The sequence below is a fragment of the Bacteroides sp. ET489 genome, assembly GCF_030518095.1.
Lineage (GTDB): Bacteria > Bacteroidota > Bacteroidia > Bacteroidales > Bacteroidaceae > Bacteroides > Bacteroides ndongoniae.
Genome location: NZ_JAULLJ010000004.1, coordinates 115344 through 208462 on the forward strand (window position 1 = coordinate 115344; position 93119 = coordinate 208462).

The 93119-nt window shown below is 45.5% G+C and carries 50 protein-coding genes and 1 pseudogene; 18 read left to right on the forward strand and 33 right to left on the reverse strand.

Annotation, left to right across the window (positions count from 1 at the left end):
- Window positions 1–32: 32 nt before the first annotated feature.
- Window positions 33–2573: a DNA translocase FtsK gene (locus Q3C19_RS03620; protein WP_302727278.1), complete on the reverse strand. Its 2541-nt coding sequence runs from the start codon at window positions 2571–2573 to the stop codon at window positions 33–35.
- 714 nt (window positions 2574–3287) lie between these two features.
- On the opposite strand from Q3C19_RS03620, the gene uraH reads away from it, so the two are divergent.
- The 10 genes from uraH (at window position 3288) to Q3C19_RS03670 (ending at window position 12798) form a co-directional block, all read left to right on the forward strand.
- Entirely contained in the window at window positions 3288–3701 is a 414-nt protein-coding gene (uraH, locus tag Q3C19_RS03625; RefSeq protein WP_022162081.1) for a hydroxyisourate hydrolase, read from the forward strand.
- Between the two features lie 159 nt (window positions 3702–3860).
- Window positions 3861–4445 (forward strand): DUF5063 domain-containing protein, encoded by a 585-nt coding sequence (locus tag Q3C19_RS03630; RefSeq protein WP_302727280.1) that lies wholly within the window; start codon window positions 3861–3863, stop codon window positions 4443–4445.
- Between the two features lie 15 nt (window positions 4446–4460).
- On the forward strand, window positions 4461–5111 hold the full coding sequence (locus Q3C19_RS03635) for a 3'-5' exonuclease (RefSeq protein WP_022162079.1): 651 nt from the start codon (window positions 4461–4463) through the stop codon (window positions 5109–5111).
- A 9-nt stretch (window positions 5112–5120) separates the two neighbouring features.
- Window positions 5121–6302, forward strand: a complete 1182-nt coding sequence (locus tag Q3C19_RS03640; protein ID WP_302727282.1) for a class I SAM-dependent rRNA methyltransferase — start codon at window positions 5121–5123, stop codon at window positions 6300–6302.
- A gap of 421 nt (window positions 6303–6723) precedes the next feature.
- Window positions 6724–7986 carry an MFS transporter gene (locus tag Q3C19_RS03645; RefSeq protein ID WP_302727284.1) on the forward strand — a complete coding sequence of 421 codons (1263 nt, stop codon included), beginning with the start codon at window positions 6724–6726 and terminating at the stop codon, window positions 7984–7986.
- A gap of 10 nt (window positions 7987–7996) precedes the next feature.
- Window positions 7997–8560, forward strand: coding sequence for a bifunctional nuclease family protein (locus Q3C19_RS03650; RefSeq protein WP_277120245.1), 564 nt, complete (start codon window positions 7997–7999; stop codon window positions 8558–8560).
- Between the two features lie 39 nt (window positions 8561–8599).
- Entirely contained in the window at window positions 8600–9298 is a 699-nt protein-coding gene (locus Q3C19_RS03655; RefSeq protein ID WP_302727286.1) for a 16S rRNA (uracil(1498)-N(3))-methyltransferase, read from the forward strand.
- Window positions 9299–9323: 25 nt separating this feature from the next.
- Complete coding sequence (locus tag Q3C19_RS03660; protein ID WP_302727288.1) at window positions 9324–10874, forward strand: DUF4836 family protein; 1551 nt, start codon at window positions 9324–9326, stop codon at window positions 10872–10874.
- A gap of 53 nt (window positions 10875–10927) precedes the next feature.
- Window positions 10928–11572, forward strand: a complete 645-nt coding sequence (locus tag Q3C19_RS03665) for an ATP-binding cassette domain-containing protein (protein WP_277120249.1) — start codon at window positions 10928–10930, stop codon at window positions 11570–11572.
- 14 nt (window positions 11573–11586) lie between these two features.
- Window positions 11587–12798 (forward strand): ABC transporter permease, encoded by a 1212-nt coding sequence (locus Q3C19_RS03670; protein ID WP_302727290.1) that lies wholly within the window; start codon window positions 11587–11589, stop codon window positions 12796–12798.
- Window positions 12799–13261: 463 nt separating this feature from the next.
- Here the strand turns inward: Q3C19_RS03670 and Q3C19_RS03675 are convergent, their stop codons facing one another.
- A complete protein-coding gene (locus Q3C19_RS03675) occupies window positions 13262–17299 on the reverse strand; it encodes a two-component regulator propeller domain-containing protein (RefSeq protein WP_302727349.1) in 4038 nt (1345 codons plus the stop codon).
- A 679-nt stretch (window positions 17300–17978) separates the two neighbouring features.
- Here Q3C19_RS03675 and Q3C19_RS03680 point away from each other — a divergent pair.
- From Q3C19_RS03680 to uxuA, 7 genes are all read left to right on the forward strand, one after another.
- The gene (locus Q3C19_RS03680) at window positions 17979–19694 is read left to right on the forward strand and encodes a DUF5597 domain-containing protein (RefSeq protein ID WP_302727292.1); all 1716 of its coding nucleotides are present in this window, start codon (window positions 17979–17981) and stop codon (window positions 19692–19694) included.
- 25 nt (window positions 19695–19719) lie between these two features.
- Complete coding sequence (locus Q3C19_RS03685) at window positions 19720–21435, forward strand: sialate O-acetylesterase (RefSeq protein ID WP_302727294.1); 1716 nt, start codon at window positions 19720–19722, stop codon at window positions 21433–21435.
- 29 nt (window positions 21436–21464) lie between these two features.
- On the forward strand, window positions 21465–22877 hold the full coding sequence (locus tag Q3C19_RS03690; RefSeq protein ID WP_022163889.1) for an MFS transporter: 1413 nt from the start codon (window positions 21465–21467) through the stop codon (window positions 22875–22877).
- Window positions 22878–22978: 101 nt separating this feature from the next.
- Window positions 22979–24085, forward strand: coding sequence for an endo-1,4-beta-xylanase (locus Q3C19_RS03695; protein ID WP_302727296.1), 1107 nt, complete (start codon window positions 22979–22981; stop codon window positions 24083–24085).
- A gap of 19 nt (window positions 24086–24104) precedes the next feature.
- Window positions 24105–25076: a glycoside hydrolase family 43 protein gene (locus Q3C19_RS03700; RefSeq protein WP_071150007.1), complete on the forward strand. Its 972-nt coding sequence runs from the start codon at window positions 24105–24107 to the stop codon at window positions 25074–25076.
- A gap of 125 nt (window positions 25077–25201) precedes the next feature.
- On the forward strand, window positions 25202–27229 hold the full coding sequence (locus tag Q3C19_RS03705; RefSeq protein ID WP_302727298.1) for an alpha-glucuronidase: 2028 nt from the start codon (window positions 25202–25204) through the stop codon (window positions 27227–27229).
- 86 nt (window positions 27230–27315) lie between these two features.
- A complete protein-coding gene (gene uxuA, locus Q3C19_RS03710) occupies window positions 27316–28491 on the forward strand; it encodes a mannonate dehydratase (protein WP_287641578.1) in 1176 nt (391 codons plus the stop codon).
- 138 nt (window positions 28492–28629) lie between these two features.
- Here the strand turns inward: uxuA and Q3C19_RS03715 are convergent, their stop codons facing one another.
- From Q3C19_RS03715 to Q3C19_RS03815, 21 genes are all read right to left on the reverse strand, one after another.
- The gene (locus tag Q3C19_RS03715) at window positions 28630–29847 is read right to left on the reverse strand and encodes a glycoside hydrolase family 88 protein (protein WP_071150010.1); all 1218 of its coding nucleotides are present in this window, start codon (window positions 29845–29847) and stop codon (window positions 28630–28632) included.
- 32 nt (window positions 29848–29879) lie between these two features.
- The gene (locus Q3C19_RS03720; protein ID WP_302727303.1) at window positions 29880–31529 is read right to left on the reverse strand and encodes a glycoside hydrolase 43 family protein; all 1650 of its coding nucleotides are present in this window, start codon (window positions 31527–31529) and stop codon (window positions 29880–29882) included.
- Window positions 31530–31800: 271 nt separating this feature from the next.
- Window positions 31801–33747 (reverse strand): glycoside hydrolase family 97 protein, encoded by a 1947-nt coding sequence (locus Q3C19_RS03725; protein WP_302727305.1) that lies wholly within the window; start codon window positions 33745–33747, stop codon window positions 31801–31803.
- Window positions 33748–33954: 207 nt separating this feature from the next.
- Window positions 33955–36432, reverse strand: coding sequence for a family 43 glycosylhydrolase (locus Q3C19_RS03730; RefSeq protein ID WP_302727307.1), 2478 nt, complete (start codon window positions 36430–36432; stop codon window positions 33955–33957).
- A gap of 435 nt (window positions 36433–36867) precedes the next feature.
- Window positions 36868–37665 carry a DUF4886 domain-containing protein gene (locus tag Q3C19_RS03735; protein ID WP_277120264.1) on the reverse strand — a complete coding sequence of 266 codons (798 nt, stop codon included), beginning with the start codon at window positions 37663–37665 and terminating at the stop codon, window positions 36868–36870.
- 107 nt (window positions 37666–37772) lie between these two features.
- On the reverse strand, window positions 37773–39800 hold the full coding sequence (locus tag Q3C19_RS03740) for a RagB/SusD family nutrient uptake outer membrane protein (RefSeq protein WP_071150015.1): 2028 nt from the start codon (window positions 39798–39800) through the stop codon (window positions 37773–37775).
- Between the two features lie 22 nt (window positions 39801–39822).
- The gene (locus tag Q3C19_RS03745) at window positions 39823–43119 is read right to left on the reverse strand and encodes a TonB-dependent receptor (protein ID WP_302727310.1); all 3297 of its coding nucleotides are present in this window, start codon (window positions 43117–43119) and stop codon (window positions 39823–39825) included.
- A 36-nt stretch (window positions 43120–43155) separates the two neighbouring features.
- Window positions 43156–44391 (reverse strand): DUF4959 domain-containing protein, encoded by a 1236-nt coding sequence (locus Q3C19_RS03750; protein WP_083381054.1) that lies wholly within the window; start codon window positions 44389–44391, stop codon window positions 43156–43158.
- A 71-nt stretch (window positions 44392–44462) separates the two neighbouring features.
- Entirely contained in the window at window positions 44463–44981 is a 519-nt protein-coding gene (locus Q3C19_RS03755; protein WP_302727313.1) for a sigma-70 family RNA polymerase sigma factor, read from the reverse strand.
- A gap of 680 nt (window positions 44982–45661) precedes the next feature.
- Window positions 45662–49072, reverse strand: coding sequence for an alpha-L-rhamnosidase (locus Q3C19_RS03760; RefSeq protein ID WP_302727351.1), 3411 nt, complete (start codon window positions 49070–49072; stop codon window positions 45662–45664).
- Between the two features lie 744 nt (window positions 49073–49816).
- Window positions 49817–50287: an HlyD family efflux transporter periplasmic adaptor subunit gene (locus Q3C19_RS03765; RefSeq protein ID WP_277120274.1), complete on the reverse strand. Its 471-nt coding sequence runs from the start codon at window positions 50285–50287 to the stop codon at window positions 49817–49819.
- Between the two features lie 3 nt (window positions 50288–50290).
- A complete protein-coding gene (locus tag Q3C19_RS03770; RefSeq protein WP_277120275.1) occupies window positions 50291–52483 on the reverse strand; it encodes a peptidase domain-containing ABC transporter in 2193 nt (730 codons plus the stop codon).
- The gene (locus Q3C19_RS03775; protein WP_277120277.1) at window positions 52483–54771 is read right to left on the reverse strand and encodes a TonB-dependent receptor; all 2289 of its coding nucleotides are present in this window, start codon (window positions 54769–54771) and stop codon (window positions 52483–52485) included. Before Q3C19_RS03775 ends, Q3C19_RS03770 begins: the two co-directional genes overlap by 1 nt.
- A gap of 16 nt (window positions 54772–54787) precedes the next feature.
- On the reverse strand, window positions 54788–56101 hold the full coding sequence (locus Q3C19_RS03780) for a radical SAM protein (RefSeq protein WP_277120280.1): 1314 nt from the start codon (window positions 56099–56101) through the stop codon (window positions 54788–54790).
- Window positions 56102–56257: 156 nt separating this feature from the next.
- Window positions 56258–56485, reverse strand: coding sequence for a hypothetical protein (locus Q3C19_RS03785; RefSeq protein WP_277120282.1), 228 nt, complete (start codon window positions 56483–56485; stop codon window positions 56258–56260).
- 81 nt (window positions 56486–56566) lie between these two features.
- Complete coding sequence (locus Q3C19_RS03790) at window positions 56567–56971, reverse strand: DUF3244 domain-containing protein (RefSeq protein ID WP_277120284.1); 405 nt, start codon at window positions 56969–56971, stop codon at window positions 56567–56569.
- A gap of 142 nt (window positions 56972–57113) precedes the next feature.
- Window positions 57114–58865 carry a tetratricopeptide repeat protein gene (locus tag Q3C19_RS03795; protein WP_277120286.1) on the reverse strand — a complete coding sequence of 584 codons (1752 nt, stop codon included), beginning with the start codon at window positions 58863–58865 and terminating at the stop codon, window positions 57114–57116.
- A gap of 138 nt (window positions 58866–59003) precedes the next feature.
- Window positions 59004–61778: a two-component regulator propeller domain-containing protein gene (locus Q3C19_RS03800; RefSeq protein ID WP_277120287.1), complete on the reverse strand. Its 2775-nt coding sequence runs from the start codon at window positions 61776–61778 to the stop codon at window positions 59004–59006.
- A gap of 94 nt (window positions 61779–61872) precedes the next feature.
- Window positions 61873–63018: an acyltransferase gene (locus tag Q3C19_RS03805; protein ID WP_302727320.1), complete on the reverse strand. Its 1146-nt coding sequence runs from the start codon at window positions 63016–63018 to the stop codon at window positions 61873–61875.
- 203 nt (window positions 63019–63221) lie between these two features.
- Window positions 63222–64673, reverse strand: coding sequence for a glycosyl hydrolase family 28 protein (locus Q3C19_RS03810; RefSeq protein ID WP_302727322.1), 1452 nt, complete (start codon window positions 64671–64673; stop codon window positions 63222–63224).
- Window positions 64674–64787: 114 nt separating this feature from the next.
- A complete protein-coding gene (locus Q3C19_RS03815; protein ID WP_302727324.1) occupies window positions 64788–67550 on the reverse strand; it encodes a heparinase II/III family protein in 2763 nt (920 codons plus the stop codon).
- A gap of 634 nt (window positions 67551–68184) precedes the next feature.
- Here Q3C19_RS03815 and Q3C19_RS03820 point away from each other — a divergent pair.
- The gene (locus Q3C19_RS03820) at window positions 68185–72312 is read left to right on the forward strand and encodes a two-component regulator propeller domain-containing protein (protein WP_302727326.1); all 4128 of its coding nucleotides are present in this window, start codon (window positions 68185–68187) and stop codon (window positions 72310–72312) included.
- Window positions 72313–72428: 116 nt separating this feature from the next.
- Here the strand turns inward: Q3C19_RS03820 and Q3C19_RS03825 are convergent, their stop codons facing one another.
- The 10 genes and pseudogenes from Q3C19_RS03825 to Q3C19_RS03870 form a co-directional block, all read right to left on the reverse strand.
- Window positions 72429–75665 (reverse strand): glycoside hydrolase N-terminal domain-containing protein, encoded by a 3237-nt coding sequence (locus Q3C19_RS03825; RefSeq protein ID WP_302727328.1) that lies wholly within the window; start codon window positions 75663–75665, stop codon window positions 72429–72431.
- Window positions 75666–75671: 6 nt separating this feature from the next.
- The gene (locus tag Q3C19_RS03830; RefSeq protein WP_302727330.1) at window positions 75672–78287 is read right to left on the reverse strand and encodes a TIM-barrel domain-containing protein; all 2616 of its coding nucleotides are present in this window, start codon (window positions 78285–78287) and stop codon (window positions 75672–75674) included.
- Between the two features lie 28 nt (window positions 78288–78315).
- Complete coding sequence (locus Q3C19_RS03835) at window positions 78316–79191, reverse strand: esterase family protein (protein WP_302727332.1); 876 nt, start codon at window positions 79189–79191, stop codon at window positions 78316–78318.
- Between the two features lie 238 nt (window positions 79192–79429).
- Window positions 79430–80542 carry an esterase gene (locus tag Q3C19_RS03840; protein WP_302727334.1) on the reverse strand — a complete coding sequence of 371 codons (1113 nt, stop codon included), beginning with the start codon at window positions 80540–80542 and terminating at the stop codon, window positions 79430–79432.
- A gap of 16 nt (window positions 80543–80558) precedes the next feature.
- Window positions 80559–82505, reverse strand: a complete 1947-nt coding sequence (locus tag Q3C19_RS03845; RefSeq protein ID WP_277120296.1) for a glycoside hydrolase family 97 protein — start codon at window positions 82503–82505, stop codon at window positions 80559–80561.
- A gap of 16 nt (window positions 82506–82521) precedes the next feature.
- Complete coding sequence (locus tag Q3C19_RS03850; protein WP_071150766.1) at window positions 82522–84369, reverse strand: glycoside hydrolase family 97 protein; 1848 nt, start codon at window positions 84367–84369, stop codon at window positions 82522–82524.
- Window positions 84346–85290: pseudogene (locus tag Q3C19_RS03855) on the reverse strand (glycoside hydrolase family 43 protein); the annotation flags it as partial. The gene Q3C19_RS03850 and the pseudogene Q3C19_RS03855, both read right to left, overlap by 24 nt.
- A gap of 84 nt (window positions 85291–85374) precedes the next feature.
- On the reverse strand, window positions 85375–87888 hold the full coding sequence (locus Q3C19_RS03860; RefSeq protein WP_277120312.1) for a glycosyl hydrolase family 8: 2514 nt from the start codon (window positions 87886–87888) through the stop codon (window positions 85375–85377).
- Between the two features lie 280 nt (window positions 87889–88168).
- The gene (locus tag Q3C19_RS03865; RefSeq protein WP_277120298.1) at window positions 88169–90649 is read right to left on the reverse strand and encodes a family 43 glycosylhydrolase; all 2481 of its coding nucleotides are present in this window, start codon (window positions 90647–90649) and stop codon (window positions 88169–88171) included.
- A gap of 300 nt (window positions 90650–90949) precedes the next feature.
- The gene (locus Q3C19_RS03870) at window positions 90950–93112 is read right to left on the reverse strand and encodes a glycoside hydrolase 43 family protein (RefSeq protein ID WP_302727338.1); all 2163 of its coding nucleotides are present in this window, start codon (window positions 93110–93112) and stop codon (window positions 90950–90952) included.
- Window positions 93113–93119: the final 7 nt, after the last annotated feature.

Sequence of the window (93119 nt, forward strand, 5' to 3'; positions counted from 1 at the left end):
AATAAAAGAACTAAAGAAAAGAAAACAAGCGATTATTGCAGATTGTTCAGCCGCATTTCCAGATCGGTTTCGTCCATGCAGCATACCTCACGGGGCTTGCTGCCTTGGGCCGGCCCCACAATGCCCGCTTTCTCCAGCTGGTCCATAATGCGTCCTGCACGGTTGTAACCAATGGAGAACTTACGCTGAATCAGCGAGGTAGAGCCCTGCTGGTGAACAACTATCAGACGGGCTGCATCTTCGAACAGCGGATCCAAGCGTCCCATATCCACATCGCCCAAATCGCCACCGGCATTCTCGTCCACATATTCGGGCAGATAGAAGGCGGTCGGGTAACCCTGCTGACGGGCAATGAACTTGGTAATCTCTGCCACCTCGGGCGTATCGATAAAGGCGCACTGCACACGCACCGGATCGGCTCCCTGCAAGAACAGCATATCGCCCCGGCCAATGAGCTGATTGGCGCCCGGACGGTCGAGAATGGTTCGTGAGTCGACCATAGCCGACACCCTGAAAGCAATACGTGCCGGGAAGTTGGCTTTAATGGTACCTGTAATGATGTTGGTTGTAGGACGCTGGGTAGCAATAATCATGTGGATGCCGACCGCACGCGCCAGCTGGGCGATACGGGCTATCGGAAGCTCGACATCCTTGCCCGCCGTCATAATCAGGTCACCGAACTCATCGATCACAACCACGATATAAGGCATATATTTGTGTCCTTTCTCAGGGTTCAGACGACGGTTAATGAACTTCTCATTGTACTCCTTGATGTTGCGCACGTGTGCTGCCTTCAGCAGGTCGTAGCGTGTATCCATCTCGACACAAAGCGAGTTGAGGGTCTGTACCACCTTTGTCACATCGGTGATGATGGCATCTTCTCCATCGGGCAGTTTGGCAAGGAAATGGTGCTCGATGACGGAATAAATGCTGAACTCTACTTTCTTTGGGTCGACCAACACAAACTTCAATTCGGCCGGATGCTTTTTATAAAGCAGGGAGGTGATGATAGCATTCAGACCTACCGACTTACCTTGACCGGTGGCACCGGCTACCAGTACGTGCGGCATCTTGGCCAGGTCTACCATGAAGACCTCGTTCGTAATGGTCTTACCCAACGCGATAGGCAGTTCGTAGGTCGATTCCTGGAACTTCTTGCTGCCTATGATGCTCTGCCCCGATACGATCTTCGGATTGGAGTTCGGCACCTCGATACCGATTGTTCCCTTACCGGGGATGGGGGCAATAATACGGATACCCAAAGCCGAAAGGCTTAAGGCAATATCATCTTCCAGACCACGGATTTTGGAGATACGCACCCCTTGTTCGGGCGTAATCTCGTATAGGGTTACAGTAGGTCCGACGGTCGCCTTTATGGTACTGATTTCGATGCCAAAGCTGCGCAGCGTGTTCACAATCTTGTCCTTATTGGCATTCTGCTCGTCCATGTCGATGGTAGGCCCATTGTCGTCGTAGTGCTTCATCAGGTCGATTGTCGGGAAATGATAATTCTCCAGGTCAAGGCGCGGATTGTAAGGCTCCAGCTCCGGACCGTGGTATTCCTCTTCGTCCTCTCCAGCCTCTACTTCGAAGCCCGGTTCCTTGGCAGCTTCGGCCTTGTGCTGGGGTTCGGCCGGTTCGGGTTCGGGCGTTTCGATGGTCATTGTCACTTCATCGTCGCCCCGCTTCTGACGTCTTTCCTCCGGATGACTACCGCCTAAGTCCAATGTTATCTGATTGTCTTCAGATTCCTTGGTAGCATGTTCTTCCTCGTGGCGCGGAGCATCTTCTGCCGCTTCTGCCACGTGGTTGTCTGCCGCTTCAGCTTCCTCGGGCACGGATGCAGGGGCCTCCTTCACGGCCTTACGCTTGCCCTTGACGGTCCACGAGTCGGTAAACTCTTCGGGCACCTCGCCTTCGGCACTTGCCTTTGCCTGCTTTTTCTTCAGGAAATTCAGCGAGAACAGCCCACGCAACCAGATAATGGTACGCGCGCTAAGATAGATAAGGAAACAGATGGCTGTGAACAGCAGAATCATCCACACGCCCGGCACTCCCACCTGGGACACGAGCCAGTTACTGACATTATAGCCGTGCATACCACCCAGATAGAGGAAGGAGTCCTTGTACTGGTCCATAAATACAAACCCGAAAAAGACGGAGAACCACACCAGCAGCAGCGCACAGCCTATGAACCACTTCCACAGCCGCACCACGCGCACCTTCATCAGCTTCAGTCCGGCCACGGCCAGAAATACCAAAATGAAGAAGGACGACACTCCGAAGCAGTCGTTTATCAAGTAGCTGGCCAGCTGCGCCCCACGCGATCCGGCATAATTCTTCACTCCATTGTTCACCGAAGCCAACTCCTGCGCATTGCCGCTGTCGATGATGCTCTGGTCGGCTGCCCCTGTAAAGAAGAACGAAGAAAAAGCCAGCAACAAGTAGACGGAAAAAATCACCAGTACCAGTCCTATTACAAAGCGGATAGTCTCACTTCGGAATGCAGAAACGATTTTCTGATACAGTGTCGGTTTCTGCTCCGTATCTTTAGTTGTACCTTTTTTTGCCATGAATTAAATCTCCCTATTATAATAATGTATAAAAAGCCTGCCCGGGTTTGCCGCAAACCGCCCATTGCTCCCCCTTGCAAAAGGAGCAGCCGATACCGGCACTTCCCTAGCTCCGTACGGAGAAGATCTGTACCCAAACAGCCCTTTAAGTTCGGTGCAAAAGTAATAAATAAACTATAAATTCGGGAACTAAAGAATAGTTTTTCTCGCTGCCCGACATCGGCGGCGGGCTGAACTCTGCATGTAAAGCGGCCATCAGTTTGGCAGGCACACCACTCAAGCCCAGACAGCCCGTAGATTCCCGAACAAGGCCGACAGGCAATTTTCCTTTACATCGTCCCCCCGTCAATACTGGAAGGCTATCACAGTCGTATACTTAGGCCCCCTCAGTCGTATACTTAGATACCCTCGGTCGTATACTTAGGGTGTCTAAGTCGTATAGGTTGATTACGACCCTAAAATACACTCTAAATCAATTGGTTAAACGAACTCATAGAGCAGTCTATCGCCCTAAGAATATTCTTAACGGAACAGACACACACTCCGTCCATCCGACAGATGCCGAAACCGGCAGTTGGCCCATCGAAAAATATCAGTAAAAGCCTTAATAAAACGGAAAAAGAAGTTCTAAAAAAGAATCAGATTTGTAATGATTACAATTTATATTATCTTTGTCACCCAAACCATTATTCATTTCATTTAAACCAACCGACCATGAAAAAACGTATCTATTTATTTGCAACCGCCGTGCTCGTCAGCATCCTGACAGCCTTCGGCCAGACAAAAGAGTATCAGCTATCGAGCCACATCCTCGACATCAACCAGGGACAGCCTGCTCCCGGAGTCAGAATCACCCTGTCGAAGCAGGACAAAGATGCCCAATGGACCGTAGTAGACGAAAAACTGACCGACAAAGACGGCCGGGTGAAAGACTTCCTGGAAAGAGACGGAAACGACCACGCAGGCATCTACAAGCTGACCTATCACGTGGCCCCCTACTTCGAGGCACAGAAGCAATCTACGTTCTACCCCTTCATCGAAGTGGTATTCGAAATCAGGGACAACAACCACTATCACGTCCCCATCACCCTTTCGCCCTACGGATATTCCACTTACCGGGGCAGCTGACCTGCCCCGCCATCCTACCGGCAGCCACGCACACCGTCACATGATCCGTACATCCTTTGCAAAGGAGTATATCACACACTTTTTCTAGGAAGAAACAAACCTTTTTCCTATCTTTGCAAACCAAACATAAGCAGACTAATGCTTCGAATCTAAAAAGATATGAAAAAAGAAAGTCAAGTGATATTCGACCGCAATGTAGTGGAATTTGTAACCGTGGCTGCCGAATTTTGTAAATTTCTGGAGCAGGCCGAGGGCATGAAACGCGCCACATTCGTCGATACATCCTTAAAAATACTGCCATTGCTCTACCTCAAAGCCTCCATGATGCCCAAATGCGAAATGATGGGCGAAGACATGCCGGAGAACTTTGTCACGGAAGAGACATACGAAATAGTACGCATGAACCTGGCTGACATACTGGGCGAAAAGGACGACTACCTGGACGTATTCGTGTCGGACATGAAGTACAGCGACCAACCCATCACCAAATATATCTCCGAAGACCTGGCCGACATCTATCAGGACATCAAGGACTTCATCTTCGTCTTCCAGCTGGGACTGAACGAAACCATGAACGACGCCCTGGCCATCTGTCAGGAGAACTTTGCCCTCTACTGGGGACAAAAGCTGGTGAACACCCTGCGCGCACTGCACGACGTGAAGTATGCGCAAGCAGACAGTGAAGACGAAAATCCGTCGGACGAGACTGACGACCTCGACTACAACACCGAACACACCCTTTAACTGCAAGCTGTAATTATGGTAATCAAAAGAACGATCAATAAAGAGGAGCTACAGGACATGCCCAAAGCCCTCTTCCCCGGCCAGATACACGTTGTACAAACTCCACAAGAAGCCGAACGAGCCGTAGCCTACCTGAAGACCTGCCCGCTGCTGGGCATCGACAGCGAAACACGCCCCTCGTTCACCAAAGGCCACGTCTACAAAGTGGCACTGCTGCAAATCGCCTCGGACGAGCACTGCTTCCTTTTCCGGCTGAACCTGACAGGCCTCACACTGCCCGTCATTCTGCTGCTGGAAAATCCCAACATCATTAAAGTAGGCCTCTCGCTGAAAGACGACTTCATGATGCTGCACAAGCGTGCCCCCTTCGAACAACATTCCTGCATCGAGCTGCAAGAGTTTGTACGCCCCTTCGGCATTCAGGAGAAAAGCCTGCAGAAGATTTACGGCATCCTGTTCGGAGAAAAGATATCCAAAAGCCAACGCCTGTCCAACTGGGAAGCCGACGTACTGACGCTTCCCCAGCAACAATACGCGGCAACCGACGCCTGGGCATGCCTCAACATCTACAACAAGCTGCAGGAACTGAAACGGACGGGCGACTTCGAAATAGCCCCCGACACCCCGCCAGCCGACAGCACAGAACCCGAAAACCGAACTAATTAAAATAAATCCATGTATAAAGTATATCTGAAACCCGGCAAGGAAGAATCCCTGAAACGTTTTCACCCTTGGGTATTCTCCGGCGCCATCGCCCGCATTGACCGAGAGCCGATAGAAGGCGAAGTAGTAGAGATCTACACTTCGAAGAACGAATTCATAGCCAAAGGCCATTGGCAAATAGGCAGCATCGCCGTACGGGTACTGACATTCAATCAGGACGAAACGATCGACACCGATTTCTGGAAACGGAAATTGCAGATAGCCTACAACATGCGCCGCAGTATCGGCATTGCCGAAGCACCCGACAACAACACCTACCGCTTGGTACATGGCGAAGGCGACAACCTGCCCGGACTGGTGATAGACATTTATGCACGGACCGCCGTCATGCAGGCCCACTCTGCAGGAATGCACCTGGAACGCATGACCATAGCCGAAGCACTGGCCGAAATGATGGGCAACCAGATCGACAACATCTATTACAAATCGGAAACGACACTGCCCTTCAAAGCCGACCTCTTCCCTGAAAATGGATTTCTGCGCGGAGGCAGCACGGACAACATCGCTACCGAATACGGCCTGAAGTTCCATATCGACTGGCTGAAAGGACAAAAGACTGGTTTCTTCGTCGACCAACGCGAAAACCGTGCCCTGCTGGAACGCTATGCAAAGGGCCGCAATGTACTGAACATGTTCTGCTACACCGGCGGATTCTCGGTCTACGCCATGCGTGGAGGAGCCAAGCTGGTACACTCGGTAGACAGTTCGGCCAAAGCCATCGACCTGACCAACAAGAACATGGAGCTGAACTTCCCTGGCGACACCCGTCACGCTGCCTATGCCGAAGACGCCTTTAAGTACCTCGACCGCATGGGCGACCAGTACGACCTCATTATCCTCGATCCACCCGCTTTCGCCAAGCACCGCGACGCCTTGCGCAACGCACTCCAGGGCTACCGGAAGCTGAACGTGAAAGCATTCGAGAAAATCAAGCCGGGCGGCATCCTGTTCACTTTCTCGTGCTCGCAGGCAGTCAGCAAGGAGAACTTCCGTACGGCCGTATTCACCGCAGCCGCCATGTCGGGACGCAGCGTACGCATCTTGCATCAGCTCACCCAGCCTGCCGACCACCCGGTCAACATCTATCATCCCGAAGGCGAATACCTGAAAGGACTGGTACTCTACGTAGAATAAAAAAACATCCGATTATTTAAAAAGATAACAGAAAAGGGGCTATACGGCCCCTTTATTCTTAAATAGAGTTAAGAAATGGCATTTTTTGGCCGTTTTATTATGTTGTATAGCATAAAACCTCTACATTTGCACTGTGTTTTTCATGGTATTAGATTTAAGGTTAACAAAGATTGGGTGTCTGGGATAGATACCCTTCTTTTTTTATATACCCCTTCAGATTCCATTCCTGCCTTTCCAGGCATACGAAACAGGCTGCTTCTGCACACTTTTCCAACCTTCGGAAATATCAAAAAATCCCCTTTCTGGACAGACTAAAAAAAGTGATAGGTTATTTGCATTTCTCCGACCGGTATCGTACCTTTGCAAGACGCTGTACAAAATAGCATTTGTTTATCTTTAAGAATCCAAAACAAGAAAAACTATGAACATCAAAGTCCGTTTAGTCATTATGAACTTCCTACAGTTCGCCGTGTGGGGAGCTTACCTGACATCCATGGGCAGTTATCTGGTCAACGTCGGTCAAGCAGCACATATCGGAACGTTCTACGCCATGCAAGGTATCGTTTCCCTATTTATGCCAGCCATTCTGGGCATCATAGCCGACCGCTGGATACCGGCTCAGAAGCTGTTAAGCTTCAGTCACTTTACAGCGGCTTTATTCATAGCATTGGCAGGTTATTATGGCATGACCAGCGGAAGCGACGTCAAGTTCGGCATACTTTTTACTTTATACTCGCTGAGTGTGGCGTTCTATATGCCCACCCTTGCACTTTCCAACTCGGTAGCCTATACGGCACTGGACAAAGCCGGGCTTGATACCATCAAGAACTTCCCCCCTATCCGTATATTCGGTACCATCGGATTCATCTGCTCCATGTGGATGGTAGATATATTGGGACTTCAGAACAATTACGGCCAGTTCTTCGCTTGTGCCCTTATCGGACTGGTATACGGCGTTTATGCACTGACCCTCCCTGCCTGTCCTGTCAATAAAGGAGGCGAAAGCAAATCACTTACAGAAGCAATGGGACTGCGTGCCTTCACATTGTTCAAACAGAAAAAGATGGCTATCTTCTTTATATTCTCCATGCTGTTGGGCGTATCGCTGCAAATCACAAACGGATTTGCCAACCCCTACATCAGCAGCTTCGGAAGCATCCCCGAATATGCCGAGACCTTCGGTGTACAGCATGCCAATATCCTGATTTCATTGTCACAAATATCCGAAACACTCTGCATACTGCTGATCCCATTCTTCCTGAAAAGATTTGGTATCAAGTATGTGATGCTGATTGCCATGTTTGCCTGGGTACTCCGATTTGGTTTGTTCGGTGCTGGCAATCCGGGCAGCGGCGTATGGATGTTTATCCTTTCGATGATCGTCTATGGAGTGGCATTCGATTTCTTTAATATATCCGGTTCTCTGTTTGTTGACCGTGAGACAGACAAAGGCATACGGTCGAGCGCCCAGGGTCTGTTTGTCATCATGACCAACGGATTCGGTGCAACCATCGGTACATTGGGAGCACAAGCTGTAGTCAATCATTTTGTCGACTTCAACAGCGAAGCCCCGCAAATCGAACAATGGCAATATGCATGGTATACCTTTGCCGCTTATGCACTGGTAGTAGCCGTTGTATTCGCATTTGCCTTCAAATATAAACACCGGCCGGAACAACTATAACCGTAACGGAATGAACAGAAAGAAAATAGAACTGCAAGTTCTGAACATATCCAACAGCCAGGAGCAGGCTGGAGCTTTCGCCTTGGTATTGGGCGAAATAAACGGTGATCGCCAGTTACCCATTATCATCGGTACCAGCGAAGCTCAATACATGCTCATTGAGCTGAAAGGCATCACGTCTCCACGCCCCCTGACACATCATCTTTTTGCTTCCGTACTCGAAACACTGAAAGTCAAGTTGGCGCGAGTCCTCATCTATCATGTAAACAATGGGGTATTCTACTCGTATGTCTACTTCAAATCGGACAACACCTTCATGCGAATGGATGCGCGTACAAGCGATGCCGTAGCTTTGGCTTTGCGAATGCATGCACCGATCTATGTGTATGAAGATATTTTGGAAGATGAGGGAATACGCTCGGATTTCTTCTCCGAGGCTCCACTACAGGACGAGCAACCCAAAGAAGAAAACATAGAGTCACTGAAAGCAGCCCTGGCCGAAGCCATAGCAAACGAGAATTACGAACGTGCCGCCCAACTGCGCGACCAAATCAATCAACGCAAAAAGATGTAGGCACCTCAGCGCTATCACATACAATATAACATTTCGAACATGCACGTATTCTACACACCAGACATACAAAACAGTAACGAACTTCCTGAAGAAGAAGCAGCTCATGCGATACGGGTATTGCGTCTTCAAACAGGCGACGAAGTAATGCTTACCGACGGACAAGGCAACTTCTATCGTGCCGAAATCAGTACCGCTACCAACAAACGCTGTTTGGTACGAGTACTGGAAACTATAGCTCAAGAACCGCTTTGGAGTGGCTATCTGCACATTGCCATGGCACCTACCAAGAATATGGACCGCACAGAGTGGTTTGCCGAGAAAGCCACCGAGATAGGATTCGACGAACTTACCTTCCTGAATTGCCGCTTTTCGGAGAGGCGGGTTATCAAGACCGAACGTATCTCGAAGATTCTTATCTCCGCCATCAAGCAGTCGCTTAAAGCCCGCCTGCCAAAGCTAAACGAGATGACCGACTTCGACCGCTTCATTACCCAGCCTTTCGACGGACAGAAATTCATTGCACATTGCTATGAAGGAGAAAAGCCCCTGTTAAAAGACATCATCCGAAAAGGCGAGAATGCACTGGTGATGATAGGTCCGGAAGGCGACTTCAGCGAGGAAGAAGTAGAAAAAGCTATCGGACAAGGATTTCAGCCTATCAGCCTGGGACGCTCAAGGTTAAGGACAGAAACAGCAGCACTGGTAGCCTGTCATATATTGAATCTGGAAAACCAATGATATTCACTTTTAACACTTTAACGATATGAAAAAAGGTTTATTTCTCCATTTATCGGTTTTAGCGATACTGATAGCATTTATCAGTTCATGTTCCAAAACAACGGAGTACACCAACGCTATTCCTGCCGATGCCACATCGGTAGTAGCACTCAACCTCAAATCATTGGGTGAAAAAGCCGGCATAGGCGATAAAGAAAACAAGGAAGCTCTGCAGAAGCTGACCGACGTATTGAAAAACGAAATGAATGCAGCCACTTTCCAACAGCTGGAAACGGTGCTGAAAGATCCGAATAAAGCAGGTATCGACCTGAAATCGCCAGTCTACCTGTTCAATACTCCCAATATGAAAGCTGCCCTGGTAGCTAAAGTCAGCAATGAAGATGACTTGGAGAATCTGCTTCAAGTGACAGAAAAAGAACAAATCAGTTCCGCTGTTGCAGAAGGCGACGGATACCGCTACGCCACACTCAGCAATCAGGCCATACTGGCCTTCACCCCTTCCGCACTTGTCATGGTAAGTTATAGCGGAGAGGCACAGCTGGAAAACGCAAAAGGCCAAGTCAGCAACCTATTGAAGCAGACTGCCGAACAAAGCATTGCCAACAGCGAAGGTTTCAAGAAGGCCATGAAGAAGAATGGCGAAATCAACGTATTCATTGCCCTGAACGAACTGTCAAACAGCTATGCCCAGATGATGAAACAAAGACTGCCGAACAGCGAGAACTGGGAAGAGATGTTCCTGCTGGGCAGCCTAAGCTTTGAAAAGGGAGAAATAAACTTTGAAGCCGAATGGTATACCAATAATGATGAACTGAGGAAAAAGCTGGAACAACAGGCCAAAGCTACAACACGCCCTATCCAGAACAATCTGCTGAAATATTTCCCGCAATCCTCACTGGCATTGTTCAGCATGGGCATCAACGGAGAAGAAGTATTCAAATACCTGCAAGAAAACGAAGATTTCCAGAAGAGCATATCCATGAAGCAGTTCAACGACCTGAAAGTCTTTTTCGATGCTTTTCAGAACGACATAACCATAGGACTGATCAACGTCACCATGCAAAATGCTCCGGCCTTCCTGGCTTATGCCGAGGCCAAGAACAACGATGTGCTGAAAGCTCTTTATGAAAAGAAGAACGAACTGGGTCTGCAACGAGGTGCTGACATCATCCGATTGAACGAGAACGAATATGTGTACAAATCGCGTAAGCTGAACGTATTCTTCGGCATAAAGGACAAGACGTTCTATGCAACCAATGATGAACTGCTTTACAAAAGCATCGGTAAAGCATCAGATCCTTCTGCCGCCAAAGCCGAATACGCATCCGAAATCAAAGGAAAGAACATGGCCTTTATCATCAATATTGAGTCTATCTGCTCTTTACCGGTAGTCAAGATGCTGGCACAATTCGGTGGACAACAAGCTGCCTCCGCCCTCTCGCTGTGCGACAACCTTACTTATCTGGAAGTGACAGGAGACATACAGAAAGCAAACTTCAGCTTGAAAATGAAGAATAAAGAAGTCAATTCACTTAAACAAATCGTCAACTTCGCAAGACAGTTTGCCGGCATGTAAGCCGACACTAACGCTATAGAGCGTCAACTGTCAACGAACAGTCTAATTAAACAATGAACAATATTCACCTGCGGCAAACACTTCCACAAGTGTTTGCCGACCGTGATGCCATTACCTCTGACATATGGCATCACGACATCACATTCTGCAAAGGGAAGCGTTACCTGATTGAGGCCGCTTCGGGCACAGGCAAATCTTCGCTTTGCAGTTACATCTACGGATACCGGCGCGACTATCAGGGCATCATCAACTTCGATGAACGCAACATACGTTCGCTCTCCGTAAGCGAATGGGGAAACATCCGGCGACACTCACTCAGCATTCTGTTTCAAGAACTGCGCATCTTCCCCGAACTGACGGCACTCGAAAATGTTCTGCTAAAGAACCAGCTGACCCACCATAAAAAGAGAAAGGACATCGTGGCCCTTTTTGAAACACTGGGGATTGCCGACAAAATCGACGTACAAGCCGGCAAACTGTCTTTCGGACAGCAGCAACGGGTAGCTTTTATCCGCAGTCTTTGCCAACCTTTCGACTTCATCTTTCTGGACGAACCCGTCAGCCACCTTGACGACGAAAACGGCATCATCATGAGCCGGCTGTTGACAGAGGAAGCCGAACGGCAACAAGCCGGTATCATCGTGACATCAATAGGCAAACACCTGCCACTGGACTACAACGAAGTATTCAAACTTTAACTCTGAAAGAAACAATGAACAAACTCGTCTGGCGACTTCTTCGTCAACACATCAGCGTGGGACAACTGGCCGGCTTCTTCCTGGCCAATCTGTTTGGCATGACAATCGTCCTGCTAAGCATACAGTTCTATCGCGATGTATTGCCGCTGTTCACCCAAGGAGACAGCTTCATGAAGAAAGAGTATATCATCGCCACCAAAAAAATCAGCACCCTCGGAAGCTTTGCCGGGCGCAGCAATACCTTTACCAAAGAAGAAATCAAGGAACTGCAACAGCAGCCGTTCACCCGTAGCATCGGGGCTTTTACCCCTTCGCTCTTTAAAGTATCAGCCGGGCTGGGTATGCAGGAAGCAGGCATCCACCTGTCTACCGAAATGTTCTTCGAGTCGGTACCCGACGAATATGTAGACGTCAACCTAGACAAATGGCACTTCGATGAAAACAGCCGCACCATCCCCATCATCATCCCGCGCAACTACCTCAACCTCTACAACTTCGGTTTTGCCCAAAGTCGCAGCCTGCCCAAGCTGTCGGAAGGTGTGATGAGCCTGATTCGGATGGACATCATTCTGCGCGGCAACGGACGCGTAGAACAGTATAAAGGTAATATCGTAGGTTTCTCCAACCGTCTGAATACGATACTGGTTCCGCAATCGTTCATGAACTGGGCCAACCAGACTTTTGCTCCCGACCAGGAAGCACAGCCGTCACGGCTGATTGTCGAAGTGAACAACCCAACCGACACAGCCATCGCCGACTACTTCCAGCAAAAGAATTACGAGACCGAAGGCAATAACCTGGATGCCGGAAAGACGACCTACTTCTTACGGCTTATCACTGGCATTGTTATCAGTATAGGACTGTTTATCAGTCTTCTGTCGTTCTACATCCTGATGCTGAGCATATTCCTGCTATTACAGAAGAATACCGTAAAACTGGAGAACCTGCTGCTCATTGGCTACAGTCCCACGAAAGTAGCCCTGCCGTACGACTTGCTGACCATCGGTCTGAATCTGATTGTACTTCTACTGTCAGCAGGCGGGGTGATGTGGATTCGCAGTTATTACACAGATACCCTTCAGAATCTGTTCCCGCAACTGGAAACAGGCTCTTTATGGCCTTGCATACTGACGGGAAGCCTGCTGTTTGTCTTTGTTTCGCTGGTCAACATCCTAAGCATACGGAAAAAGGTGAACGACATCTGGAAGAACGGTGCATCCAAATAATTTCAAACTTTTCGGGCACGGACCACAGGACATTTTGCAATGGAATTATCCCTTTCGCAACATCATTCCCCTGTAGTCCGTGCCTTCTTCTATCCGATAAAAAGCCCTGCTCTGAACGACGTCTGTACGGCTCGTGAACAACACTTGTACGGCTCACGAGCGGCACTTGCACGGCTCACGAGCGACACTTGCACGGCTCGTGAACAACACTTGCACGGCTCACGAACCATATTTGCACTGTTCGGCACATTGCTTCTTACGCTCTCTAACATTGATTGTTACGTCCTCTGACATTGCTTGTTAAGCACTGCCACATTACACCCTATCTGCCACGACATATACTGCCGCCTCAGACAGCATCGGAATCTGATGAGAAAAGAATGGATGGAAGGCGAAAATACATTAAAAGATAAAAGGTTCACGAAGCCTTCACCGCTGTGTATGGTTCCGTAAACCTTTCATCTCAATCTTTTTGATGTTTAATGATGTAGTCTTTAGGAGACAAGCCATACCGTTCTTTGAACGAGTTGGAGAAATGAGACAAACTGGTATAACCCGTAGCATAAGCTATCTCGGAAATAGTCAGCTTTTTATTCTCGGCCAGCAGCTTGGCTGCCTGTTGCAGACGAATATTCTTAATGAAGTCGCGAGCTGAAAGATTTGTCAGTTCCTTCAGCTTCCGATGAATGTGCACTCTGCTCAGTCCGACTTCTGTAGCCAGCAATTCTGCATTCAGGTCGGGATCGGCCAGATGTTCGTTCACCACTTTCATGATTTTCTCCATCAGTTTCTCATCGCCCGACTGCATTTCCAGTTTGTCTATCTTGTCTTCCTGCTGCTGCGTACCGCTAAACTTATTCTTCAGCATCCGACGATTGTGCAGTAAGTTGGCAATCGTTCCTTTCAGTAATTCCGTATTAAACGGCTTCACGACATAGGCATCGGCTCCAATGTCCATGCCTTCCAGACAATCTTCGGGCTTCGACTTTGCCGTCAGCAACACTACCGGAATGTGATTGATATTGGTATTTTGCTTGATTTTGCGACACAACGTAAGTCCGTCCATTTCAGGCATCATTACATCACTGATTATCAGATCGGGCATATCGGTCAGCATCAGTTCGTAGGCTTCCTTGCCATTCACGCAAGTCTGTATCCGGTATTCATCGGCCAACTCATTCTTCAGATAAGTGCGTATCTCCTCTTCGTCTTCTACAATCAGCACTTTCTGGTTGGTCTTGGCTTTAACGTTCTTTTCCTCTTCCGCCTGCAGATCTTCCGGAACTTCGCTCAGTACTTCCGGATGTACACGAGGCTTCAGCGGAACCGGCTCTATCTTCATACTGCTTTCGCCAGCTTCCAGTTCATCGCTACGCAGGTGCGCCGCTCCCATCGGAATACGGATAACAAAACGACTACCCGAAGTGTCTTCCCGATTTTCGGCAAAAATCTCGCCATGATGCAGCAATACCAACGAACGGGACAGGTGCAGACCGATTCCCGTACCAAAGTTAGACTTGGTTACATCGTTGTCTATCTGGTAGAAGCGTTCGAATATACGTTCAATCTTATTCTTGTCGATGCCGATGCCACTATCCGAAACGGTTATCTCAAAATACTCCCTCAAAGCATCCCTACGGGTAGCGTCCTTGCCGGTAGACAGCCGAACCAGCACCTCCCCTTCTTCCGGCGTATACTTAAAGGCATTGGAAAGGATATTCATCAGAATCTTATCAAAGTTATTCAAGTCAATCCAGACTTTCAGTTCAGGCATATCATGCTCGAACGTGAAGTGTATCTTCTTCTTTCGCGCCAGATAATCGAATGTCATCATTACATCGTCGATAAAGCCCACCATATCCGTCTCGCGGAACTTCAGGAACATCTGCCCCTTATCCAGCTTACGAATATCCATCAACTGATTGATCAGGCGCAAAATGCGCTGGGCATTACGATAAATCATCAGGTAAGTCTTATGCAGTTCCGCATCTTTCTTATCGGCAAGCAACTTCTCCAGCGGATTGATGATCAGCATCATCGGTGTACGTATTTCGTGAGAGATGTTGATAAAGAACTGCAGTTTGGCTTCGTTCAGCTGTTCGGCATGTTCACGCTTCATAAGCTCACGGCGATGCCGCATCCGCGAACGGATATGGTTTACAACACCATAGACTAGCAGTCCCAACAGAATGCAATAAATGAAATAAGCCCACCAAGTCGCATACCAAGGAGGAGTAATCAGAATTTCGATATTACGTATTTCCGAAAGACTTCCATGATTCAAAGCACGCACCGAGAAAGTATATTTGCCGGGAGGCAAGTTGTTATAAGTCACCAGATTTACCCCCGGTTCGGTCGACAGCCACTTCGATCCCAGTTCCTCAATCTTATACTGGTAAGTTATCTGTTCCGGATTATTATATTGCAGAGTGGAAAAGACAATACTAAACGTATTGTCATCATAAGCCAACTGAAAGCGTTTCGCATCCTGAACACTCCCCTGAATAACCGGTCGACCACCCGATTCGGTATTTTTGCGTACAGGCTGATTGAATATAAAGAAGTCAGTGATGCAGACCTCTGCTGTCTTGGACTCACTACTGATGGCGTCCGGCAAGAAAGCTGTAATACCATTCACACCACCAAAGAAAATCTTTCCCGACGGAGCACGATAAAAAGCTCCGTGCGTGAATTCATTGCCTTGTATTCCATCGCCCGCGTAATAGTTTATGAAACGTTTCTCTACAACATCAAACTTACTGATGCCATTGTACGTACTAATCCAGATATTGTGTTGTCCGTCTTCGCACAATCCGCAAATAACATCATTAGACAAACCATCCTTGACGGTAAATTTCTCGATCTCCTCTGTTTTCTTATTAAAACGGAACAGACCACCAGTCGTTCCTGCCCAGATATAACCATTGCTATCTTCCAGCAAGGCATAACCTACGCAGTCGGTTATCAGTGTATTGGATTGCCTATAGTTCAGGAAACTGCCAGTCTGGGGATTAAAGCAACTGATTCCTTTATAATGCGCCAGCCATACAATCCCATCTTTATCACAGAATAAATAGTTTACCCAATCGTTAGCCAACTCATTCCGATTCAAATCGCCCGCTTCGTCCTTGGACGATTCGTAATGCTTCAACTCTTTCGTCTGCAGATTATATCGGTAAAAGCCCGAACCCAAGGTTGCGATATACAGGTTTTTCCGTCCATCTTCCGCTATCGACAACACCTTTTTATTACCGATCTGCGGCAGATAGTCACACTTCCCTGTTTTCCTATCCATTCTGGCCAAGCCACGTGTATACGATCCAACCCAAAAATCTCCGTTCGAATCTTCGTACATACACATCACCGTACTGGCAACAGAACTCGAAGAACCATCCGGCTGATAATGCCGTATACGTTTCCCGTCTATCCCCAGTTCAAACAAGCCTTCATTGTCCGCTCCTACCCATAAATGATAATCACTGTCCTGAAAAACAGACATCACACATCCTTCGCCTATAGGGTTATAATAAATAGATTTGCTGCCATAATATTCAAAAGGATTTTCCTGCTTCGGTATCAGCATAATTCCTTTCTGAAATAATCCCAACCATAAATTCTTGTCCTTATCTTCCATCATGGCATGAACCTTGCCTTTGGAGAAGTCCATCGGAGCAGAATTTATACTATAATCTTCCAAAGCCTCAAGAGCCGGATTATACGCCTTTATTCCCTGCCCATCGGTACCTACCAGCAACTTGCCGGATACCATCAGCAGACAATATACTGATATAGACGGAGAACCTTCACAAGGGACAGACACAAACCGGTTGGATTCCTTATCATAGCGCGAAAGGCCCTTTTTAGGCGTTCCGACAAACAAGTTGCCCTGGTTGTCCTCTATGATAGCCGAAATATTATTATCATTTATTTCCGGATATTTAAAAATACGTATTTCTCTTGTTGCCGGTAAATAGCAAATTAAACCATTTCCTTCAGTACCAATCCATATATTACTGTTGGAATCCTCATAAAAGTTCTGCTGATAGTTGTAATTGGCCTGATGCAATATATTATCCAAAGACAGAGCCTTATCTCCCTGAATATCTAAGCGAAACATACCTTGACCGGTTGTAGTAATCCAGATTTCGCCATTGCGCAATTCACGCATTTGAGTCACGTGCGGATATACTCTGCGACCACCACGCATCATGGGTATTTCGATGAATGTATCAGTGTCACGATCATACTTCATCAACCCATCAATACAGCCTACAAACAGATTTTTCCGACTGTCTTCAAACAACGTATGCACATAGTTATTTTTAATAGAAGTAGAATCACCGGGAATGTGCTTGTAATTGGTAAAGCGTATACCATCAAAACGGTTTAAACCGTATTCTGTTGCAATCCATACAAAACCACGGCTGTCTTGCAGAAGCTTATTCACCAGGCTGCTGGACAATCCGCTTTCCATAGAATAAAAACGACCGGTTTGTGCCATTCCAGGCACAAAAGGAGTGCAAAAGAATATTACAAAGAGAATAATACGAATATATTGGTTCATGGTATAAGGTTTGTGATATCTATAAAAATCGTTCAAAGATAATGCATTTCACCAATATTGAAACATTAAAAAACACAAATGTTACATGGAAGAAAGATTATGTAACGTAGACTAAAGTTTATCCACCAAAATTATAACTTTTCCACAAAAGACAAGCACAAAATGGATCTGAAATCAACGCAAACGACAAACACATATACTCAAAAATAGCATATCATTAGCCTAATAAGATACCCAGATAGTAGCCTAAAATTAGATAATCCTGCCATATTTCACTTACTAAAAAGGTAATAAATTCATCCATAATAAAAAACAGGCCAGGATAAAAGCCCCTAAAAAGAAAAATAGCTACATCAGCCCACTATTTTACCTGCTTCAACAAGCATATTTTTCTAATATTGATATACACTTCGAATACAATAACTATAGCAATGGTAACATCCTATATAAAACACGACTTTTAAGCCGAATGTACTCTATATACAAGAAAATGTAACGTAGAATAAAGTGTATGTTACCTATAGGAATGTTTATGATACATTATTTGAAATGAAATACAAAGCTGATTCGTATCTTTGTAAACAGAGATAACATTAAAATTGATACCTGTATCACCATGAAAAAGACAACCCTACTCCTCCTTTTCATTCTGTTGTCGGCAACCTTATCCGCGCAGAAAAGTTCTTTACACAGGGAAGATACATTCACTCAACTCCTTGTCGAGGGAAAACCTTTCCTTATATTAGGAGGTGAACTGGGTAATTCTTCAGCAGCCTGTACACAAGACATTGAGCGTATCTTTCCGAAACTCCAACGGATGGGATTAAATACTGTACTTGTTCCTGCCTACTGGGATTTAATAGAACCCGTAGAAGGACAATATGATTTTACCCTGACCGATAAGGCCATCGAACAGGCTCGGGCAAACAATCTGAAAATAATATTCCTGTGGTTTGGAGCATGGAAAAACTCCATGAGCTGCTACACACCACTATGGTTCAAGACAAACTATAATAAATATCCGCGAGCCATTACTCAAAACGGTAAGCCGTTAGAAATAGCAAGTGCCTTTTCCGACAATGTCCGTCAGGCAGACAACCGGGCTTTCACTGAATGGATGAAACACATAGCCGATGTGGATAAAACACATGGAACAGTCATCATGATTCAAATTGAAAATGAAATAGGTATGCTTGAGAGCGCACGCGACTATTCCCAAGCTGCTAATCAAGCTTTCCAGGCACCGGTTCCAGAGAAATTAATGAATTACCTGCAAAAGAACAAGAAAAAGCTTCATCCGCAGATGCTGAAAAAATGGGAAGCACAAGGCTGTCCCCGACAAGGTAATTGGCAAGCAGTTTTTGGTTCAGATATCTATACGGACGAAATCTTTATGGCATGGCACTATGCCAACTATGTAGAAGAACTGGCCCAAACAGCACGTTCCATATACAACGTACCTTTATATGTCAATGCAGCGATGAACAGTCGTGGCCGCCAACCGGGAGAATATCCTTCAGCCGGTCCGCTGGCACACCTTATTGATATATGGCACTGCGGTGCACCATCTATTGACATTCTTGCCCCTGACCTTTACGATAATGGATTCAAGGATTGGGTTGCCCAATACCATCTGCACAACAATCCACTTTTCATTCCAGAAATCCGACTGGCAGACGATGATGGTGTAAGAGCATTCTATGTATTTGGCGAACACGATGCCATAGGCTTCAGCCCCTTCTCCATCGAGGATGGAAGTGACTCACAGCAGGCTCCTTTAGTACAAAGCTATGGCAAATTAAAGGAAATGATGCCCTTACTCACCCAATACCAAGGAAAAGGAGTCATGAAAGGACTGCTGTTTGACCAGGAAAATAAAGAACGTATTCTGCACAATAACGATCTGGTCATTACATGTCGTCACTATTTCACCCTGCCGTGGGATCCGAGAGCTACCGATGGAAGCAAATGGCCCGAAGGTGGAGGCATCATATTCAAATTAAGTAGCAAAGAATATATTGTAGCCGGCAGTGGAATCGTTGTAGAATTTGCTAAAAGTACAGAAAAGGCATCCGGAAACGCCAAAGAACTGTTAGGCGAAGATGGCTTCAAACTAAAAGGTGAAAACGAGCAACACAGCTACACTGAATCAAAGAAGTTCCAAGGAAAACGCTGTGGACTCGGTTCCGTTGATGAAATCCAAATCAATCCTGACGGTAGTTTCGGGTATATTCGCCGCTTAAACGGCGATCAGACCCACCAAGGTCGTCATGTCCGTATTAGTGTTGGGGACTTCAAAATATTACATGTAAAATTATACGAATACGAATAACAAACAAGTAAAATATATAAGAAACATGCATAAAAATAAAGTTTATATTAAGTTTAGGTTAGGAGTTGCAGTGTTACTTTGCCTTTGCTCTGCCTCAATGGCAGAAGCAAAGGTGAAGTTGCCTGCTCTTATTTCCGACGGTATGGTGTTGCAACGCGAACAAACCGTCAAAGTATGGGGAACTGCCGATGCGGGCGAAACCGTCACAGTCAGATTCTTAAAAGGAAAATCGGCTGACAACGTAAAAATAGCCCTTCCTTCTATAACAAAAGGTGGTAAACTAAAAGACACATTTACTGCAACAGCCGACAATTCCGGAAAATGGAGCATTACACTTCCTCCCATGAAAGCAGGAGGCCCCTATCTCATGTCAGTAAACGACATCGAAATCAAAGACATTCTGATAGGTGATGTATGGCTTTGCTCCGGGCAATCCAATATGGAATTACCTGTCAGTCGGGTTACCGATATGTTTGCCGAAGAAATTGCATCTTACAACAACGATAAGATTCGCCACATCATCATTCCCAAAGTATACAATTTCCATGCACCGCAGGAAGACACACCTCAAACAAGCTGGAAAGCACTGAATCAACAGAATGTGATGCAATTCTCTGCCTTGGCCTACTTCTTTGCCAAAGCATCCTACGAGAAGAATGGCATTCCGGTAGGACTTGTCAATTCAAGCTGGGGCGGCACTCCTGTTGAAGCATGGATCAGTGAAGAAGGTCTGAAAGAATTTCCACTGTACATTAACGATAAACGTCAATACGAAGACGACGCTTTCTGTGCACATATAAAAAAGGTAGAAAGTGAAAACTTCAGCCGTTGGAATCGGTCGCTTTATTTGGGTGATGCCGGTTTGCACGAATCTACTCCATGGTATGCCACCGATTACGACGACAGCCATTGGAAAAACGTCGACATGTTTTCTGCCGACTGGGGCAACAACGGACTAAATCCCATAGGCGGCTCACATTGGTTACGCAAAGACGTTGATATACCACAAAATTATAGCGGCAAGGAAGCTATCCTGCGTTTAGGCTGTATTGTTGATGCCGATTCGGTCTATGTCAATGGACAGTTTGTCGGAACAACAGGTTATCAATATCCGCCACGTATATACAAAATACCTGCCGGATTACTGAAAGCCGGCAAGAACAATGTTACCGTCCGCCTCATCAGCAACGGCGGACAACCGAGCTTTGTTCCGGAAAAGCCATACAAGATCATTATTCCCTCAGAAGGACAAAACGAAGAAATCAGCCTGGAAGGTACATGGAAATACCGTCTTGGTGCTCCCATGCCCAATGCACCAAGCATGATGTTCTTCTGCTACAAGCCAGTTTGCCTGTACAACGCCATGATAGCCCCCTTAAAAAACTATACTTTCAACGGAGTAATATGGTATCAGGGAGAATCGAACGTATCACGGCGTAACGAATATGCATCTTTGCTGACAGCCATGATAGCAGACTGGCGACGCACTTTCAACCGCCAGGACCTGCCGTTCTATATCGTCGAATTGGCAGACTTCCTTTCCAAAGACGATATTGACGGACGCAAAGCCTGGGCCGAGATGAGACAGGAACAAGCCAAGGCTGCCAAACAGAACACTCATACAACTCTCATCAAAAACAGCGATTTAGGCGAATGGAATGATATCCACCCATTAAACAAGAAAACATTGGGTGAGCGTGTGGCAGATGCAGCCTTAAAACAAACCGACGACAAAAAATAAACAGTGCAAATACTAAAAAATAAATATCTATGGAATCTATTGCAAAAACAAACGAAGAATCAAAAGGATTCTACAAACTTTCCTGGCTTCAACGCATAGGATTCGGCTCGGGAGACCTAGCCCAAAACCTTATCTATCAGACAGTCTGCATGTACTTGCTGATATTTTATACCAACGTATACGGTTTGAAACCCGAAGTGGCAGCTTTTATGTTCCTGATAGTTCGCGTAGTCGATGTTTTATGGGACCCTCTGGTAGGTGCTTTTGTCGACAAGCACAATCCCCCGCTGGGTAAATACCGTTCTTATCTGGTATTGGCAGGTATTCCCCTCACAGGCTTTGCCATTCTTTGCTTTTGGAACGGTTTCTCCGGCTCTTTGGTTTATGCTTACATTACCTATGTAGGACTGTCCATGCTTTATACATTAATCAATGTACCTTATGGTGCCCTCAACGCATCGCTGACTCGCGACACCGACGAAATCACGACATTGACCAGTGTGCGTATGTTCCTGGCCAACACTGGCGGACTGGCGGTAGCTTATGGTATTCCCAAAATTGTAGCAGCCATTTCACCAGACGGAATGACCAATACTACAACCAGTGCCCATGCCTGGTTCATCACAATGACCATTTATGGCATAGTCGGACTGGCTCTGCTCATATTCTGCTTCACACAATGCCGCGAGCGTGTCGTTATGGATGCCAAAGAAACCGAAAACGTAAAGGTATCCGACCTCTGGGTCGAGTTCAAACGCAACAAGCCTCTGCGTGTACTGGCATTCTTCTTCATCACAGCATTTGCCATGATGGCGGTAGGCAACTCAGCAGGATCCTATTACATGATTTATAATGTAAAAGGTACCAGTGACCAGATGGCCAATTTCATGGCATTAGGTTCTATTCCGGCTTTCATTTTCATGCCACTGGTTCCCTGGATTAAACGGAAAATCGGAAAGCGTGCCATGTTCAATGTATTCTTATCCGTCGCCATTATCGGTATGGCCATGCTTTATGTGATATCGATGACTCCATCGCTGAAAACTCAAATCTGGCTGGTTTATGTAGCACAGTTCATCAAGTCAACAGGTGTTATCGTAGCTACCGGATACATGTGGGCGCTTGTACCCGAAGTAATCTCATATGGAGAATATACTACCGGCAAACGTATATCAGGCATTGTCAACGCCCTGACCGGAATCTTCTACAAGGCCGGTATGGCATTGGGAGGTGTAGTGCCCGGACTGGTATTGGCATATGTAGGTTTCGATCAGGAAAATGCTGTCAGCCAATCTCCTTTTGCAGAACAAGGCATCCTTTGGCTGGTAGCCGTTATTCCTGCTATTCTGTTGGCTCTGGCTATGTTCATCATTTCCAAGTACGAGCTGAGCGACGAGAAGATCGATGAAATAAATAAAGAAATCGAATTGCGTCATAAATAAAACAGCCTAGTAAACAAGAGAAAGGTACTCACCAATTTAACTAATTATAATTTTATCGTATCATGAAAATTACGCATGTTATTTTAACATTGTTTGCATCTATGCTAGTAGTTTCCTGCGGCAATGGGAAACAGGCAACTATTACGGAAGAGCCTGCTTTGAAAGATGTTTTTGGCGATAATTTTCTGGTAGGCGTAGCTGTCAACGTCCGCCAGTCGTCAGAAGTAGATACAGCCTCAGTGAAAATCATCAAAAAGCACTTCAATTCGATTGTGGCAGAAGACTGCATGAAGAGTGCCAATATCCATCCCGAAGAAGACCGTTACAACTTCGAGCAAGCTGACCAGTTTGTAAAATTCGGACAAGAGAATAACATGGCCATCATCGGACACTGCCTCATCTGGCATTCGCAGCTTGCACCCTGGTTCTGTGTCGATCAGAAAGGAAACAACGTATCGGCCGAGGTGCTGAAGCAACGGATGAAAGATCACATTACTACTATTGTTACCCGATACAAAGGAAAAATCAAAGGATGGGACGTCGTTAATGAAGCCATTGAAGAAGATGGCTCCTATCGTAAAACCAAATTCTATGAAATATTGGGCGAAGAATACATTCCCCTCGCTTTCCAATATGCCCACGAAGCTGACCCCGATGCTGAGTTATATTACAACGATTACGGAATGAACGTTCCCGAACGACGTGATGCTGTAGTCAAACTGGTAAATTCGCTGAAAGCAAAAGGTCTTCGCATTGATGCTGTAGGTATGCAGGGACACATGGGAATGGACTATCCTACCATAGAAGATTTCGAAGCAAGTATGCTCGCCTTTGCAGAAACCGGCGTAAAGGTAATGATTACAGAATGGGACATGAGTGCCCTGCCTACTGTAAAACGGAGTGCCAATATCTCGGATACAGTTACTTTCCGAAAAGCGATGAACCCTTATCCTGAAGCTCTGCCCGACTCGGTATCCGCCGTATGGAACGCACGCATGAAAGCATTCTTCAACCTCTTCCTGAAACATGCCGACATCGTAGAGCGTGTAACTGCCTGGGGAGTAAGCGATGGTGATTCCTGGAAAAACAATTTCCCGGTACGCGGACGCAAGGAATATCCCCTGCTGTTCGACCGCAACTACGAGATGAAACCATTCCTGAAAGAACTGATAAACGAAAACAAGACAACTGAAAACCAACCAAAATAACCTTTAAAAACAACGCATTATGGAAAAAGAAAAAAGATACTTATTCCCGGCCGACTACATGGCCGACCCATCGGTACATGTATTCAACGACCGTATCTACATTTACCCTTCGCACGATTGGGAATGCGCCAATGTTGAAAACGACAACGGCGACCAATATGTAATGAAGGACAGCCACGTACTTTCGACCGACGATCCCATGCACGGCGAAGTTATCGACCATGGCAAGGCACTCGACATTGCCGACATTCCTTGGGCTGGCCGCCAGCTGTGGGACAGCGATGTGGCCGAAAAAGACGGCAAGTATTACCTGTACTTCCCGCTGAAGGACAAGACCGATATCTTCCGTATCGGTGTAGCCATCGGCGACCGTCCCGAAGGTCCGTTCATTCCCCAGCCCGATCCTATCCGCGGCAGCTACAGTATCGACATTGCCGTACTGAAAGAAGGGGAAGATTACTACATGTATTTCGGCGGCATCTGGGGCGGACAACTCCAACGCTACAAGGACAACAAAGCCTTGGAAATCCCCGAACTGCCCGAAGGCGACCAGCCTGCATTGCCAAGCCGCGTGGTTAAGCTGAGCAAAGACATGCTTCAATTTGCCGAAGAACCACGTCCGGTACTGGTAGTAGACGAAAACGGCGAGCCGCTGAAAGCCAACGACCCGCACCGCTTCTTCGAAGCCAGCTGGATGCACAAGTACAATGGCAAATACTACTTCTCTTACTCTACAGGCGATACTCACATGCTGTGCTATGCCATTGGTGACAATCCTTACGGTCCCTTTACCTACCAGGGAGTTATCCTGACGCCTGTTGTTGGTTGGACAACCCACCACTCCATCGTAGAATACAAAGGTAAGTGGTATCTGTTCCATCACGACAGTGTGCCCTCAGGCGGAAAGTCATGGCTCCGCAGCCTGAAAGTGTGCGAACTGGAGTACGACGAAAACGGCCGCATCCTGACCATCGACGGAGGAGGCGAATAAGCAGACGTCCCTGTCAGTAATATATAAGAGTGCATAACTTCAGCCGGCCATCCGGAAAACTGCCTGTGACCGAAAGAAGCTATGCACTCTCTGTTTGGTAAACCAATCCTTAATGATACAAAAGCATGAAACATAAAATCTATCTTCTTATAGGTCTCCTGTTGTCCTCATTCTCGATCTTGCAGGCCGAAGACGGAAGCCGTCTGTGGCTCCGGCAACCACAGAATGCGCATGCACAAGTCACAGCCAACAAGCAATCGCCTACCATCGACCTTGCTATCCGGGAACTGCAACAGGCATGGCAAGGAGCCCCTGTAACCCTTGAGCTGAAAAAAGACAAGCAGTTGGACAAGGACGGATTCCGCATCCGGCACACTTCGGACGGACTGACCATTACTTCGCCCGGCGAAACCGGCCTACTGTACGGAGCCTATCATCTGCTCCGATTGCAGGCCCTTCAGAGCAACGACCTGAAAACAGACAACGAAATCATCGAAAACCCTGTCTATCAGCTCCGCATCCTCAACCATTGGGACAATCTGGACCGCACCATCGAACGCGGATATGCCGGCAAATCCCTTTGGAACTGGGACGAACTGCCCAACACACTTTCCGACCGCTATGAAGCCTATGCACGCGCCAATGCCTCCATCGGCATCAACGGCACAGTGCTCAACAACGTAAACGCATCTCCACAAATATTGTCTGCTGAATACCTGCAAAAGGTAAAAGCCCTAGCCGACGTCTTCCGCCCGTATGGCATACGGGTATATCTGTCCGTCAACTTTGCCTCGCCCATGGTACTCGACAGCCTGCCCACCGCCGATCCTTTAGACAAAGAAGTCATCCGCTGGTGGAAAAACAAAGCCAAAGAAATCTACAAACTGATCCCTGACTTCGGCGGATTCTTAGTGAAGGCCAACTCCGAAGGGCAGCCCGGCCCTTGCGACTTCGGACGCACGCATGCCGAAGGTGCCAACATGCTGGCCGATGCCCTGAAACCTTATAAAGGCATCGTCATGTGGCGCGCTTTCGTTTACAGTCCTTCGGATGCCGACCGCGCCAAACAGGCCTATCTCGAATTCCAGCCATTGGACGGACAGTTCCGCCCGAACGTCATCGTGCAGGTCAAAAACGGCCCGGTCGATTTCCAGCCACGCGAACCCTACAGCCCGCTGTTCGGCAGTATGGAGCATACGCCCCTGATGGCCGAATTCCAGATTACGCAGGAGTATCTGGGACACTCCAACCACATTGCCTATCTGGCTCCCATGTGGGCAGAGTTCTTCCGCTTTGTACCGGCCACTTCGCTGAAAGCCATTGCCGGAGTCAGCAACATCGGTACGGACGCCAACTGGTGCGGATATCCCTTTGCGCAAGCCAACTGGTACGCCTTCGGCCGTCTGGCATGGAATCCGCAACTCGGTTCCGACGAAATTGCAGACGAATGGCTGAAGCAAACTATTTATAAGGAAGGAGTAACGGATATCAGCCCGATTCATGCCGACCTGAAGAAGATGATGCTCGAAAGCCGCGAAGCCGTCGTTGACTACATGATGCCGCTTGGCCTGCATCACCTCTTTGCCTGGGGACACCACTATGGTCCCGAGCCCTGGTGCCAGGTGCCCGGTGCGCGCGCCGACTGGCTGCCGAGCTATTATCACAAGGCCGACGCACAAGGCATCGGCTTCGACCGCAGCTCGACAGGCAGCAATGCCGTAGCACAATATCCCGACTCGCTGGCCCGTCTCTACAACAACCTCGCCACCTGTCCCGAAGAATACCTGCTGTGGTTCCACCACGTACCCTGGAGGCACACAATGAAGAGCGGTCGTACCCTTTGGGACGAATTGTGCCGCCACTACGATGCCGGTGTGCAACAGGTCAAAGAGTTCCAGAAGACATGGGACAAAGCCGAGGCATTCGTCGATGCAGACTGCTTCAAGGATGTACAGTCGCGCCTGAAAATCCAGGCACGCGATGCCGTCTGGTGGAAAGACGCTTGTCTGCTCTACTTCCAACAATTCTCGCAAATGCCCATACCCTACGACATCGAACGCCCCATACACGAGTTGGACGACTTGGAGAAAGTACAACTCGGTATCAGCAACTACGAATGTCCTTCGGGAGAACTGCTGAACCGCAACAGATAAAGATAGCCACCGTAAGATGACTGACTTTAGAAAACTGTGATTATATTTGCAGCGTTAAACCCACAAAACAATAAATATAATATAGTATGGAAAAGACTTGGAGATGGTTTGGTAAGAAAGACAAAATCACGCTCGATATGCTGCGCCAGATTGGCGTAGAAGGTATTGTCACCGCTCTGCACGATGTGCCCAACGGTGAAATCTGGACCCTGGAGGCCATCAACGACCTGAAAAGTTACATCGAAGCGCACGGCCTGCGCTGGTCGGTGGTAGAAAGCCTGCCCGTATGCGAGGCTATCAAATACGCCGGTCCCGAACGGGAACAACTGATTGAAAACTACAAAGTAAGTCTGGCCAATCTGGGCAAGGCCGGCATCAAGACCGTATGCTACAACTTCATGCCGGTCATCGACTGGATACGCACCGACCTGCAACACCCTTGGGCCGACGGGACTTCTTCCCTTTACTTCGACCGCATCCGCTTTGCCTACTTCGACGTCAAGATTCTGCAACGCGAAGGAGCCGAAGCCGACTATACCGCCGAAGAATTGCAGAAGGTGGCCGAACTGGACAAAACCATTACCGAAGCCGAAAAGGACGAACTGATTGATACCATCATCGTCAAGACACAAGGCTTCGTCAACGGCAACATCAAGGAAGGCGACAAGAACCCCGTGAACATCTTCCGCAACCTGCTGGCTTTGTACAAAGGCATCGACCGCGATGCCCTGCGCGAGAACATGCGCTACTTCCTGGCAGCCGTTATGCCGGTGTGCGATGAATACGGTGTCAACATGTGCGTTCACCCCGACGATCCTCCCTTCCAGGTGCTGGGTCTGCCACGCATCGTAACGGACGAGGCCGACATCGAATGGTTCCTGCAAGCTGTGGACAATCCGCACAACGGACTGACCTTCTGCGCCGGCTCGCTCAGTGCAGGCGAACAGAACGACACCCGCGAACTGGCCCGCAAGTTTGCCAAGCGTACCCACTTTGTGCACCTGCGCAGTACCAAAGCCATGCCGGGCGGCAACTTCATCGAAAGCTCGCACCTCGAAGGACGCGGACATCTGATCGACCTGATCCGCATCTTCGAGCAGGAGAACCCCGCACTGCCCATGCGCGTAGACCACGGACGCACCATGCTGGGCGACGAAGACAAAGGCTACAATCCGGGATACTCCTTCCACGGACGTATGCTGGCCCTGGCCCAAGTCGAAGGAATGATGGCTGTAGTCCGCGACGAACTCAGTCGGAAATAAGGTACAGATACCCCTTTTATAAAACACTTGTACGGCTCGTGAGCGACACTTGCATGGCTCGCGAGCCGTACTTGTGTTGTTCACGAGCCGTACTTGTGTGGCTCACCACCCCCTCCAGAAGCCTCAGAAAGGCATCTTTCAGAACAGCGGTTTCCCCTCTTCCAGTTTCTTCAGCCTCAGTAAAGCCTCGATGTAATAATAGTCTGCATAAATAATGGAAGCATCTATCTCCGACTTCGCAGGCCAGTGCCCTGTCGAATGCAGCAGAAAGGCTGTATTGGTCTTCCTGCTTTGATACTTCTCCGAGCTAAGGCTGGTCAGCATCCGCACGGCAGAATCCTTGTACGCACTTCCCCGTTCGGCCGGCAAGTAAGTGGACAACTCCAACAAAGCCGAAGCAACCACCGCGGCAGCCGACGCGTCACGCGGAGCCTCGGGAATGGACGGATCGTCGAAATCCCAATAAGGTACAGCATCTTCCGGAAGGCGCGACAGGTAAACATCGGCTACTTTCTGCACAAAGTCCAGATAACGAACATCTTTCGTCTCTCGATACATCACCGTAAAACCGTAGATGGCCCATGCCTGTCCACGTGCCCACATGGTGTTGTCTCCGTAACCCTGGTGAGTCACTCCGCGCAGGAATTCACCGCTCAGCGTGTCGTATACAGCCACATGATAGGACGTATAGTCCGGACGGAACTGATACTTCATGGTACGGTCGGCATGCGATATCGCTATGTCGGCCAGGTAAGGGTTGCCTCCGTTTTTCGATGCCCAGAACAACAGTTCCAGATTTATCATGTTGTCCATAATCGTGTTATATCCGCCAAACATCTGCACATTGCGCGGCCACGACAGTATGGTGCCTGCTTTGGGGCGGAACAAAGTGGCCAACGTATCGGCTGTATCCAGAATCACCTGTTTGTACTCCGGATTGCGGGTCAAACGATAGCCGTTGCCATAGCTGCAAAATACCAGAAAACCCAGATCATGATCGTAGGCCGGTTTCTCGGACAGAAACTTCAGCGAAGCCGTAAACTTCTCGGCTTCCTGACGGATGCTTTCGTCCTGCGTATACTCATAATCGTACCACAGCACACCGGGCCAGAAACCACTGCACCATTCTTCGCTGGTTGCCTTACGGCAGTTCCATCGTGTTTCACCTTGCAGAATATTACGGGGCATCATCGTGTAATCCGTCACTCCGTTTTCATCCTTCAGGTCTTTCAGCGTACGTTCTACCTGACGGCTGCAATAGTCCAACTCATTGTCCGCACTGAATGTACGGTCGGAAACCGAGCAAGCCGCCAGCAGAAACATCCCCATGCTCATCCCAAAAACTAAATTCTTCATACCTTTTTCAAACTTTAATCTTTATATATCTTTCATTTACTCACACGAAACCAGTCAACGTCTACCCAGCCACGTTCCTTGCCATAAGGAGTAACGCTGAACAGGCCTAGCTTGGCACCGATCCATTTCCCCTGCCGGGCCGTAAACGGTGCCCCTGCCTGCATAAACTTCTTGCCGTCGAGGCTGTAATAGAAGCGGCATACAGCTCCCTTGCCTACCTGCACACGCAGAAAAATATCACGCTCGTAGTTGGGATGCAGTCCGGCCTCAAACTTCCGGCTCACCGGTACTTCGGCCAAGGTAACAACCGTCTCTGGTGTCCCTTGTTCGGCATCCTTGCAGACGGTTTGCTTCAGCACAAATGCTTCTCCCTGCTTTTCCACACCGATGCGGCAATAGTCCCAACCCATCACTATCAGGCCCGACTGCTGTCCGTCGTCCTTGGCCGATACCTTCAGTTTTGTGGTGACAGTAAACTCCTCGGCCGGAAACTTCTGCAACAGCAGGTTGGGAACCTCCCAACAGTTCACGAAGTGCTCCGACAGGATGTGCGAGTAAATACGAATATATCCCAGATCGGAAGTAAAGCCAAAACAATCCTGATAATTGGCATGCCACTCCCACTGCAGTCCCAGCTTGTGCGAATCGAACTCATCACTTTCCACCGGAGTCTGTACCGGCCAGTTGCGTCCTACATCCGGCTTGCGATGCCGCTTCACCGGCTCGCCACAACCATCGCCATCCTTGTCTGTCCCGATGACAGGCCAATTGTCTTTCCACTCCACCGGGTTCAGATGGATAACACGTCCGTACGCACCTTTATCCTGAAAGTGCACGAACCACGACTCACCGGAGCGGGTTTTCACCCAGCCTCCCTGATGCGGACCGTTAATGTCGGTACTTCCCTGTGCCATGACGATTTTCGATTCGTACGGACCATACACATGTTTCGAGCGCAAGGCTATCTGCCAGCCTTCAACCACTCCGCCTGCCGGAGCCAATATATAGTAATACCCATTGTTTTTATAGAATTTTGCGCCTTCCACCGTATGGTTCACTCCGTCGTTACCGTCGAACACCAGTACCGGTTCGCCAATTACCTGCGTACCTTCCGCATTCATCTCGCAAATGGTAATGATGCTGTTGAATCCAGCCCGACTGCCTGCCCAGGCATGAGCCAGATACACCTTTCCGTCCTCGTCCCATAAAGGCGAAGGATCAATCATTCCCCGACCGGCTTTCACCAGTACCGGTTTCTCCCACTCGCCCCTAGGGTCTTTGGTCTTCACCATAAAGATTCCCCAGTCCGGATCGCCCCAATAGATGTAGAATTCGCCGTTATGATAGCGGATGCAGGGCGCCCAGACTCCTTTTCCGTGCTGTGGTTTGCGGTAAAAATCCTTCGGTTCTACCTCCTTCAGGGCATAGTTGACCAATTGCCAGTTGACCAGATCCTTGGAGTGCAGAATAGGCAAACCCGGTGTACACTGAAAGCTGGAAGCCGTCATGTAGAAGTCATCGCCTACCGCACACACGTCGGGGTCAGAATAATCGGCATGAAGCACCGGATTGACATACGTTCCGTCCGACTGATCGGACACCCATACGTCCGATACGTATTGTGCTTCCGCATTCATTTGCCAACTACCCAACAGGGCCAGTACCATTATCAGTCTTTTCATATTCTGTTATCTCTAAAATTGTTCTGTGTCTGATGTCATCCGGGGATGTGTCAAAATAAAGAATCACTTTCCTTTAGGAACGGATTACACGGGAATTCACGGATTATTCTTCTTCTTTCCCCGTATATTCCGTGTAATCCGTGCCTAAAAGTCAGCCCCTCCTCATATCTGCTCTATTCAGCATCCTTACACGATATAATACGAATAACAAAGCCCGGACACTCAACGCCGCATACAAATAAAACCAGCATCGAACAAACCGTCCGTTCCGTTACAGTTTCATGTTCTTCCGATACTTCTTATACTTCCCGGTCTCTTCCCCTGTGGCCGGCACCAGACGGATGGCAGCTCCGCCACGGGGCTGTAAGGTGAAATGCAGACGTTGCGAGGCATCTACCAGCAAATAAGTACACCGCACGTGTGTCCGCGTCTTTACCTCTTCCCCGCCATCGGTATAAATATAGGCCAGATACGGCTTGCCTTTGTCCAGAAACGAAAGGTCTACTGTCTGTTGCGAACCTTCGTTGTTGGTCATGGCGGCTACAAACCATTCTTCTCCCTTACGTCGCGCCATCACGATGCCTTTTCCCGGCTCACCCGAAAGCACTTTGGAGTCGTCGAACACCGTCTGAAGATGTTCGAACCATTCTATCTCGGGTTCGCCCTGATAGAAGGAAGGACGGTCGTACCAGAAAATCGTCTGCAAAGGACTGTAAAAGATCAGCGACGCAGCCAGCTGATGGGCATGTGTGTTCTTCAGCCGTTTGTCGTAGTAACAGATTGTATAGTCGGCCGCTCCGTTTATCATGCGGGTGAAAGGAAGGATGGTGTTGTGCGTAGCGTCGGGAAACTCCTCGTTGCCACAGATACCTTCCTGTGTCAGCAGATTCGGATACGTACGGCTGAAACCCGAAGGACGGAACTCGTCGTGAATGTTCATCAACAAATGATTCTCGGCAGCCAGACGAACCAGGTCGTGCAACCACGTGGCCCAGCGATGGCTGGCATACTGCACAAAGCCCGACTTGACACCGACAATGCTCCACTCGCGCAACAACGGAAAAAGTTCGCGTGCCTGTTTCATCAGTGCGTGCTGGTTGACGTACAGCCAGATGCCTACACCTTTTTCCCTGCCGTAAGCCACCACACGCGGCATGTCGACTTCGGGCACTACCTTTGTAGCATCGCCATCGTGCGAAGTGCAGGGCATGTACCACTTCCAGTCGAACAGCATGTAGGGAATGCGGTGCTCCGCACAGAAGTCGATGGTGGCTATGGCTCCTTCGGTCGTAATAGTTGTTTCACGCATAATTTTGCCCGGCTTCACCCACTGGTCGGCATCGGCTATTGCACAGGGAGGATTCAGATTCTGTATGATGTCGTTATGCTCCAGCAGGTCGCCCGGACGGTCGGCTGCCATAATCACTTTCCAGGGTGTGGCATAGTAGGTCACGATGTCCACAGGACTGTACATGACAGAAGTAAGCGTGTTGCTCTTCTCTTCCGAAGCGACAAACTTGGTCAGACACCAGTCATCCACATCGGCATCGGTCAGGGCAGCCCATATTCCTCCGGGCAGTTCCAATGTCAGTGCTCTTTCTACCGGACGTCGGATATCCCCTACGGCTAAACGTTCGAACCGTGCCTGCGCCCACTCTTCGGCCCATGCCATGCTTCCGGCCGGAAAAGTATATTCCGTCAGATCGGCCACCACCTTGTGGAAAATGGCTTTCGGATGCTCCGGAAAATAATAGCGGAAAGCAATTCCCTCGTTATAAGCCCTTACTTCGATATTCAGCCGGTATTGCGATCCGTCTTTCTTCGAAAGATACATTGTAGCCGAACGGTAACAGTCGCGCACCGTGCTTCGTTCCCCATAAAGCGGATGCCAGGTACGGTCGGCCAAAGGGAAATAACTCACCGAGTCGACTTCCAGATTGTCCATCCAGCAGTCCGGTTGCTTCAGGCTACGTTCGCCAAGCGCCATTTCCCACACACGGTTGTCCATATCGAGTCCGGCACGCGACTCACCGAGCACCGTTTTTCCTTTATAATCCACCCGGTAACACAGTTCGTTGACTCCCGGCGACACTGTCTTCTGCCAGAAAGCGATACGATGTGTTCCGTCGGGCGAAGCAAGTTGCAAGTCTTTCTCTTCACCGGCCCATAATGCAGTGGCAGTAGCCAATGTCCACAGAAATAATCCTATTCTTTTCATATCTCAATGTATATTTTTCCAAGTATTCAGCTTTTTAAAATTAAAATACAACGAACTTATAAACTCACTTATATTTAATCTGCATAGATAAATACGAATGAAAAAACAAAAATTACCAAACAAGCTTAAAGAAATATCAGAGAATGATATAGAATGAACTTCCATTATAAACAACCAATCTTACTTTTTCAGGAACCTGTATTCCTTCTATTTTATCATCACATTATCCCTGGACGGAACAAATTTTCTTCCATTCTCTTTCCAGTACAGTTCCAGACGGTCAGCCTCGTCCGCCGTCAGATGAATGACAGCTCCATGTTTGGGAGCATTGAAATTGGTCGACTTCATCACACCGTCATTAAACCGTCCCAGATTTTTAAACGTTACAAAATCGGTTGTTTCCGTAAATCCGAAATTATGTGGTGTAACGCTGTATACATCATACATCAATACCCATTTCTCCTCTCCGATCCGTTTCCATACGGTCGGTGCCTCACAAGCCTTGGGCTCAAAATCGTACCATTTAGAATCGTATCTGTATCCTCCGTTGATACGGTCTGATACCGCCTGCTTGATACCCGGTGTCCCATCATGTGCTACATAGAACAGATGATAGCGGTCGCCCACCTGTGTTATATCTCCATCTATGGCCGAAATGTTTTCATCGGGATACTCGTAAAGCAATTGAGGCAAACTCTCTATCTGATTAAAATCATCGTTTACATATACATAATACAACTTATTCCTTTCATTACGGAAACGCATGGTATAATATATCATCAATTTCCCTTTCTGTTCGTCAAAACAGATTTCCGGTGCCCAGGCACAACCTATCTCAGACAGTCCGGCGGTCAGTTTGTCAAAACGGATGTTGGCACGGTTCCAGTGTATCAGGTCCCACGACTTCATCAGAACCAGTCCTTTGTTATTTCCCCAGCCATAAAGTTTTCCATCACGTTCCCATTCTGTATCCCGATAACCGTCTCTTTTCGCAAATACATGCAAGTCGGTCATAGCAAGATAAAACGCCCCGTCCGGACCACGATAGATGTAAGGATCGCGAATGCCCCGCTGGCTGGCAATAGTGTCACCAGCCAATACCGGTTCTCCACCATTCAAAGCCGTAAACGAATATCCGTCGCGACTGATTGCCATATACAACCCATGGGTTTCATCCTTATGGAATACCATCAGATAAGCACTCATGTTTTTTTCCTGCGGCACCGCATTCTTATATCGGAAATGGCTGAATCCGGCTTCGCCTTTTCCCATACTTACCAGACCGATTCGCAATGCATAGAAGCCTTTGTAGACATTGTGATGCATGCCAGACACGTCGATGTCCTCGGCTATGGCAGTCCAGTCTTTCCGATCCTTACTAACCCAAACAGAAACATGATTTCCCTGATTTTTAATCTTGACAGAGAAGTTCCGTCCGACAGTATTAGGGACTTCCACCGGTTTATCTGCATGACGGTAGACGGTAAACACCTTACCGTCGGAAACAAGACCGGCATAAGCCTGCTCATTATAATACAATACCAGCCCGGCTTTGTTTCCCTTGCCTGTCTGTACGTCGACTTGAGTCTCATAATTCTTGTCTTCAGCTGTCACCAACAAGAGGCGTCCGTCCGCTGGTGTTTTTCCTTTCGCATCCAGCCACAGGGTATTCTTGTCGAACTTCAATGCTTTCGGAGCATACTCCTTCCAGAAGGTCCACTGCATTCCCAATTCCGGACCGGCAAAATCGTCCGACAGCTTTATTCCGTGTTCTATATCAGACTGACTGTCAAGACGGGATCTCGGTTTCTCTGCCGTACGGCACCAGCCGTCCGAAGTCCATTCTATCGGTTCAACCAATGTCTGTCTTCCCAATGTATGGTAGCCGTTGGCATAAGCATGATAGACTACCCACCAGTTGCCGTTTACGTCATCAACCAGCGTACCGTGGCCTTTCGACCACCAATTGTCGTTTGCACTATACGTATGTACCAGCGGATTGTACGGAGAGTTTTCCCACGGTCCCAGCACACTTTTCGAACGGGCCATTACTATCATGTGGCTTGTAGCAGGACCGGCTGTTCCTCCTTCGGCCGAAACCAGGTAATAATAGCCGTCGTGGAAAAACAGCTTTGGCGATTCCAGATACATGCCTTCTGTAACCCAGTGCTTGGGAATCGGCCAACCGTCATACACCTTCGTCACTTCGCCACTGACCGAAAGTCCGTCCTTCGACAAAGGAACGACTTTGCCTTCAGACACATAAAGAAATCGATTTCCGTCCTTATCTACGATATGTCCCGGGTCAATGCCTCCCACCTTCAGATCGACAGGTTCACTCCAAGGGCCTTGTATCCGGTCGGCCCAAATCACCCAATTGGTACCTGCCGCCGGATAATAGATATAATAGCGTTCGCCATACTTGACCAAATCGGGAGCCATAGCAGAGCCTTGCCATTCCGTCATGGCACGACAAACGGGTTCCCAATGTTCCAAATCCTGAGAATGCCAGATTAAAAAGCCCGGCGCATAATAGAATGGAGAATGTGTCATGTAGTAATCCTTGCCATCGCGCAGAATGCTCGGATCGGGATAATCACCCGGCAAGATACATTTAGGATACTCTTGCGATTGCACTTGCCACGACAAGAACACAAAAAGGAGAAAAAGAAAATTTGCTTTCATAAAAAAGATACCAGTTAAATAGGTTATTTTATTATCACATTTATACACAGCACTTGGGGAGGCAGACAGCCACCTACCTTTTTTAGGCAAAAGCACAACAGGAGCGTATATGAATCTCTGCCCTACTTCCAACTGCTTGCTTGGGTTTTACGCAACAGGCTCTTGTCTCAACAGTTTCTCACAGCTATGAGAAAGTTATTCTCACAAGTATGAGAAAACTATTCTCACAGTTATGAGAAAAAGATTCTCATAGGCATGAGAAAGAAATTCTCATTCAGTGAGAATGTAGTTCTCATGCTTAGAGAACGACCCAAAGTCAGTAAGACAAGGAAATAGCAGGTTAAGATAAAATCCGAAACCTGAATTTATATACTATTACGAATAAGCTCCTCCGTACGCTCAATGAGAAATGTCCGATTAGCGGCGGCCAGCTTGTTATTGAGGAAGATTCAGCAGCCTCCGGTTATCCAGCACGGTCTGCTGAGCCACTTGCTGTATGTATTCCGCCAGTTCGGCATCGAGGTCTGCCGTATAGGTTGTCTGATAATGACGCTGAAAAAGAGTGGAAAAGATTACGTTGGCTGCCAGGTAGGTTCCCAAGACAGAGGGGTGACTACCGTCCGGCCAATACAGCGACTGATAGGGACGCTCGGCCCGAACACGCTTCCAAGCCATCCCGACCGGTGCACACCAGGCATCGTTCTGATAAGCCATTTCCAGATAACTGGTTATCAGCCGATCCTGCATGCCTTCATACGTATCTATCAACGGATATGCTTCATGCGGCTCCTGACAGCCGTCTTTATGTCCCCACGTCATATAAAAGATGACATGTGCCTGCGGATTGTACACATGAACCAGACTGTCCAGCTGGCGGGCATACGAATAGGTTTCCCGTTGCACAATGGCGGTCGGCTTGGCGGGAGCGGCGCTCTGCTCCTGCAAAATCACATAATCCCAGTTCCCCTTCCGGATAGCTTCCTGTTCCTCCTTCCGTTGCAAGTGCTTTTTAAATGTACACCCACCAGGGGTATAAGCCTGCCAGGCAATGTTCATCCGATGGTCCACTGCAATGTTCCGGGCAATCTTCTGCACCATGAGCGGCAAGTCGTGATAGTAAGTATAACTGTTCCCTATATAGAGTACACGTACAGAGTCCTTTTCGGTCTGCGCACACAACGAGCCGACGGATTGCACCAACATACAAATGAAAATAAGAATGACTTGTTTCATAATCATATATTTTAATGAGTTCGGACAAAAATAAGAAAAAAGTCTGATTGTCCGCAACCAGGCAGAAGACAATCAGACTTTCTTATCGCAATATAAACAAGCAGGGATTACCAGCCGGGATTCTGCTTCAACTGGCTATTCAGACGCATTTGTGTTCTTGGTATCGGAGAGAGATAGTCGCGTTGGCTGAAAAGCAAGTTACCTGCCAAAGTAGCGATGGAACGTCCATAGTCAGGATCGTCCGGTCCACTTCCTTCGTAAATACCGTAGAGCAACGGATATTTCTCGGGATAATAGCAGGGTTCACCAAAGTAAGTAGCATCGTTGGCCTTTTCGGTCTCGTAGGCAGTACCCAAAATCTTATGACCCAGTTTCTGTCCGGTCAGGTTGATGTGGGCAATACCCCAGCGCTTCAAGTCATCCAGACGGAAGCCCTCACCAAAGAGCTCGCAAGCACGCTCGCGGCGTATCTCGTCCAGCATATTCATCTTCTTACAGATGGTTTTTCCGGTAGCGTGGTCAAACCAACCGGCATCCCATACGTTAGCAATCAATGCATTGGTCAACGGAGCCACACGGGCACGAGCACGATTCTTGTTAATAGACTTATCCAAATCCTCATCCGAAATCGTTCCACCATTCAGTTCGCAAGTAGCTTCGGCGTAAATCAGGTGTACTTCGGCCAAACGGATCAACGGATAATCGGCCGATTCCGTTTCACTGGGTCTGCCTGCACCTTCAATCAGGAACTTGCGGCTACCATAACTGCTGGCGGTAGAGTTGTTGCGAAGAGTCGGCTTAAACACGGCACAAGTGCTGCTGTATGCAGGATCGCTTGAATCATACACGTCATTGTTCTTGGGGAATACCGGATCGGGATAAGGTTTACCAGTCTCCGTCAGCTGTCGGCCATCTTCCGGACGGCTGCTCCAGAATGTCCGGTCGGGGATGGACATACAGCAACCGATGAAACGATAGTCACGGTTGCGGAACTCACCCACAAACGTATCATAACCCTCGAACTGGGGATTGTTCTGTGCATCCTTCATGTCGCCCGTATAGCTGATGCGGATAGGCAGACCGTTGCGGCAGAGGAAGGACTCGCCGAAGCTGGAACTGATGTTGGAACCCTGCCAGGTAGCCACGGTGTGTGAGAGGTTGATGCCACCACGTCCCAAATCATAATCGTACTTCTTGAAGAAGATGAACTCCTTGTTGGTACTCTTGCCTGCACCCATGAAGTTAGGAATGTTGCCCGCACCATCGTCGATATTGAACAGATAGAAGTAGCTCAGGCTATCACATTCGTTCCACAATTCGAAGGTACCGCTCTCGGCCTCGTCAATCACTTCACCTGAAAGGCGTTTGGCCTCGCTCAACATTTTCTCGATGCTGTAGTATCCTTCCGGTTTGGCTGTACCGGCACCAGTGTTCACACCGTCTCCGTCCAGGTCGTAACCAATGGTCGGTACATATTTCTCCCATGTTGCCTCGTAAAGCAGTACACGGGCCAGGAAAGACTTGGCGGCTTCCTGGCTGACCTTTCCTTTGGAATCAGCAGGAATATTCTTTTCCTGAGGCAACATCGGAATAGCCTTTTCCAGGTCGGAAATAATGAATGCAGCGACTTCGTAACGGCTCTTGCGCGGACCGTAAAGCACTTCATCGTTGACGTCAAGTACATGATCGACAATGGGCACACCACCAAAGATACGTAACAGATAGAAATGCTGCCATGCACGGAAGAAGTAAGCCGTACCTACCGACTGGGCAATTTCTGCCTGATCGCCTGTATATTCTGCCGCCTTCTGCAACAGAATGTTACAAGTACGGATATGACTGTACGGTTTATCCCACTGATAGTTGCTTTCAGGAGCCGAACCGCCTCCATTACTACCCAATCCGGAAATATCCAGATTGCGGTCCATGCTGTCATAATTTGCCTGATTGTTGTAATTCTTCCACGCTTCTACATTGTAAAGCGCATTGGCAGCCTGCTCAAAATGCTCCGGTGTTTTGAAGACGATAGCTTCCGTACCCTGTGACAAGGGTTCCTTATTCAGGAAATCGCTACATGCCGTCAAAGACAAGGTCATAGCCGAAGCCAGAAATATCTTGTTCAATATTGTTTTCATATTTCAAGTTTTAAGAATTTAGTTAGAAAGTTACGTCCACACCAAAAGTCAACAAACGGCTGAAGGGGAACGTGTTGTTTGAAGCCTCACCATTTTCCGGGTCATAACCATCTTTCACTTTGGTCCATTCCCACAGGTCATCGCCCGAGAAGTAAACCCGCACCTTGTTCAGTCCGGCCTTGGCAATCCATTGTTTGGGAAGCGAATAACCTACTACCAAAGACTTCAGACGGATGTAACGGTTGTTCTGTACACTAGCATCCACGTTGTTATAGTTGAACTTGTTGAAGTTCTGGTCACGCGAAATAATCGGATATTCAGCATCTGTATAATCTGGCGTCCATGTCTTGTTCAGGAAGGTACTGTTCTGCAGCGTGTAATTTGTTACAAACGGAGCATAGACATTACCCGTTCTCAGAATATTCTGCTTGCCTACGCCCTGGAAGAAGGCTGAAAAGTCAATACCTTTCCACTCAAGACCCAACTTAATACCGAATGTCAGACGCGGAGCGGCATCGCCGGCATAATACAGGTCCTCGGTCGTAATGGCACCATCACCATTCAAGTCTACATAGCGGCGGGCACCCGGACGCAAGCGGTTGGTACCTGTTTCGGACGGAGCCGGCAGGATGTTGTTAGCTTTAGGGCCTGTGCGATCGGCATTCCAGTAATACATTTCATAGTAAGCGTCCACTTCTTCCTGAGTCTGGAAGATTCCGTCTGTCTGGTACACATAGATGGCATTCAACGGTCTGCCAACCAAACGGTTCGTGTTCTTACCCGGATCGGGCACGTTTTCATTGTTCGTCAACTCCAGCAATTCAGTAGATGCATCGGCCAGCGAAGCACCGATGTTGTATCTTACCTGTCCAATCTGGTCGTTCCAGTTCAAGGCTATTTCCCAACCTTTGGTACGCAACTTACCGTTGTTGGTCTTCGGAGCAGATGCACCCAATACAGAAGGATACGTTACGTCGATGAACATACCATCGTTGGTCTTCACAAAGTAATCGAACGAACCTCTCAACCGATTGCTCAACACAGCAAAGTCAACACCTGCATTGTGGCTGTAAATGGTTTCCCAAGTACGTTGGTCTGAAGTCATGTTGGCCACCCACAACGAAGTATGTTGAGTAGCTGTAGTGCCAAACAACGTAGTACCGGTACTAATAGTAGAAAAGCGTTCGTAATTGTCGATACCGTTCACATTACCGGTCTTACCGTAATTGTAACGCACTTTCAAGTCATCCAGCCAGTTGATGTCCTTCAGGAAATTCTCCCGTGAGATTCTCCAGAAGCCGGAAACAGAATAGAAGTTCTTCCAACGTTGCTCTTTGGAGAGTTTCGACGAACCGTCACGACGTGCCAACACTTCTACCGAGTACTTGTCATCGTAGATATAGTTCAGACGTCCCAAGTAGGAAACAAAACCCCATGAGCTCTGTCCACCACCAGCCGACTTGGTAGCTCCGTCAATCCATACATCCAAATCCGTCAGACCAGATCCCGGATAGAGAGGACCCATACCACGTGAAGCACTTACCTTTTTATAACTTTCCTGTTCGGCCGTCAGACCCAACATGGCAGACAAACTGTGGACTTCGGCAAATGTGCGCTCATAGTTGGCATAACCTCCCAAAGTCACATTCTCCCAGCGTTCCATCTTTTCTTCCAGCGAACCGGGTCCCTGCTTGTTTCCGGTCTGTGTGCCTACCCAGTCGTAATACTGCACCTTATTCTTGGCAGTCTGTGTGGCACGCTGAGCCAGTTTATAATTACCCGTAGCAGAGAAAGAAAGACCCTGTACCCATTTGTTGAGGTCGAGCGTCACCTTGCCGTTGGCACGGAAATTGGTAAACGAGTTCTTTATCTGTCCACCCTGTGTCAAACCACCAACCGGGTTACGGTTTCCACTAAATGTATCGTAAGCATCGCCGTTCTGGTTATATACAGGCCAGAACCAAGGGTCGAACCAACCCGCACCGACATCGGTCGAAGGAGTGGTAATGTCGCGCTTCTCATACGACATGCCGGTCTCGAACTTCAGGAAATCGTAAGCCTGATAATCCATGTTCAGTCGGGCACCGTATTTTTTCTCACCATCTTCGGCTATCTTCAACTGCGAATTGGCATCCGAATAGCTCAACGAAGCATAGTATCCGAATTTGTCATCTGCACCGGAGATGGTCACTGCGTGACGTTGTGAAGTAGCACTACCATACAATACATCCTGCATATAGACATTCGGATCCCAGCGCTCTACCTTGTCGCCGTTCTGCAAAGTCAGTACCCGGCCTGCACGCAGGGCGTTGAACAGTGTCTCCCCTTTATATACAACCGGATTACCAGTTGTCGGATCTACATCCGAAGCATCCAGTGTCGGTCCTCCAAACGAATTGAATATCCACCAGTTGATGTTCTTATGTACTTCCTCCGGCGTACTCAGGCTGGGATTTGCAGCTATCGCATCGTAGTATTGAGCCTGATAGAACATGTCCAGCCATTCACTGTTGGTAGTAAACGAAGGCTGAATACCGGTAATAGAACGGCTGATGGCGCCATTATAAGTCACCTGCGCCTTGCCTTTCTTTCCACGTTTCGTAGTAACCAACACAACACCCGAAGCAGAACGGGCACCGTAGATGGCGGCCGAAGCGTCCTTCAACACAGAGATGTTCTCAATATCATTGGCATTCATGGCGTTCAAGTCATCCAACGAACCGGACATACCGTCAATGATCACCAACGGATTACCATCACCGTTGATAGAAACATCACCACGAATCTTCATAGAAGCATTCTCACTACCCGGACGGCTAGACGTACGCGTAATGACCAGTCCCGGAACCTCACCCTGTAAAGCTACAGTAGCATTGGTAATACCTTTATTGCTGAAAGCCTCTTCACCTTTTACCTGTGTGATAGCACTCGTCAGTGATGCCTTCTTCTGCGTACCGTAACCTACTACTACCACTTCTTCCAGCAATTCGGAATCTTCCTGCAAGGTTACATTATAATCGTTTTGAGCACCGACCTTGATCTCCACTGTCTGGTAACCGATGTAAGAGATGACCAACGTGCCCGAAGCATTGTTCAGCGTAAAGTTACCGTCAATATCGGTTATCACACCGTTTGTCGTTCCTTTCACCATCACGTTGGCACCAATAACAGGTTCGCCGTTTTTATCCAGAACTTTACCTTTCACAGTCTTTCCGCTTTGCTGTACTTCCTGTACCACTTCTACCGCCGCACGTACCTGCGATGCGGGATATAGGGAGGCCGCACATAAGGCGGCAACCCATATAAATTTCTTTCTCATGATGTAAAAACGTATTTTTATGTATTCGTATTAGATTTACTCTTCTGCACCATAGACATTCAAGTCTGCCAACATGGCTTGCGAACCCGTACCTTTGTGTTCGGTACCGAAGTACACCTTAATATATCGGGCACGGGGCGTTGTAGGCAAGCCGCAAGACTGAGGCACGTCGGTATTGGGATCGAAAGCAAAATCACCATGATCGGTCCACTGCCAACTGTCCGAATTGCTGGGATCGGTCGCACCGGCTTCCGTACAAGTATAGATATGCTGTCCTTTCTGTCCACGGGCATCTCCCTGACGACGGGTCAGTTCCACGCTGGCAACGGTTACTTCCTTACCCATATCCAGAATGAACCAATGCGGATAGTTGGTAGCCACTTTCCAGGAAGCATGCCAATAAGTATTCAGACTGCTGTCTATCATCGAAACTACACGTCCGTTCTTCAGGCCGTCTTTATCGCCTTCGCCCTGTGCTTCCTGAGAGCTGTAGCCGATGGTTGCGTCATTCGAATTTTCATTGTAACCGGGGAAACTCCATAAAGAACGGTCTATCTTAACTGCCGGTATCGGTGTAATCGTCTTCTCAATCGGTTCGGAAGCATTCTCGTACTCATCTTCTGCACTGACTCTGACAACGCACTCACCCTGCAGGAATTCGTTGTTACTGTCCATCAGCATTACTAACTGTGTGCCTTCACTGTTGGCTGGCACCTCGAACTTGGTGCTTCCTGTCTTGCTGGCATCACTTGCCTGATGGTATTCCAATGCTATCAGTACCGTCGTATTGAACTCATTCTTATAGTTCACCAATGTACCGCCCAATACCGGACTCAGTGTAATGGTCTTCACCACTTCCAGATAAGCCGGAGCACCGGGAGCAAACGATACTTCTACCGCACCGGCATTATTTCCTTTCACCGAGCAGGCATACAGCGAAAACTTGCATTCGTCCGTACTGGCAAATCCTTTCACGGTGGCAGTTGAAGGTTTGTCTTTTGCTACCAGCACATACTTCTCTTCACCTTTGGAATTAGTGTAAGAAATCTTGGTGTACATGAAGCTGGGACTGTCAGGATTGGTCCAGCTCAAGGTAACCTCACCCGGACCGGCAACTGCCTGCACATTGGTGACCTGGGCAGGAGCCGAATTGTCAATCGTAATCCGTCCCTCCTCATCATTGCAGGAATAGAAAACGGATGCCACACAAGTGGCAAACAGGAAAAGAAGCAGACTTCTTACCTGTAGCAGATTCAATGATCCATTTTTCATAAACAATAAAATTAAATTAGATTTATGTTATTAACTCAATTCTTTCGCATCATCCGACCGAAGTCTTTTTTTCAGATACATTGTCTGATAAATTCACGTACCGTCTTACGTCCCAGACGCAAATGATTTTCCACCGTACGGATGGAAAGTTGCAGTTCGGCAGCAATCTCGGGAACGTCTTTGTCCTGAAAGCGTTTCATAGCATACACTTTCCGGCGTTGTTCCGAAAGTTTGTTTAAGGTGTATCGCTCTAAGGTCAACAAATCTTTTACCACTACACGACTTTCTACATCTTCTACCGACGTCGGACAGCAGTCATATATATAATAAGAGGTATATTCCTGCTTCAGTCCACTACGACGCCAATAGTCCACCAGCAGATTGGAAGCGATGGTAAAGATGAAACTCTTCACCGTCTCGGGACGAAGCATCGGTTTGTAGTCGAGCAGACGCAGGAAGACGTCCTGAGTCAGGTCGCGAGCAGTCTCCCAGTCGTCTATCCTATTAAATAGGTAGGCATGCACAGGCCGTGAATATTGCCGGTAGGAGTTGGCAACAAGTTCGTTGGATGTGGTTTTCATGTCTTCCATGATTCTTAGTTTTTGTAGGTTCAAATTATACAATTCATCGCGCCCTCTTTCTGAGGAGCTCAATGCAAAAATAGAATGAACCCGAGACATGAAAAACAAAAAGAAGGCGGAATACGTATCACGCATAAGCATGATACAACCTTAAGAATATATACTGATTATCAATAGCATACAACAGTATCACAAACGAGTGATACTCGACGAAAAAAGAGAGAAGTATCTAAATTCTCCTCCTTCTGGAAGGTTGTTCTCCCCCGATAACGGGGGAGTTAAGAGGGGGTGAGTACCCGAAGGGGGAGGTGGTAGGTGAAAACATAAAGTGTTAATATGCAGAGTGGCGTAAAACCTAACACCCCGCCCGTTGGGCACCCCTCCTTCCAGAAGGAGGGGAATCAAATACTACAACTAAGTTTCGACACCCTCAGCCAGATACCATTATTGGGTTTTGGCACCCTCCTACAGAACAGTACAGACTTCAGCTTCTAACATAAATCTATTGGTGATGAAATGAAGGGAATACAGATTAAGGAAACCCTTTCCTTTAGACACAGAAATTACACGGAAATACACGGATTAATATTCATTTTCTTCCTCCGTGCTTTCCGCGTAATCCGTGCCTAAAATATCAAAATGCGGTCACTTCTGTTTTACCACCCCTTCATCGTAGGGGCAGCCCGAACCTATTCATGTTTTACAAAGCTGTAAGTACCGGACTGGAGTTCTAGAATTACCCACCCGTCGCGACAGGTCAGCTGCTCCACACCACGACTGCCGCGGCATAACTTCCGGCCACTTTCGGTGAGGCTGTCAGCAGAATCTGCACGCAGGTAAAGCGTGGCCGTAGTGTTGGCGGGGATGCTGAACGAGTAGTGCACGCTGCCGTCGTCGGCCAACTGCCACTCACTGCGGATGCGGCCATAAAGAGAATCGTAATATCCTTTGGCGTATTTCATCTGTCCCGTCGGGTCGGGAGTGGGACGAAGCACAAAATGATGGAAGCCGGGCGAAGCCTCATCGCACTGAATACCCAATGAATAGCCATACATCCAGGCTCCCACCGCCCCGAAGGAATAGTGGTTGAAGGAGTTCATGCGATTGTTCTCGCCGAAACCGTCGGTGTGGGTGTACGAGTCGAGCCGTTCCCAGATGGTAGTGGCACCTTGCTCCACCAAATAAAGCCACGAAGGATAGGAAGTCTGTTGCAACAGGCGGTAGGCCACGTCATCGTACCCGCCGTCCGAAAGTGCCTTACAAATCCAGGCAGTTCCGATGAAGCCCGTCATCAGCGAATAGGGCGGACACTGCCGACCGTTGTCCGCCACATTGGCACGGCTAACGGTATGCGCCAGGTTCGCAGCGAAGCGGGTCTTCAGGCTGTCTTCCACCAATCCGAAAGCCAGCGGCAGCACGTACGAGGCCTGTATGTCCACCGCTTGCCCTTTGGCAGGACCGTCAGCACCGGAAGCGATGGTCTTGCCTGTCGTAGGACAAATATAAGTGCGACGGAAGAAGTCGAGCCGTTCTTTGTAAAGCGAACGGTAGCGCTCCGCATCGGTCTCACGCCCCAGCAGGGCAGCCACCTTCGACATGATTTCCAAATCGTAGAGGAAGTAGGCCTCCCACATCAGGGTCTTGTCGTTCTTGTTGTCCTCGGGGCCGAGCCAGTCGCCCAGGTTGCCCCACACCTTTTCCTGCACCAGCACGCCAGTCTGTGGGTCGATATTCTTGGCTAGCACATAGTCGATATAGCGACACATGGCCTCGTAGTGTTCGGCCAGCAGGGCGCGGTCGCCATACTGCCGGTAGACCTCCCAGGGCACGGTGATACCCGCGCTGCCCCACAGCAATCCTCCGAAGCCTACTCCCATCGGCGCCACGTCGGGGAAGCGACCGTCCTCGCGCTGCACATCGCGCATAGCGCGAAGGTAACGGCGTAGAAACTGTCCGGCATCCGTCAGGTAAGTGGACGTGCGCGAAAAGACAGAGATGTCGCCTGCCCAGCCCATACGCTCATTGCGCTGCGGACAGTCGGTAGGGATGGAAAGGAAATTGGCGTAAGTGGACCATACGATATTCTGCCACAGGCGGTTGACCTTTTCATTCGAAGTTTCGTAGTGGGAAGTCAGACGGTCTACCGAACTGAGCACCACGCCGCGGACAGCCTCCACAGGCAGTGCCCGGTCGATGCCGGTAATCTCCACATAGCGGTAACCGTGGAAGGTAAAACGAGGCGTGATGGTTTCCCGTCCACCACGGGTGGTATAAAGATCCTGCGCCATGGCTGCCCGGATGTTTTCGAGCATCATCAGGCCTGTGTTTCCGGCATAACGGGGCAGGTCGGGATATTTCACCTCGGCAAAGCGCAGGCAGATTTTTCGTCCGGGCTCCATTCCCTCCAGCGTGATTTCGGGCACGCCGGCCATATTCTGCCCCATGTCGTAGACAAAGACACCCGGCCGCACCTCTTCCACCGAACGTGCCGTCAGTTTCCGCACTGCTCTCACCGTCTGCCCGTACTGGGCTACGAGCTGGAAGCGGGAATAGTCGTCCACACGCGGTGTGTTGCCCCCGCCCACGGTGCTGACGTTGCCCGCCGTCGCCACTTCTACCGCAGGAAGCCAGGCCGAGTCGTCGTAACCGGCCCGTGCCCAACCTTCGACAGCCTTCTCACGGGTAGCGTCGTAGACTTCGCCCTGGAAGAAGCTGCCGTAAATCACCGGCCCGCCGGTGAAGCACTTCCAGGTGTCGGGCGAGGTGACAATGCGTTGCTCGATACCATCGTCATAGGTCAGAACAAGCTGTGCCAGCAGCGACTGACGGTCACCGAAGAAATTCCAGTTCTCGCCCGTATAGGTGGCTCCTCCGCTCCACCAGCCCTCGGCCAATACGGCACCTAAGGCATTCCGGCCTTCGGTCAGCAGGGAAGTAACGTCGTAAATCTGATACAGATGGGTCTTGTTGTATTGCGTCATGCCGGGATTGAAGTAATCGTTACCCACGCGTTGGCCGTTCAGGTAGATTTCGTAGATACCCCGTGCCGTGACGCACAGGCGTGCCTTGCTGAGCTTCGCCCGTCGGGTGCTGAACTCCGTACGCAGCATGGGCGCGGCATTGCGGCTGGGATTCACCAGATAATAGCCGTGTGCCGACTGCTCCAGTCGCTCCTGTTCCATCTTCACCAAAGCCAGACGGTTCTCGGGACTGCGAAAGTTGCAGATTTCGATGTTTGCTTCCTCCAGGTCTGTCGGACGGCCAACGCTGAACCCGACATCGCCCACCACCGGAAAAGCGATGAAGTCACCACCCCGCCCCAACGGATTGAGATTTTCCTCACCCAAAAGTGTATCGTCCTTATAGAAACGGGTAAAGCCCAAATCGGAATAGAGGGTAAAATGCTGGAAGGCATGCATCCGGCTTTTATCAAGCACAGTAAGCGGTATTTCAAAAGAACGGAGAGGAACGTCCGCACGGTCGGCAGCAGCGTACCCTGCCCGATAGACATTCAGACGGGCGGCACGGCCGGAGTCTAATGGCGCAAGGTCGAACTCTACCTTTATATAAGAACTGTCACGCCCGTTCTCCAAGTGCTCCAGATTCATGTTGGCATCCATCAGCCGGCGGTCGTTGGCACCGTACACGAAAGCCAACTTGCGCGAAGCGGCTCCCTCGCGCAGGCGGAAAGTGAGGTTAAGCTTGAATACAGGCAGGTAAGGCGAATAAAACATCCGGTCATCGTCTCCCCCACCAATCCAGCGGGCTCCTCCCCAGCCTTCCACGCCGTCCGTGGTGAGCAGGCTGGTTTCGAAGTGGGAAGTCTGTTGCAGGCGCCGGCCTTCGCTGTCCCACACCGTCACCCGCCAGTCGTAACGCGTCAATGGTTTCAACGCTTCGCCCTTATATTCAATGTTCTGCGAACGGCTGTCCTTCACCCGACCCGAGTTCCACACCAATGTGCCATACTCGTCCGTCACTTCCAGTTGGTAAGCCACCTGCCGCAGTCCGCGCACGGTGCTGTCGCCCACCATACGCCATCCGAAACGCGGACAGCTTACATCGACAGCCAACGGCATTTCCACATATTCCACACTCATTCCTTCCAGCCGCGGAACGCGTTCATCGGCACAGACACCTGCTGGCAACAGGCAGAACAATAGTCCCAGAAACATCGGGAAGAAGATTTTCCAGCTCATAAAGCAAACAATTTATCAGTTTTTGTTTTTCAATAGAGGCATCCTCTGTAGTTCACTTTACAAATATAAGCAATCGGAATTGAAAAATGAAAGAAAAAACATGGTGAAACGTATCTTTCACAAACATGAGACTTCACAAACAATTAGCATTGATTATCAAGCATATACAGAAGTCTCACAAACGAGTGAGACTCGCGGTGAGAGACGGTGAAGCGTGAAGTTTCACCATAATCATCACATCACCAGCGATTTACACGAAAGGTGAAGGTGTGAAGGCAAATTCGGGAAAACTATTCTCAAAACGGGGTGAAAGGATGCCTCACAAATGACACGGATGAAACTGACACCCGCCGTTTTCACCCTACCCATCTGAAAAGCGAAATGGTGAAATGAAAAACAAGTAAACGGATTGCCGAGAAACAATGCAAGCACGGCTCACAAGCAATGCAAGTGCAGCTCACAAGCAATGCAAGTGCGGCTCGCAAGCAATGCAAGTGCGGCTCACAAGCAATGCAAGTGCGGCTCACAAGCAATGCAAGCATAGTTAGAGTGCTAAAGAGGGACTTGGGGACGCTAAAGAGGGAGTTTAACGGAGCCATATCAAATATCACCTGTATATAAGTCTACCCGTTGAAACGTAGCTGTTTATTCCCATATTCTACCGAACAAGGTTTTATCCGACACGATAATGGATGCTTTTCCTTTCATGCCTTCCTGCATGAAAGATACTTCTTTCAGCGACAAAGTAAAACTGAAATAGTTGCGCCCGCCACGGTCGATTGTCCGAGGAGAAACGGTGGTGACAGTTCCCTGCAGATAGCCGTATTCCTTACTTGTATATCCTTCCAGTTCTATTTCCGCCTTCATGCCCGGTTTGATTTGCGTAATGCAAGCATACGGCAGTTCTCCGGTGGCAATGACTTGTTTTTCCCGGATGCTTGTCAGGGTGATATCAGTTTCTGTCGTTTCGGGATAGGGCACGAATGCCGCCACTGCCAGCAGCAGTGCCACGATGACGCCAATGACACCGATTCCGCTACGTATCAGTACCGGAGGAATTTGTCCGATGATTTTCCGCACCTGTTCACTTCTGAGTTCTATGTCTTTATTTTCCATACCCTAACTGCCTAATTCCAATTGATTCTTCACGAGGTTGTAATAAGCTCCCCGGTTGGCAATCAATTCCTGATGCTTTCCGGTTTCTATGATTTTCCCTTTGTCTATCACCACTATCTGATCGGCATTCTTTACCGTACTTAGGCGATGCGCCACTACAACCACCGTTTTTCCTTGGTAGAACTTCGTCAGGTTTTCTACAATCGCCCGTTCGTTGTTGGCATCCAGCGCATTGGTGGCTTCGTCCAGAAAAATGTACTGCGGATTCTTATAGACGGCCCGGGCTATCAGTATCCGTTGCTTCTGTCCCTGGCTCAATCCTACTCCGTCTTGTCCTATCAGGGTATTGTATTTCAGGGGAAGGCGCATGATGTAGTCGTCTATATTGGCTATCCGGGCTGCTTCCGCCAACCGTTCTTTGTCTATTTCCCCATCGCCTACGGCAATATTGCGTGCAATGGATTCGGAGAAGATGACCCCATCCTGCATCACTACGCCACATTGCCTGCGCCACCACTTCAGATTGAAGTGGTTGATGTCCGTCCCGGCAATGGAGATTTCCCCACCCAATACTTTGTAATAGCCCAGCAGCAGCTTGATGATTGTCGTTTTTCCGCTTCCGCTGGTGCCCACGATGGCGGTCACCTTGCCTTGGGGGATTTCAAAATCCACCCCGTCCAGCGTCTTGCTCAGGGCATGCGGGTCGTATTTGAAGTCCACTTGTTTCAACCGCAAACTTTTGTCTTGGTTTTGAAATGCGGTGAGTGCTTCCTGATCGCTTTCCTCATTTTCCATTTCGTGAATTTCGTTGATGCGTTCCAAGCTGATTTTCACGTCTTGCAGGGAATAGATAAAATTCATCAGCTGCTCGATGGGCGAGTTCAGTTGTCCGATGATGTACTGCACGGCCAACATCATACCCAGCGTCATTTGCCCGTTTATCACGGCGGTTGCCGCCACTACGGTAATCACAATGTTCTTTATCTCGTTGATGAAAATGCTGCCCGCCTCTTGTGTCTGTTGTAGCTTAAGGTTCTTCATGTTGGCGTCGAACAGTTCGGCCTGCACGTCTTCCCACTCCCAGCGGCGGCGCTGTTCGCAGTCTTGCAGCTTTATCTCCTGCATGGCGGTGATGAACTGGTAGGTCTTGTTGTTGTTCTTCGCCTGCTTCTCGAAGTAGAGGTAGTCTATCTGCTTCCGCCGTTTCAGGAAGAGGGCTATCCATACGGAGTAAGCAATGCTTCCTATCAGGAAAATACAGAAGATAGGCAGATTGTAGCATAGCAGCACGGCACCAAACACAATGAAACTGAACAGCGAGAACATCACACTGAGCGTCTGCGTGGTGAGGAACTTCTCCACTCGGTTGTGGTCGTTCATCCGTTGCAGCAGGTCGCCCATCAGTTTGGTGTCGAAGAAGGACATCGGCAGCTTCAGCAGCTTGATGAAAAAATCGCTCACCAACGAAATGTTTATCCGCATGCTGATGTGCAGCAATATCCATCGGCGGATGAAGTCCACGGATGTACGGCTGACGGTCAGCATCAGTTGCCCGGCAAGTATCAAGTAGATGAAGTCCAGATTCCGGTGCTTGATGCCTACGTCCACGATGGCTTGTGTCAGGAAAGGAAAGATGAGTTGCAGGATGCTGCCCACTAACAAGCCCAAGACGATTTGCCCGAAGTAGCGGCGGTATTGGCGGAAATAACCAAAAAGGAAAGAGAAGGTGCGTTTCTCTGATTTGTGTTCTTCTTGCTTTTCGTAGAAGGCAGGCGTGGGTTGAAGGAAGAGGGCGATTCCTGCTTCTTCGTTCTTGGCAAATGTATTAAACCAATTTTCTTTAAACTCATTTTCTGTGTATTGTATCAAGCCTTTTGCAGGGTCGGCTATAAAATATTTTTTCTTTCGATTGATTCTATATAATACAACAAAATGTTTCTGTTCCCAATATAGGATACAAGGCAAAGGGGCATTAATAAGTTGTTGGATAGTAACTTTAGCTTTTATAGTGCGCATACCAATTTTGCCAGCTGCTTCACTGATAGCCAGCAACGATACTCCTTCAGTGGTTGCAAAACAAAGATGCGAGAGTTCTTGTATAGAATAACTAATACCGAAATATCGACAAACCATTTGCAAACAAGCTATTCCACATTGCATTGAATCATGTTGTTTGTATAAAGGGAATCGTTTCATTATTCTCTCAACAGCTGAATATTTGATTTATCTAATTGAAGTTGATTATTATATCTTTTCTTTTCTCTCTTTTTCCAAGAATATTGTACTGTAATGCTAATCATATTGTGTCTTTTAGGGAACTCCCGATTGACATAGTAACTGTAATCTTGCTTGGGATCATCAATCCAATATTCATTTCTGCAAGCAGCCAAAATATATCGTAAAGTAGCTCCGACATTCCAATTAGAGTTTATGTTCCAATTCACCGAAGTACTACTATCTATATATGCTTTCCGCTTGGAGTACTGTTCATAGGTGTAAGGCTGAGCATAAATATATCCACTCCACACAAATTTCTTATAATAAATTCTCCAATTAATGTTAGCGTTAAACCAACCTTTGGCACAATCTTCGTAAAAAACACGTTGATAGCCTCCGTTCAGTCCGATATATCCGGCATTATTAATAGAATACCTAATGCTCATATTGGAATATAACTGCTTCTTTTTGTCTTTATTCTCGTATGTATATATGTATAAGTCATCCACTTTATAGCCAACTCGGTCATATATATCGTTATAGGTAATATATGTCAGAATGGGTTGGATGTACCAATTACCTACAGTCCCCTGATACTGTATCCCTATCTGTTTCACGTAAGCAGGCTCCAGATATGGATTTCCCTTTATTACTTGCATACTGTCAGAAGACGTGTTAAACGGATTGAGATACGAAATGCTGGGAGCGATGGAATATCCATTTGTATAAAGAAGTATGGAATGACGATTGTTTAATTGAAAGTTGCAACTTCCGCTGAATTTCAGCCTATAATAATTGTTCTTGATACCGGCATTTCTATTTACAATGACATCCAAACCAGCGGAGGCCATATAAGAAAGCCACTTGTGATTATATCTGTACATTCCATAAAGATATTCCTGCCATTGGCTGTGATCGAATCGGTTATTCTCTTTACGGATATCCTCGACATATCCGGTGGTATAAGCTGTGTTTGTACCGATAGTAAGTGCAGATTTATTGTTCAGTGTTCTTTGATATTCTAATGAGTAATTAAACAAATGCTGTTGTGCATCATTGTACACATCACAATTATAATTATAGTCTATTCCCTTTTCGGACGTACAATCCTCGTTGTCCAAGAAATTCAGGTTGTAACTTGCACTACTTTCCAGTTGGGAAACACTATTAAAAGTACGCCTGTAGAATAGTTTTCCTCCCATGCCCCATGTTTGGTTGTCGTATTTCCTGATACTGGTGTATCCGATGTCAGTTAGCTGGTCAGAAATATTACCTATTCCTTCGTAGTCCATAGCCTCTGTGTTACGATTGACGTAGGCACTATAAGATAAATAGTCTTTTTTGTTAGGAAGAAAATCACCACCTACCGTGAAGTCGTAATATCCGTAATTAAACTGGGTAGAGTTGTCATAAATCTTACTGCTAACGCCTAAATTTTGATAGCCAGATTCTTTCCCTTTCTCATTATGATGAATCATTCCCATAGCATTGATAAAAAATGAATACTTAGAGTTCCCCATTTCAAATCCACCGCTACCCGTATTTACGATCAATTCCGGATTGATGGCTGTATATAAATTCACAATCTGATAGTTTTGGACACGGGCTTTCAGTTTTAAGTTGATGACACGTTGTAAACCATTCATCAGATATTTAGCAGAAGGATTATTTATTACTTCTACCGCCTCTATTTGTGAAGGATCTATCGTTTCAAGTGAAACAGGTCTTTCCATTCCATTAATTAAAATAGTTACACTTTCGTTATTTATTGTTTTTATCTCGCGTTTAAGTGGATTTATTTTAAGACTGGGGATTTCAGATAGGGCATCATATATGCTTTTTTCTTTTCTGGATTTTCCTGAAAGATAGAACGTTTGTCCTGTTGCATCATTTTTTACAATGTTACTGCGATCGGCTACTACCAATACACTATCCAAAGCTATTTCGCTGATGGGTGACAATACGTGTGTCAGTTTTTTATTGTCAGTCAGTTGAATGGAAGTTTCCAACGTAATAAAGTCGGGATGACTTATTGTTAACTCATAATCGTTTGCAGGGAGTTTACTAAATTGGTATTTACCGGAATGGTCGCTTAAGGTGTAACCAATCAGTGTATCTTTTACTTGCAATGTAACGACTGCATCCTTAATATTTTGTCCTGTTGGAGCTTCTACGACACCTGAAAGGGAGTATGAAAATTGCCCAAACACTGGAGAAAAGCTTATAAATAGTACGGCAATCAGTAATTTGTATCTAATCGAATCCATAAATATTTGTTTAAAGTCAAATAAACTCTATTGGAAATCTATCCCCATAATTCTGTTTACAAACATACGTATTATTAAAACGATAACTAATATATTCATCTATAGTTATTTCCATATTTTTTAAGGGACATAAATCTATTATGTTTTCTGGATTTTCTAATTGTTTCTGACTGCATGGCCCCCAACACTGAGGCAGAAGTTTACAAACACGGCATACAGGATTGTCATATGTTTTAATCTTTTGTCGTTTTTTCACTTTTGATTCATTCCAAATTATACAACCATTTTCGGACAAAGTCCCTTCAGATAGTTCTTCAATAAAATCTCTTCCAGTACATTTATATACGATTCCATCATATGAAATTATAGCACCATTCTTCGCGTCATTAATGCAGGCAATGTTTCTTCTTGAAAAGTTTAAGTATGTAACACAAAAGTCCTTGGATAGCAACAGATTTATTGCATCTGCCAAAGTTAATCCTTCCGTTTTTTTTGCAGGAAACGTTTGCCATATACGTTCCAAGTGAATCTTAATCTTTGATCGATCAACGTCATCAATATCTTTTATAAGACTTGGTAAGTGTTTTAATGTCTGATTGTCGTAATTGACTCGGAGATTTATATGAGCATCATATGTATCAGACAATAAATGTATAGCATTCATTACAATTTCATAAGCATTTTGTATATTCGGTGCTCTTTTGACTGAGTTATGTTTTTTCCTATATCCATCTATAGAAATTTGAAACATAGTTTTAAATTCTGCGAACAATGAGACTGAAGTTTTATCAATACATAGCGCATTAGTAGTTACAGATAGCGTTATGTATTTATCTATGGATTCTGCATATTCTTTTATTCTCAAAAGCAAAGGATATACTTCTTCCTTAAAGTATAACAAAGGCTCTCCCCCGAATAGTGTTATAAATAAAGTATTAATGTCATTCCGATCTAATACTTGTTTTGCGTATTTGAAAATTCGCTCTTGCTGTTGTAAAGTAAGATGACTTCCTTTAATATGCTTTTCAAAACAATACCAACACCTAACATTACAATCCAATGAAGGAAGTATTGTCAGATAATAAATACCGGAATACTCAACTCGCTTATATTCTTCTACTAACAGTTTATATTCATCTATTTCATCATCTATTATTAGATGACTATTTTTCAACATTTCAAGTTTGTCTGGATTTAAGGATGAAAATTTATTTTTCATTAAAGCAGAATAGACACTTTGGGGTAGAATAGCAAATGTGTCACTGTAAGTATTAAAGCAAAGAACTCCCTGATTAACAGGCGTATACAGATTGTAATAACTTTCTTTCATTGAAGCATATTGAAAAATGAAAGAATGGCATAATATATGATTGTTACCATTCTTTCAAATTAGGTTAGATTAATTTTAGACTCAAAAAGTGTGTATAATAATCAAACTGAATCAACAATTTCAGAATCATTTCTCAATAAAAATACCACTTTCTTGTCATACAGCATTGGTAGGCGTAGTAGGTGTTATAGGCTTAGTTACTGAACAACCTGGATTACAACCTGGATTACAACCTGGATTACAACCTATCACACAACCTGGATTACAACCATTGTTTATCTCAGAAACTTCCATTCCACCACCTTTAATCAGAGCGATTTCTTCATCATGAAGTTCTACCAAATCTAAAGGCAGGTTCCATTTTGTTAACACTTTTTCCTTCATTACTATTATACTTTAATTACACAAAAATAATAAATTATTTATACTCAAACAACAACTATCCTGAAAGCTGTTGCCTTATTATCATTTACCCTGAAAAAGATAAGTCTCTCCACATTTTATTAAAGAGAAATATCCATAAAAGGATTCATCTCCTATTTCAATTTCCAACATATATTCACCTTCCAATAAGGCATTCACTTCAAACGTATGGCATTGTGAAGGCGTCATATCACTACAAGTATAAACAACGTTTCCCATACTATCTTTGATAGACAGTTGAAATTCCGATACGGCTACATCCGTGTAGATACGTATTGTATTTTCGTCAATCGTAGCAGTAGGTACTAACGTAATAGAACGTTTATCTTTCACCCAATCTTTTTTATTGTTTCCGCAATGGAGTGCTATTTCCACCTCTTCTGCCAAAATATTATTGCAGAAAAAGAAACTCATTAGTAATAACAGTATTCTCATTTGTTCTTTCATTTTAGGATTTTGTTTTTTGATATCGCAAAGGAAAAGACTTTTCTTGTATTCAGATTGTTTTTAACCCCAAAATGAGTGTGCATAGTAGTGTGCAGGCGGTTTATTGCGCGCTGCACACTGTGTGCAATTTAGCGTATATACCTTATAATGAGATAATAAAGTTATCCCAATCTTCCGGTTTCCCTTTCTCCTGGAAAATCCGGGCATATAGTCTTCTACGCGTGGAAGCAATGGTTTCTTTGGGACGTTCTGTCAGCTTGGCTATCTCGGAAGGGGAAAAATGGGCTTTGATAAGCATGCAGACATGCAGTTGAAACTCATTGAAAGTATAGATTTCACTCAGCTTCTCAAAGAAACCCGGACAGGTTTCTTTGAGGGTGTCTTCCATAATCTGCCACTCTTCGGTTGTGACGAATATCCGCCCTTGAGGATCGAGTAGCCTCGTCTTAAGCAGCCGATATATATCGGAACCGGACAGTGCTTTCTGTGCCTGCTCTCGTTTGCCTTGTTCTATTTCTGCCCGCCGTGTCTCTTGGTGGAGCAATTCTTTCTGGTCTTGTATCTCTTTTCTTAAAATCTCGTTTGCAACGTTCACATGATTCAATTCCTCCTCCAACTTTTGAATCCGCATCTTGTTTTCCTCTATGAATTGACGGCTCTTTCTGTAATTCTCTTCTTTTATCTGCTCGGCTCTTTGAAGTTGGTATTTCAGTTGTTGGTTCTTGCGTTTGTTGTATTGGTGATAGGCAAAGAAGAGGGCTATGGACACAATGAATACCATTAAGCCGTATAGGATATAATCTGCTTTCTTTTGATTTTCATCTTTCAGCCGGTTGTTCTCCTTTTCCCGCAGTTGATAGTTGTATAGCGAATGCATCTGGTGCAAGCTTTCCGTATAGGTGATTTTTTGGGCGGAATCGTTGCACCGGAGGTATGCCTGAATATGCTGCATGGCAAGCCGGCTGTTGCCTGCTGCCATTGCAATTTCTGCCAGACTGCGGTGGGCTGCTTCTTTGGCATAGATAGTACCAAAGTCAATCAGGGCTTTATAATAATATGTAGCAGAGTCAATCATTCCTATTTTATGATATAGCTCTGCCGCAATGCTATAGATGCCGCTTCTGTTGGGTCGTTCAATATCCCTTAAGGCATTCTGCAATGCTATCCGGGCAGAATCATATTCTTGTAAATCCCTGTATAGCGAAGCAAGCTGGCTTTGCATCATGTTGAACAAATCTGTCCGATGCAGTTGCAGGCTTAAGTGATTTGCCTCTTTGAGATAGACCAGTGCGCTGTCTTGCCTACCCAATTCTCTGTACATATTAGCGATGTCTCTTAACGTGAAAATCAGGCCTACGCTGTCTTTCAGTATATGATCACATTCTCTTCCTTTCCTGTACATTTCCAAGGCTTCGGCATACATATTCTGATAGCCAAACAGTGTACCCATCTGACTGTAAATCTTACCCTTCAATGGGTATTTACCCTCTTCGGGCAAAGCCTCCAATGCTTTTTCAAAATACTCCAATGCCTGCGGCGCGTCACCCAAATCGCGATAGACCCGACCGGCATAGTAATAAGCCTCGGATAAATGCCGTTCATCGTCTTTCTCCAAATAATAATGCAATACGGGTAATATCAGGCTGTCCGAAGTGTGCTCGATGTATGCCTTGTCGTTTGCCTTGATACAAAGCAGGCGATAATACATCCGCGTGGCTTCCGGTTCATCCTGCATGGTGCCCGCTATGCTTTTCAGCAAAGAGACGGCGCTATCCGGACATGCGCTTGCCAGGCTGTCCGCCATCATCAACGACTGCGGATAGGGCTTATGCCCGCAATGGCAGAAGCAAAGCAGGACACAGATGAGCAGGAGCGACTGAATTGTTGCTTTCATGTCGGCAAATGTAGCATTTTTTCCGACAGGACACACGCTGCCCCCACTAATTTTGCAACGATACAGTCTACAAGCCGGTAACAGGACATGAAAAAGGATGAGGAATATCAAAAGCAAGAAGACAAACAGAGTCTGATATTACTCCCCGCCATGCTGCTGGATATACTCACTTGGTGTGCTGCCCGTGAACTTCTTGAAAGCACGGAAGAAGGAGGCCTTCGATTTGAAGCCGCATTTCTCGGCCAAGGTGACCAGTGTATATTTTTTATGAAGTCCTTCGGCTACCGACTGTTTGAAACGCTCTACCCGATAGCTGTTGACAAAGTCGTAGTAGCCCATCTTCAGGTGGTGGGTAAATACTGCGGAAAGCAGATAAGTGGGATACCCCACAGCTACCGCTACGTCCGACTGCTTTAAGTCGACATTGAGATAAGGTTGCTGCTCCTCCATATAGCGCTTCAAGGCTTCGATGACAGCTTGTGCCTCGGCTTCGTTCAGTTTCGAGTAACTTTCCGCAGACGACTGCACAGCCTCAGGTGCCGGTTCCGACGGTTGAACTGGTGGCAGGGCCTGTACCGGACTTTCTACCTGAACATCTGCAACAGGTTTCCTGTTCCGTATTCTGTAAACAACAAATGCAGATATTGCCAACACGCCTCCCAAGACAACCACATAAAGCAACCACGAACGCTGAGTGCCGACAACAAACGAAACAAAATCCTCGGAATCGCGATTCATATACTCGCGAACCCTGAATTTATACTGTCCGGAGGGCAAACCAAAGAAAGATACTTTGTCTTCACCGCTTAAGTCGATCCAAGTGGAATCCTTACCTTCGAGCATATACTGGTATCTGGCCTGTCCCGGTGCACGATAGCCCAACGGGAAGAATTGAAAAGTCACCGTATTCTCATCCGGCTCCAACACAAGTACCGTATCGGAACACAACACATAGTGGTCGGCATACGGCTTACCGTTGACAAACATTTCCGTGATGCGCACTGACAGGTCCGGATATTCCTGTTGCGGAATAATGGTATACACTCCTTTCGTGGCACACACCCATAACTGCCCGTTCTCATCTTTCGCAATCGGAGCTCCGGAACTGACAGACAAACCTGCCTCCATACCGAAAAGCCGATAACCTTCCAGTTTCTCGTCCATCCGCAGCAAACCGGTTGCATCGCCCAACCAATAAAAGCCCAGGCTGTCCTGCATCACCGTATGACACCTCACCGCATCCAACATCCGGAAATGTTTCAGTTCGTTGTCGGCCACGAGCAGCCGATTGTCGAGCAGACAGAAAAACAAGGTTCCATCACGCCCTTCGTAAATGGAACGTACTGCAGCAGAACAAACTGAAGGCAATCCGGCTGAAGAACAACGTCCGGTAGAGCGGTCGAACAGCGTCAGTCCCTTGTCCGTCCCGACCCAAAAACGCTGTTTCGAGTCCACATAAATGCCGTAAACAATATTTCCCGGCATCCCACTGCCCGAAGCGTTATAGTCGCGTATATCGCCGGAACGCCGGTCGTAAGAATAAAGCCCGTCGGAAGCCGCCAGCCATACCAGCCCATCGCCATCATCCTGAAACATAAAAATGTCGTTAGATACACAGGTCCGGGTCAACGGAGTTTCCCGGAAAGTCCCGTCCTTGGGATTGAACACAGCCAGACCACCGCCGCAGGTTCCAACCCAGACTTCATCACCGTTATCGAAAAAAGAGAAAATCAGATTAGAACGCAAATGACCCTCCCCTGCTCTCGAAACACTGACCAGACGAATATTGCCAGTACGTTCGTCTACACAATAAAATCCTTCGCGTGTTCCGACAAACGTATAATGACCGGTTTTAAGGAAACTGCGCACACCTACATCGTGGCGTGTAAACAGACCACGTGCATAACGCCGGTACGAGGCATCTCTCTTTTTCAACAGGTTCATCCCTTGATAATAATCGGTTCCGCACCAAATTTCGTCCCCGGCAAGCAAGACCGAAGAAAGCATATTGGATAATAACCCCTGCCCTGTTTCACCATCGTAAGTAAAGTGACACATGGTTTCTCCATCCGAAGCCGAAAGCAGATAAAGTCCCTGCCCTTTGGTTGCTACACCAAGCAGACCGGCCTCCCAATCCAAAGCTACAACCGGCACCTGTACATCACTTTTCCAAAAAGAAGAAAAAGTACGCTTCGACAAGTCGAAGGTGATAACCTCACCTTGATGGGTGCCAATATACAGACAGCTTTCCCGTTCCACAAGACAAAACAGACGACCAGCAGAAACCAATGGACAAGGATAAAATTTCAATGCACCCGAACGAGTGTCACACAGCACCAGTCCCTCGGCTGTCAACAGCCAAGCTTCCTGTGACCCAACTACAGCTATGTCCATAATCAGATTACGAGCGGAAATAGCATTTTTCTCGTCCATCACAATATGACGCAAGCGGCTGCCATCGTAGATATAAAGTCCGTTGGTAGTAGCTATGTAGAGGGTTCCCGATTCGTCTTTACCTAAAGCCTGTACGGGAAAGTTTATTTCGTCGGCAAACATCCGTTCCATCGTACGAGTCACATGATTCATACGCCAGACCCCCTGAATGGTAGCTGCCCATAGTTCATGTTTTTGGGCTTCGATAAGTGCATTTACCAGAAATGGAGCTGGAGCTATGCCTTGCCTTTCTTCAGCAAAATGATAGACCAACGAACGGCGACCGCCGACCCGTTCCACAGTAGCTCCTGTACCTATCCAGACAAAACCGTCCGAATCCTTATAAATGGCGTTAATACGATTGTCTTCGAAACGGCATGTTATTTCATCATTGCCGATAGCCGTTACAGTATACTCGTCAGCGGAAGCACCTCCTGCCGCAACAAACAACAGCACAAATATCAAAAAAAATCTTAGCAAAGGCATTTTCTCGTTCTCCTATATAGCAAATAAGAATATGCAAAAATAGAAAAAAAGCCAAATTCCACCACATTTCTCCCCAAGATAAGTACGGTCAAGGCTTACGTTCAAGGAACTTTCTGCTAAGCCATCGACGAACCGGTTCATCGTACAGCTTCAGACAAAGATAAGCCAGCAGAATACTGCCTAAAAATACAGCTGTCGCCACCGGCCACGCCTGAGAGAAAGAAAGTTCCTTGCGCCATACCCAAGCATAGAACAAATACATAAAGGGATAATGGATGATATAAAGCGGATAGGAAATATCGCCCAAAAACTTGCAAACACGTGTGGAGGCATGGTCTGTCGTTTGACCCGAAGCACCAAGCCATACCAACAACGGAAAAGCAAAAAGGACACAAAGGGAATCGTAAAGTCCATTATGCCACCAGGCGCCACCAGTCCCCAAATGAGGCACACATAGCAATATGGCTACTCCCAGACTGCACCACCAGAAAGCCCCCCGAATGTGTACAGGCTTGAATAGACGTGACATCAGCAATCCTACCGAAAAGGAAAACATCATACGCAGCAAACCACCGGGCAGATTGTAGTCCAACAACGACCATCCCACGCCCAAATGCCCGAATCCTGATAAATTGAATAAAGCGAACGAAGCCAGTCCAGCCCCTGTCAGCACCACCCATACAGTCAGCCACCTTGTAGACAAACGGCGGAGGAACAAGGCATAAAGCACATTGCCGATGTACTCGAAAAAAAGTGACCAACTGGGACCATTGAGCGGAAACATCTCACCATTTCCACGTACCTCCGGTGCTGAACCGGGAAGAGCTGGAATCAGAAACAAGCCCAGCAATGTGGCCAACATCACATCAGAAAGAATAACCGGTGTCCCGTCCCATTTCACACTACCTTGCACCATAAAAGACAAAGCCCCCAACAGAACACCCATTACCAGCATGGGATGCAAACGGATAAGGCGTCGCTTGAAAAAATCGCCCAACCTCATCCGTTTCCAGCGGTCATCGTAAGCATACCCCACCACAAAGCCAGAAAGAACAAAGAAAAAATCGACAGCCAGATAGCCGTGATTGAATCTCTGATCGACAGGACTGGTTGCAAAACCTTCGAAAACATGATACCAGATGACCAGCAATGCTGCTACGCCCCTCAATCCATCAAGAATCTCATAATGAGGCTTGGAGTCGGCAAACGAAGCGGAAGAAGTGATGTTTCTCATAACAAATATCAGTTTTGTTAGCCGTCAGTTACAGAACTATACGTCCTCACTCCAACAGCCTTCAATGAATAATAATGAGCCGAAAGATAGACAGAAAGTTCGGATTGTGCAACCCAAAAAACATCTCTTTTTCTCTTCCTTCATTCTTCCACCCTTTAATTCACCAAATCAAAAGACTCATAAACTTCAGAACCGATCCATTCTTACTCAAACGTCACTCCCTCGGTATGTTCACCCACAAAGATACGTGCCATGTCGCCTGTCTTGTACCAGGTCGGCTTACCGGGCATGTTATCTGCGATACGCACACCATTGATGACCAGGTTCTCGAAACGGATGTTCTTCACACGACGTTCTTTGTCGTAGCCGATAATCTGTGAGACCTCCGCATTGCTGCCTGTATATACAATATCTTTGAAAAGTACATCTTCGATACCTCGGCCCGGTGCCTGGCAATACTTCTTGTTATAGAAAATACGCAGATTCAACAACTGGCCCTGACGGAAATTCTCAATACGGATATTCTCGAAACGGACATGACGAATCAGGTTATTGTCGCCAGCATTGATAGCAAGGCAACCTTGATAGTCTAGTTGTTTCTCTTTATGATCCAGAATGTCGATGTTTACATAATTCAGATTCTCCAACACCTCTGGATTTTTTACATTACCGTGAATACCAATAAAGATGGGATGAGCCACGTCGGCCCACAGCGTAGAGTTCTGCATCGTAATATTACGGCATCCGCCTACGAATCCCATACGTGTGCCATAAACGGTGGTACAGTCGTCCGAATTGCGGCAAAACACTCCGTCGAAAAGGACATTGTTGCTGGCAAATACGTTCAGTCCGTCACCCCAGCCATAGGAACTGATGACCTTCACGTTGCGTATCGTCACGCTGTCCGAACCGCCCGTAGGGCATTGGGTAGAAATCAAACCATCGACCAGCACATTTTTCGAGTTAACAATGCTCAACCCGGCTCCTCTGCCTTCAGGGTGCACTTTTCCGCGTCCCAGTATCTTGACATCGCGCACATTCACTGCACGGATACATCCCTTGACTACAGCACCACCTGCTACATAGACCGTCTTTCCAGACGGAACATTCAACGTATCGCCCGGCAGACGATGTACACCGGGACCGAAATAAATCAGGTCACGACGCCGCTTCAGTTTCTTCAGCGTCGTTCCTTCCAGCGGATTGTTCACGTCAATCGGATTGGCAAACAAGTGAAGATTGTGAAAAATATCACCGTTGACCTCTACCGAAAGATTGCGTGGACGATCCAACCGGAAAGTCAGTACGCTATCCGTTACAGTCGGTACAATACCGTATGAAAGAGGACGCACACGGGCGGTCTCGATGCTACCATGACAAAAACGGACTTTAACTTCCACCTCGCCCGAAAAGTCGAAATAGCCCAACGAAGCCTTTTCCACATGATGTTTGGTATCTCTTACTTCATCCACTTTGACAGCGTACGTATCTACTTGCTTCCACTCGCCTCCCGGTTCACGCACATCGACAACGAAGTCGTTTTTCATCTCCTCGCCTTCGGGAACGGGATAAGTAATCAGTCGATTCTGTGCCCAAGCATTGTAAACAATGCCTAACAAGGCACCTGTAACCAACAGGGTTCTTTTCAATCTCATTTCTATATTCATATTTTTTAGTTTGTACTGCTGGTTATACGAAGATTCCTCAACATACGCCTAATCATCTTCAGAAAAATAATAGAAAAAAGATAATCAAAGTAGACTTTCCCATTAATGCAGCAGAGTCTTCACTTCAACCGCACGACTGATGACATACTGTTTTCCATCCAAAGAAATTCGGCAGGGGCCAGATGCTGTATAATACCATTCTCCATCCAGATTTTCCAAAAGAACATTTATATTCTTATCAGCCTTTATTGTCAGACGAGGAGTTTCCGCATAAGTACCATTACCCATAAAAAATATGTGATCTGTTTCACCTTGTTTCCCCCACAAAGCATACGTAGCAGTCGCTTTCATTTGCCCCATGCTACATACATGTGCAGCAGTGTCCGACGAAAGAATATGGTCGGTACGTTCTTTCTTCTGTTTCACACAAATGCCCACATGGCTGCCCTCTGCATTAGAAGTCACCTCAGGGAACGTAACAGATTCTATCAGACTGGGCTCCATGGCAGACGAAGGCTCGTAGATTGCTACAAAGGGACGATTCCAAGCTTCTCCCTCCTGACGTGCTACGAAGGTAAGCGTAGGCTGTTCCTTTATATTATAAGGCATGCCCGGAGTACGGCTCAGTCCTTCGGTCATGGGACTAAGCGCCTTGAAAACAGTACGCTGCGGCTGACCTTTCATCCACATATTCATATAAATATCATCTTTATCCGGCATCTGTATGGTAAAGGTAGCCTTGATATCCTTATCGGTAAGGGTACACGACTTATCATACAAATAGGAATAGGCATATAAATGAGCTCCGGCAAAAGCTAGTTCATCGGTAGGCTGTAAAAGCAGATCGGTACCGTCCGAAGCGGTCAGATTCATTGTCTGCCCCAGATTATGATAGAAATAATCGTGCATCTTGTCTCCTCCCAATTCTTTACGGCTACGGAAGATATCGACATAATATCCTGATTCTGCCCCCGTAGTTACAATGCCGATCAGTCGGGTCTGGTCAGCACGGCTTTCCGGCTCACGGAAATATACTTCGCTATAAGTGACAGGCGGAAATTTGTCTTCACCAGCAAGTGAAGCAAGTGCGGGAGCCGGATAACAGGATTGAAGCTTGAAAGCATGATTACTCTTCATGACCGGATAACTTGATATACCGTCCACACACACCGTATTATGGCTGGGAAACTGGGAATAATATTCCAAATAATCCAAACCACTGTATGAGTACTGTCCGATACCGGCATCAGGTCCCAGCACATATCCTTTACCATATAATTCCATCGAAATACCATTGGCATGCATGTGATTGCCTTCGCTGCCATTTAGAGAAACCATCAAGCTGTGGCGACGGTTCATTCCGTTGCGCTGTACCAACCACGACACGTTTGGAGCATAGAATAAAGGAGATACATAATCTTCAACCTTACCGGCGGCTATCTCTTCATCAAGAGTAAGTGGCTTCTCTCCAAAAAAAGAATGAATGGAAACGGGCACTTTACCGGAAGTCTCCGTCTGGGTAGCCGACTCAGGATCGAAGCACTTCAGCATGGCTGTGAAAAAGTTCTCCTGCTCTTTCTTACCATTGGCACGAGCGTTCCGTATCATACGGACAATAGGAGTCGTGTTCAGATATCCCGGATGCGTATCACCAAAGCCACATATCATACGATTTGGGAACAGATATTGAGGTAAAGCCGAAACAGCTTTCGGAATAACCGGTAATTCGGAAGTAAGGTCGACATGCAAATTGCGGTCGAAAAGAGTGGTAAAACTGGTATAATCGTTCAGTACCACATTACTATAACCGGGACATTCGGCCCAAATACCGGTTTGAGGGTCATAGCCATAATCGGCCAGGCGTTTCAAACTCCATTGACGGATACTGGAACGGTTGAGTACATAATCTATATAATATCTGCGCCCCTTACGATCCGCATAAGCGTCATCATCCTCCAGCACAAGGCCGATATCCATCACATAACGAGCCTGCATCAGATTCCAGTTGTTGTGGGGAACCCCGTTGGCAATGATATTGTCCGCCCATTTTTTGAAAGCGCCGGCATAAATTTCCATACTGGCGGCATAATGTTCCTTCAGATAATTATACAGAAAGTCGTACAACGGAACGAGATCGTAAAGAATGTCTTCGTGAATCACCTCAAACGAACTCATACCCACCAAGGTTTGCTGATGCCCATGATTCAGATCGACCGGAACATTACGATAATAAATGCCTTGCATATAAGTATCGAATACGCCAGCTGCCAGTCGTGCGTACTTTTCGTCATCGGTCATCCAATAAAGAAAAGCAGCATCGCGCGCAATCCCAACAATCTCACGGTTCAGGCTCTCAATATTACGTCCGGTTTTAGAAGGATGCACTTTCTCTAAAGGGCGTCCGGGCAAGGTATTATTGTGAAAGGTAACATTACCAGCTTCATCATCATCGTACGGTTTCACATCTTCCAACCGGGGGCGTCCATAAGTAGCAACTGTTCCACGGGTTCCCGTATAACGTACAGTAGGGACAGGTGCTTTCGCCCCACCTGCATGGTCAAATACTTCCCCCTTGATATAAACATCGGTTGCATGTGAAGTCCAGTACATAGCCAATCGCGACAGTAACCAATCCGGTTGACTTTCCGTCCGTTCAGTGTATTTATCCGTACGTTGCTTCAGTTTTTCAAATACGTCCTTTGCCCAACTCTCATTTTCTATCAACTTCCATGTTTCATCCTTACCCTGTGGAGTAGTAAGATAACGTGGATGTTCCTGAGGCAATTGTGACAGATTTACACCGTTTTGCGACCATAACACAACCACCATGCATAGAAAAACCAATACCGTTTCAAGTCTTTTCATATCTTTATTCTGATTTCTGTTTTATAAAGATACGAATTAAATCGTATTTCTACTCAACACGCTTATGTCATTTCGATTGTTTTACTGCATTTTTACATTATCATGACTACAAGAAAATGGTTCGATTGGAAAGTGAAATATATTCCAATATGAGAATAATAGTTAAGAAAGACTTTAATATTTACAGCTTCCACCACCTATCCACAGATAAATATCTATATTTCAATATATTATCCAACAATATATCGTATATTACCAAAACCTTTGGTGATAGTAGGCAACATTCAAGTCGAAGGTAGGCAACATTCGATGCGATAGTAGGCAACATCCGATACGAAGATAGGCTGATTTTATATTGAACACAAATTAATTTTGTCAAGCACATATAAAATTCATCGATCCCAAAATTATCCTTCTAAAAACAGGAATACATATCCTCAAATTGTACAAAAAACATTTTCAACCGTCAATTCGCATAAATAGTTTATTTAAGGAAGAAAGCTACTTCACATACAAAGATGAAAGACAATCGGATAAAAATAAAAAATAGCCTGTAGAAACAACACTGAAAACTTGTTTTTCCTTTGTCTCGACACCCACCTTTTTTTATCTTTGCAAAGTTAATATTGGGAAAATGATAAAGAAAGTACATATTCTATTACTCTATTTTTGTATAGCAATCGTTTGCTACGGACAAGAAGGCAAAATATTTACCGCAGACAAAGAATTGTCGAGCAGCATGATAAATAGTGTCTATCAAGACAAAGAAGGAGTTGTATGGATAGCAACTGAAGACGGACTGAACCGCTACGACGCAGCAAAATTCACAGTCTACAAAAATGATCCTCAAAACGAAAACACACTAAAGAATAACTATACCCGCATTATGTTCGAAGACAGCAAAGACAATTTTTATGTGGGTACCTTGACAGGACTTCAGCTGTATGACCGTGCACGCGAATCGTTTACAACAATTCCCATGAAATTCACGACAGGCGACTACTATGGAAATGCCAATATTTCTTCTATCATAGAGCGTAAAAATGGTGATATTGTCATAGGAACTTCAGGACACGGCATATTTATTATTAATCCAGTTCAGGAAAAAAAGGAAGCCCTACAGCAATTGGATTTAGTACCTAGCTACTTAGTAGACTATGTATACGAGGACCATGACGAGACATTATGGATAGTCACACCTGATAAAGGAATATTCCACATAAACAAAAATAAAAAAATATCCAACTACAATAGTTCTGATGGAATTATTTGGCCATCAAGCATTTGTGAAGACAATAAAGGGGACTTATATATAGGCTGCCTGAAAAATGGCCTGTTCAGATACGACCGCAAGCAAAAAAGGCTCATACATATTTCATATAACAAAACTCCACTTCCTATCAAAACCCTTTATCCGATAGAGAATAAAATCTATATCGGTACAGACGGAAATGGACTTAGAATCTACAACACCGAAAAACAAACCATTGAAGAAGGCAATATCAATACAGCCAGCTTCGATTTCAAAAAATCTAAAGTACATTCTATTCTAAAAGATAAACAGGGAAATATCTGGCTGGGATTATTCCAAAAAGGAGTTATGATAGTGCCCACTATCATCAACAATTTCAACTACATTGGTTACAAATCATCGACCCAAAATATCATCGGGTCCAGCTGTGTCATGTCGGTATGCCAGTCGCATGACGGAACGCTATGGGTAGGAACCGATAACGACGGTATTTATGGCATTAGCCCTAATGCTTCGAGCTGCCGGCACTTCACCCCCTCAAGCGATTCTCATTCCGTTTCTCCAACCTTAATGAGCATTTATGAAGATTCCCAGCATGACTTATGGCTAGGATCTTATCGCGATGGACTGGCAAAAATGAATCCATACAACGGACATTGCGACTACGTAAAATTGAAACTGCCCAATGGCGAGAAAGTACAAAGTGTATACAGCATCGTTGAAGACAGCCACCAACAGTTATGGATAGGAACGATGGGCACCGGCCTTTACCGTATCAGCCTCAAAACAGGTGAAATATACACCTGCCCCAGTCCACAAAACGGATTGGAATATCGCTCGGACGGCAATATGCTGCACAACAGATGGATAAACTGTCTGCTCCATACCCGTAATGATAAACTATACATAGGTACTTATGACGGTTTGGGCTGTCTCGACATACCTACCATGAATTTTGCTACAACGTACAAAGTGAACCGACTTCTGACAGGCGAAGTCATTTACGCACTTTACGAAGATGCAGAAGGACTAATTTGGATAGGAACGGCACAAGGATTGCGCTGTCTGACTCCCGAAACTGGAGAAATCAAAGAATATGGTATGAAGGATGGACTACCAAGTAACTCCATTTCAGCGATAAAAGGAGACTCAGAAGATCATCTATGGATCAGTACAAACTTCGGAATATCCCATTTCGATAAAAAAGCAAACAATTTCGTAAATTTCTACGCTAGCGATGGATTACAAGGTAATGAATTTACCAAAGGAACCGCCTTTGCCACAGAAAACAAACTGATATTCGGCGGAACAGGAGGAGTAACCATCTTTGACCCTCTAAAAATCATCAATCACAATAAAAAGCCAGAAATCCGCATTGCAGATTTCTATATCCACGACCGCCAAGTAAGATTGGGGATGAAATCAGGCAGATATGATATTGTAAAAGCATCTGTTCCCGATGCAACAACTTTCCATCTGTCTCATAAAGACAATTCTTTCAGTATTGAGTTCTCGGCCATGGAATTCTACAGCCCCGAACGAATCAGTTATGCATATAGCTTCAACAATAGCCATTGGGTCAATCTACAACAAGGAAGTAATCGAGTTTCATTCAGCGATTTGGCTCCCGGCAAATATAAATTTCAAGTAAAATCGAAAGATTATAATTCATATTCGGATATCAAAGCAATAACTATCATCATTTCCCCACCCTGGTATTCATCCTGGTGGGCACAAATTATTTATGTGATCATAGTCTGTGCAGTTATCGGTACTATTGCATATCAAGTACGACAACGCTACATCGCACGTCAAAAGATGCTTGAACATATCCATAACGAACAGCTACACGAAGCCAAACTGCAATTCTTTATCAACATCTCGCATGAGATACGGACGCCGATGTCACTTATCATCAGTCCGTTACAAAAACTTATAACTAACGATACAGACGAAACACGGCAACAGACATATAAAATGATCTATCGTAATGCCGAACGAATTCTGCATCTGGTAAACCAGCTTATGGACATCCGGAAAATCGATAAAGGACAAATGCAGCTAAAATTCCATGAAACAGATATTGTTTCCTTTATACGCGATCAATACCAGACTTTTGAATATCAGGCTAATGCTAAACATATCGAATTTATATTCCAACCTGATTTCGAAATGCTGAACGCTTGGATAGATCCCAAGAACTTTGATAAAATCATACTGAATGTACTGTCAAATGCATTCAAATTTACTCCTGAAAATGGAAAAATATCTATCTACCTACATACAGGCGAAGATCCAGAAAGCGCCCAATCTGCTTTGCGGCATTATTTTGAAATTATCATAGAAGATACAGGCATTGGCATCAAACAAGAGGATATTGAACGTATATTTGACCGTTTTTACCAAATACGAAACAGTCAGACCAAGTCGACTATAGGCAGTGGAATAGGACTTCACCTGACGCGCTCACTGGTGGAACTACACCACGGTATTATCATGGCAGAAAATAATGTCAAAGGACCTGGCTGCCACTTCATTATCCGCCTTCCCATGGGCAGAAAACACTTGAAAGCTGAAGAAATAGATGATACGCCATCGGAAGATATTATCATATCGGAATCAACTTCCAACACTCTACCTGCAGGCTTTGAATATGAAGAAGAAAACGATAAGAACAAACTCAGAACTAAAACCAAATATCAGGTTCTTATTGTAGAAGACGACAAGGAGATCAGACAATACATCGCTCAGGAATTAAGTACAGAATTTCATGTAAAAGAGTGCCCCAACGGGAAAGAGGCCATGAATCTGATTTTTGCAAAAACACCTCCAGATCTTGTCATCAGCGACATCATGATGCCGGAAATGGATGGACTTACTTTATGCCGAAAAATAAAACAGAATATCAATATCAACCACATACCAGTGATACTGCTGACAGCCAAAACACGCGAAGAAGACAACTTGGAAGGCTTGGAAATGGGAGCAGATGCCTATATCATGAAACCTTTTAGTATCGAAATTCTCAAAAGAACTGTCACCAACCTCATTAGGAGCCGTGAGATTCTGAAAAATAACTTCACAGGCAATCAAGAGCAGGAAGAACGCCTGCAAAAGATTGATGCAGATTCGCCCGATGAGAGACTACTTGACCGTGTAATGAAAATGATAAATGACAACATCGGTAACCCAGATCTGAATGTTGAAATGATAGCGCAAGAAGTTGGAATCAGCCGTGTGCATCTGCATCGGAAATTAAAGGAACTGACTAACCAAGCTCCACGTGAACTTATAAAAAATTTGCGTCTGAAACAAGCTGCTGCTTTGTTGGCTGATAAACACCGTAACATCACAGAAGTAGCGATAATGACCGGATTTACCAGTACCACTTATTTTTCAACCTCATTCAAAGAGCTTTTCGGCATATCACCGTCAGCATATATGGAACGTTATCAAAAAGAAGAGAATATAGAAGAAAAGACAGATAGCGACAAAGAGGAAAAAGCTTGAAAAATAAAACCATAGTTGTTACGGCATAATACAAAAAGAACCATATTTTACTCACATTGAGCTTAATATGGTTCTTTTTATATTTTATCTTTTTCTAAAATAAAGGATCAGATCTCTCATTCACGTTCTACAATATACTCTTCACCAGGTTGTGTTTCGATATCATATTCATAAATTTGATATAATATTGGTTGTTCTGGCGATTTCAGTTCTTTAGAAACCAAAGGCTTGGTCAAAAGTGTAGCCGGAGCGTTCAATGGGTTAGGACATGCCCCTTCTGCAACTTTCAGACCTTTTCCTTTCAATGGTACATATGAACGCAGGCGTAACACTCCTCCAATGCGGGAATGAATCTTTGCTTGAAGCAGCTGTCCGCCTTCCCAATCCATATCAACTTCAAAACCTCCACGAGCAACTAAACCTTTTACAGCACCCTCACTCCACTCTTCAGGTACAGCCGGCAACAAATGAACTGCTCCATCGTGACTCTGCAAAAGCATCTCGGCAACTCCCGCCGTATAACCGAAATTACCATCAATCTGGAAAGGTGGATGAGCATCAAAAAGGTTGGGATAAGTACGTCCCTCAGGGTATTCCCTTTGTTTATCATCACCAGGCAACAGGCAAAGCATATTTCGTATGATACGGTACGCATGATTACCATCGAGCATACGTGCCCAGAAATTAATCTTCCAACCAATACTCCAGCCAGTAGCCATATCACCACGCTGAAGCAACGTATTACGTGCAGCCTGAAACAGCAAAGGACTTTGAGAAGGAGTAATCTGATTGCTCGGATAAAGTCCATACAAATGAGAAATATGACGATGCTGGTCTTTCGGATCATCTGCATCGGCAAGCCATTCCTGCAACTGATTGTAACGACCGATCTGCATAGGCGGCAAACGCCGTAATGTCTGTTCCAAAGAATCGGCATAAGCTTTATCTCCACCCAACGTACGGGTAGCCAATAAAGTATTATATAAAGCATCGTATGCTATCTGATTGTCCATAGTACATCCAGCCGTAATGCTACTAGGACCGGCATAACCATGTTCGGGCGACATAGACGGAGCGGTCACTAACCAGCCATATTTCGGATGCTCTACAAGATGGCTCATATAAAAATCTGCAGTACCTTTTAATATCGGATAGTATTGTTTCAGAAAAGCCTGATCACCGGTAAAAAGATAATGCTGCCACAGATGTTGAGCCAGCCAAGCTCCACCATTAGGCCACATACCAAAATAAGCTCCATCTACAGGACCACATGCCCTCCATATATCTGTGTTGTGATGAGCAACCCATCCTTTAGCCCCATAAAGTTCACGTGCGGTTTCTCCTCCTTTCACAGCCAATTCTGTCAGCATCTTAAACAAAGGTTCGTGCGTCTCAGAAAGATTGGTTACCTCAGCAGGCCAATAATTCATTTCTGTATTGATGTTAATAGTATATTTACTATCCCATGGAGCATACATGCTTTGATTCCATAATCCTTGCAGATTGGCCGGTTGTCCTCCTGGCTGTGAAGAAGAAATCAACAAATAACGCCCGTACTGGAAAAGCAACGTTGTCAGATTCTGATCATCAGTCTTATTGAAGTCACGTACACGTATATCGGTTTCTTTTTTTGAAGCATCGGTAGACGGAAGTGTAAACGATACCCGCCCGAACTGTTTCTGATAAGCAGCTGTATGGGAAGCCAAAGCATCTGCATATGATACCTTAAGGGCTTTCTTTATTTTATCGGCAACACGTTTGGACGCATTACCGCTGACATCGTTATAATTTATAAAATTGGTGGCAGCCGATATGTACAATGTTGCTGTAGTAGCATCGGAAACTGATAATTTCTCACCATCCCCTTTCACCTTACCATTGGTTTTCACCTGTATCTGGCATTCGGCATTTAAAGCTGCTGGAATACCTTCTTGCTCGCAGCCTTTGCATTGCATAGTAAGTTTATTACCCTTGGCCGATATAACTGATTCTAACGGACATTTATAAGCTACCGAAAAGTTCAAAGCTTTTTCCTTGTCTGCTTCAATACGGACAATAATCACATCGTCTGTAAAAGAAGAAAAGGCTGTACGTTTATATACCACTCCATCAACCTCGTACCGAACCGTGGCAACCGCTTTCTCTATATCCAGATCGCGATAATAATTCAACGGATTTTCATGCCCCGGAAAGTTGAGGAACAAACTGCCTAACGTCAGATAACGCATACCGTTTTGAGGAGTATTGAAGTTATCATCGATCATCTTTTGGGCTTCGCCAAACTTATTCTGAAAGATCAATTCACGTATTTTGGGTAAAGCTTCGCGCCCTTTCGGATTGTTATTACTATAAGGACCTCCTGCCCAGAACGTTTCTTCATTCAACTGTAGTTCTTCACTGCCAACACCTCCAAAGATCATTGCTCCAAGACGGGAATTACCTAAAGGAAGCGCCTCAGTCCAATTACGTGCCGGATGCGTATACCACAATTTCATCCGTGGGCCCATGGTTTCATCGCGTAAAGCATCATATCCCAATAAAGACAACATGGTAGATGCATAGCGAGTACCCAATATACGATAACCTTCTGCGGTAAAATGTAAATGGTCCTTTGCAACCGGACATCCAGCCGAGGGAATAACATGAGCAGTAGGAATCACTCGCGACAATGTATCTATAATTGCATTCATACTGGCACAAGCTCCCTTCTGATCAGCATGTACCACCTCTCCAGCCAACAAGGGAACATCTTCAGCCTTCAGATTGAGATCACTCAACAGATTTTCATATACTTTCTTCACTTTCCGAGGCCACTCCTTATCACCCGTATTCGATTCTCCCTGATGTAACAAAATGCCTTTAATGACACCTTGCTTCTGCGCCTGACGAGCCAAATCGACTAAACGGCCATAAGGATTACCTCCATATTCTTTCACCATGTTTTTCATCCAGTCGGGCTGCGAAACAATATATTCATTATAATGATCTTTATCAAACAGCTCAATCTTGCAACCACCTACAGCCACATTGATGACTCCGACCTTGATTCTCGTTGGAAGATTGGCTACCATCGTACGACCGAAATAATCGGCAGGAGTCAACCCTGTATAGCAACGAGCTAAAGGAGGAACAGCCGTATACCATTCACCCTGTTGCCGTCCCAAGTCAGGACAGTCGACTGCAGCCATTACCTTAAACCGCTCGTCAACGCCACAAGTATCTTGTGCCTCAATTTTTGCATTGCCTTCCATATTCGATTGTCCCAGACAAAGATAAACATGGAAGTCCTTATCCTGTGCAACCATTGCCACACTCAACAATGACATGCATAGCAAAGCTTTTAACTTCTTCATAATATCTTATAATTTTATAATTTGCTTTTCACCGTTATAAACTATCTCCTTTACAATCTTTCCATCTTTAGACGTAGGATCCATTTTCACAATCTTCAGATTACGCTGAACGGGCATTCCTGAATAATTTCCCTTACGCGGATGCAAAATCACTTTATTTTGCTTGTCTTTCCATTCGATTGTAAACGTAGCATATTTCCCTTTTTCATACTCATAATTGATACCTTCGTCCTCGTATACTTCAAACTTGCCGTCTGCTCCCGGATAAATATTGATTTCCCAAGGCTTATTAGCCACTTCACCCGAATATTGACAAGCTTCGGACAAGGGTAATACAGAACCTGCTTTTACAAAAACTGGAATATGCTCCATCACGACAGGTACACGAACATTTCCAGAGGTCTTTTCCATTTTCTGTCCCGTATAGAAATCATACCAGCCACCTTTGTTTTCAGGCAAATACACCTCCTGTTCCTTTATATTCTCATCCACAACAGGAACTACCAGCAGAGCAGGCCCAAACATATACTGATACTTTTGTTTCAGCGCTTCCGGATCTGTTCGAAAATCCATCACTAACGGACGCATCAGTGTTCCACCCCGTAAAGCAATATTTGCATTTTCCGAATAGATATATGGCAAAAGTCGATAACGCAGATTCAAAGAATAACTTGCCAGGCGAACAACCTCCTCACCGTAATTCCAAAACTCGGTATCAGTCATATATCCATGAACACGCATCAAAGGCAAGAAAGTTGATATTTGCAGCCAACGGATAAAACGCTCATGGAACCGAGGATCGTTATATTGGTTATACGGACGGAAAAAACCACCAGCATCATAAGTCCACCAAGGTATTCCGGAAGTCATAAGGCTAAGTCCGCCAGTGATTTGTCTTCGTAATGTTTCCCAATCATTTCCAACATCCCCTGACCATAAGGCAGCTCCGTAACGCTGTATTCCGGAAAAGCCACTTCTGGTCAATATCATTGTACGATGTTCAGGAGCATCTTTCCGACTACCTTCATACACCGTCTTGTTGACCATCAACGGATAAATATTACGTACAAACTCACCCGGCAAAGTATTATCCATCACCTTTCTTCCCTCCAAATCGTCATTTTCCGGCTCGGTAGCATCCTGCCACCAGGCATCTATGCCATAAGGTTTCAGTAGACGGTTACTGAAATTACTCCAATAACCAGCCGCAGCATTCGGATTAAAAAAGTCAATCCACGACGTCTGATCGATATAATATCCTTTCTGCATCATTTCCTTACCGACCTCACTTTGCAGATCTATTTTAGACCATACAGAAAGCATCAAACGGGTATTCATCGCATGCAATTCGTCTACCAGTTTTTTAGGATCCGGGTAGAAACTTTCATCAAAACGCATGGCATTCCATCCGTAACGTCCCCAATATTGCCAATCCTGAACAATGAGGTCCAGCGGCAGTTTGTTTTCACGGAATTTCTTTGTTGTAGCCAATATTTCATCCTGCGAATGGAAACGTTCCCGACAATGAATATATCCCAATGCCCACTGAGGCATCAGAGGAGCGTTACCTGTCAAGTTCCGATAAGAAGCAATAACATCGTCTGCCTCACCTATAAATATGGTATAGTCGACACATGCTGCTACGGGCGAACGAAGCACAGTTTCGTTATCTACTTTTTTATAATATAAAACAGGTTTGTCATCCTTTTCCAGACGAGCTTGCAACTGATGAGTACCAGCTTCCAATTCGACAATGGTAGAGGCTGTAGGCGGAAGCCAGAGATTCTTCATCTCTAACACTTTCTTTCCATCAATTTCCAGGTGATGGCTTCTGGCCATTTTCTGTCCGACATCCAGCAACAATGCATATTTACCTTTTTCCGGCACAGTCAATGTAGAAACAAAGACATTGCTTTCGCGTACTTCTGCTTTTCCACCTTCTGTTGAAGTGACATTTACAGTAACCTTATCCCCCACCGCACCTTTTTTCTGAAACTCGACTTTCTGATCGGCTGGATTAAATTCGGTCATACCATAATTGTTCCACAACAGTCCGAAACCACGACTTGAATAGAAAAAAGGAATAGAAATCTGGGTGTTAACTTGTGTCAATCTTCTTGAAAGTCCACGCACGTCCAAATATCCATCTTGAAATTGCCCTAACCCGAACAAAGCTTCGTCTTCCGGGGAGTCTATATGCAATTCTGCACAATAGGTATTTTCTCCCTGTATAACAGCAGGACTCAGCTTCGTATCAATTTCTGAAACAATCTTCTGACCTTTTTTATTCAGGAAAGTCAGTCGTCCACTCAGCTTTTCGCAAATTACCGACATCTGTTCCAATTGTACTTCAACTGTTTCCTTGTTCTCTTTCACTTTATACTGAGGACATGACGTACCTACATATACCCATTCGGGCAATTTGCGCGATTCGCCCTTCTTATATTGCACCCTGACGGCATTATCGGCTAAAGGAAGCAAACGAAGTGTATCGCCTTGTATAAGTACATCTATACTCTTTGTTTCAGATTGCTTTTCCTTTTCAGCACATTCCCCCTTTACTGGAAAAAGGAATGTGAAGAAAAGGATAGTAATCAATCCATACAAACTTTTATTTTTCATATCTGTCGACTTATCAAATTTGTAACACTTATCTTAAGAACATTCGGCTTACAAACGGCAAGCACTGATACAATGCCGAATGCCAATATTCCCAATCATGACCGCCATCACGTACTCTGAACTGACAAGGTATGCCTGCATTCCGCATCGCCTGATAAAACTCAATATTACGATCGAGCAAGAAATCATCATCACCGCAATCTACATACCAAGCTACTGAACGCAAGTTAGCTTTACGACTTTCATCAGCCTTGAGTACATAATCCACACTGCTGTTTTCGATGACCGAACGTGTCAGAATGGCCAATTTACCATCGGGATTATCATAACGGGCTGCTCCCTGTTCAGGAATGCTCATCAGAGCACTCATGGCATACACTGCGCAAAACATATCTGTATGATGCTGACCATAAACCGTGGCACCACCGCCACCCATCGAAAGACCTGCGATAGCACGATGCTGTTTATCGCCTATCACACGATATTTTTTCTCAATGAAAGGCAGGAATTCCGTATAAAAGAATGTTTCGTACTTCCAGCCCGGCATATCAAAATAGCCATTCTGAAAAACTTCCGGATTGCCACCACCCGCATCAGGAGTTACGATGATCATTTCACAAGCTTCGCCACTGGCGGTCAATCTGTCCATAACATCTTTTACATGACCGCGATTAGCCCATACGGAGTTGTTTTCCCACATGCCATGCAACAGGTACAGAACAGGGTACTGCTTTTGAGTATCCATATCGAAACTCAACGGCAAAAGCACAGTATATGCCCGTTTAGCCTGTAATACTTCACTATAAATTGTATCAGTCACAATGCGACTTTGAGGAAATCCCTGTGCATGAAGCAATGCACATCCTCCTAAACAAACGAATAAAGCTATCAATATCTTTTTCATATTCAAAAAACTATTTTCCATTCAACTAAAGTTTCATCTGTCTGCCATTCTGCCAGCTGATCCGAACTAAATACCTGATTCATAAAAGCATAACGGTTTATTTTGTTTTATCAGTTGTAAACTGTCAGTTTATCAGTAATAAATCGCCAGTTTATTAGTAATAAACTCACAGTTTATCAGTAGTAAACTTTCAGTCTGATTAGGGCAAATCCAAATAAACCAAGTGGCCAGACATAAATCACTTAAAAAACTGCTGCACCGTCTCAGCCAAATACGTACGGGCATTCATCCATGTATGTCCACCTTCAGTAATCAGACTTTTATAACGAATACCTTTATTGTCAAAATAATCCAGATTCTTTATCACGTCCTGATATAAGAAGTCAGACTTTCCTACACCGAACCATAATAATTTCAACTTCGACTCAGATAAAGAAGGAACCATCAGTTCCTTGAAATAATGGTCCATTACTTGCGGAGTAAGATAAGCACTGTATGATGCCAGCCAGGCAAATTTATCCAAATGAGAAAAAGCTGTAAACAAAGACTGACCTCCTCCTCGGGAGAAACCGGCAATGGCACGTCCTTCCCTATCGGTACGTATACGGAAAGAAGACTCTACAAAAGGAATGACACACTTAACCATCTCCTCCGAAAATACAGTATACATTTCTGCAGCCTCCATCGACGATGGCATAGGAGTGCCGTTCATCATATAGCCATAAGGCATGACTACAATCATCGGTTCGGCCTTTCCTTGCGCTATCAGATTATCCAATATCGTATTTACACGTCCTACTTTAAACCAGGTTTCCTCCGTATCGGTCGTTCCGCTGACTAAATATAATACCGGATATTGTTTTTTCCCAGCTTCATAACCCGCTGGTGTATAAACCAGCAACGGACGGTTCATGCCCAATACATTAGATGAATAAATGCAATATGACACTTTGCCATGAGGCACATCGTTCACCGTATATAATGCTGACGAATCGGGCATTTCGAGCAAACTGGCCTTGAAACGCTCATTCGGAAACAAAAGCATATTGCTTGGGTCGGCCACTTGCACACCATCCACAATAAATGAATACGGATAAATGTCCGACTTATCAATCTTTACTGTAACGCTCCAAACATCATTCTCACCTTTTGTCAGCGAACGGAGTCCGTCCATAAACTGACCGCTCAACTCGACTCGCTTGGCATGAGCATCCTGAATAGCAAATGTAACTTCACCATTCGAACCAACTTTAGGAGATACCACAGGATTATTCCAAGGGTTGCCCTGTGCCTGCAAAAGCAGGCACCATAGCAAAGCAACACAACTTGTCAAAATACATCTATTCATCATTGCTTTTCTCACTTAGTTATTTGGTTATGACCAATCCTCCATTTTCAGGTATTGTGATTTCGACTTCTTGTTTCTTGTTCAACTTAAAGGATTTCACACTACCCTCCAATTTCTTGTCATCACTGTAGCATTGAAGTTCTTCCCCTGCTGTAAACATAGGTAATTTGATTTTCAACTTCAATGTTTCTTTTTGTGCACTGATACCTGCAATATACCACTTATCGGCATGACGACGAGCCAAAACAACATATTTACCAGGATAACCGTCAATGAAACGGACTTCATCCCAGGTAGAAGGCACTTGTTTCATGAAATCAATAGCCCACGCAGGCGCATCGGTCAGATTATTTGGAGCCAAAGCGAAATGCTGTACGGCACTTTGGAACAGAACTGCTGTTGCTAAAGCAAATACATCTGATGTTACACGACGGCTTCCTCTTGGTTCGTTCTTCGCATTATAATATTTGTTCAAAGCACTTCCGCCAAAATCCATGCTACCTACCGTGTTGCGGATAAAAGGATGCAAACAGGCATTAAACGCTTCAGCATCGCAACTTCCTTGAGAAAAATGCAAGTTTTCACTCGCCAATACAGCCTCGCTTGCTGCATAATTAGGATACATACGTTCCCAACCACGAGGCAAAGTACAACCATGGAAAATGACTAACAGACCATAATCGTTTGCATCAGCCAATATATCTTCATAAAGTTGCATCGTGGCTTGTTTATCACCACCAAAGAAATCGACTTTTATACCTCTGATGCCCACTTCCTTCATCCAAGCCATTTCGCGACGACGGGCAATAGCATTATCCATAATGCCACGTGGACTTTGCGGAGCATCGTTCCAATAACCATTTGAATTATACCACAGGTAAAGAGCAACTCCCTTCTTGGCACCATATTTGGCTAATTCTTCAATTCTATCATATCCTATCTGCTTATCCCACAGAGCATCAATCAAAACTGACTGATAACCCATTGCTGCCGAAAAATCGATGTAACGAAGCTGTTCTTCATAGTTGGTGCTTACATCCATACCAATTATCCAACTCCACGAGCCTTTACCATACTCATATTTTTTAGAAGCTTCGTACTTAGGCTTTACCACATCAAAAGCTACAGTAGTCTCTACAATCGGAGCCAACGTCTCGCCTAACGTAATCGTACGCCAAGGAGTTTCGCCTGGTAATGCCATACCCGGATAGACAGAAGCATTTCCATTCATCTCGCCTTCTTGCGGGAAACCTATCGTATAAAGTCCATTCTCCTGACCCAACAAACGGCAGCCACAATAGCCACCATCCGTTCCAGTCTCGGAAATCAACACCCAACCGTTTTCATTCAGTCGGAACAGACAAGGGAAGGTATATCCTTCTCCCCAGCCGTTCTTGCCTATTGCATCATCGGGAGTATAACCTGTTTCATAACTTGGAGAAGTCCGTGCAAAACCTCCCATCGGCTTACTCTGCGGACACATAAATGTAGTCGTTCCCTGCGGCATTGTAAAGCCAGTAGCTTCCTTTAATACCACACAACACAAAGTCTGCTTTTGCGGATAGAGTTTATACCTGAAAGCAACATCCCGATTGCTTACCTGAAATATGACATCATAAATTTTCTTTCCATTTTTTGAGAACGTAAAGACCTGACGATTGGCCTGATATTCTACATGACTCTGCTTAATATTCGGCAACTGGTATGTTTCATTCAGAGCCTGATTTTCTGATGCTGAAGACAATTCCATCTGAGACGTATAATTCCCCAGATTAGTCTCTATTCCCAAAGGAGACTTCAGCAAAAAAGGTATGCCATTGTATGTTACACTATAGGATGGAGCTCCACCCTCATCGGACACTGCTACAACTACTTTTCCATCAGGACTGGAAACATTTTTCTCTATGGCAAAGGCCGAGGCCGTCCACAAAAGACAAGAACATAATAAAATTGTACTTTTATTCATTTTTCGTATTTTATATTTAATTGGTTGGTTTAATTACTGCTACAAAACCTCCACGTGCCAAACTGTTCATCTGGTTGGGAAGCTGAGATAAATCTTTTACTTCAGACGATACTTTCCACTGCTGTTCCTTATTACCACTGTCTTGAAACAGAGTAATCTGATACTTACCATTCTTAAGGAATTTCCAATCGAGGTCCAACATTTTTTCCTGATCAGTACCATTCAGCCCTGCAATATACCAAGCATCACCCTTTTGACGAGCCATCACAACATATTCACCGGGATAACCTGAAATCAAATGTGTATCGTCCCACACTGTAGGCAGTTGCCCCATAAAATTCTTCACCGATTCAGGTTGTATCAGATAGCTTTCCGGACGGTCAGCCCAATGTTGTAAGGCCGATTCGAACACAACCATCAATGCCAGCTCGTGTGCATGTGTCGTAATATGCGGATGCTGTGAATCAGAGAAAGTGCAAGGAGTATAATCCATAGGACCTACCACATTGCGCGTAAACGGTAAAGTAGTGTTATGAGAAGCAGCTTTATTGGTAAGTACAGGAGCATTGTTATACCATTCTGCACCGTAAACAGCTTCTACCGACATCAGGTTAGGATATGTACGCTGCCACCCACGCGGAATTGTTGCACCGTGAAAATTCACAAGCAAATGATGTTTGGCAGCTGACTCTAACAGATCCAGGCAATAGGCCATTGTTTCTTCCGTATCACCCGCAAAAAAATCGATTTTTACTCCTGCCACCTTATTTTCTTCCAGCCAAGCAAATTCTTTTTCGCGATTTTCCGGAGAATTCAACTTAAACAGTGGACCGGCTGCACCGTTGTTTATCCAAGCCGTAGAAGAATTATACCACAAAAGAGTACGCACACCACGTTGCTCTGCATACTTCAATGCATCTTGAATTGTGCCACCATTTTCCATCACATCCCATTCCCAGTCAATCAATACATAAGGCCATTTCAACTTAGCAGCCATATCAATGTATTTTTTCACTATCTGAAAATCCTTGGATCCGTGATTATAGGCCCAATATATCCATGAGACATTCCCTGGATGAATCCAGTCAGTATCTTCCAAAATGCAGGGAGCACTCACGTCAGTGACCAGAGTAGATTCAACAACATCAGCCAGCGATCCGATGATCATTACACGCCATGGTGAAGTCCAATTTCCAGTAATTGGCTTTGTATTCTCAGCAGGACATACCTTATAATCAGTAACAAGTTGTTCATTTTTCAAAGAAGAGGCGCTATTCTGTCGGTCAATACCTGCTTCTGAAATCAAGGTCCAAACATCATCGGCCGTTTGAATCAGTGCCGGATACCCCCAATGATGATTAGAGTTCTCGCCTATTGTAGTCATTGGAAAAAAATCCTCATACCCAGAGTTATATTTTTGCATCCAACGTTTTGTTCCCTCAGTAATACGATAAGTAGTAAGTTCCTCGGAAAGAACCGTCTGATTAAGTTTGGGTAACTCATACCTGAAAGCAATACCATCATTATAAAGACGGAAGTTCAATCTCAGTTCACGGTGAAGAGAATCAGTAAACAAATATACATATTCAAATCCTTCATTGAAACAGTGCTTGCGCTTTCCTGTTAGCATTGTGTAATCTTCTTTTACAAGACGGGGTTGACTAACACTTTTCAGTATCAACCCACGTCCTCCTCCATCCTGCGTATACATGCCGATAACAGGTATAGACAATATTTCATGTTGCCCCTTCGCATCCATGTAATTCACATCAAAAGAAAAATGGTTTTCTGCACTTGTTGTATACTTTAATTGTATCTTTCCATTAGGAGAAGAGATGGAACGGGTTTGCTCAACATACTTCATTGTACCGTCTTCATTGTAAAAGAGCTCATCCACACAAACTGAACGGCGTCCGATAGCTCCTTTATGACCATCAATAGTAAGCACAGCATTATGATAAAACAAATACCACTTGTCTTTAAACTCAGCAATACCCGGGTGAATAGTAAAACTGTTTTCCGCCATACCTGTAAGTTCACCTTGATACTCCCACGGTCCTTCCATACTTTTCGATGTAGCATAAGATATATTTTCACGCCCTTTCCCCATGGAAGCATAAGTCAGATAATAGATACCATTACGTTCGTGAAGCCAAGGACCTTCTACATACTTGGGCAAATCAATAACTTTAATCTCGCCATCCAGTTCAATCATATTCGGCTTCAGTTTAGCCATAAAACATGTACCATTTCCCCAGCACAACCAAGCCTGTCCGTTCTTTTCAATCAGCACGGTCGGATCGATATCATTCCACCAGCCACGTGCTCCGTTGGACGTCATATCATCACTTACCAATGGCTTTCCTATAGCATCTACAAACGGACCAACAGGCGTATCAGCAACAGCCACGCCAACCGCTTTTCCTGTATATTTTCCTCCTCCCTGAACTGTCGTATAATAATAAAATTTGCCATCTTTTTCAACAACCTGTGAAGCCCAGGCCTCACCCACTGCCCACTTAAAGTCGGTCGGACGCAATACAGAACCATGATCGGTCCACGTCTTCATATCCTCCGTAGAATAACAAAGCCATTCCGTTATATTAAACTCCTTTCCGCCCGATGCCGTATCCTGACCATCATAGTACTCATCATGACCGACATATAAATATAATTTGCCATCATGCACCAACGGAGCTGGATCGGCTGTAAACTTATCTGTTATTAACGGATTTCCTTCATAAACAAATGTGCGTTGGGCATAAGCTGAAAAAACAGCACACATACCAACCAAACACATTAATAATATTTTCTTCGCATTCATAACTTAAATATTAATGTTTTTCTCATATTAACTATAAGATTACTATCATTCTTTGGGAAAAATAATCTGATACTTGCCACTTAAATGCATAAATGCAAACAAACGTAATAACCCATCGTAATAAGCATCAAAGTATCCATCATCATAGGGTACATGTTCTGCATTCCACAGCCGATCAATAAAATCACAGATTTTACTATGAGTACAAACTAATGAAACTGCCGCCGATGTAGCAACCAAACCTAACGAATGACGGAGTTTCTTATATCCTCCTGCACCAAGAATCTCATTTACCTGGGTGCCATCAACATTATACTGGTCAACAAAAGTATCAATCCCTTCGGCATACAAGAAGTTCTGAATTCTATTCCCATAGGATTGTTGCCATTCCTTATCGGCACATGCCCATGAATAGTCCAAAGCAATATTCATAGGAACACGCCATGAATCAAAACGGAAAGCATCACCTATGATTCTGTTACTGCCAAGTAAAGTTCCATCATAATTGCAATAATCCGGATTCAAGCCTGTAATAGGATGGATGCACTTCCGTAAATATGCACGGCTCTTTTCGGCACATTCACGCCAGAAACTGCTCCGTCCATCTTCTGCCCAACGCGCCCAGACCTCATAAAAAGCCGGAACATGATAAGATGGGTCGGTAAAGCTCCCACCCCATGGATCAGGTGTAAAAGTTATCAGCTGATGTTGCAAATTAATCAAGGGCGATACCCGATCCATCCCAGCTTTTTGCATAGAACAGTCTAATATATTCTGAGCCTCGGCCAAGTAATTTATCCCGGTATCATTTCCCCAACGATTGGATGCAAAAATAAGCGAAGTTACATAATATAATTCTCCATCAGAAGCTGGCCCTTGCGCATTGCGTTTCCCGTCAGTCTGACAACTCCAAGCAAAATAGCCTTTCAACGGGCCATCCTGATGTTGCATGTATTTTTTGCTCCAACGCCACAATCGATCAAAGATGTCTTGTCGGTCAAACTGTACGGCAATCATCATACCATACGACATTCCTTCTGTCCGGACATCATGATTCTTCAGGTCAGATATATAAGCTAATGAATCACCTACCTCAAAATAAATTTTATTCGGACCTGAGAATAAATCATTAAAAACAGAAGTTATCTTTGCATTGATATCTGTTTCCTTATATCCTAATTCAGCAAACAAATTCCGATATTTCCGTGTTGCAAAAGCCCCTTTATCCCAAGGCAAAGCATCAAACCCAAGCCAATCAACTTCCACTTGTCCTCCTTTTAAAAGGCTGCATTGCAAATCGCAAATGCCAGTAGGAGCATTCTCGACTGTTGTCGTAACCTCCATCCAATCAGAGCTTTTAGGTATAGAAATTTGTCCTATTCTACTTCCTTCGGATGTACTAAGCAATAAAGTAGCCCCTTTTTCAGATTTAGCACGCACACGTATCGTCGCAACAGGTTCTTTTCCAAAATCTACCCGATTATAACGTATCCAAGCCTTTTTCCGGGTAAAAACACTTTTCCATCCTTCAAACTTATTACTATTATTGATAAATGAAATGGAAACACCCGTAGGACTTATCTGGCTATATCTGTCTATCTGAATTCTCGATCGGGCTTTTGTAATGCCTACACCACGCAAGGTCGGTATTACTTTCTGAATTGTCCCATCAGCATTGAAGGACAAAGAATCAATTCTGACCGAACGATTTTTGTCAAACTCAGGAGAATAATCGTTATGATGATAAAAAAGATACCATTGATCTTTATACTCCACAATAGAATGATGGTTGGTCCAACAGCCTGAAGGAGATTCATCCATAATAATACCTTTGAATTCAAATGGCCCCATAGGACTGTCTCCCATGGCATAAGCCAGCGTCTCTGTCTTATCCTTCACCCATGGAAAAGTAAAATAATACTTTCCATTTCGTTCAAAAGCAAAAGGACCTTCTTTAAAACCGTCAGGCATTCCCTCTATTTGCATCGGCTCCGAAGCCAGTTCTACCATATTTTCTTTCAACTTTGCAACCTGTAATCCCCGTCCTGCCCAATAGATATAACTTTGCCCATCACGATCGACCAAGACGCAAGGGTCTATACCATTTACTCCTTCTATCGCGCGGCGTTGTGGCACAAACAGTCCATAAGGTTTATCAGCAATGGCTACCCCTACTGCAAAACCACGTTTTCCCTCTCCTCGCGGAGTAGAAGGAAAATAAAAGTAATATTTCCCATCTTTATAGACACAATCGGGAGCCCACATGGAATAGGAATCTGGCTGAACCCAAGGAACACGATTTTGAGTCACAATCACTCCATGATCTGTCCAATCGACTAAATCGTCGGACGAATACACATGATAATCAGCCATACAGAACCACTCCTTCAGCCGTTCAATTGGGCTGGGAATATCATGAGAAGGATAAAGATACATTTTACCTTCGAATACCCGTGCTGTAGGATCAGCCGAGAAATGATCTCTGATAATTGGATTTTGTGCCATCATATTAACTGCACAAACAAACAGTAAGAAAACTATTTGATGGATGCCTTTCATATTTATATATTGATGTTTGTGTAAAATATTCATAGCTCTTTCAACACCTGACAGGGCTCTTTCATTCACATAAAAAACTGTCAACATTTGCTTCACCTCTATCCAAGCATTATTTTATTCTTGCAAAAGGATTGACTTTTCCTCGTTAAAACATTGACTAAACCTCTATAAGTTTCCTCTTTTCAAGCGACAAGAATACTATCATTGACAATGCAATACTTTAGTATAGAGAATGAAGCAAAATTAAACAAATAACCGGTAATCTACTCTTCAGAGACTATCATTTTTTAAACAAATGAGGCAAAAACTCTTTCAGGCAACGTCTCCAAGTCAACCATTCATGATGAGTGCCTGGTGATTCATAAAAATCTACCTCAATGCCCATTCTTTTCAGTTCGTTAACCATTTTTTCTGTGCCAAAATTCTCTTCCGATCCGCATCCCATAAACATATAATTTACCTGTTTATTGAACTTCTTGGCATCAGCAAATACTCCATTGAAACAAGTTTTCAGATCAACGCCGAAAAGGGCTCCACTAAAAGTACCCAAGTAAGAGAACATATCCAAGTTAGGCAATACGGTATTAAAAGTCTGATGTCCTCCCCAAGACAATCCTGCCATAGCACGATTCTGACGGTCAGATTTAGTACGGAACGTTTTGTCAACCATCGGTATTAAGTCTTTCAGAATCACATCATAGAACGAAGCTCCATAAAGGTTACGTTCATTATTCACATTTTTACCTCGCCGAGGTACAAAAGGAGCCTTAACATCACCACTCTCCATCACTACAATCATAGGTACACATTTACCACTGGCTATCAGATTGTCCATAATGAATTGCATACGGCCTTGTGTACTCCATCCTGTTTCATCTTCACCCATTCCATGTTGCAAATAAAGAACAGGATAACGTTTCTTTCCTGAAGTCTCATATTCGGCTGGCGTATAGACCATGGCACGACGGAAGGATTTCTGACTTTCTGCATAATAAGAAACCGAACGAACCTGCCCCTGAGGTACTCCTTGTTGCGGACGATAATAATTGCCTTCTTCACCTTCGGGCACTTCGATACCGCTTGATTCACGACAACAACCAAAGAATGTTTCACTTGACGGATCGCAAACCTGCACGCCATCTACAATAAGGAAATAATAATGAAAACCTACTACCAACGGATCGGTAGTCGCCGTCCAGAAGCCTTTGGCATCTTTTTGCATATCATATTTCTTACCACAGATATCGACCTGCATCCTACTACAGGCTGGAGCATAAAAACGGAAATGGGCACGACGTTCATTATCAAGACGAGGATACTCATAACCTGGCACATTGGTAACAGCCGCTTGCGTATCTTTCATTATATCTTGTGTCTCTTCATCCGAGAATTGCCACCAATCAAAATTGAAGAGCTTGCAACCTTTCCGGCCTTTAAACACAAAATATACATCATGTAAGCCTGTTGCCTGTTTTTGCAAAGAAGCCTCAACTGTCATCCAACGCTCCCAACCTCCCGTATGAGGTACTTTTATTTCTGTGATCTGTTCCCCACGAATACTATCCAAATGAACCTCCAATGTTCCACCACGCAACGCACTGCTAATAGAAGCAATAAACCGACGAGGTGATTGATTGCCGAAATCGACCTCACGCACTTTTATATAATCACCGTTATGAATTTCCGAAACATATACCCCATTATCACCATTCGGCTCTGTTTTCAACCCTTCACTGAAAGCAATCGTTTCCGCCTCAACACGTTGACGAGGATTCAAAGTTCCAACAGGCTTCACTCCTTCTTTTGTGGCGTTAATAATAGGGAATGTTCCATCGTCGTTAAATGTAAATTGTTCTACCGCAGCACTTCGACCAAAGCCTCCCCCACCTGGCAATTTACCTGTATGATAGAAGAAGTACGAATTGCCTTTATAATCAATAATACCGCAATGGTTCGTAAAAGAGCCTGTATCCTGTAAAGGCATTATCTCACCCATATATTTCCAAGGCCCCAACGGTGCATCTGCCATAGAATATGCAATATGTTCTGGTACCCCGCCTGCCGCATAAAGCAGATAATATTTTCCGCTGCGCTTATGCAACCAAGGACCTTCGGTATAGATATCTTTATATTTCTGTCCTTTTACCCTTTTTTCAGGATTAGGAGCACCAAAACTTTTAACAGTTTGTTCTATTTTACCGACTTCACCCTTTATGGAGATCATGTCATCATTCAACTTTGCGTAGTAAACATTAGGATTTCCCCAATAAAGATAAGCCTGTCCATCATCATCAATCCAAACAGTAGGATCTATGTAATCCCAACTGCCATCACAAAGCGGTTTCCCAATTGCATCTTTAAAAGGACCAGTAGGACTATCACCAACAGCCACCCCAATAGCCATCGCATTGGTCAACTTGGAATGAAGGCAAACATACCAATAGAACTTTCCATTACGTTCTATACATTGCGCAGCCCAAGCCCGATCATCTGCCCATTCAAACGATTCAATCGCAAGAGGGGATCCGTGGTCAGTCCAATTCACCATATCGGTAGTAGAATAAACCCGCCATTCCTGCATCCAGAAAAAGTCGGCACGATCTTCATCATGTCCGGTATAAACATAAAGAGTACCATCATGTACCATAGGAGCCGGATCGGTCGTATAGCACGTCTGTACTATCGGGTTTTGTGCTGCAAGAGGGCACAAGACTGCCGCACACGCACAAGCAACAGTCGTAAACAATAATTTCTTTTTCATGGTATTCACTTCAATATTTATTATATATTTTTTTCCTATAAAACAGTTCTTCCGACTTTCAACCTTTTCGTCCTGAAGACAATTACAAAGTAAAGCAACTTCGAGCAATTAACCCAAAAAGAATGTTACAAATACATTCGTTCATGTTACATCATGAGCAAAAAATGCATTTTTTTCGAATTAAAAGGGGCTCTTCTTCTTCAAAAACATAAAATTGAACTTCAGAACTCAAAATAAACATTGATGAAGTAAAAAAGAAAAAGCTCGGCAAGATTCTATTTTTTTCCTGCCGAACTATTATTAATAAGTTGCACTTTTTTCCGTCTTTTTCACACTTCCATCACAATCTATAACTGTCCATTTGAACACGGTCCCATCTTTTCTGTCCGGGCGACAGCCTGTCCAATCAGCACCATATGGTTCACCGGTTACAGGATCAATGCCAATATAACGGTTCGTGCTCAAGGATAAGAGCATACATTGTCCACGAAGCATATCTTGCCATAAAAAGAGACTTGCATCACTCTCCTTTTCCATCATACGCACATCCGCTGACAATCCTGCCCCTACAACAGTCAGGAACCCAGTGCCATTCATCGCTTCTAAAGCAATACGACCTTTACCGCGATCATGCACCTTGAAAAAACATCCTCCATTCTGGTATTCACGGCTACCTTTACCTGCAGAATGAAGCATCCCATGCGGATTAGCCCAAGCATAAGTACCATTAGACAAATTGCACAAACTTATAACTTTCCCTATTGGCAGGTTAGAAGTCCGATCTGACATTGGTTCGTCAACTACAAAATTATCAAAACAAGCATATCCTCCCTCTCTTTCCTTCTCATTGTATGCAAAAAGAGAATAACGCGATCCTTGGAACGTCTTTAATTGATAAGGGAGCAACACTTTTTCACCAGCTTTTTCATACTCACTTCCAGTCAAACTATAATAGAATTGGGCTAAATCAGCATCTAAGTCCACCGCAATTCTCAGATAAACAGTTTCTTTGTACGCAGGATCATTCACCTCCATCTGCCTCTGTAATGAAATTGTTTTATTTCCTTGTTGTACCTTCATTACAAGATCCTTTGCTTTTCCTGTACATACTACTCCTAACCACGCATAAGGCATATTTAGCAATCCTAAACCTGCCACATCACCATCTCTCAAACTAGAAGCGTCCAACTCCACAGTAGCGGTAGACACAGGACCAATACAACGTTGTGTCAACGTATTCTTGGCCCAAAGGAAACTTCGTGCAGGCATAGTCTGCAAACGTAACTTACCATTTTTCAATGCCCATTTCTTATCTACAGGTTCATGATTCCATTGCCAAATGGGTAAAAGTTCATCATTATCAAAGCTATCACTACGAACATAAGGAGCGTCAGGAAGCGATACAGATTCCACATTCGGTTTAAACCAAGTACGCGGGGTACGTCCTAAATTGCCCGGCAATCCAAAATATGGCCAACCATCTGCCCATGTCACGGGCGACAAACAGACCGTTCGCCCCACAGCACGAAAGTCGGTCATAGAAACTCCCCACCATTCACCATTAGGTAAATCAACAATTCCTCCTTGATGCAAAGGCACAGCACTAAAATAATTGCCATCATCACCCGAAACTTTAAAATCAAAACCATCTTCCGGCACAGGACTACCTAATCCGACATTATTCACTGAATGCACACGCCGTGTTCCCATTGTTTCTTTAGCACTGATAGTAACCGTTTCATAAGGTCCCTCAGGCCGATCGGCACGCGCACATTGCATACGTCCAACAGGAGCATAATTTGCACTGATAATATAATACTTACCGTTTATCTTATAAAAATGATGTCCTTCTCCCATGGCATTCCCTGCCGGAATAATTACACGCTCACTACCTTCTACAAAGCCTGTAAGGTCTGGTTTCATTTCAATTAAATGCACTTCATTATACTTATATACAGCATATATTTTTCCATCATCATCAAACAAAACAGAAAGATCATAAATGCGACCGCCTATATTAATATGTTTCCAAGGCCCAGCTGGATTCTCAGCTATAAACACTTGTAGTCCATGCCCATTTATATTACTGAAAACATAAAATTTACCATCATGATAACGGATACAAGGTGCCCATATACCCTGTCCATATGCTTCTTTCCCGTTTTCCAGCTTAAATTCATCCCCCATATTGAAACGGTCAAAACAATAACTCATGAATTTCCAATTAACCAGATCTTTTGAATGCAGAATTACTAAACCTGGAGTAGCGTGCATTGTTGTTCCCGCTAAATAAAAATCATCTCCAACCCTAATTATATCCGGATCAGAGAATTCATCATAAAATAATGGATTCGTATAGGTACCATTTCCATTATCTGCAGTCCACGAAATATTCCCCTCAGTTTCTTGTGCAAAAACAGAAGTAGTCATTACAAACAGACAAATTAAGAATAATGCTTTCATAATATTT

Coding starts and splice junctions, on each gene's coding strand:
- Q3C19_RS03620 (WP_302727278.1), bottom strand. CDS start 2,573: ATGGCAAAAAAAGGTACAACTAAAGATACGGAGCAGAAACCGACACTG.
- uraH (WP_022162081.1), top strand. CDS start 3,288: ATGAAAAAACGTATCTATTTATTTGCAACCGCCGTGCTCGTCAGCATC.
- Q3C19_RS03630 (WP_302727280.1), top strand. CDS start 3,861: ATGAAAAAAGAAAGTCAAGTGATATTCGACCGCAATGTAGTGGAATTT.
- Q3C19_RS03635 (WP_022162079.1), top strand. CDS start 4,461: ATGGTAATCAAAAGAACGATCAATAAAGAGGAGCTACAGGACATGCCC.
- Q3C19_RS03640 (WP_302727282.1), top strand. CDS start 5,121: ATGTATAAAGTATATCTGAAACCCGGCAAGGAAGAATCCCTGAAACGT.
- Q3C19_RS03645 (WP_302727284.1), top strand. CDS start 6,724: ATGAACATCAAAGTCCGTTTAGTCATTATGAACTTCCTACAGTTCGCC.
- Q3C19_RS03650 (WP_277120245.1), top strand. CDS start 7,997: ATGAACAGAAAGAAAATAGAACTGCAAGTTCTGAACATATCCAACAGC.
- Q3C19_RS03655 (WP_302727286.1), top strand. CDS start 8,600: ATGCACGTATTCTACACACCAGACATACAAAACAGTAACGAACTTCCT.
- Q3C19_RS03660 (WP_302727288.1), top strand. CDS start 9,324: ATGAAAAAAGGTTTATTTCTCCATTTATCGGTTTTAGCGATACTGATA.
- Q3C19_RS03665 (WP_277120249.1), top strand. CDS start 10,928: ATGAACAATATTCACCTGCGGCAAACACTTCCACAAGTGTTTGCCGAC.
- Q3C19_RS03670 (WP_302727290.1), top strand. CDS start 11,587: ATGAACAAACTCGTCTGGCGACTTCTTCGTCAACACATCAGCGTGGGA.
- Q3C19_RS03675 (WP_302727349.1), bottom strand. CDS start 17,299: ATGGCACAAACCGGTCGTTTTTATTCTATGGAAAGCGGATTGTCCAGC.
- Q3C19_RS03680 (WP_302727292.1), top strand. CDS start 17,979: ATGAAAAAGACAACCCTACTCCTCCTTTTCATTCTGTTGTCGGCAACC.
- Q3C19_RS03685 (WP_302727294.1), top strand. CDS start 19,720: ATGCATAAAAATAAAGTTTATATTAAGTTTAGGTTAGGAGTTGCAGTG.
- Q3C19_RS03690 (WP_022163889.1), top strand. CDS start 21,465: ATGGAATCTATTGCAAAAACAAACGAAGAATCAAAAGGATTCTACAAA.
- Q3C19_RS03695 (WP_302727296.1), top strand. CDS start 22,979: ATGCTAGTAGTTTCCTGCGGCAATGGGAAACAGGCAACTATTACGGAA.
- Q3C19_RS03700 (WP_071150007.1), top strand. CDS start 24,105: ATGGAAAAAGAAAAAAGATACTTATTCCCGGCCGACTACATGGCCGAC.
- Q3C19_RS03705 (WP_302727298.1), top strand. CDS start 25,202: ATGAAACATAAAATCTATCTTCTTATAGGTCTCCTGTTGTCCTCATTC.
- uxuA (WP_287641578.1), top strand. CDS start 27,316: ATGGAAAAGACTTGGAGATGGTTTGGTAAGAAAGACAAAATCACGCTC.
- Q3C19_RS03715 (WP_071150010.1), bottom strand. CDS start 29,847: ATGAAGAATTTAGTTTTTGGGATGAGCATGGGGATGTTTCTGCTGGCG.
- Q3C19_RS03720 (WP_302727303.1), bottom strand. CDS start 31,529: ATGAAAAGACTGATAATGGTACTGGCCCTGTTGGGTAGTTGGCAAATG.
- Q3C19_RS03725 (WP_302727305.1), bottom strand. CDS start 33,747: ATGAAAAGAATAGGATTATTTCTGTGGACATTGGCTACTGCCACTGCA.
- Q3C19_RS03730 (WP_302727307.1), bottom strand. CDS start 36,432: ATGAAAGCAAATTTTCTTTTTCTCCTTTTTGTGTTCTTGTCGTGGCAA.
- Q3C19_RS03735 (WP_277120264.1), bottom strand. CDS start 37,665: ATGAAACAAGTCATTCTTATTTTCATTTGTATGTTGGTGCAATCCGTC.
- Q3C19_RS03740 (WP_071150015.1), bottom strand. CDS start 39,800: ATGAAAACAATATTGAACAAGATATTTCTGGCTTCGGCTATGACCTTG.
- Q3C19_RS03745 (WP_302727310.1), bottom strand. CDS start 43,119: ATGAGAAAGAAATTTATATGGGTTGCCGCCTTATGTGCGGCCTCCCTA.
- Q3C19_RS03750 (WP_083381054.1), bottom strand. CDS start 44,391: ATGAAAAATGGATCATTGAATCTGCTACAGGTAAGAAGTCTGCTTCTT.
- Q3C19_RS03755 (WP_302727313.1), bottom strand. CDS start 44,981: ATGGAAGACATGAAAACCACATCCAACGAACTTGTTGCCAACTCCTAC.
- Q3C19_RS03760 (WP_302727351.1), bottom strand. CDS start 49,072: ATGAGTGTGGAATATGTGGAAATGCCGTTGGCTGTCGATGTAAGCTGT.
- Q3C19_RS03765 (WP_277120274.1), bottom strand. CDS start 50,287: ATGGAAAATAAAGACATAGAACTCAGAAGTGAACAGGTGCGGAAAATC.
- Q3C19_RS03770 (WP_277120275.1), bottom strand. CDS start 52,483: ATGAAACGATTCCCTTTATACAAACAACATGATTCAATGCAATGTGGA.
- Q3C19_RS03775 (WP_277120277.1), bottom strand. CDS start 54,771: ATGGATTCGATTAGATACAAATTACTGATTGCCGTACTATTTATAAGC.
- Q3C19_RS03780 (WP_277120280.1), bottom strand. CDS start 56,101: ATGAAAGAAAGTTATTACAATCTGTATACGCCTGTTAATCAGGGAGTT.
- Q3C19_RS03785 (WP_277120282.1), bottom strand. CDS start 56,485: ATGAAGGAAAAAGTGTTAACAAAATGGAACCTGCCTTTAGATTTGGTA.
- Q3C19_RS03790 (WP_277120284.1), bottom strand. CDS start 56,971: ATGAAAGAACAAATGAGAATACTGTTATTACTAATGAGTTTCTTTTTC.
- Q3C19_RS03795 (WP_277120286.1), bottom strand. CDS start 58,865: ATGAAAGCAACAATTCAGTCGCTCCTGCTCATCTGTGTCCTGCTTTGC.
- Q3C19_RS03805 (WP_302727320.1), bottom strand. CDS start 63,018: ATGAGAAACATCACTTCTTCCGCTTCGTTTGCCGACTCCAAGCCTCAT.
- Q3C19_RS03810 (WP_302727322.1), bottom strand. CDS start 64,673: ATGAGATTGAAAAGAACCCTGTTGGTTACAGGTGCCTTGTTAGGCATT.
- Q3C19_RS03815 (WP_302727324.1), bottom strand. CDS start 67,550: ATGAAAAGACTTGAAACGGTATTGGTTTTTCTATGCATGGTGGTTGTG.
- Q3C19_RS03820 (WP_302727326.1), top strand. CDS start 68,185: ATGATAAAGAAAGTACATATTCTATTACTCTATTTTTGTATAGCAATC.
- Q3C19_RS03825 (WP_302727328.1), bottom strand. CDS start 75,665: ATGAAGAAGTTAAAAGCTTTGCTATGCATGTCATTGTTGAGTGTGGCA.
- Q3C19_RS03830 (WP_302727330.1), bottom strand. CDS start 78,287: ATGAAAAATAAAAGTTTGTATGGATTGATTACTATCCTTTTCTTCACA.
- Q3C19_RS03835 (WP_302727332.1), bottom strand. CDS start 79,191: ATGAAAAAGATATTGATAGCTTTATTCGTTTGTTTAGGAGGATGTGCA.
- Q3C19_RS03840 (WP_302727334.1), bottom strand. CDS start 80,542: ATGATGAATAGATGTATTTTGACAAGTTGTGTTGCTTTGCTATGGTGC.
- Q3C19_RS03845 (WP_277120296.1), bottom strand. CDS start 82,505: ATGAATAAAAGTACAATTTTATTATGTTCTTGTCTTTTGTGGACGGCC.
- Q3C19_RS03850 (WP_071150766.1), bottom strand. CDS start 84,369: ATGAAGTATGTTGAGCAAACCCGTTCCATCTCTTCTCCTAATGGAAAG.
- Q3C19_RS03860 (WP_277120312.1), bottom strand. CDS start 87,888: ATGAAAGGCATCCATCAAATAGTTTTCTTACTGTTTGTTTGTGCAGTT.
- Q3C19_RS03865 (WP_277120298.1), bottom strand. CDS start 90,649: ATGAAAAAGAAATTATTGTTTACGACTGTTGCTTGTGCGTGTGCGGCA.
- Q3C19_RS03870 (WP_302727338.1), bottom strand. CDS start 93,112: ATGAAAGCATTATTCTTAATTTGTCTGTTTGTAATGACTACTTCTGTT.